The organism is Klebsiella sp. BIGb0149, from assembly GCF_004362605.1.
Classification (GTDB): Bacteria; Pseudomonadota; Gammaproteobacteria; order Enterobacterales; family Enterobacteriaceae; genus Klebsiella; species Klebsiella terrigena.
The window spans coordinates 1,312,071-1,408,027 of sequence record NZ_SNYG01000001.1 but is presented as its reverse complement, the minus strand read 5'-3'; the positions used below and the strand labels follow the sequence as shown (position 1 = coordinate 1,408,027).

Sequence of the window (95,957 nt, the reverse complement as noted above, 5' to 3'; positions counted from 1 at the left end):
TTCGTCGGAAAAACGCTTCTTCATGGGGATGTCCTCATGTGGCTTATGAAGACATTACTAGCATCGCAGTGTGTTAATCAACGGGGAGCAGGTCAGCTCTTTTACCAGTTGAGCTTATTACTCGTCCATGGAGAGCAAAATGAACACTGAACAACAAGTAGATAGTCTAATCAATGAACTTGAAGACCACGCATCTAATAGAGTTAAATCTCTATCTCAGCTAAGATCTAACTATACTAAACAGGACGCAGAATATTGGACAATAACAGCGGAACTATGCAAAGAGAAAGCGCGGAGACTCCGCAGATAGAAATATCAGAAGGGATAACAATCAATGAGATTGAACGGCTTAATCAAATGTTAGGCCGCCCATTTAAGTACGAACATCAAAGTTATTACTTTACAGACAGAGTTGTTCTGGTTAAGTTTGATAGTATCAGAACAGAGATATTGTTCTGGCATGCTTACAATACAACACCTGTTCAATCAGGATTTAGTTAATCGATATCAATCAGTGTTTCATCTTGTTCGGCTTCAATATCAGGCTCAAACAAATCAGCAACAGACAGTAACTCAGCATTAATGATTTCTTTCAGCTTAAACTTAAGATTATCAACTGAATCTGCGTGCTCAATTAACTCGATTGAATGTTTAGCTGGGATAAGTCTTAACGTATCTTTTATCGATGCACAGAACTTATTCAGTTCAGCTTGTACTATATCAACAGAGATAAGCTCGCCGGATTTTTCTTGAGCAGCATACATTGCTAGGTCTGCCTTAGCTTTTTGTTCGCGAAGTTTTTCGAGGTCCATCTCTTCTTTAACTGATGTGTTACGAAGAGGTTCAATTTTATTTTTGATAATCCATTGAGTCCCTTCAATTTCAGGAATTCCATTAGGAATTTCAGAATACGGTAGACCTTCAGCTCGCCACCCCTTGATTGCGTTAAATGTATAACCGTAGCGGCGTGCCATATCGGCCATCGAGACATATACTTTGCGTGACATTCGAGCTTCCTTTTGTGTTTTAAAATTAATAAGTTGTGGGATATTCTATATTTATTACGCTGGGCTTTAGGTTCTGGTCCTACTGTACATCCAGGTTTCCAAATGAATTGAAGTGGAATAAAAAATTTACATGCGTTTTAAAAGATGCGGTCCCGAAACATCCCGCCTCTCATCGTGCCCCAAAATAATTATGCATTTCCCGCGACATAAGCTTTAATCAGAGACACTCTGATTAAAGCTTTGTTCTCAATAGATTCAATTAAAGCCTTTTTAAAAGATCTCTGCTTCGCGAACAATGGACGATAATAGAAGTTTACGATTTTGTTTTAATGTATTATTATACGCACACACAAGGAGAACAAAATGAACATCAGTCAGAACGTAAAATCAAATTCCATTAAGACTCTTGTTACTATAGTTATTGCAGGTGCTATCGGTCTCGCATTCATGGCGGGTAAACCAAGAACTTATCAATGCGATGCGACAATTAAAGACATGCACAACCTAGAAGCAGAACCTGTATATGACACAGCTGTAGTACAGGACCATTACTTATGGTTTAACTACTCGATTAGCTCATCAGATGTTATTAACAAATCTGGGTTTATGTTTGTAGGCTTTTCAAATTACATGGGTTTTTCAGATTCCGTAGGCCAATCAAGCAATAGCTCTGGTGGGTATCTTAAACACGCCAAAGGCACCGATAGAATGTATATGCATGATAATTTGACTACAATGAGTTTTGTTTATCTTAACAACTGCAAAGTCAGTTAAGGCACAGATTCCAAATAACCTATGACTATATGATAAGGGACATTGTCCCTTATTTCTTCGCAATAAAATTGAACTCAGTTAAACCCGCAGCTTTCCAATATTGAAGGGATTCTAGCCCTTTCACTGGCTTATCAACTTTACTTCTTAACACGGCCCCAAGTTCTGTAAGGTATTGAATGCCAGTTTTAATAACTTTTTCCAAAAATAATCTAAAACGCTCGCTATCATCAGGAATGATTAAGTCAATTTCCGACTCGAACAAACGGTGGTTTCCATTACTATCAACATATGTGTTTATTGCCGTTTCGAGTACCCAGATATTGCAGTACCACATAACCTCCTGCTCGTCTGTTCTGTCCATAATGAACCTTATCTCTGGATTCCACTCTATTGCCTTAGATATCAGTTCTGGATGTATATGCCCCGCAAACTTATTTCGAAGGTATTTAGCGAACTCGAACTCCTTGGAGGCTGATTTGTATACCTTTGATAATGAAGGGTTTTCAACATACAAGGCTCTCATCGTTGACTCAAAATCAACCAAATTCGATAATGCAACCAATGCTCCTTTAAGCATTACAATGCCGCTCATATCGTTGTAACCAGCTGAAATGAAATATTGATCAGCAGCAACAAGATCAGCCCTAAGCATCTGAGACTTCACTAAATTTTCTAACACGGCATACCTCGCATATAGCTAACATTCGAGTAGTTTACATCAAAGGGACTCCGAAGAGTCCTGTTCGTTACTGCTATTGCCTACGTCTATTAGCGTCTTGTACGATTGAAGCCAACGCTTGCTGCTGCCGCTTCATAATCTGCATTATCTCTTTCTCACCATTAACTGAGCCACTGATATTGATTGAGGCATCGATTGGTTGCTCAGCCTGGGATTGCCCTTTCTGCTCATTACCCAAGAAATCTTTCAGATCCTGGTTCAGCCTGTTATCGACTACTCGTTCACCCTCTTGGAGTAAGTACGTTCCTGTGTTAGGTACGTTATCGATACCGTCATGGAACTGACCAAGTGTCATAGAACGCATCGACGCGACTTGAGTAAGAACATTAGCATATGAAGTTGCTGCCATTGCGTATCCCATCGGACCGGGATATTTAGCCATAGCGGTAGTTGCTGCTTCGTTAGCGTTAATCATACCGTTAGCAATCGCTAGACCTTTTGAAACAGCAAACATTGCTTGAGCAGCTTTGTTGTTCTCACCCATCAGCATCTGCAACCCGTTACCAACACCACGAGTAAAGTCATCCGCAATCTGTAATCGAGCTATAGACGATTGGCGGTCAATAGACTGAGATTTAATCGCGTATGATTCGTCTAGTTTCTGCTTCTGGTCCAAGAACGCTTGATAATCAATCAGGTCATTTTCGTAACGAACCTGATTAGCTTCGCGAAGTTCTTCAAATTGCTCATCAAGTTTCTGACGGCCTAACTGTTGATCATCTTCAATAGTACTGAAGCCAATTCCTTGTAGGTCAGACAGTCCATCTAATCGATGGTCTCCTTGACCAGACATTGCTACGGCTTCTTTGAATAGATTATATTGTTCAGTCAGATTGCTCAGTTCTCTGTTGTACTCAGTAAGAGTAATCTTCCCTTGGTCTAATGAGATTTTTAACAGTTCAGAGCTTGTCTTGAATGATGCACTTGCTTCAGAGATATTATCAGTAAACGTTTTACTATCTTGGTCTTTGAAGTCATCAAGATAATTTTTAATCTGCTGGAGTTTCTGAATATCTTTAATAGCACCAGAGAAATCAGATGATTTAGTAAAGAAATCATATTCAGAATTAAGACCAGAGAGAACACGAAGACTATCAATGTATTGTTCTCTAATACGAAGTTGTTCTTCGGCAATACGTTGTGCTTCAGAAGCCTGACGTTTGGCTTCAGCAAGTTGCTTATCTCTTTCAGCTTGAGCTTTAGCAGCAGCAGTTTTAGCATCAGCATCATTTTTCTCTTGTAATGCTTTAGCTTTGGCAGCAGCGTCTTTTCTGTCGTTCTCGGCTTTCTTAGTTATCTCGAATACTGCATTAGCTTTCTTTCGAGATGCGGCAATATCCTTCTGGAATTTCTTTTCTTTTTCATTAAGAAGGTCATCAGCCAATCCAACCATTGAGCTTCCGCCACCGGTCAGAGTACTGAACACCTTTATATAATCACTACCAGACCAGTCTTTGTTGAAGAACACCCATAGATCATTCATCGACTGAATTAAAGGCCCGCCGATAGCAACAGCAACTTTATCAACGTTAACACTTAAAGTCTTCATGTTAGCGTCAAATTCTTTAGCAGCAATAGCGGTATCAGTTGTTATACTTACAGACCTTGAGTTAATAGCGTTCATTGCTTCAGCAGTGCTATTATATTTCTGTAATGTTGAAACTAAATGGCTTGAGTCGGACGCCATAGTTTCCATTGCGTTAGTAATTTCAGCACCTGACTTACCAGCCGCTTTCATTTTGTAATAAACATCAATTACAGATTTTATACCACCTTCAGCGTCATAAGCATATTTCGTCAGTTCTTCTAAGCCAATTCCCCATTGTTCTAGGTCATCAGCCATACCGCCTTTGCCTTCTCTTAATGAGTCACCAAGATGGTCAAGTGCATCTTTGTTAATATCACCGAACTTTTCAACTTCCATTCCAGCTGACTTGAATTCTTGTTCAAGTTGCTGCAACAATTCGATAGACGTTCCTGTCTGTTGCTGAATAGTCATTAACCCGGTGGACTTTTCTAATGTTCTTTGAACAGAAGCTATACCTAGACCAGCGGCTGCCGCTGCTGCGCCAACAGCCATCATTGCAGGTCCACCAGCACCAATAGCTCCTATAGAACTTTGAATAGTCTCTAAGGGGCCAATAGCCCCTTGAAACATTCCACCAGCAGCTTTATCGAGTTTGTTTAACTCTTCGATAGAATTATCAACGGCGGATGTTAGTCCTTTGTTATTACCGTTAATTTCTATCTCATAATTTGACTTTGCCATTTCTTATCCTTTACGTTTAAGTTTTCTCGCTTTCTCAAGAAGTGTAGGGTCCATCAACGCTTCAAGATTTTTACGAGCTTGTTTTTCTTTCTGTTCGCGTTCTTCCTGAATTTCTTGTTCAGACTTAAACACTTTCGGCTTAATCAGATAGAAATCTTTCATGTCCAGTTTTCTGCGAGCTTCTTTAGTAAGATTAGGACTAACAGCAATAATGGAATGAGCTAATCGGGCTTGATGGGAATCGTTAAGAACAGGACTTTGAGGTTCAATAAAAGTATCGAACAGCCAGAGCTCGTAGTACTCTGGCATTGTTAGATTAAGTATTTCGTTAGGAGCTAGCCCACGACGAAGAATAGTCCTGTACTTAAATGTTCGATGACTACAAGCCCTTATTTCTTTTCCGTTTCATCTACCGGAGCAGACAGGATAGAAGCTTTAGAGACCAACCCAGCAAGTTGAGCACGAACAGTGGTATACAACGAATTAACCTGTTCAACAGTTTCAAACATAGGAGTTCCGTCTTCTTTTTGAACACAACTTAAAATCATCTGGTCATTGCGGTCAGAGTCATCAAGACCTTTATAGAAAAATTCAGAGAATTCTTTAACAGTCATTGGACGTGCATAGAATTTAAAACCTTGAATTTCAGCGTGCTCACGTTTAGGGCTAAGCGCATTCAGCATTTTTTCTAGATCAAACATAGTAGTTCCTCAATATATTAATAGATGTATTTATTAACTGAACGCGTAAGCGCTAAAGCCACCGTTACGAATAGTCTCAGTAACTCTGTGTGCACGATTAGGAGTTTGGCGAGCCCATCTGCTGTTCAGAGCTTCATCGGCAGCTTCGTTGTATTGTTTAAGTTCGAGATAACGAACCATTTTACGGAAACCTAATACACCGGTAAGTCCCAGTTGATATACCATGTTCACCAGGGCAGTCCTACGAGGCCCGTTCATACTAATGTATATGGAACTAAGGCTGGATTGTTCAATGCCTCTGAGTGCCTTAGATGTGTCCTGAGTGAACAACTGCTCAGACTCAGATTTGTTGATAACGCCAGATGTTATTCGTTTAAGGTCTTTATCTAAGATAGAAATTGCTTTTTCTTTGCTTGGGTCTTTGGTTACGAGATGCCCAATACCGATAGTCCAGAAACCTTCTGTGTCCTTATAGAGTTTAAGATTTTCGCCTTCGCCTTCACGAAGCATTTTGTACAAGTCTGACATACGCCCTCTTTAAGTTATTAAATAGATATACAGATATATTTAATAAGAGGCGTGCCGATGCTTAGTAATACACAAGTTAAAATCAGAGACGTTAAAATTACGTCTAATGCACCGTTTTTCTCAAACAGAGCCGTTTCAGGCAAATATCAACGTCGTTATACAGGTGTACAATTCTATGATTTAGAGTTCACTGCCCAGTATCAGTATGAACAACTAGGGTTAGTTAAGAAATTCGTTGCTGAATATATGTACGGACAACCGTTTGATTTCAATATCAGTTATGCAGGCCAATACACTGGTACAGCCCAAGGAAATATTACTTCAATGGACAGTCTTAATCCTGGCGCTAGACAAGTCAGGGTACAAGGTTTCACTGGAACAATGGAAGCGGGTACTATTGTTCAATTCCAGAACCACAAGAAGTTGTATACCGTTACGGCTGATTGCTTATCAGGACAACCAATGAAATTATTCCCGCAGTTGCTTGCTCAAGTACAAACTTCAGAGCAAGTTACTTATCGTAATCCTAAAGGCCGGTTTATTCTTACAACTGATGTTGTTGGGTATGATTTAAAAAGTCTTTCACAAGTTAAGCTCACTGCAACAGAGGATATCTAATGCGTATTAACGAAGTAAAAAAGATCTTCGAAGAACTTGGAAACAATCCAGACTTCATCGAAGCATACAATGATTTCTACGGAACTTCATTAACGGTTCTAACACCAGACCAAGTATTCTCTGTTGGTACTTTACCCATCTAGTTCAGATTAAAACGTCAGACAACAGAGAAGTTCTTATCACGGACTCGTATTTTGATATTCAGTACGAAGGCAAGAACTATATGGCGACTGGTGATTTTGTTGATATCAGTTCTATCGAGAGTCAAAAGAGATTAACAATCTTGGTTTGTCTGTTCGTCTGTCTAACGTTCGCACTGAGTACATCAGTATGATTACAGCAGGTCTGTTAGACCATTCTGAAGTTAAGATTGACCTAGGATTTTTAAACCCTAACAACGGCAATGTCCAAGCCCAGTTTAACATCTTCACTGGTGAGATTGAGAAAACCAATATTCAGATTGATTACGATGACAATGAAAGCAAGAACGAAACAGAAGTTACTATTAATTCAATATGGGCTGTTCTTGATAAGAAAGCGCGCAACCACTGTTCTGATGGCATTCATCGAAGCTATCCTGGAAATGAGAATGATACGTTCTTTAGCAGGATTGGAATGTGGAACTCTCAATCGAAGTGGACGTCTGTAAAGTAAAAAGGACCGCAAGGTCCTTTTTATTTGTATTATGTGCTTTATCCTAATTTCTGTTTTCAGTATGAGAGCCTTTATCTTTTTCACCTTGAATAAATTCACGCACCATTTCCATGATAACTGGAAAAATACTTATTTCCTCAACGGCAACTTTCAACTTGAAATCTTTGGTTATAGGTTCAATTATATTATTAGCTTCAATCCGAACCTGAATTGAGCTTTCTCTTACCCCAGGTGTATTTTTGATATAAGCGAACAATGAAAATTTTGCATCTTTAGTTTTATGACGCCATTCCTCACATTCAAGAGATATTTCCAATACAGGTGATACCTCTCTTCTCTTATAGTAAAAATCGTTTTTATGCCTCGAGGTTATTGCATCTGGCAGACGATAATCATAAGTACTTCTATGCATATCTATTGGTGGAAATCTATGCCCATAGCGCAGAGCTTCCATATCAGCCATTACACTTTTCCATCGACCTTTGGGTGCTATTGGTGGTGATTGAAAATTTACTTCACCATTTTTTACAAGCTCTTCATTTATATCCCAATCATTGCCACTTAGCGCAATTTTACCATTTGATTTGAATGTAACCACAGCTCTTTCGGCGACGACACTACCTACGTTATTCAATAAAAACGATAAGGGGTGTTTCGCTATGAGAGGGTTGAACTTTTCATGACATTTTTTAAGCACTTCTTCACATTGCTTCACCCATTCCGGATAATATTCCGACTTATATTTAGCAACTTCACTTTCTGAAGCCGGAATATATTTCCCTTTACTTCCATAACCAAGAGTCGCGCCTAAAACAATCGACTGTGCCCAATTATTTCTTTCGGCATCGAAATCAGTCACCATTGGAAATGCATTTATCAATATAGACATCACCTCATTAACTTCATCCTCAGACATAGCCGTATAAAAAGGACAAATGACATCACACTCTGTATTTTCAGATATTTTTATTTCAAATTCCGGCCTAGACCTTGTTAATTCTTTAATCTGACCTTCTAACTCTTTTATTTTTTTATCTTTTTCATCCGTTTCAGGAGGAAGCATCCATAACGAAGGAACTTTGTAGCAGTTAAGATTATGTTGCATGGCCGAGAATCGTGGACCACTATCGTTAGTAATTAACGCTACTTTCAAATCTTTATTTTCAGCGCTATACCCTGCAACTATACCTACAAAACGATCATCGGCTTCGTTATAATCAAGTTGTTCAGATAACTCACATGAAGGTTTAAGACTTAAATCCATGCTAATACAAACCCTCGGCGAACGTGCACGGACAATGAGGATTCCATCTGGAGAATCCAATATCTTGTCAAACAAAGCAGCAGCATTTCTTGCTTTTTTTGCTAGTCGTGTACTCCCTTTACCTTTCTGACGGTCAATCTCTTGTTGAATAGGCCTGGTAATTATTACATGGATCTCATCGCAATCGGTGATCTCTGCGAAACTTACGTTTCCTAGCGGTTTACATTGTAATAATACATTCGTATCGGGAAACAAATACAATGTCTCGTTCATTACAACCTCTTTTTCGAGTTCATTATTAATGAAAGAAGATAATGATTTTATAGATTTTGAATTATCACCACTATACTATTTGATAATAATAATACAACTTTTATGTACCATTACTGTTTCGTAAAGAGTCAATTATACTTCATTTCACTTTTGTCACCTGCGGCACAGATTTGCTGGTTCTTTGTGCCGCAGAGGAGCTAGACAGGATTTAACTCACTGAATTTCAATCAATAAGCCTTAATAGCGATGGGTTTTTAAAGTTATCATAGAACGATTCCCTCGTTTGATAGTACAAATCACATAGCTTCTCGCAGTAGTCAGTGTTCTCGAACTTCCAACAAAGGTTATTAATCGTCATCATTGAGACAAAAGCACCGAATTCTTTATTGTTCAGCATTGCATCAGACTGATTGCCTGGATTGACGACGTAATAGCCAGTGACATCCAACGGGTAGTAGATTAACCCCGGAAAATCCAACGAAGACCATTCTTGAGGAACGAAATCTTCACAGTACCGCCCTGCTGTATGACCAAACATACGCTCAAGGACTGGGAGTAGATGTTCAGTAATACCCACTTTCATGAACTCATCTTTGAACTTCTGGTCCATCAGTTTTCTCCCTTAAAAGCATATGTAGTACCTTCCGCAGTGATGGTCCTCACCGCTGCAAGTTTCCCGTTCCTGTACAGTTTTGTAACAGCTCTAGTACGGCCTATTCTTGTGTGCTCGACGATCGAGTTCACAGTATCAAACAAAATATCCTCAAAGCGACTTTCCATGTTAACTCATTGATAAACAGTGGTTTTTGCTCGGGGTTTTAATATAATCCGTGCGCGCACACGCGTACACCATAACTGTACTAATATACAGTAATAATAATTTAAGCCATTGAAAAATAATAAAATTAATATTTGTTAAAATGAAACTGTTCTTCAGGTAATAGTTCTTTCATATACTCCGCGCTTCGCTCTTGTTTGGCGCAGCGTAAATGCAACAATGCGAAAACATTATTATTACAAGAGACGAGCTATGGCGGCGGCAGATAACGGACAGGACTACCAGCGCTGGTTGGCGAAAATCAATCAGGTCTGCGGAAACTTTGCCGCACGTCCGCTGGACAGCGACTTTCACGGGGAGATTGACGCCAGCTATGCCGGCAATCTCAAGGTCAGCACCGTCACCGCGCGCGGCGTCAACCTGTACCGCACCCGCAACGAAATCAGGCGCGATAACGATGCCTGGTTTTATACCGTATTCCAGCTCTCCGGCCAGGCGGCCATTGAGCAGGACGATCGTCAGGTGGTGCTCGAAGCTGGCGATATCACGCTGATCGATGCCTCCCGCCCCTGCTCTATCTTCTGGCAGCAAACCTCGCGCCAGGCGTCGCTGCTGCTGCCCCGCCAGCTGCTGGAGCAGCAGCTGCGCGGGAGCGAAATCAGCATCGCCACCCGTCTGGGCAAGTCCCTGCCGATGGTGCAGCTGAGCCAGCGTCTGCTGCACGAAAGCATGAGCAGCCCGGCGCTTTCGCAGAGCGAGAGCGAGGCCGCGCTGGAAGCCATCGTCTGCCTGCTGCGCCCGATGCTGCACCATCACGAGGCCCAGCCGTCGCGGCGCGAGAAGCAGTTTCAGAAAATTATGGCTTTGATTGATGAGTCGATTCAGGCGGAACATCTGCGCCCGGAGTGGCTGGCCGGCGAGACGGGGATGTCGGTGCGCAGCCTCTACCGGCTGTTCGCCGATAAGGGGCTGGTGGTGGCCCAGTATATTAAGAACCGCCGTCTGGATCTGTGCGCGCGGGCGCTGAGCAACGCCCACGATGATGAAAAGCTGGCGGGGATCGGCTACAGCTGGGGCTTTAGCGACCACAGCCACTTCTCGACCGCCTTCAAGCAGCGCTTCGGCGTTTCACCGGGAGAGTACCGCAAGCGCTGCCGCTGATTACTTACGCAGCCATTTGCCGTTCAGACCCTGCACGTATTCACCCGGCTGCGCCCGCGCAACCAGCTTCTGGCCGGCCATTTTCGCCACCTCATCCACCGGCAGGTTGTTCTCATCCGCCAGCCGCTGATAGCTTTCGCTGCGCGCGGCGTTGATCTGCTTCACCAGACCCAGGGTTTCCCGATCCTGGCGCAGCGGGGCAAGATAGCCGCTCTGCGTTTCGCCAACCCGTCCCTGCTCCCGCGCCTCGCCGAGCGTCAGGGCCATCGCCGGGGCGCTAAACAGCGCCAGCGCCAGGGCGGTCGTCAACAGTCGTTTTCTCATCGCTACCTCAGAACAGGTCGCTACGCGACTTGAGCAAATCCTCGACGTCCTTATCCACTTTGATATGAATCTCATGTTCAATTTTGACATTCATATTGATGGTGATCGGCTCCTTCGATGCCGCAATCTCAATCCGCGGCGTACAGCCCGTCAGCAGTATCGTCGTTGCCAGCAGCATCGTTAGCAGTTTTATCATCGTTGTTCCTTAGCGCCTGTCCCAACAGGCGTACAGTGTTGCTTATCCTTACAGCGCTGAGCGGGAAGCACCGCATTCTGTTCAAGCCATGCCTGCAGGTTGTCGCCGAAGCGCAGGCTGCGCCACAGGTCAAAAATGTTCTCTTGATGAGAGTAGTTGAGATGGACCGTATTACTTCTCTCCCCGACGCGGCTGGTGCCGCTAATCGTCGCCTGCAGCGTCAGGACGCCGAGATTATCGAGATTAATGCGCGTCCACGAGCGGGCGATCTCCATATAGCGCAGCCAGTTGATCGCCGCACCCGCTGAAATATTGTCCTTCACCATCGCATCGGCCATATCCGGGTCAAGGCGCAGGGTCATCGGACCGGGGTTACTCAACCAGCCGTCCTTGACTATCCATTTTTCGTTATCCAGCCACAGCGGCAGCGCGCCGTTAAACGCGCCGGACATGGCGAACTGTTTGATATTCACCGCGCTCACCAGCTCGCTGCTGGAGATGTGCCGCAGGCGCAGCAGCGCCGGATCGTGCTGCGGCATACGCAGCTGCTGCATGGTCAGCTGGCCGCCAAGAATATCGACGCTGACGTTGCTGAGCTGCAGCGGGCTGCTTTCGCTCCAGGGATACGAGCCCTGCAGGTCGGCGGTGAGATTCCGCGCCGTCACCTGGTTAACTATCTCGCCGATGCGCAGCGAAACCGGCCGCCGGGTGCCGAGCTGCCAGGTCCCCTGGCTAAAGCGAAACGGCAGCACAAAATCGACGCCGTTGATCTGATTATCCGGCATCCAGGCGCTTCCGCCTTTCAGCACCCCGTGCCCGCCGGCCTCAAAGCCCTGATCGGCCGCGGCGGAGAAGGCCACCTGGGCGTACAGCGCCCCTTCGCGCAGGTTCATTTTCCACTCCGGCGGCAGCAGCGGCTGGAAGACGGTCAACGACTGCTTCGGCCACCACGCCTGGCCGCGCAGGCGCTCGCCGTCCCAGCGGCCGGTCAGCCGCACGGGGCCGATTTTATTGGCGTGCAGCGACCCGTTAAACTGGAACCAGGTCGGGTCGCGCCCGTCGAGGCTAAATTTCAGCGTTGAGGGCGGCAGCTCGCTGCCGCTGCTAAAGCTGGTTTTGCCGGCATCCAGCGACAGCGCGCCGGTCAGCTTCGGATGCTGTTCGTCGCGCAGCCAGCGAATCGGCTGTTCCAGCGTCAGCCGCGGGGTGCTGACCAGCATGGTGCCGTACTGCAGCTTATCGAAGCCGGTTGACAGGCTGTTCAGGACGATGGCGCTGTCCACCCACTCTCCCGCGCCCTTCACGTCCCAACGCGCCTGCATCGGCGTGAAGTGCCCCTCTCCCCAGTAGCGCCACTGCCAGCGGCCGCGGTCGGGCATAAAGTTGTCGGCCTTGCCGTCAAGATGCAGGACGAAGTCGCCCATCTCCTGCTCGTGGGCGCGCAGAATCGCCTGCAGTCGGCCGTCGACGCCCTGCTGGGTAACCTTGACCCCCGCCAGCGGCAGGCGTATTTCATCGATATTAAGGGAGTCAATCACCCTCCCTCGCGAGCGCAGCAGCGCGCCGGGATGGAAAGTCAGCTCCGGGGTGGTGAGCGGACCGCTCAGCCTGGCCGGCAGCGCGGCGTAGACGATAAGATCCCCGAGCTTCGCCTCGCCTGTGAGCCGCAGCGGCATATCGCTGCTATCCATGCTCAGCTTACCGGGTCCGACGTTCAGAACCGCGTTGCCTTTTCCGGCCTCCCCCTGGGTCAGCACGTTCAGGCGCCCGCTGACCTGCATATTCTCGGTTCCCTCCTGCCAGTCGTCCACCGACAGCGCCACGCGGCCGCTCAGCGGATAGCCGGCATATTCGGTGCTCCAGCGACCGTCGCTGATCGCTATGCGTTCGGGGGTAATTTCCCACGGCAGGTCGAGCATCGGCTGCACCTCGCCCCGCGGCGTCACCAGCAGCTGCCCGCGGTTTTTCTGCCACTCCAGCTCGGCGTCAACCAGCCCCGGCTCCTGCGGAAATTCAAAGGTGCTCAGCAGATGGCCGTCAACCGGGAAGCCGTCCGGCACCAGCGGCATATGGAACTCACCGACCAGCCTGACCGGCGCCTGGCCTTCAACCAGCCGCGCGGAGAAGTCGCTGACGGTCAGCGCCTGGCCGCGCAGGCGGGCCTGCACGGTGACTTCCGACCCGCTGTAGCCGATATCCTGCTGCGTCGGCGTCAGCGACATCACCAGCCGCCCCTGCCATTTTTCCCACGGCGACAGGCGCAGATTCTCGATAGTCAGCCAGCTATAGGGCAGCATCGACTGCCATTCCGCCAGGGTGCGCGGCGCGCCGGGGGCGGGTTCACTCTCCGGAAGTTTGCTCAGGCAGGCGCTGTTGATATCCAGCTCATCGAGATGCAGGCGCCAGCGGCTGGGGTGGGAAAGCTGGGCGTTGGTGACCCTTGCCAGCTCGCAGTCGCCAACCATGTAGCGTAAATCGGGGATACGCAGCGCGGTGCGCGTCAGGCGCGGGCTGTCGGTTAGCGAGATCCGGGTCCCCGCCGGCAGCCAGATCCCGGCGAGCGTCGGCACCCAGTGGGTTAGCGTCGACAGCAGCGCCAGCGGGAGCAAAAGGAGTGCTAACACCAGCGCGATAGCGGCTTTATATTTACCCTTCATGGGCGCTTAATATCCTGAATCAACAATAGTATATGCCGAATGTAGCGCGTATTGTGGCACGTTCGACCAGTGAGTTAAAGTTTGCGTCCTGCCTAAGAATAGCCGCTGCGCCGCCATCGTTGCGGCGATTTTTGACCCGCCGCTGATTTAGCCTTCATTTAGCCAGTCCCTGTCACACTGGCAAATCATCATCAGAGCAGGCCGGAGGGAAAGCGTGGCGTTTATCTACTCGCTGATTGAGTCGGCGCAGGACCACTACGCGCTGCTGTTGCTGCTGGTGTTCCTGCTGACGTTCAGTAAATCCTGCGCGATCGTCTCGCTGCTGGTGCCCGGCACCTCCGGTCTGCTGCTGCTCGGTACCTTCGCCTCCGCCAGCCTCGGGCATTTCTTGCTAATGTGGCTCAGTGCCGGGCTTGGAGCAATCGGCGGATTCTGGCTCTCCTGGCGGGTGGGGCGCCGCTATCAACACCATCTTCACCGCCTGCGCTGGCTTAGCGCCGAGCGTCTCTCTCGCAGCCGGCTGTTTTTACGCCGCCACGGGGCCTGGGCGGTATTTTTCAGCCGCTTCCTTTCTCCGCTGCGCGCCACCCTTCCGCTCGCCAGCGGAGCCAGCGGTGCCTCTTTCTGGCGTTTTCAGCTCGCCAACGTCAGCTCCGGCCTGCTGTGGCCGCTGATCCTGCTGGCGCCAGGCGCCTTCAGCTTCAGCCTGTGGTAAAAACACATTATGTTTTAAAGCGATACCTCCACGCAGAGATATACTCTAGAATTATGATTATAACCTGTTATTTAAACTAATTTTTAAGAATTGTATGATTATTTTAAATATGCTACCGTGACGGTATAATCACTGGAGAAAAGTCTTATGAAAATCGCTGTGTATAGTACAAAGCAGTACGATAAAAAGTACCTTCAGCATGTTAATGATACATATGGCTTTGAACTCGAGTTCTTCGATTTCCTGTTAACCGAAAAAACCGCGAAAACGGCCAACGGCTGCGAGGCGGTGTGCATTTTCGTTAACGATGACGGCAGCCGCCCGGTGCTGGAAGAGCTGAAGTCGCACGGCGTGAAGTACATCGCCCTGCGCTGCGCCGGCTTTAATAACGTCGATCTGGATGCGGCCAAAGAGCTGGGCCTGCGGGTGGTGCGCGTGCCGGCCTATTCGCCGGAAGCGGTCGCCGAGCACGCCATCGGGATGATGATGTCGCTGAACCGCCGCATTCACCGCGCCTATCAGCGTACCCGCGATGCCAATTTCTCCCTCGAAGGCTTAACCGGCTTCACCATGTACGGTAAAACCGCCGGCGTGATCGGTACCGGGAAAATCGGCGTGGCGGCCCTGCGGATCCTCAAAGGATTTGGCATGCGCCTGCTGGCGTTCGATCCATACCCAAGCGCCGCCGCGCTGGATCTCGGCGTCGAGTACGTTGATCTGCAGACGCTGTACGCGCAGTCGGACGTGATCTCTTTGCACTGCCCGCTGACCGATGAGAACTATCATCTGCTGAACCATTCGGCGTTCGATCGGATGAAGGATGGCGTGATGATCATCAACACCAGCCGCGGCGCGTTGATTGATTCACAGGCGGCCATCGACGCCCTGAAGCATCAGAAAATCGGCGCGCTGGGGATGGACGTCTATGAGAACGAGCGCGATCTGTTCTTCGAAGATAAATCCAACGACGTGATTCAGGATGACGTGTTCCGCCGCCTCTCGGCCTGCCATAACGTGCTGTTCACCGGGCATCAGGCGTTCCTCACCGCCGAGGCGTTAATCAGTATTTCGCAAACCACCCTCGACAACCTGCGCCAGGTTGACGCCGGTGAAACCTGCGCCAACGCGCTGGTCTGATATCCTTCCCCTTTTGTGCCCTCCCCCTGCGGGGGGCACATTCAGATAAGCCCCACAGAATTTGCCTGCAGTACAGTTACACTCCGCTTACCTAAAAGATGTGAAATATTTCTGGAGAAAAAATGAATAAGTTTGCTGCACTGCTGGCGGCAGGAATGCTGCTTTCCGGCTGCGTATATAACAGCAAGGTGTCCACCAGCGCGGAGCAGCTTCAGCACCATCGGTTTGTCCTGACCAGCGTCAACGGTCAGCCGCTCAAGGAGGGCTCGAAGCCGCTGGAGCTGAGCTTTGGCGAGAAGACGTTCGTCTCAGGCAATATGTGCAACCGCTTTAGCGGCGAAGGCAAGGTGTCGGATGGCGAGCTGAAGGTCAAAGCGCTGGCGATGACCCGGATGCTGTGCGCTGACCCGCAGCTTAACGAGCTCGACGCCACGCTCGGCAAAATGCTGCGCGACGGGGCGCAGGTCGATTTAACCGAAAATCAGCTGACGCTGGCGACCGCCGATCGCACGCTGGTGTATAAGCTCGCCGATCTGGTTAACTAATTCTACGGGCCGGCTGGCGCGCGTCGCCGCCGCGGGCATGATGCCCGCAGAGGACGTCCGTATGGGGCTGATGCTTAGTAGTTACCGCAGCTGCCGCCGGCCAGAGCCTGCTCGCTGCAGCGTTTGCCGTTAGGCAGCGCGCACATCCCTATCGCCGAGCCGTCCAGCTGACGCGCCACCGACAGCGAGCCGCCGATCATCGCGCAGTTTGCCTGCCCGGTGCTGCTCATCGCAGCGCGCATGCCCGGTGATACGTGGGCCGCCGTCGCCTGCTGAACGGGTTCACTACTACAGGCCGACAGTAATAACGCGGCACACCCAACTAAAAACGCAGCTCGCATCGTCTCTCCCCTCGGAAACATCTTAAAATAAACAAACCCAAGAATAATAGGCAGCCCGGCGCCCGACGTCGAGAGGCGAAACCGCTATTTATGCGCTCCATTAACATTTTCTAGCAAATTTCCCGCCGGATCGGCGATTCTCGCAAAGTATCCCCTCACTCCCCCGCAGATGAATAACCGCGGCGGCTCCCGCCGGATAACTTTGTTGTGAGATCGATCATGTTTTAAAACATGCGGGTTGACTTAAGCGGCGGCTGAAAATAGCTTACCGAACTATGATATCGTTTTCATAAAAATTCTATGGCCACCATAAAAGACGTAGCAGAAAAAGCCGGGCTTTCCGTCACCACGGTCTCCCGCTTCCTGAATAATCATCCCTATATCTCTGATGATAAAAAAGAGAAGATTCTGGCGGCGATGCAGGCGCTCGATTACGAGCCAAGCACCGTTGCCCAGCAGATGCGCGGCGTCAAAACGCACCGTATTGGGGTGCTTATCTCGCGCATTACCAACCCCTTCTTCGCAAGCCTGGTCGATGCCCTGGAAGTCACCGCGCGCAAAAATGGCTACTCGGTGCTGATCGTGCAAAACCACGACAGCGCCGGGGAGGAGAAAAACTGCCTCGACCTGCTGAAGAAAAAAATCATCGATGGCCTGATTTTATGCGCGGTAGAGAGCAATAAGAACGTGCTGGAGAAATACCAGCAATACGGTCCGATCCTGCTGTGTAATACCAGCCTCGAAGCCACCAGCCTGCCGGTGGTTAAAGTGGACGATCGCCGGGCGACCTATGGCGCCGTGACCTACTTGATCAACAAGGGCTATAAAAATATCGCCTATTCGACCGGCGGCACCTTCGAGCAGAAAGGCCACGGCAGCCGCAGAAACCAGGGCTTTATCGACGCCATGCAGGCCGGAAAGCTGGATATCAATCCCGCGCTGATTTTCCGCCAGATGCATACCTATAAAGACGGGCAAGGTCTCGCCACCAAAATGCTGCAAATGGCCGCCAGCGAGCGCCCAGACGCGATTTTTGCCGGCAGCGATGAGGTCGCCTGCGGCCTGATTGCCGGCCTTACCGCTGGCGGCGTGAGCGTGCCAGCAGATCTTGCGGTGGTGGGCTTCGATAATTTGCCGGTGGCGGAGATGATCAACATCCCTCTCACCACCGTCAGCCAGCCGATTGAGCAACTGGGCAGAATTTCCGTAGAACGCCTGCTCGCGCTCATCAGCGGCGCCCGCTATCAGTACGACGAGCAGGATTTGCACTCTGAATTGATTATCAGAGCGTCCGCTTAATTTTTTTATTTCAATATGGTATCGATATCATATCAAGGAGAAGTGATGAACACACCCCAGCAGCACGCATGGTGGAAGGAATCCGTCGTCTATCAGATTTACCCGAAGAGCTTTTATGACAGCAACAACGACGGGACCGGCGATATTCGCGGCATCATTGCGAAACTCCCCTATCTCAAGACCCTGGGAATTACCCTCATTTGGGTGTCACCGTTTTACCAGTCGCCGATGGCGGATAACGGCTATGACATCGCCGATTACTTCGCGGTGAATCCTGATTTTGGCGATATGCGGGACGTGGACGACCTGATAGCGCAGGCCGGAGAGATGGGGATAAAGGTGATGATCGATCTGGTGGTCAATCATACCAGCGACGAGCACCGCTGGTTCCGCCAGGCGTTGGCGAACCCAGACTCCCGCTACCGCGATTACTACATTTTTAAACCGGCGGTTAACGGTGCGGCCCCCAACAACTGGCGCTCTATTTTCGGCGGCAGCGTGTGGGAAAAAGTGCCCGGCGAAGAGACTTACTATCTCCACGTGTTTCATAAAAAACAGCCCGACCTGAACTGGGAAAACCCGGCGCTGCGCGAAGAAATTTACGCAATGATTAACTGGTGGCTGGCAAAAGGGATCGCCGGGTTCCGCATCGACGCCATTACCTTTATCAAAAAGGATCAGGACTTCAGCCCGCTGCCATCAGACGGTATCGACGGCCTGGCCTCCGTCAAAAGCAAGGCCCGCAACCGGCCGGGGATTGAGCTTTTCCTCAACGAACTGAAGCAACAGACTTTTAACAAATTCGGCTGCGTGACCGTCGGTGAAGCCCCCGGCGTTCCGCTGGAAGAGTATGAGCGCTTTATCGGGCCGGAAGGCTATTTCGACATGATATTTGACTTCCACGCCGCCGATATCGACGTTGAAAATGGTTCAGAGTGGTTCAGGGAATGCGACTGGAGCGTCAAGGCGTTCAGGGAAACCCTGTTTGCCAGCCAGCTGGCCTTCGCCCGGGCGGGATGGGGCACCACTTTTATTGAGAATCACGACCAGCCTCGCGCCCTGTCGAAACTGGTGCGCGACGCTGACTATCAGAACGAGATCGGCGCCACGGCCCTCGCGGCCATGTACTTTTTCATGCGCGGCACGCCGTTTATCTATCAGGGACAGGAGCTGGGGATGAAGAACTTCTGCCGCAGAGAGATTAATGAATTTAACGATATCTCAAGCCTCGATAACTACTACCGCTCGCTGGCGGAAGGCTTTAGCGCCGAGGAGGCTATGGGCTTTGTTAACCGCCGCTCAAGAGATAATTCGCGCACGCCGTTCCCGTGGTCCGACGGCGTCAATGCAGGCTTTAACAACGGCGCTAGGCCATGGCTGGCGCTGTCCACTGACGATACGTCGCTGAACGCGCAAAGCCAGCTGGCGCAAGCCGATTCGGTATTCTCTTTCTACAAAAAGATGATTGCCCTGAGAAATATCGACTTCCCTGAAACGCTGATTTACGGCACCTTCACCCCGCTGGAGGAGGCTGCCGAGAACGTTATCGCCTATGCAAGAAGCTCGGCCACCGAGCGCCTTATTTCCATCACTAACCTCAGCGCCAAAGAGCAGCCGTTTACCCTGCCTGACGGGGAAATCGTGCTCAGTAATTACACCAACGTAACTTCTACCCTCAAACCGTACCAGACCATTCTCATTAAGGGATGCGTTAAAAATGAACAAATATAAAAATATCGCCGTTGATATTGTTAATACGATTGGCAAGGACAACATTGCATCGGCCACCCATTGCGCGACGCGTTTGCGCTTACAGGTGAAGGATCGCGAAGCCATTGATGACGAAAAAATCCGCCAGATCGGCGAAGTGAAAGGCGTGTTTTATAATTCAGGTCAGTATCAGATCATTCTCGGCACCGGTATCGTCAACAAGGTTTACCAGGCGTTTGTGGAAGAGTTCCAGGTTGCCGAAGTTAGCAAAGACGAGATGAGTCGGCAGAGCACGGGCAGGCTGCAGCGGGGCATCAGAAACCTCTCTGACGTGTTCGTGCCGATCGTCCCGGTGCTCGGCGCCACCGGCCTGTTTCTCGGCCTGAAGGGGGTAATTTTTAACGATACGGTACTGGGCTGGTTTGGCAGCAACGTGCAGGATATACCGGTTTACCTGCAGACGTTAACCACCGTCCTTTGCGATACCGCCTTTGCCTTCCTCGCGGCGTTTATCTGCTGGTCGGCATTTAAAAAGTTTGGCGGCACACCAATTATCGGCTTTTTAATTGGCCTGATGCTGGTTTCCCCGGCGCTGCCCAACGCTTACGATGTGGCATATGGCCACGCCGCGCCGATATATATATTTAGCTTTATTCCGCTGGTCGGCTATCAGGGTTCGATCCTCACCGCGCTCATTACCGGTATTATCGGCGCGAAGCTCGAGATCTATTTCCGCAGAGTCATGCCGAACTCGATGGATCTTATTTTCACGCCCTTTATCGTCATCCTGATTGCACTCGCCATTGCCCTGCTGGTATTAGGCCCGCTGGTGCACGGATTCGAACATTATGCGGTGATGGCGATTGGGCAGTTCCTCGCCCTGCCGGCTGGAATTGGCGGCCTGCTGATCGGTTTTATTTATCCCATCGCCGTGATGACCGGGATGCACCATATGTTCATCATGATTGAAACGTCGCTGATTGCCGGCACCGGCTTTAATCCGCTGATTACGGTCTGCGCGATGTACGGCTTTGCCAACGCCGCCGTGTGCCTGGCTATTTCGCTGAAATCAAAGAACCTGGCCTTTAAGACCGCCGGCATCTCCGCCACTATAACGCAGCTGCTGGGGGTCTCAGAGCCGGCCCTGTTCGGGATTGTGATGCAGTCGGGGATCCGGGCCATTGTCGTGATGCTCACCAGCTCCGCGCTGGGCGGCATGGTGCTCTCGCTGATGGCGATCAAGGCTAACTCTTACGGCCTGGCGGTCCTGCTCTCTCCGCTGATGTACCTCTACGACCGCTACCAGTTTATTAGCTATATCACCGTCGGCATCGCGGTATTTATTTTTGCCTTTATTGCCGCGACTCTTTTTGTTAATACCAAGAAACCCGTGGCCAAAAAATGATAACCCGCAGCTAGCCGCCACCTGACGGCTTAATAACAGCAACATAATTTTTGCTGGCACACTCTTCCGTGCTGCAGGCTTGCCTATGCCCGCAGCGCGGGAATTCTCTGCACAGGGATTAATAATGAAAATCTATACCCTTACGCTCTGCGCGCTGGCGCTGCCGTTATCCGCGCACGCCGCCGATATTACGCTTAATGACATCAACGCCCGTCTGGAAAAACTTGAGGCTGAATTAAAACAGTCCAAAATAGATTTACGCTACGCTGAACAAAAGATTGATAAAGCGGAAAAGAGAGCCGCCGCCGCCGAGAATAATGCCAGCCAGGCCCGGCAGCGCCTGCTGACCGTTGAGCAAAAAACGGATCGCGATATTGCTTCAATAAAAAATAAGTCGCTTAACCAGGACCCGGCTGAAATTAAAATCGGCGGCTATGCCCGCACCGGGATCCTCACCGGAAAGCAAGGGGCCACCAGCACCGTCGGCCCTTCCCTGACGCCCGCCGGAAGCACCGGCGGCAGCGTCGGCCGTCTCGGCAATGAATCAGACACCTACGTCACCGCCGATATTAACTATCTGCGTCGCTATGATAATAACGCTAAGCTGCGTTATTACATGAAAATTGCCGAATGGGATAAAACCTATAATACCGACAGCGCCTTTAACGGCCAAATGAACCTGCGTCAGGCGTTTGCCGAAATGAGCGACCTTCCATCCTTTTCCGGGGCGTTCAAGCACGCAACCCTGTGGGCAGGTAAGCGCGAGGATCGCGATAACTTTGATATTCACTGGCTCGACTCCGACATGATGAATTTAATCGGTACCGGGGCCGGTATTTATGACGTTAGCCTGGCCGGTGACGTCAAAACCAATCTGGCGATTTACGGGCGTAACTTTAATGATATTGATGCCATGGAGAACGTTGAATATAACAACATGACCGGGGCCGCCAATACCTATATTCAGAACTATACCCTGTCGCTCAATAATAAATTAGGCCCGTGGCAGTGGATGGTCAACGGCCTCTACTCTAAGGATAACGATAAGCGTATTAATGATGGCCTGGCGACGGATAAGGCGGCGTCCAAAGGCTTCAACACCATGCTGGCGTATCATGGCGACACTTTCTATGGGCTCCGGCCCGGACTGTCCAAAACGGTGCTGCTGTATGGCCAGGCGCTGGGGGCGGAAGTGCGCGGCCCGGGGTCGGACGGTTATCTGATCGATGACGCCTGGACCGTTAAATTCGCCTCCTACGGCATCACCTCCCTGACCGACCGGCTTAGCCTGGCGCCACTCATCGTCGCCCAGAGCAGCAATAGCCGCTACCTGGACGGCGATCGCTACGACTGGGTCACCCTCAACGCCAGGGTTATCCAGGAGCTCAATCAGAACTTTGCCCTGCAGTACGAGGCCAGCTACCAGTATATGGATATCGACCCCAGAGGCTTTAACGGCAACCGGCCCGCCCGCGGAAGCTACTACAAGCTGACCTTTGCTCCGACCTTTAAAATGCACAAGGTGACCGACTTTTTTGAGCGCCCGGAAATTCGCTTCTTCGCCACCTGGATGAACTGGGACAAAGCCCTGGATAGCTACTCCACCACCGACACCTTTGGCAGCGCCGGCTACCACAGCGGAGGCACGCTGATCTTCGGCGCCCAGCTCGAGACCTGGTTTTAAGCGCAGCGCTTTGTTGCCAAAGCACCCGCAACGTTCAGACTAACGGCATAGTAATCAGCAAGATAGCAGCCACTGGTTCTCCTCGCCCGGCGCACAGGCAGGGAGAACCTCATGGATCAATTTGTGCACTCGAAAGCCGCACAACTTCAAGGGCATAGCGAAAGCCCCTATACTCACTCCATATAATTACAGGATCCGCCGCCGTTTTGCGGGTCCCTTCTTTTTTGTTTGCGCAATGTTAGGGTCTCTTTTTATGATTACTATCGACGGTAATGGCGCGGCCGCTTCTGTCGCGTTTCGCACCAGTGAAGTTATCGCCATCTACCCCATAACCCCCAGCTCAACGATGGCCGAGCAGGCGGACGCCTGGGCAGGTAACGGGCTCAAAAATATCTGGGGCGACGTGCCCCGGGTGGTCGAAATGCAGTCGGAAGCCGGGGCTATCGGCGCCGTGCACGGGGCGTTGCAAACCGGGGCCCTTTCGACCTCCTTCACCTCCTCGCAGGGTCTGCTGCTGATGATCCCGACGCTGTACAAGCTGGCCGGTCAGCTGATGCCGTTTGTCCTGCACGTCGCCGCGCGTACCGTCGCGACCCACGCGCTCTCTATTTTCGGCGATCACTCCGACGTGATGGCCGTGCGCCAGACCGGCTGCGCGATGCTCTGCGCCAGCAACGTCCAGGAGGCGCAGGATTTCGCCCTGATTTCGCATATTGCGACCCTCAAAAGCCGGGTGCCGTTTATCCATTTCTTTGACGGCTTCCGCACCTCGCACGAAATCAACAAAATCGCGCCGCTGGCGGATGACACCCTCCGCAGCCTGCTGCCGCAGGCTGAGATCGACGCGCATCGCCTGCGCGCGCTGAATCCCGAACATCCGACGATCCGCGGAACCTCGGCTAACCCGGACACCTATTTCCAGTCCCGTGAGGCCACCAACCCGTGGTACGACGCGGTCTACGACCACGTCGAAACGGCGATGGACGATTTCGCTGCCGCCACCGGCCGTCGCTATAAACCGTTCGAATTCTACGGCCATCCGCAGGCCGAACGGGTGATTGTAGTGATGGGTTCCGCCATCGGCACCTGCGAAGAGGTGGTGGATGAGCTGCTCAGCCGCGGCGAGAAGGTCGGCGTGCTGAAAGTGCGGCTCTATCGCCCCTTCTCCGCTGCTCACCTGCTGGAAGCGCTGCCGGAAAGCGCGCGCGCCGTCGCCGTGCTGGACCGCACCAAAGAGCCCGGCGCCCACGCGGAGCCGCTGTACCTCGACGTGATGACCGCGCTGGCGGAGGCGTTTAACCGCGGCGAACGCGAAACGCTGCCGCGCACCATCGGCGGCCGCTATGGCCTGTCGTCAAAAGAGTTCGGCCCGGAGTGCGTGCTGGCGGTGTTTAACGAGCTGAGCGCGGCGAAACCGAAGCCCCGCTTCACCGTCGGTATCTATGACGACGTCACCAACCTCTCTCTGCCGCTGGGGGAAAACACCCTGCCGTCGGAGGCGAAGCTGGAGGCCCTGTTCTACGGCCTGGGCAGCGACGGCAGCGTGTCGGCGACCAAGAACAACATCAAAATCATCGGCAACTCGACGCCGTGGTTCTCACAGGGCTACTTCGTCTACGACTCGAAAAAGGCCGGCGGACTGACCGTTTCGCACCTGCGCGTCAGCGAGAAGCCGATTCGCTCCTCCTATCTTATCTCGCAGGCCGATTTCGTCGGCTGCCATCAGCTGCAGTTTATCGACAAATATCAGATGGTGGAGCGGCTGAAGCCCGGCGGGATTTTCCTGCTGAACACGCCGTACGCCGCCGATGAGGCGTGGTCGCGTCTGCCGCAGGAAGTACAGGCGACGCTCAACCAGAAGCAGGCGCGCTTTTATATCGTCAACGCCGCCAAAATTGCCCGCGAATGCAGCCTCGGCGCGCGTATCAACACCGTGATGCAGATGGCGTTCTTCCATCTGACGCAAATTCTTCCGGGTGACAGCGCGCTGGCCGAGCTCCAGGGCGCGATTGCCAAAAGCTACAGCAGCAAGGGCAAGGAGCTGGTTGAGCGCAACTGGCAGGCGCTGGCGCTGGCCCGCGAGTCGCTGGCCGAAGTGCCGCTGCAGCAGGTCAACGCCGCCAGCCCGAACCGCCCGCCGGTGGTCTCCGATGCCGCGCCGGACTTTGTCAAAACCGTCACCGCCGCCATGCTGGCCGGCCTCGGCGATGCGCTGCCGGTCTCCGCCCTGCCGCCGGACGGCACCTGGCCGATGGGCACCACCCGCTGGGAAAAACGCAATATCGCCGAAGAGATCCCTATCTGGAAAGAGGCGCTGTGCACCCAGTGTAACCACTGCGTCGCGGCCTGCCCGCACTCGGCGATCCGCGCCAAGGTTATCTCCCCGGAGGCGATGGAAGCGGCCCCGGCCAGCCTGCATTCGCTGGACGTGAAATCCCGCGATATGCGCGGACAGAAATACGTTCTGCAGGTGGCGCCGGAAGATTGCACCGGCTGTAATCTGTGCGTTGAGGTTTGCCCGGCCAAAGACCGGCAGAACCCGGAGATCAAGGCCATCAATATGATGTCGCGCCTTGAGCACGTTGAGGAGGAGAAGGTCAACTACGACTTCTTCCTCAGCCTGCCGGAGATCGACCGCAGCGCGCTGGAGCGCATTGATATTCGTACCTCTCAGCTGATAAGCCCGCTGTTTGAGTACTCCGGCGCCTGCTCCGGCTGCGGCGAAACGCCGTACATCAAGCTGCTAACCCAGCTCTACGGCGATCGGATGCTGATCGCCAACGCCACCGGCTGCTCGTCGATTTACGGCGGTAACCTGCCGTCAACGCCGTATACCACCGACGCCAACGGGCGCGGCCCGGCGTGGGCCAACTCGCTGTTTGAAGATAACGCCGAATTTGGCCTCGGCTTCCGCCTCTCCGTGGACCAGCATCGTCAGCGCGTGATGCGCCTGCTGGCGCAGTTTGCCGACGCGATACCGGCGGAGCTCAACGATGCCCTGCACGCCGAGGCCACCCCGGACGTCCGCCGCGAGCAGGTGGCGGAGCTGCGCCGCGCGCTGGCCGGCGTTGAGGGAGCCCAGGAGCTGCTGACCGACGCCGACGCGCTGGTGGAAAAATCCATCTGGCTGATCGGCGGCGACGGCTGGGCCTACGATATCGGCTTTGGCGGCCTCGACCACGTGCTGAGCCTGACCGAAAACGTCAATATCCTGGTGCTCGATACCCAGTGCTACTCCAACACCGGCGGCCAGGCCTCGAAGGCCACGCCGCTCGGCGCGGTGACCAAGTTTGGCGAGCACGGCAAGCGTAAATCGCGCAAAGACCTCGGCGTCAGCATGATGATGTACGGTCACGTCTACGTGGCGCAGATCTCGCTGGGCGCCCAGCTGAATCAGACGGTGAAAGCGATTCAGGAAGCGGAGGCCTATCCGGGGCCGTCGCTGATTATCGCCTACAGCCCGTGCGAAGAGCACGGCTACGATCTGGCGCTAAGCCACGATCAGATGCGTCAGCTGACCGCCACCGGGTTCTGGCCGCTCTACCGCTTCGACCCGCGCCGGGCGGATGAGGGTAAGCTCCCGCTGGCGCTGGACTCTCGCCCGCCGTCGGACGCGCTGGCGGAAACGTTGCTCAACGAGCAGCGCTTCCGTCGCCTCAACGCCCAGCAGCCGGAGGTGGCGGAGCAGCTGTGGAAGGATGCCGCAGCCGATCTGCAAAAACGCTATGACTTCCTTGCGCAGATGGCCGGTAAAGCGGAGAAACCCACCGTCGAAAGCTAATTTGTACCGCGCCTGAGCGTTGCCATAAAAAAAGCCCGAATAGATATTCGGGCTTGTCATTTTACCGTTTAAATAGCCCGCAAGAGGACCGCGGGCGGCGGCAGCAAAAATGCGGCTGACAATAAACAAAGGCATATAACGCGCGAATAATATCCCATTAATTTCCCGCCGTATAATTTTTATTTTATATGTATTGCATTGATAGATTCACTAAAATTATCACCGCACCGACGGGATTATTTATTTCAGGATTTACTTATAGCCAGGTATTTTATATTTACCTTACTTTAATGGCCTTCACCTATAATAATTAAGCGTCTTCGAAGGAAGTCAAAAAAACGTCAAAGAACTCTCCAAATGAAAGAACGTGCTGGCCATCATGAGTCGATAATTCACATTATTTATCCGCTGATGCGTATTCTGCTGACGATATGAGCGATATCCATCCCGGCTTCAAAGGCGAAACTCATATTCGCGATCTGCTGACCGCCTACGGCCAGTGGGGATATCACGTTCAGGCTAATAGCAGCGAATCCGATACCAACAACGCCTGGGCCCGTCCGGCATTCGCCGGTCTGAAATTTAGCGAGTGCCGGGCGCACCAACGAGCAGACTCATCGCTCGACCGCCAACGGCGACAAGGATCTGGTGAAATATGCCGATATCGGCGCGACCTTTTACTTTAGCCGCACTATGTCCACCTACGCTGATGACAAAATCACCCTGCAGGACGAAGACCATAGCGGCTACGCAAACCACGGCATCGGCACCGATGACGTCGTGGCGCCAGGCCTGGCTTATCCGTTCTGCGGCCGTGGCCCGTTGGGAGCTGCGGGCCTGGCCCCTCTTTCTGCCGATATTTTAACCAAATCAAAACAATATACCTGTTGCGTTAAAATAGTCGTCCAGTGGATGATATATTGCTTATAAGACCGCTCGTAAAGGACGCCAGCCATGCATCACCATCCCGTAAAATCATCACGAATCCGCTCCGTCGCCTACGACGAAGCCTCCGGCATCCTTGAAATACGCTTTCGTGACAATAAAACGCTGCAGTACTGCGACGTTCCGCCGCGGGTGTTTCACAACTTTCTGCAGGTCGTTTCCAAAGGTCGTTTTTATGACGGGGTTATCAAAGGTAAATTTACCGAACGTTCCGCGGTCTGAAGCCAAAGTGTGACCCTGGTCATTGTACATATTGCCCCTGAATGTCGTACACTTTTAAAGGTTAATTAAACAGGAGGTTTTATGACCAGAATAATTCTTGTACCCATAGATATTTCTGATACAGAATTAACTCAACGCGTTATCAGCCACGTTGAAGCCGAAGCACGGATTGATGATGCTGAAGTCCACTTTCTGACCGTGATCCCCTCTCTTCCCTATTATGCCTCGCTGGGCATGGCCTATACCGCAGAGATGCCGCCGATGGATGAGTTCAAGGCGGATTCCGAAACCCGACTGAAAGAGGTGGTGAAGCAGTTTGCCATCCCTGAAGACCGGGTGCATTTCCATATTGCCGAAGGTTCGCCGAAGGACAACATTCTGGGACTGGCGAAGTCGCTGCCGGCAGATTTAGTCATCATCGCCTCGCACCGCCCGGATATCACGACCTACCTGCTTGGCTCTAACGCCGCGGCCGTCGTGCGTCACGCAGAGTGCTCCGTACTGGTTGTCCGCTAACCTCTCCAGCCCGCCGCCGGTGCGGGCTTTTTATCTTAATCCTTCGCCGCTTAAACTCTCTTAAATGTGCTGACATCCCCGGCGCGAATCCGTACCATACACGCCACAGACTGATACTCATCGACGTCAGATGCCATAAGTTGCCGCCGTCAGCAACGCTGCTGGCAGAATGCGTGCGCCACACTACGAACTGAGCCATTATTAAATGCTGCAGAATCAAGACATTAGTAAGAAAGAAAAGTACAACATCGACAAGTTGCAGAAGCGCCTGCGCCGCAACGTCGGCGAAGCCATTGCCGATTTTAATATGATTGAAGACGGCGACCGGATTATGGTTTGCCTTTCCGGCGGGAAAGACAGCTACACCATGCTGGAAATCCTGCGCAGCTTACAAAAAAGCGCCCCCATCTCTTTCTCTCTGATCGCGGTAAACCTCGATCAGAAGCAGCCCGGCTTCCCTGAGCACATTCTGCCTGAGTACCTGCAGCAGCTCGGCGTCGAGTATAAGATTGTCGAAGAGAACACCTACGGGATCGTCAAAGAGAAGATTCCTGAGGGTAAAACCACCTGTTCACTCTGTTCGCGCCTGCGTCGCGGGATCCTCTATCGCACGGCCACCGAACTCGGCGCGACCAAAATCGCCCTCGGCCACCACCGCGACGACATCCTGCAGACGCTGTTCCTCAACATGTTCTACGGCGGCAAGATGAAGGGCATGCCGCCGAAGCTGATGAGCGACGACGGCAAGCATATCGTTATCCGCCCGCTGGCATACTGCCGCGAAAAGGATATCGAGCGCTTCTCGCAGGCGAAGGGTTTCCCAATTATCCCATGCAACCTCTGCGGCTCCCAGCCTAACCTGCAGCGTCAGGTGATCGGCGACATGCTGCGCGACTGGGATAAGCGCTATCCGGGGCGCATCGAGACCATGTTCAGCGCCATGCAGAACGTCGTGCCGTCGCATCTTAGCGACGTCAGCCTGTTTGACTTTAAAGGCATTACCCACGGTTCTGACGTGGTTGACGGCGGCGACCTCGCGTTCGATCGCGAAGAGATCCCGCTTCAGCCTGCCGGCTGGCAGCCGGAAGAGGATGATGCCCAGCTGGACGAGCTGCGGCTGAACGTGGTGGAAGTGAAGTAAACCGCGAACGGGCGTCTCAGCGCGGTGGCTGAGACGCCCTTGCCTACTCTATTTCAGTAAACGAACCCGGCAGTTCTTGCCCTTAATCTTGCCGTTCTGCAGCAGCTTAAACGCTTTGTGGGCCACGCCCTGGCGCAGCGCCACGTAGACGTGCGCCGGATGAACGTTGATCTTGCCGATATCGGCGCCATCGAATCCCAAATCTCCGGTCAGCGCCCCCAGAACGTCCCCTGCGCGCATTTTGGCCTTCTTACCGCCGTCAATGCACAGGGTCGTCATTTCGGCTTCCAGCGGTACGATCGTGCCGCCGGCCGGTGCGTTCATCCAGTTCAGCTTCAGCTGCAGCATTTCCGCAAGAATATTGGCGCGCTGGGCCTCTTCCGGCGCGCAAAGGCTGATCGCCAGCCCGCTTGCGCCGGCGCGTGCGGTGCGGCCGATGCGGTGAACGTGAACTTCCGGGTCCCAGGCCAGCTCGTAGTTAATCACCAGCTCCAGGGATTTAATATCGAGACCGCGCGCCGCCACGTCGGTTGCGACCAGCACGCGCGAGCTGCCGTTCGCAAAGCGGATCAGGGATTGGTCGCGATCGCGCTGCTCGAGATCGCCATGCAGCGACAGCGCGCTCTGCCCGGCGGCGTTGAGCGAATCGCAAACGGCCTGGCAATCCTTTTTGGTATTACAGAACACCACGCAGGAGGCCGGCTTGTGCTGGCTGAGCAGCTTTTGCAGCAGCGCGATTTTGCCTTTCTGCGAGGTTTCGAAGAACTGCTGTTCAATTGCCGGCAGCGCGTCAACGGAATCGATCTCGATGGTTTGCGGGTCGTTCTGCACGCGTCCGCTAATCGCCGCAATGGCCTCAGGCCAGGTCGCGGAGAACAGCAGCGTCTGCCGCTCGGCGGGCGCAAAGCGAATCGCTTCATCAATGGCGTCGCTGAAACCCATATCGAGCATCCGATCCGCTTCGTCCATCACCAGCGTCTGCAGCGCGTCCAGCGAGACGGTGCCCTTCTGCAGGTGATCGAGCAGGCGTCCCGGCGTAGCGACGATAATGTGCGGCGCGTGCTGGAGCGAATCACGCTGGGCGCCAAAAGGTTGGCCCCCGCAGAGGGTGAGAATTTTAATATTCGGCAGAAAGCGCGCCAGGCGGCGCAGCTCACCGGCGACCTGATCCGCCAGCTCCCGCGTCGGGCACAGCACCAGGGACTGCGTCTTGTACAGCGTGGCATCAACCTGCTGGAGCAGGCCGAGGCCGAATGCGGCCGTTTTTCCACTGCCGGTTTTTGCCTGCACGCGCACATCTTTACCGGCCAGAATCGCCGGCAAAGCCGCCGCCTGGACCGGGGTCATTGCAAGGTATCCCAGCTCGTTCAGGTTATCGAGCTGGGCGGCGGGCAAAACGTTTAGTGTTGAAAAAGCGGTCACAATTTTTTCTCGTGTTAAAGGGCGCGCAATTGGCAGGCGCGTATCCTCGCAGAATTGCGCCTCTGATGCGACAATTTAATCGGTTCGTCGTCCGGCGGCGGGTCGGGTAAAGGATGCGGACGAGGCCGCGGGTCCGGCACCGGCGTCGGGTCGTTAGGTTCAGGTGAGATGGGTATGGAATTTAACGGCTGGTATCGCATATTGACTCTCCCGGTTATGAGCGGGTGTACCACCCATTAAGCGTAGAAGCTGGCCGCCGGAGAGCAAAAAAAAAGCCGACTCAATAAAGTCGGCATCGTACGAATCAATTGTGCTATGCAGTAATTCAAAAAAGGAAGTAAGACAATATGGAGCGCAACGCCCATCGCTTGACGTTGCATTCACCTGCGAGAGAGATATTGCCCCGAATGGGTAGATGGTTTATTGATTTCGCTCAAACATTGCCGGGTTTTCGCAATCAGACGCTGATAAAAGGCGATTATTTACAGCCATTTACTGCGATGTAACCACCACGCAACACCGCCAATCAGAACAACTAACATTACGCAAAAGATAGAAAAGCCCAAATGCCACTCATTGCCGGGGATCCCGCCGAGGTTAACGCCGAACAGGCCGGTCAGGAAGGTGCTGGGCAGAAAGACCATGGCCATCAGCGACATGGTATAGGTTCTGCGCGACATCGCCTCCTGCATAATTTGCGCGATCTCATCGCTCATTATCGCCGTGCGGGCAATGCAGCTATCGATCTCATCCAGGCCGCGGCCGAGGCGATCGGAGATATCCTGCATGCGCCGACGCTGGTCGTCATTCATCCACGGCAGACGTTCGCTGGCCAGCCGGGAGTAGGCATCGCGCTGCGGAGCCATATAGCGGCGCATCACAATCAGCTGCTTACGCAGCAAAGCCAGGAAGCCGCGCGGAGGGACCTGCTGATCCAGCAGATTATCCTCAAGGTCGATAATCCGGTCATGCAGCTGTTCGATAAATTCGCTGGCATGATCGGTCAGCGCATCGCAGATATCCACCAGCCAGCTGCCGCAGTCCACCGGGCCGGTGCCTTCGCGCAGGTCGCCGAGCACGTCGTCCAGCGCCAGCACCCGCCGCTGGCGGGTAGAGACGATTAGGCGCTCGTCCATATATAAGCGCATCGCCACCAGCTGATCCGGCCGTTCGTCGGTGCTGCCGTTAATGCAGCGCAGCGTAATCAGCGTCCCGTCGCCGACCCGCGTCACCCGCGGCCGGGTGCTTTCGCCCGCCAGCGCATCCCGCACGCTGTTCGGCAGCAGCGGCGTTTCCGCCAGCCACTGTGCGCTGTCGGCGTGGGTGTAGTTGAGATGCAGCCAGCAGGGATGCTCTTTATCAATAGTGTCGCTATTCGTCAGCGGTTTTACGCCGCCCTTGCCGTCAAACTGCCATGCAAAAACGGCATCCGGTACACTCAGTTCCGCACCTTTAATCGCCTCCACCAGACCTCCGTCAACTCAGGCTTAATTTTCGTAGTCTAGCCTGACGCCTCCGTTAAGCAAGGGCTAAAACAAGCAGGGTGCTGAATTCGCTGATAAAAGCCGCTGCCCGAGAATGCTGGCGCCGATAAGGCCGCCGTCGCTCGCGTGGCGGCCCGCAACGATCAGCGGCCGCGCGGTTTTCAGCAAAATCTTACGCCGCAGGGCCTCGTCAAGGCGGCCAATCAGCGCCTCCTCGCTCGCCATGCCCCCGCCGGCCACGATTCGGTGCGGCCCGAGAATATTGACCGCGTGGGCCAGCGGCTCGCTCACCACCTCCAGCCACGCGGCGAGGGTCAGGGCCTGCGGTTCGCGGCCCGCCAAACCCTGGGCAACAATCTCCCGGCTGCTCAGCGACCGGCCGCTCAGGATATGATGCAGCCGCTCAATGCCCCTCGCCCCGCCTAAGGTGTCGAGGCACCCAGTCTGCCCGCAGCCGCAGGGCAGGCGCGGCAGGCTCAGGCTATGCTCGCCCACCTTCAGCGTGGTCTGCACAATTGGCGCGTGACCCCACTCGGCGCTGATCCCCTGATTACCGTAAAGAATATTGCCATGAATCGCGATGCCGCCGCCGATGCCGCTGCCGAGAATAATCCCCAGCACCACCGGAAACCCCTGCGCCGCGCCGCTGCTCGCTTCCGCGAGGGTAAAGCAGTCGGCGTCATTGGCCATCACCGCCGGACGCCGCAGCTCCGCGCTAAGGGTCCGGGTCACGCTGACGCCCTGAAAAGGCGGCACGTTGCTGGAGAGAATGCGATCGGTAGCAACATCCACCACCCCGGCGCAGGAGAGCGCCAGCGGGCTTTCTGCCGATAGCCTGTCGCCATAGCCGGCAATGATATCGCCAATCGCGGCAGAAAAATCGCCCCAGCTGCCGGTGGGAACGGGGCGCTGGCGGATATCGCCGATAGCGCCCGCGGTTTCGGAGATCGCGCTTTTGATAAACGAACCGCCAATATCGAGACAGAGCACCCGCGCGTTCATAGGCGAGTGTCCAGCAGGTCGCGCAGGCCGTCGCCGAGAATATTAAATCCGAGAACCGAAAGGACGATAGCCAGCCCCGGCCACAGCGAGATCCCGAGGCTGATCCCGAGGAAGTTGCGCCCGTCGCTCATCATCGTGCCCCACTCCGGCATCGGCGGCTGCACCCCCATGCCCAAAAACGACAGCGAGGCGGCGGCCAGAATCACCGAACCGCCGGTCAGGGTGGCCTGCACGGTAATCGGCCCCAGCGTGTTGCGCAGAATATAGTGAATAATCTGCCGCCGGTAGCCGATCCCCAGCGCGCGCGCCGCTTCCATATACTCCATATTTTTAATGCCCAGCGTCAGGTTGCGGCTCAGACGGGCGTATACCGGCACCGAGAAAATGGCGATCGCCAGCAGCATGTTTATCAGCCCCGCCCCCAGCACGCTCACCAGCAAAATAGCCAGTACGATCCCGGGAAAGGCGAAAATCACATCCATAATCCACATAATGATGTGGTCAACGCTTTTGCCGCACAGCGCCGCCATAATGCCCAGCGGCAGCCCCATCGCCAGCGACAGCGCCACGCTGACCACCACCTCGATAAGGGAGATCCGCGCGCCGTATATGATGCGGGAAAAAATATCGCGCCCGTAGTCGTCGGTGCCCAGCCAGTGTTCCGCCGAAGGCGCGGAGAGAATATTGAGCAGATCCTGGTCATAGGGATCGTAGTGGCTCAGCCACGGCGCAAAGAGCGCGCCGAGAACAATTAAGGCCACGATAAAACCGCCAATGGCGATCGACGGATGGTCTATTCCCCAGCGCAGGCCGTTCATCAGGCCATTGCGCGATTTGGCGAGTGAGATTTCAGACATATTAATCAAACCTTATTTTCGGGTTGATTCTGGCGATAATCATTTCGCCCACCAGATTCATCACCACCACGCTGGCGACCGTTATCATCGTCACGCCCTGAATAACCGGATAATCGCGATAGCGCACGGAATCCACCAGGTAACGTCCGATGCCCGGCCAGTTAAATACCGACTCCGTCACCACCGCTCCGCCGATCAGGCTGCCAAAGTTGAGCGCAATAATGGTCACGATGGGGATGAGGGCATTGCGTAAGGCATGCTTAAAGTAGACGTAGAACGGCGCCAGTCCTTTGGCCCTGGCGGTGCGAATATAGTCTTCACCGAGCACGTCCACCATGCTCGAGCGGGTCATACGCGACATCACCGCCATCGGGAAAATACCGAGGCACACCGAGGGCAGAATATAGCTTTTCCAGCCCTCAGCCCCCAGGAGCGGCAGCCAGCCCAGCTTCACCGAGAAGGTGTCCATCGCGATCAGGGCCAGCCAGAAGTTGGCGATTGAGGCGCCGGCAATCGCGATCAGCATCAGGGCGTGATCGGCGGCATGATTGCGATAAATCGCCGCGCACATCCCCATCGGAATGCCGAGCACCACCGCCATCAGCCACGCCAGCAGCGCGAGGCCGAGGGTATAGGGCGCCCGCTCGCCGAGCTCGGAGGAGACCGGCTGCCCCGATTTTAGCGAAATGCCGAAGTCGCCTTTGAGCATCCCGACCACAAAGCGCCCGTACTGCAGCGCCAGCGGATCGTCAAGCCCGAGGCGGGAGTGCATTCGGCTCACGTCGTCCTGGGTCGCCTGCGGGCCGGCCATCAGCCGCGCAGGATCGCCGGGGAGCATCCTGATCGCCAAAAAGACGATCAGCGATGCGCCGAGCAGGATAAGCGGTAAGGAAAGCAGTTTTTTGATGACGTAGGCTTTCATAACGACTCCAGTCAGGCCCCTGCTTTATGGCTTCTGCGCGTTGATAACGATAATTTCGCCGCCCGGCTCCATCCGCACGCCTTTGATATCCGCGCGGGTGGCGTAGAGATCGTCCTGGAAGTAGAGCATCACGTGCGGCGCATCCTGCATGATGACTTTCTGCGCCTGCACGTAATCGGCGATGCGCGCCTTGTCATCCATGGTGGTCGCCGCTTTGTCCAGCAGATCGTCGAGGGTCGGATTTTTATAGAAGCCGAGGTTGGCGCCAACCGGCGCGGCGCTCTGGGAGTAGTACAGCGGACGCAGCTGTAAATCGGATCCGTTGAGGCCGGAGGACCAGGAGGCAAGCACGGAATCGGTGCGGTTCGCCAGCTTTTCAGCCGCCGGCGCGAAGGCGGCCTTGCTCCAGACGCCGCTTTCCATCTGCTGAATATTCAGCTTAACCCCCACCTTGCCCCACATCGCCTGCAGGATTTGCGCGGTCCGGGCGTCCGGCCCCTGTACGGCGATGTTGATGTCAAATCCCTGCGGATAGCCGGCATCCTTGAGCAGCGCCCTGGCTTTGTCGATACTGTAAGCGTATTCGTTGAGCGACTTATCGTAGCCCTCATTCACCGGCGCCAGCGGCGAGTTAGCGGCGGAGGCGTAGCCGAACATCACCGCCTTCAGCAGGGCGTCTTTATCCGTCGCCAGATTCAGCGCCTGGCGCACGCGGACGTCGTTGAGCGGTTTCTGCTCAACGTTGAGCGCCACCCAGAATACCGACGCGCCCTCGCCCTGCTCCAGCTTCACCTGCGGGTTGCTTTTCAGCTGCATACCGAACTGCGGCGGCACCGGGTTAATCACGTCAACCTGGCCGGAGAGCAGCGCCATATTCATCACCGAAGGCTCCGAGCTCCAGGTCCATTTGATTTGCTCCGGGCCGCCGCTTTCTCCCCAGTAATGCGGGTTCTTTTTCTCTAAAACATACTCCCCGGTTTTATATTCCTGCAGCATATAGGGGCCGGTTCCGTCCGCTTTGCGGCCAATGGTGCCGGCTTTGTCCGCCGCCGGGCTGACCATTTTCGCCGCACCGCCGGTGAGTAAATTGAGGAACGAGGGGTAGACTTTTTTCAGCGTAATTTCGACGCTGCCGTCGTCAATTTTTTTCACCGACGCAATCACGTTGCGCATCCTCGAGCTGGCGGCCAGGCTGCCTTTGGGATCGATATGGCGCTGGATATTGGCCACCACCGCGTCGGCGTTAAACGGCGTACCGTCATGGAAGGTGACGTTCTTGCGCAGCGTGAAGGTCCAGACCTTGCCGTCCTCGCTCACCTGCCAGGCCGTGGCCAGCGCGGGGGTGATTTTATAATCGGGGGAGAGATCGACCAGCCCTTCATACATCGGCTTGAGGACCGTATCGGTGAAGGTCGCCGTCTGGTCGCCGGGATCCATGCTGCGCGGCGCTTCATTTTGCATCACATTCAGCGTCGCCGCCTGCAGCGCCGTGATATTGCCTACCGCCAGAACGCCTGCCAGAACGGCAAGTCGATATTTGCTCATCAATACCTTCATCGCTCAACCCCTGCCCGTATGTTATTTCGCCAGTTGTGGTCATTATGTTGCTATTAAGTTTTGTTTTTACACATAACAAAATTCTTTAAATGTGATATTAGCCACCATTAGCGCTTAATTAGGTAATAAATTTAACTTATATGCGATCACTTAGTTACTTTTGTGAAAAAACTGATTGCTAAATCAGCAGGTCGCCACTATGTTCAAAAAAAAGCGAAGGATCGGGGCACTATGCTGAACAAACTCCAACAACAACTGGTTCATCTGGTCTGCAGCGAAGAGGGGGCAAGCCGGGCCGACCTCGCCCGCCTGACCGGCATGAGCAAGCCGGCCATCGGCGCGCTGGTCAAAGAGCTGCTGGCGGCAGGCGTCCTGCAGGAGAGCGCGATGGCCGCCTCCAGCGGCCAGGGGCGGCCTTCGGTTACCCTGTCACTTTCCCCTGATGCCGCCTGTGCCATCGGTATCTCCCTGATCGACCATCAGCTGGTGGTGGTGCTGATGAACGGCATCGGCGAAAAGATGGCCGAGCGCCATCTCACTCCCGAGGTCGAGATCCCGGCGCTGATCCAGCAGCTGGCGTCGGAAATTGCCGACCTGCTCAGCAGCGCGGCCGTTAACCGCCAGCGCCTGGCCGGCATCGGCTTTGCGCTCTCCGCCTTCGTTGACGCCGCCCAGTCGGTTTGCGTGCAGTCCGCGCTGCTGGGCTGGCATCAGGTTCCGCTGGCGGAGCTGCTGAGTCGCGCCACCGGCGGGATCCCGGTGGTTATCGAAAACGATACCCGCGCCCTGGCGACCTACGAGAAGACCTTTGGCCATCTGCGCAAGTACGAAAGCGCGGTCGCTATCTCCCACGGCAGCGGCATCGGCAGCGCGGCGGTGATTTACGGGCGCATCTGGCGCGGCGCCCACGGCGGCGCCGGGGAAATCGCCCACTGCACAATCGTGCCGGCGGGTAAGCCTTGCCGCTGCGGGAAGCGCGGCTGCCTCGACACCGTGGCCTCCCTGACCGCCATCTTTGAACAGGCGCGCATGGAGGGCATCGAGGCCAGCAGCCTCGCCGAACTCGAGGCGCTGGCCCGCAAAGGACACTCCGGGGCGATCCATATCCTGCACCAGGCCGGCGACGCGCTTGGGATGGCTATCTCCCATCAGATTCAGACCCACGATCCGGCGGCGATCATGCTGGCGCATCAGCCAGATAGCTTCCAGGGGCTGCTCAATACCGTGATGCAGCAGGCCATTGAAACCTATCTGCTCCCCGGCATGGCGGGGAAAACGCCGCTCATCTACCGGCCGCTCGAGCAGGACAGCTGGGCGCTTGCTGCCGCAAGCGTGGCCCTTACTCACGTTTTATTTCCTGAATATTAACGAGGTCCCTATGCGCATTGCCGTTGGCGGAATACACATTGAATGCAGCACCTTCAATCCGGTACTGACCCACGAGGACGAATTTCGCACGGTCGAAGGTGACGCGCTGCTGGCGGCGCCCTACTTTCAGTTTCTCAAGGACTATCCGGCGACCTTTCTGCCCACCCTGCACGCCCGCGCCATTCCCGGCGGCCCGGTCGCGCGTGCCGCCTATGAGAGCTTTAAGACCGAGTTTCTGACCCGCCTGCAGGCGGCGCTGCCCGTTGATGGCCTCTATCTGGCGATGCACGGCGCGATGTACGTTGAAGGGCTGGAAGATGCCGAAGGCGACTGGATCGCCGCCGCCCGGGCCTGCGTCGGCGACGCCTGCCCGATAGCCGTTAGCTACGATCTGCACGGCAACGTGACCCAGCGCATTATCGACGCCATTGATATGTACTCAACCTACCGTACCGCGCCGCATATTGACGTTGAAGAGACCATGCGCCGCTCCGTCACCATGCTGGTCAACAGCATCACCACCGGCGTACGGCCCGGGGTGGTCTGGGCGCCGGTGCCGGTGATGCTCCCCGGCGAGCGCACCAGCACCGAAGATGAGCCGGCGAAAAGCCTCTACGCCACCCTGCCGGCAAGCGATCGTCTCCCCGGCGTGCTCGATAGCTCGCTGATGGTGGGCTACGTCTGGGCCGATGAACCGCGCGCCACCGCCGCCGCCATTTTTACCGGCACCGATCTGAAGGTGCTGAAACAGCAGGCGGAGAAGCTGGCGCAGTCCTACTGGGACGCGCGCGAGGAGTTTGTCTTCGGCTGCCGCACCGGCAGCGTGGCGGAGTGCGTGAAGGAGGCCATCGCCAGCCCGACGGCGCCGGTTATTCTGGCGGACTCCGGCGATAACCCCACCGGCGGCGGCGTGGGCGATCGCGGCGACGTGCTGGCCGAGCTTCTGCGCCAGCATGCCGGCAATACCCTGGTGGCAGGCATTGCCGATGCCCCGGCGACCCAGGCCGCGTTTCGCGCCGGCGTTGGCGCAGAGCTTGAGCTGACCGTTGGCGCGCAGCTTGACCCGGCTGGCGAAAGCGTCAGCGCACTCTTTACCGTGAAGCATCTTCTGCCCGCGGGCGCGCACGGTAGCGCTAACCAGGCCGTTTTGCAGGTGGCCGGCATCACCGTGGTGGTTGCCGACCGTCGTCGCCCCTATCACGATCTCGCCGATTTTAGCGCGCTCGGCCTGGACCCGCGCCGGGTGCAGATTCTGGTGGTCAAATCGGGCTATCTGTCGCCGGAGCTGGCGCCGCTGGCCAACCCCAACCTGATGGCCCTTTCCGAAGGGGTGGTCGATCAGGATATCGAGCGCGTGCCGCGCCGGCGGATGCTCACCCCGACCTGGCCGTTCACCGGCACGCTTGAGTTCACGCCGCAGGCGTTCGTTTCCGCCAGAGCCCCTTTTGCCGGGGAGTGCTGATTGATGAATACCCCGACGCCTTCTCCGGTGCTGAGTGTAGATAATCTGTCGGTCTCGTTTCGCCGCGGCGACAGCTGGCAGAAAGTGGTGCGTAATATCAGCTTTACCCTTAATCCGGGCGAAACGCTGGCCATTGTCGGCGAATCGGGTTCGGGGAAAAGCGTCACCGCGATGGCGATTATGCGCCTGCTGTCATCGCGCAACAGCCGCACGGAGGGCAGCGTGTGCCTCGGCGGCAGGTCGCTGCTGGCGCTGCCGGAGGAGGAGATGCGCCGCATCCGCGGCGCCGAGGTGGCGATGATTTTCCAGGAGCCGATGACCAGCCTCAATCCCGCCTTTACCATCGGGCATCAAATCGCCGAAGTCTTTATTCATCACCAGGGATTATCTAAACGCGAAGCGAAGCGCCAGGCCATTGCCCTGCTGGAGAAGGTCCGAATTCCCCACGCCGCGCAGCGCTACGACGAGTATCCGCATCAGTTTTCCGGCGGCATGCGCCAGCGCGCCATGATTGCGATGGCGCTGGCCCTCAGGCCTAAGCTGCTGATTGCCGACGAGCCGACCACCGCCCTCGACGTGACGATTCAGGGGCAGATTCTCGATCTGATTAAAACGCTGCAGGCGGAAAATAATACCGCTGTGCTGTTTATTACTCACGACATGGGCGTGGTGGCGGAAACCGCGGATCATACGCTGGTGATGTTCCGCGGCGATGCGGTGGAGTGCGCGCCAACCCCGGGGCTGTTTTCCGCCCCCCGGCAGCCCTACACCCGCGCGCTGCTGGCCTCGGTGCCGGCGGCCGGTGAAATGGCGGCCGTTAGCGCCCCGTGCCGGTTTCCGTCGGTGGATTTGCAGACCGGCGAAACCCGGCGCTATCCGCCCGAGGCCGCGCTGCCCGACCGCTCGCAGCCGCCGGTGCTGTCGGTAAAGAATCTGGTGACCCGCTTCCCGGTTAAGCGCGGTTTTTTCAACCAGCTGGCCGGCCATATTCACGCCGTGGAGAACGTCAGCTTCGATTTGTGGCCGGGAGAGACGCTCTCGCTGGTGGGCGAATCGGGCTGCGGAAAATCAACCACCGGGCGCAGCCTGATCCGCATGATTCAGGCGCAGTCCGGCGACGTGACGCTCAATGGCTACAGCGTCCTGCAGGCCGACCGGGCGCAGCAAAAGCGCCTGCGTCAGGATATGCAGATGATTTTCCAGGATCCCTTTGCCAGCCTCAACCCGCGGCTAAAGATCCAGGAAACGCTGATCGAGCCGCTGCTGGAAAACGGGCTGGCCACGCGCCAGCAGGCGCTCGCGCGCTCGCAGGAGCTGATTGAAAAGGTCGGGATGAGCGTGTCGGTGCTGAACCGCTATCCGCACGAGTTCTCCGGCGGCCAGCGTCAGCGTATCTGCATCGCCCGAGCGCTGGCGATGAACCCGAAGGTGATTATTGCCGATGAGTCGGTGTCGGCGCTGGACGTGTCGGTGAAGGCGCAGGTGGTCAACTTAATCATCGAACTGCAGCGCACCATGCAGATCGCCTTTCTGTTTATTTCGCACGACATGGCGGTTATCGAGCGCATCAGCCACCGGGTGGCGGTGATGTATCTCGGCGAAATCGTTGAAATTGGTCCGCGTCAGGCGATTTTCACCCACCCTCAGCACCCGTATACGCAAAAGCTGATCGCGGCAATTCCGAAGACCGATCCCGCGCGCCGCCATCTGCTGCGCGAAGGCGGTAACGACGAGCTGCCGACGCCGTTTCGCGATAAGGTCTGGCAGCCCCCCGCCCGCACCTATGAACAGGTTGGCCCCCAGCACTGGGTAATGCGCTAGCCTCCCTGCCCGCAGGCCCTCTTGCGAGGCGCCTGCGGGAGCGGTAATCAGAACCTGTAGTTCATGCTCAGCGAAACGCTGCGCGGCTCCCCGTACACCGCGGAATCATCGAGGTAGGAGTAATATTCACGATCGAAGAGGTTGTTGATATTGGCCTGCACGCTAAGCTGTTTCGTCAGCTGATACTGCGTGAACAGGCTCACCAGCGGGTAGCTGCCCTGATACAGGCGCTGCGTTTCGCCGTCCGGCCCGCTGACGTCTTTGTAGACCCGATTCTGCCAGGTTGCCCCGCCGCCGACGGTTAGCTCAGGCAGCGCCGGGATACGATAGCGCGTGAAGAGCTTGAGCTGGGTTTGCGGCGCAAAGCTGTTATAGCGGCCGCTGCTGTCGGTGGCGACGTAGCGCGTGGCGCTGAAGGTCAGCTGCATGTTGTCGCTGACCGCGCCGTTAACCTCCAGCTCCGCCCCTTTGCTGACCGCGCCCTTCGCCGCGCGGTAGGCCTGCTCGCTGGAGCCGTTAACGAACTCGCCGCTTACCGCCTCGGGCGCATTCTCCTGCTCAATGCGGAAAATGGCGAAGCTGGTGGTCAGCCGGCTATCCAGCCAGTCGGCCTTCAGCCCGGATTCGTAGTTCTTCCCGGTTATCGGCGCCAGCCATCCGCCGTCCGCCGAACGCTTGGTCTGCGGGGAGAAGATTGAGGTATAGCTGGCGTATGCCGACAGGCTCTCGGTGATGTCGTACACCACGCCGCCGTACGGCGTGACGTTGTATTTACGCATATCACCGCTGCTGCCGTTGGCGCTGTACTGGGTGTAGCGCGCGCCGAGGATCAGCGATAGCGGGTCGGCGAGCGAGAACCGGGCGGCGGTATAGGCCGATTTCTGCCGCACGATATCATCCGCATTCAGATACCAGTCGCCCCACTCCGGCTGCGCCACGCTGCCGTTCCAGCCGTTATTAAAGACGCCGATCTGCTCGCTATCCATCGGCCCGTCCTGGCTAAAGCTGGCGTTATGCTGGCGGCTGTAGCCGGCGCCGGCCATCAGCTGATGCTGGCGCCCCAGCAGCTCAAACGGCCCGCTGGCGTAGGCGTCGAAGGAGTCGAGGGTTCGCTTGCCGCGATCCTTGCTTCCCCAGCCGCTGGCCCCTTCGCCGGTATCGGCATCGGGATTCCCCATCACATACAGCAGCGTGTCGTTCAGCGTCTGCTCGCCGTGGGTGCCGTTGAAGCGGAATGACCAGCCGTTATCCCACTCCTGCGTCAGGCTGGCAAATACCTTGCGGGATTCAATCGCGTAGCGCGTCCAGTCCGCCGCGGTGTTGGTGCTGCGGTCGTAGTGGGTCCGCGAACCGTCGCTATACAGGCTGGGGAGCCCGCCCCACGTCGGATTGCCGGTATTCGACTTCTGATAGTCCCAGCCCAGCGATACGTGGGTGCTATCCGTCAGGTCGGCATCCACGACGCCGTAGAGAAACTTTTTGCTCTTATGGTAGCGGTCCAGCCAGCTATCCTGATCCTGATAGCCGGCAATCACCCGCCCACGCACGCTGCCGTCGGCATTGAGCGGAGCCGACAGGTCGCCCACGTAGCGCTGCTTATTCCAGCTGCCGTAGCTGGCGCTCACGTTCCCGGTCAGGGTTTTGCTGTCCGCCTTTTTACGCACCATATTCACCGTGGCGCCGGGGTCGCCCGCGCCGGTCATCAGGCCGGTGGCGCCGCGAACCACTTCGATGCGATCGTAAATAGCGGTATCTTCCTGCGCATCGCCGTAGTTCCAGGCATCGCCAAGCGAGGTGGGGATATCGTCGTAGGCGAAGCTGGTGACTTCAAACCCTCGCGAATAGTAATACGAACGCTCGCTGTCGATCTGCTGCGAGGAGACGCCGGTCGCGTTGGTCAGCACATCGTCGATGGTCTGCAGATTTTGATCCTTCATGCGCTGCTGGGTCACAATCGTGACCGACTGCGGCACATCGCGGGGAGCCAGCAGCATCTTCGTCCCCGCACGGGTGGTTTTGGCCGCGTAGTCCTGCTGCTCCTCGGGCGCATTTCCCGCGCTGCCGTAGACCACCATATCCTGCTGCGTCCCGGTCGCCGCGTCTTCATCCTTCTCCGCCGCCTGCGCGGGGTGGGCAAAGGCCTGGATCGCCAGCGCCAGCAGTGAAACGGTAAATGGTTTAGATAAACGCTGTGCCGGCAGCCTGCCGCCCGTGCCCCTGTCGTTGAAAAACATAAATTTTCCCATCAGGAATTATTATTGTGAGTGGCGTTATCTCGCCCGCCGCCGCGCTGAAAAACTGCGCTTTGCCATCAGGTTGATGACGGCATACGGCGCGAGAAAACAATAAATGAGAATGGGAATAATAATTATTTGCCTTATTTATCGCAGGCTATTTTGTCAGTTAAATGTAAGCAAGTGTATACTTTTTGTAAATCAAAGACCTGGCGCCATCGCGAAGCGGATCTGCCGCCGGGCTGTGCGGAAACGAACGCGAAAATAGCCGCGTCGTCGGCGATCCTCGTGCCGGTTCGGGCGCTCAGGGCCGCACCTGAGGCCGGGATGATTTGCTCCCGCAGCATAAATGATTATGATTCTCATTCTTGTTTTTTTACGTTTCCGCTGCGGTTTGCCCGGCGGGAGTGCTTTATCCAATGATGGGGTTCAGAATGAAATCGTTGTTTGGCCCGCGTAAATCAGCGCTGTGCGCTGCGCTTCTCTCCGCGTTAACCCTGACGGCATGGCAGGCTTCGGCCGAGGCCTCGCCGCCCGCCAAAGCGCCGGCGTCGTTAAGCCAGCGGACGCTGGGGGATGGTTTGTACGAGATGGCCTATTTACCGGCGCAGAGCGCGCTCGTTGTCGCCAGCGCCCAGGGATTTAAAGCGGTTAACGGCGGCATGATCTACCGTCTGGACCCCACTACGCTGGCCACCCGGACGGAAACCCATACCGATTTGAAGAACTTCGGCATGGTGGTCGCGGATGACGGCAAGGCGTTCTACACCACCAACTCGCTGGACGGCGGGGTATCCAAAGTGGATGCGCAAAGCGGTAAGGTGCTACAGCGCCTGATGTTCGTCGGTCAGGATAAGGACGGCGACCCTATCGGCGCCCGTGAAGTGCTGTTCCACAATAACCAGCTGTTTATTGGCCGCGTGGCCGATCCGGGTTTTATCTCCATCGTGGATGCGCAAACCATGACCCTCAAGGGGCGCATTGATAACGCCGGGAAGTGGGTGACGGGGCTTATCTACTCCCCGCACACCGATCGCATTTATGCGGCAAACGGCGGCGGTGAAATTCTGGTGATTAACCCGGCCAGCCACAAAATTGAGCAGCGCTGGACGCCGGGCGACGGCAAAGAGTACCTGTTCCTCAATCTGGCGGAAGATCCGGCCACCGGGCGCCTGTTTGTCACCGATGATTCTAAGGCCAAAGCGACGCTGGTCTTTGATGAGCGTACGGGTAAGGTGATCAAGCGTATCGACGGCGATGCGCTGGGTATAAAGTTCAGCGCGAAGCGCAACGAGATTTATATCAGCCAGCGCGAATCGAAGAAGGTGCTCCAGCTGGATGCCACCACCTATGCGCTGAAGAACGCCTGGTCGTTCGCCAGCCATCCGAACAGCCTGCTGCTCTCCCCTGATCAGGACACTCTTTACGTCAGCATCAAGCAGGATTTCAATGAGGATAATTCCACCAAGGGCCCGGACAGCGTTGCCCGCATTAAGCTCAACTGAGTTTTCGCCGCGCCGCGCGCGACCCGGGCCTGGTAAAGAAACGCCGGGTCTTCGCCGCAATCAGCGCCCCGAAGCCCGAAAAACAACACCGGCCGCCAGGGATGGCGGCGCCTCCCCTCTTCACGCTTCATCGCTTTAGCCGGCGCGGGATTTCTTTTGCCGCAAAATGCTGTATTATGCGATTTATTGCAGCAATTTGCAGGATTGAAAGCCGTGCACAAAACCGCCAGACAAAAATACCTCCTGGATATCATTAGCGAAAATGGCCAGGTCAGCATCAGCGAGCTGGTCGACAGGCTGCAGGTTTCCGCGGACACCGTTCGCCGCGACCTGACCGACCTGCAAAAGCAGGGGCTGGCGCAAAAAAATCACGGCGGCGCTATCGCCCTCGACCTGTCGGCGATGAACCGCCAGGGCAGAAACGCCCTGCTGCCGAAGACCAAACAGCGGCTGGGCAAAATGGTGGCGGAGAAAATCCCCGCCGGCTCGACGATCTTTTTAGACGCCGGCAGCACCGTGCTGGCCGTCGCCAGCCACATCAAGGGGCCGATGACCGTCATCACCACCTCTTTAGACATCGCCCAGCACTTCAGCGACCGGGCGGATATTCAGCTGATCCTGCTCGGCGGCAGGTGGGATATGCAGCAGCGCCTGTTTGCCGGCAGCGCCACCCTCGCGCTGCTCGCGCGCTATCGGGCTGATATCGCCATTCTCGGCGCCTGCGCGCTGCATGCGCAGCTGGGCTTAAGCGCCAGCCAGGAGGCCGACGCCGAGATCAAGCGCGCCATGCTGGCGGCCAGTGCCGAGTGCTGGCTGGTTGCCGACCATATGAAGCTGAACCACTGCGAGCCTTATCAGGTCGCCGGATTAGCAGAAATTCATCAGCTATTTTTAGATACGGCCTGGGAAGACGCCGGGGACGACATTTCAACGCGCATCAACATTGCTGACGCTCAATAACGTGGAGAGAATAATGAACAAAGTTATCGCCGGTGACGGTAAGAACATTAATATTGCGCTGATCGGTTATGGGTTCGTGGGCAAAACCTTCCATGCGCCGCTGATCCGCTCGATTGACGGCCTGAAGCTGGCCGTCGTCGCTTCTCGCGATGAAGAAAAGGTTAAGCGTGATATTCCCGATGTTACCGTCATCGCCTCACCCGAAGAGGCGATCCGGCATCCGGATATCGATCTCGTGGTGATCGCCTCCCCTAACGCCACGCACGCCCCGCTCGCCAAACTGGCGCTAAACGCCGGCAAGCACGTGGTCGTTGATAAACCTTTTACCCTCGATATGCAGGAAGCTCGCGAACTTATCGCCCTGGCGCAGGAGAAGCAGCTGCTGCTCTCGGTGTTCCACAACCGCCGCTGGGACAGCGACTTCCTCGGGATCAAGCAGGTTATTGAGCAGGGGCTTATTGGCAACGTGAAGCACTTTGAGTCGCATTTCGACCGCTTCCGCCCGGAAGTTCGCGTGCGCTGGAGAGAGCAGAACGTGCCGGGCAGCGGCCTGTGGTTTGATTTAGGCCCGCACCTGATCGATCAGGCCCTGCAGCTGTTCGGCCTGCCGCAGTCGGTGCAGGGCAACATCGCCACCCTGCGTCAGGGCGCGGAGATCAATGACTGGGCGCACGTGGTCTTAAATTACCCTCAGCATAAGGTCATTCTGCACTGCAGCATGCTGGTCGCCGGCGGCAGCGCGCGCTTTACCGTTCACGGTGATCAGGGCAGCGCGGTCAAACAGAAAGCCGACCAGCAGGAGAGCCAGCTGCTGGCGGGCGTCATTCCCGGCAGCGCAGGCTGGGGCCAGGATGACGATAGCCTGAGCATTTTCGACGCGCAATCGCAGGTTCAGGAAGTGGGTGCGCCGCAGGGCGATCAGCGTCAGTACTACATCAGCGTGCGCGATGCGCTCACCGGCAAGATTGAAAACCCGGTGCAGCCGCTGCAGGCGCTCGCCGTGATGGCCGTGCTGGAGGCCGCCGTTCTCTCCGCAGAAACCGGCACGCTGCAGACGTTAGCGCTCACCGCCGACGAGCTGGCCGCGCTGAGGTAATCCTCGTATAAACATGGCCTGCGGCTACGCAGGTCATGCCCTTCCCCCGGCTTCAGCCCAGGGCTTCGTTTTCCAGCACGATCTCCATCGTTTTCAAATAATGCGCGGTAAGCAGCGACGTCGCCAGCGCGATATTGCGATCCAACGCGGCCTGCAGCAGCTGGCGATGCTCCAGCGCCACGTCGCGCCCCTGGCTGACCGGCGACTCCACCGCCAGCGCGCGGTAGCGCAGCGTCTGATCGCAGAGGGTATCGACAAAGTGCAGCAGCCACGGCGAGCCGCAGTTGGCGAGCAGCGCCGAGTGAAATGCCTCGTGCGCCTCTTCCCACGCCGGGTCCAGCTGCTGGCTTTGCGGATCGCGCATGTCGTGGCGTTCCATACGGTGATGGGCGGCAATCAGCCGGCTTTCCCAGTCGATGTCGGCATTAAGGATCGAGAGTTCCAGGGCTTTACACTCAATGTGCAGGCGAGTCAGGGTGATATCGCGCAGCTCCGGGGCCGAAACGCGGCGCACGCTAAAACCTTTCTGATCGACAGCCGCAACAAACCCGGTGGTCGCCAGGCGCGACAGCGCTTCACGCAGCGGAATAACCCCGGCGTCATAGTGCTCGGATAGCGCCTTCAGGCGCATTTTGCTCCCGGGCTTCAGCTTGCCGTTGATGATATCCCGCCGCACTCGCTCTTCCAGCCGTGACGCCATCGTACGTTTTTCATTCATCTCATCGACTCGCTATAGGGATACGGCAGCCCGCAGGCCGCGCTGAATGGCAAAATTATATACAGATCACACAATAGAACTTAATCCTTAAAAATATATATTTTTTATTGATCATATATTTTATTGCCATTAGCCTGCAACTAACTACTCACAACCACTACAGGAAATGACCTATGCGTTACGTGTATTTTACTCATCGGCAGCGGGCGACTCTCGGCGTGCGCACCGCGGAAGGCGTCAAAATCTTGGGTGAAGAACCGCTGGAATCCCTGCTCGGCCGCGGCGTCGACCTGAGGAAGTACGGCAAAGAGGCGCAGGGCGAAACCGTCGTGCCGGAGGAAGATAGCTACCTGCCGGTACTGACCCGCCCGGGGAAAATTATCTGCGTGGGCCTGAACTACGCCGACCACACCAGCGAATCGCCCTACGCTCAGCCGGATTACCCGACGGTCTTCCCGCGCTTTAACAGCAGCCTGCTGGCGCATAACCAGCCTATCGTCCTGCCCCGGCTTTCCGACACCCTCGATTATGAGGGCGAACTGGCGGTGATCCTCAAAAGCGGTGGGCGTTATATCAGCCCTCAGCACGCGCTGGAGTGCGTCGCCGGCTACGCGCTGTTTAACGACGCTTCCGTGCGGGAGTATCAGTTTCTGACTCCGCAGTGGACGGTCGGCAAAAACTTTGACGATACCGGCGCCTTCGGCCCCGATTTAGTCACCGCCGATGAACTCCCTCCCGGCGCCCGCGGTCTGCTGCTGGAAACGCGGGTAAACGGCCGGGTAGTACAGTCGGCCAACACCAGCGACATGCTGTTTGACGTCGCGACGCTTATCGCCACGCTGAGCCAGGCCATCACCCTCGAGGCTGGGGATGTGATTGTTACCGGCACGCCGGCAGGCGTCGGTTTCGGGATGAATCCAAAGCGCTATCTGCAGGCGGGCGATGTTGTCGAGGTGAGCGTGGAGCAGGTCGGCACGCTGCGCAATCCCGTGGTTTTAGAAAAATAACCTAACGTTACCCGACGTACCCTACATAACCGGGAGGAATGATGACGGAACTACGTGGTGTTCACTCCATCGATCACTTTGCGCTGTTTGTCCCTTCATTAGAGGAAGCCGCGTTTTTTTATGACCATTTTGGCCTGACGACCCGCAGCACGGCGGAGGGCCTGCAGCTGGCCGCCGCCGACGGGCATACCTGGGCCAAAATTTTACCGGCCGAACGCAAGTCGCTGGCCTACATCAGCTTCTTATGCTTCGAGCAGGATTATGACGCCCTGATCCGCCAGGTGCGCGCGAGCGGCGGCGAACCCGAGTTTGTTGACGATACCGGCTTCTGGTTCAGCGATCCCGACGGCAACCTGTTGAACGTCAGGCCCGGCAAAAAGACGATCCCGGATACCCGCCGGGTGGTGCCTTTCCAGTCGAAGTCAGCCGATACGCGCGGCACGGTCACCCGCGATGCGGTCAAAAAAATCAGGCCTCACCGGCTGTCACACGTGCTGCTTTTCTCACCGGACGTGCCGCGCGCTATTCGCTTTTATCAGCAGGCGCTGGGGCTGAATTTGTCTGATTTTTCGCAGGACATTATCGCCTTTATGCACGCCCGCCACGGCTGCGATCACCATCTGGTGGCGTTCGCCAAAAGCTCGAGCAAAGGCTTTCATCATGCGGCCTGGGAAGTTGACAGCATTGATGATGTCGGCAACGGCGCATCCCAGATGGCCGCCGCCGGCTATAAGGCCGGCTGGGGAACAGGTCGGCACTGCCTCGGCTCAAACTATTTCCACTACGTCCGCGATCCGTGGGGATCGTTTTTTGAGTACTCGGCGGATATTGATTTTATCAGCGCCAACGCCAGCTGGCCGGCGGGCGATTTTCCGCCGGAGAGCTCGCTCTACCTATGGGGCCCTGATGTCCCGCCCGACTTTATCCATAACAGCGAAGCGTAAATCCGCCATCAGGCGGCTCCCGTCACGAATACAGGCAAACGTTATGAATAACACTATGTACGATATTGCGATCGTCGGCTACGGGCCGGTCGGTCAACTGTTATCGCTCATTATGGGACGGCAGGGTTATCAGGTGGCGGTTTTTGAACGCTGGGAGACGCTCTACCCTCTGCCGCGCGCCGTTTTCCACGATCACGAGATCCGTCGAATGCTGCGCATGCTGAGTCTTGAAGAGGACGTGGCGGCCATTTCCCATCCCTCTTCTCTTTATCAGTGGTTCAACGCCCGCTGGGAAATGTTAGTGGAAGTTGACTGGGCGTCAGAATCGATCAGCGACGGGCCCTTTGGCTATTTTTTCAATCAGCCGGAGCTGGAGGCCATTTTTGATAAGCACGTGAAGACGTTAGGCAACGTGCACGTGCAGCATGGCTGGGAAGTGAAGCAGTTAAAGCAGCATCCCGAATCCGGCGAGCTGCTGATGGTACGCACCGCGGATCGCGATAACCCGGACGCGGCATGCCAGCGAGTGCAGGCCCGCTATATTATCGGCGCCGATGGGGCGAACAGCACCATCCGTCAGGCCTGCGGCATTGAATGGCTTGATTTAGGTTTTGCCGAAGACTGGCTGGTGGTTGACGTCAAGCCGCGCCCGGGCGTGACGCTCGACGTCCCGGAAGCTGCCCAGTGGTGCAATCCGCAGCGGCCGACGACCATGGTGCCGGGAGGCCCCGGCTGCCGCCGCTGGGAGTTTATGCGCCTGCCGCACGAGGCGCTGCACGAGCTGCAGTCAACGGACAAGGTCTGGCAGCTGCTGCAGCCGTGGGCCACGCCGGAGAACGTGGATCTGGTGCGCCACGCGGTGTATCAGTTCCGTTCACGTATTGCCGACACGTGGCGGCAGGGCCGGGTCCTGCTGGCCGGCGACGCCGCCCACCTGATGCCGCCGTTTATGGGCCAGGGTATGTGCTCCGGCCTGCGCGACGTCTGGAATTTAAGCTGGCGCCTCGATCGCGTACTGCGGGGTGCCAGTTCCGATGAGCTGCTGGATGATTATACGATCGAGCGCAGGCCGCAGATCCAGGCGGTGATCGAGGCCTCTATCGCGATGGGGCGCGTAGTCTGCGTTTCAGACGCGGAGCAGGCAGAGACCCGCGACAGGGCCTATCTTCGCGGGGATGTTCCCCCTCTCCCGCCTTTCCCGGGGCTAAAAGGAGGGCTGATTTACCTGCAGCCACACTCCTCTTCTTTACTCAGCGGCGAGCTTTTTGTCCACGGCTCGCTGCGGCGCGGAGGCCAGACTCAGCGCTTCGATGATGCGATGGGGCGAGGGTTTCATTTGATTCTCAGCGAAGCCGTGGCAACGCGCACCCTGCTCGATTTCGCCCGCCGCGCGATGGCGCAGATCGGCGGCGAGGTGATAGTGATTGCCGATAGCGCAAATTCTCCCAGGTACTGGGAGGATGTCTCCGGTAAATACCGGGAGTTTATGTGCCGTCATCAGGTTAACGCCGTATTAATGCGCCCGGACTTCTATATTTACGGCGCCGTGTCATCTGCGGAAAATATTGCCGGGCTGCTCAGCGCGCTGCAGCAGCAGCTCGTTGGTAGCGAAGTGAATGCCCGGGCGGCCTATTTGACGACGGGCAAATCGGCGTAGCGGGTCGTATAGCCGGGCGATAGCATCTCACGCTTCATCGCCCAGCTTTTTTGAATGCCCTGCCCGGCAAACCACACGCTGCCGCGCCCCGAGCGATTCAGGCTATCCACCACCTGCATCAGCGCGGCGCTGTTCGCCTGCGGCTGATATTCATCGAACAGGTTGAGCTGCGCCACGCCCTGGCTAAAGAAATCACCCAGCATGATACCGGCTTTCATATAGCGAAAGCCGTCCTTCCACACTCTGTCCAGCGCGTGGATAGCGACGCGAATAATGTCCCGGGTATCGTCGGAGGGCGTTGCCAGCCGACCGCTGGCCTGGGGAGCGTAGAAGGCTTCATTTTCGGCGTGCGGGCTGGTCCGCATAAAGACGCTAACCGCGCGGCAGTACTGCTTCTCTATCCTGAGCTTTTCCGCCGCACGTTCAGCATAGGCGCAAACCGCCTGATGCATATCGCTATATTGGGTAATACGGTGGCCAAACGAACGGCTACAGATAATCTGCTGTTTGGTCGGCGCAAACTCATCCGTCAGCAGGCAGGATTCCCCCCGCAGCTCACGCACCGTACGCTCCAGCACGACGTTAAAGTGTTTACGCATCACCCAGGTAGAACTGTCGGCAAGCTGCAGCGCGTTTTCGATGCCCATCAGCTCCAGCTTTTTTGCGATCCGACGGCCCACGCCCCAAACTTCATGCACCGGCACCAGAGCAAGCAGCTTACGCTGGCGATCGTGATTCGATAATTCGACCACGCCGCCGGTTTTGCTCCACGTTTTAGCCGCGAAATTCGCCAGTTTAGCGAGCGTTTTAGTCGGCGCGATGCCAACCCCAACCGTGAGTCCGGTATGCTTCAGGACCCGAGCGCGCATTTGCTGGCCGAAGGTCTCAAGCGGCATATAGCTGGAGATACCGGCTAAATTAACGAAGGCCTCATCGATGGAGTAGATTTCAATCGCCGGCGCCATCTCCGTTAGCGTCATCATCACCCGGTGGCTGAGATCGGCATAAAGCGCGTAGTTCGAGCTAAAAACCGCCACCTGCAAACGCTGCAGATCGTCTTTAATTTTGAAATAAGGCGCCGCCATGGGGATACCCAGCGCCCTTGCCTGCGGCGAGCGTGAAATAATACAGCCATCGTTATTTGACACCACCACCACCGCTTTTCCCTGCAGGTCTGGCCGGAAAACGGTTTCGCAGGAGGCGTAGAAGCTGTTGACATCAACAAGCGCGAACATGTCGGTGTGATTTTAAGCTGAAGGTGACCACGCCGAATATTTGTAGCTCCTCTCCCGGCTGGCAGACCACGGGGGAATAGCTGAGGTTACGCGGTATAAGCTGAAGGACAGGCCGGGTTTGCAGCTCCTTGACGGTAAACTCGCCGGCTACGGCAGCAATCACAATATCGCCATGTTCCGCGGTCAGCGAGCGATCGACCACCAGCAGGTCGCCATCATCAATCCCGGCCCCCGTCATTGAATCACCGCTCACCCTGACAAAGTAGGTCGCGTTTGGGTGCCTGATGGCCAGCTTATTCAAATCAAGGGTATCTTCGACATAGTCCTGGGCCGGGCTGGGAAATCCGCAGGGAACAAGATCGCGAAACAGCGGCACCAAAAACCGTGGCGACAGCTCAACCGGCTTGTAGAACGTCAACATAAACTCACCTGGAATAATTACTGTGTTTATATACAGTATTTATAAATCATCCGGGTTAATCAAGCCGCTTATGCTCCGTTATCGCGAAGGCCTTGAAGTTCGGCAATATTTAGACGGATGCTGCGGCTCGCCGCGCCCGGCGGCGCTAAAAATAACGCGTCTCTGGCAATCTCACGCGATTCGTAGCAGGATAGATGCTGCAAGCAGCGCGTTATGGTGAGGTACCATAACCCCAAACTATGGCGATTCGTCCGACATACTGAACGGGAGATTCTTATGTACTACACGTTAGGAGATACCACCCTCCACTTTTATCGCTATCAGTGCCGTTTCTACGTTGCCCACTGGGATGGCGGCAACGTAATGACCGACAAGTTCAGGCAGTTCATCGAGCTGATTACTGAAAAAACGGGCATTGACGCGAAGAACGTCGAGGCGGCTGCGCGAGACTATTTTAACAACGTCGATTAACGGTCGTTCAGTCGCTGAATACCCAACCACCGCTTATTACGTACATGCCCTGTGCTGGCCGGCTGGCGAGGCGGAAAACGCACGCTGTTCTTCCTCTCGCCTTGACACTGTACAAAAAAACAGTATAACTACTGCCTACCGTTACAGGAGCCAAAGCATGTTTGTAGAACTGGTTTATGACAAAAGAAATTTTGAAGGGTTAGCCGGGGCCAGAGAGACCATTATGGCTGAACTCACCAAACGTATTCACCGCATTTTTCCTGAGGCCGACGTTCGCGTTAAGCCGATGATGACGCTGCCCGCAATCAATACGGATGCCAGCAAGCATGAAAAGGAGCAGATCAGCCGCGCCGTTCAGGAGATGTTTGAAGAAGCGGATATGTGGATGACCGCAGACGAATAAGCCAGGCCGCCGCGTTGATATCAACAGCGTTTTTTCAGGGGCCGGCGTTAGCATTACCCAATACGGTTCCCTGGATAGCAATTTGCCCTGCAAATATTTTCCCCGGCCACCGGCGCTGCCCGCCGGCCGTTTAAATATGGTCTCCTGTTCACCAGACTTAAATTTATCCGCGGCCAGGGAAACAAGCTGCACCACCAACACCAGACACCAACTGCCCCCTGAATATTACGTAATTTTATATTCACAACCTTAATAAAATGAAACCCACTGCAGACTATCCTGACCATCGCGGCTGAGGAATGACTCCCGTCGTGTCCATAGCCATTTTTTATAGGCTGGTTTGCCGCAAAAGATTCAGGCAACGGCCGGCAGGTAGCGCAGGCGTTACCGCCTGCGGCCCTTTTTCCCTCCGCTGCGCTTTTCATCCGAGGGGCGCCAATGTTTCTAAATTGTTTCAGTCAGTTAGTTCATGAAAACGGCACGGATAATGCTCTCTTTTGGCGCGAACGGCCCAAATTCTCCCCAGCATCTTTAAGCAAAATAGCGGCGATTAATTGAAATATTATGCTACACCGCCGCGCACACATCGATATTAAAACCCATAATTCATTCACAAACATCATTAAAAAAGCTTTTTTGATAACTATGAAAAATATTTCATTAGGATTTTTCTTAAGGCGAGAGTAAATTTCTTCGCATAAAAGCAAGAATATCCATAAATTTCTCGGGGAATAAATGCGTATGGCGAATTTACTCTTTTTAGCACTGGCGGTCGCACTGCTCCTGGTCGCTGTTTTTTCTCTTATTTCGTATATAAGAGATCGCAAGAAACAAAAGTTTACCTTCAAGAAAAGACGCTAGCGGCAACAACGTTAGGGGGACGAGCACGCGTTGAGTCCCTTTAACCTACGCAGCCGGGCGAGCGCAGGGACCGTCCTTAACAGTATCTATTTGAAATAGCTTAAATAGCCAGAATTACTGAGCTGTACCCAGGCTTGGGGAAGCGAGAAATATATTATTGCATCACGTCAGGCCATCGCATCCCGAACGGGTTCTGTTTATTTGCGGAACTATTGCTCAGGTACGCAGTCTGATTACCGTCTGTATTAAACTATCGAGACTGCTGTGACCACACTTATGATTGTTGTAACAACGCTTGCCGTGCTTAGTCTGTTCGTATTGAGTCTGGCAAAAGTTGGAATCGCTGTATCCAATAACCCCGACGAGTTCTGATTGCTCTTCGGGCCATCGTCAAATCTCCGGACTCCCTGTCGCTGATCCTACATACCGCACGTCAGCGATTATCGTTTTTCCGTAGCGCCGCCCTCTTCTTTGCAGAACCCTCTCCTTTGCAGAAGCGCTTTACCGCCGCGGGTGCCCGACTCTCTCTTCCGCTGCCGTAACCTCTCCCCGGGCCGTCACCCGGAGGCGCTGACGCGCTGGCCGAGGAGACGGCCGGCATACCTACTTCTTCTTCCGCTTACGCCGATACTTACGCTTAAATTTAATATCGATGGCAAAAATAACCACGATAACACCGACAAGCCATAACAGGGTGGCACCAGTTTCAGCAACGTTCACAACGTCCCTTTTATCTATCACTCAATGTTATGGGTAACATTAAGAACCATATAAAACCAGTAAGCAATCGTTTTCATTACAATTGTATGGCGAATAAATGACGAAATGTCGCATCCGCAAGCAACAGGTCAGAAATCAGCCGTCGCCGGATGGAATGAAGCTCCCAGGACGGAGATTGACGGTTCGCATTCCCTCTTCCACCAGGCTATATCTTAGACACCTTTATGCGTACAGGAGTGATGATGGTGAGCAAGAAGATTCTGATGCTGGTGGGCGACTACGCCGAAGATTACGAAACGATGGTGCCGTTTCAGGCATTGCAGATGATTGGTCATCAGGTTGACGCGGTGTGCCCCGATAAAACCAAAGGTGACTACATCATGACGGCGATCCACGATTTTGACGGTGCCCAGACCTATAGCGAAAAACCCGGCCACCGCTTTGTTCTTAACGCCGACTTTTCCGCAGCGAAAGAACAAGATTACGACGCGCTGCTGATCCCCGGCGGACGAGCGCCTGAATATCTGCGCCTGAATGAGGAGGTGCTCAAGCTGGTGCAGGCGTTTGACCGCGCGGGCAAGCCGATTGCCGCCGTTTGCCACGGCCCGCAGCTGCTGGCCGCGGCCGGCGTGCTAAAAGGACGTACCTGCAGCGCCTATCCGGCCTGTGCTCCGGAAGTTCGGCTCAGCGGCGGACACTATGCCGACATCGGTATCGATCAGGCGCACGTTGACGGCAACCTGGTCACCGCTCCCGCCTGGCCCGCACACCCGCAGTGGCTGGCGAAATTTGCCGAAGTGCTGCAGCAGCAATAGGTTGAACCGACACGTCAAAGCGGGCGAAGGCCGCTGGCAGGCGGTAATGGCGTGGAAAACCGCGCCATTACCGAATCACGATGGGATAACGAACTACGGGTGCTTGACGATATACATTGTCCGGCTATAGGCAACATCTTCCGGGTTGGTAATCGGATAGCCCTTCAGCCACGGCTTAATCAAACGTCCGTTGGTGTACTGATAAATTGGCGCAATGGGCGCTTTGGCCATGATTATCTTTTCCGCTGCGTTGTAATCATCGTTGCGCGCCTTATCCGACGTCTCCTGCGCCGCCTGGGCTAAGATCTTGTCGTAGGTCGGATCGTTAAAGCGGGAGATATTACCGCTATGGGTCGAGGTCAGCAGCGACAGGAAGGTGGAAGGCTCGTTGTAGTCCCCCACCCACGAGGCGCGAATCACGTCGAAATTACCGGTGTTTCGGCTATCGATATACGTTTTCCACTCCTGATTCTGTAGCTTGACGTCGACGCCGAGGTTTTTCTTCCACATTGACGCCACCGCGATGGCAATCTTCTGGTGGTTTTCCGAAGTGTTATACAGCAGCGTCAGCTGCAGCGGACGGCCAGGGCCATAGCCCGCCGCCTGCAGCAGCGCCTTGGCCTGTGCGTTCAGCTCGGCCTGGCTCATGCTCTCCGCCTGCGAAGGCTGCGGCGTAAACCCTGCCGTCACGTCCGGGGTGAAGTGCCAGGCCGGCTTTTCGCCGGTTCCCAGCACTTTTTCCGCCATCAGGCGGCGGTCGATGGTCAGGCTCAGCGCCAGGCGCACGCGCTCGTCGGCGGTCGGTCCCTTCTGCGTGTTAAAGGCGTAGTAGTAGGTTCCCAGCTGCGGCGGGGTGTACACCTGTCCCGGAATATCTTTCAGCAATTTTTGGTACAGGTTTTTCGGGAAGGACTCAGTGATATCGATATCCCCGGCCAGGTAGCGCTTGGTCGCCGACGACTCCTGGTTAATCGGCACAAAGGTCACCTGCTGGATAACCGTTTTGCCATTATCCCAATAGTGGCTGTTAGGCACGACAACCAGCTTTTCGTTGACCACCCGGTCTTTTAACACGTAGGCCCCGTTGCCGATAAGGCTGCCCGGACGCGTCCAGTTAGCGCCGCTCTCGACGTTCGCTTTCTGCACCGGATAAAACGCGAAGCTGGCCGTCAGATTACTGAACCACGGCAGCGGCTTATCCAGCTGCACCCGCAGCGTGCGCGCATCTACGGCGGTAACCCCCAGCGTATCCACCGCGGCCTTACCGTCGATAATATTTTGCGCATTCGTGATGCCTGCCAGCGCGGCGAACCAGGCAAAGGGTGACGTCGTTTTCGGGTCAACCAGGCGCTGCCAGCTGTAGACGAAGTCCTGCGCCGTAACCGGGGTACCGTCCGACCAGCGGGCGTTATCGCGCAGGGTAAAGGTCCAGGTCCGGTTATCGTTGCTCTGCCAGCGGGTCGCAACGCCGGGAATAAGGTTGCCCTTGGCGTCCTGGTTGACTAAACCTTCAAAAAGATCGCGGATCACCTGAATTTCCGGCAAGCCCACGGCTTTGGCGGGATCTAATGAGGCCGGCTCATCTTTAATGTGCCGTACCAGTACCTGTTTCTCGGCTAAGACGGTACCCGGAGGGACATCCGCCGCCCAGGCCAGAGATGAAACGCTGGCTAACCACAGCGCGCCGCATGTCAATGTGACAGGATACTTCATAAGATCCCCTTTAAAATAAAAAAACCAGAGCTGGCAGAAGAGTGATTATTTGTTTCATCACCTGAAATTGCAAACGGCTTGTGATAGAAAATTGATGCGTATTCTGATTTCATCGTCCAGGGAAACTATTTGATTCCGGGGCGGTTTTACACAACACTGCTGAAAATAACCTGCTAACAGGATGCCCTATGCCCGTTTCTCGTCCTCGTACCCAGCGCGGCGCCTTTCCGCCCGGCACCCAGCGCTACGGCCAGTCGCACCTTGGCGCGCCGCTGCTGTGGTTCCCCGCGCCGCTGGCCGATAGCCGCAGCGGCCTGATCCTTGCCGGCACTCACGGCGATGAAAACTCGTCGGTGGTCACCCTCTCCTGCGCGCTTCGAACCCTGAAGCCCGAACTGCGTCGCCATCACGTCGTGCTGGCGGTCAACCCCGACGGCTGCCAGCTCGGGCTGCGCGCCAACGCGCGCGGTATCGATCTCAATCGTAATTTTCCCGCGGCAAACTGGAAAGAAGGGGAAACGGTCTATCGCTGGAACAGCGCGGCCGAGCAGCGCGACGTCGTGCTGCTGACCGGGGAAAAGCCCGGCTCAGAGCCGGAAACCCAGGCTCTGTGTCAGCTGATCCACCAGATCCACCCGGCGTGGGTGGTCTCGTTTCACGATCCGCTGGCCTGCATTGAGGATCCTGGCCACAGCGAGCTCGGCCGGTGGCTGGCCGACGCGTTCTCCCTGCCGCTGGTCGGCAGCGTCGGGTACGAAACGCCCGGCTCTTTCGGCAGCTGGTGTGCCGATATCGGCCTGCCGTGCATTACCGCAGAATTCCCACCGATATCCGCCGACGAGGCCACGGAAACCTACCTGCCGGCGATGATCGACCTGCTACGCTGGCACTCTCAAAGATGAAGAACGCCGGTGCTGAAATGCAGCGCCGGCTCCACGTCAACCGCCAGCCAGGTCGGGCCATCGAGATCGGCGAAACGCGCCAGCGGGGCCAGCGGCAGCGCCGCTGAAATCGCCCGCGAGGTGCAGAGCATGCAGCCGAGCATGCGCTCAAAGCCCTGCTGCTCCGCCTCCTGCGCGAGGAACAGCGCTTCGGTCAGGCCACCGGTTTTATCGAGCTTGATGTTCACCATCTCATAGCGCCCGCGCAGCCGCGGCAGGCTCTCGCGGGTGTGGCAGCTCTCGTCGGCACAGACGGGCAGCGGATGAATAAAATTCTCCAGCGCCTCATCGGCGTCCGCCGGCAGCGGCTGCTCGAGCATCGCCACCCCGATATCGGCCAGCAGCTGGCAGCGCGCCGCCAGGCCATCGCTGTGCCAGGATTCATTGGCGTCAACAATCAGCGTGGCCTCCGGCACCGCGCTGCGAATGGCGATCAGCCGTTCGCTGATAAGGCGATCGTCCAGCTTGACCTTCAGCAGGCGCGCGCCCTTTTCCCACAGCGCCGCGGCGCTGGCCGCCATCTGCTCCGGGGTGCCGATCACCACCGTCTGCGCCGTCACCACCCGGTTCGGCAACGCAACCCCCAGCAGTTGCGGAATGCTTTTGCCCACGCTACGCGCCTGCAGATCCCACAATGCGCAGTCGACGGCGTTGCGCGCCGCCCCCGCCGGCAGCAGATGCTGAAGCTGCTCGCGGGTCGCGCCGCTTTCCAGCTGCTCGCCGATCGTCAGAATTTGCGCCATAACCGAGGCAATGCTCTCCCCATAGCGAGGGTACGGCGTGCACTCCCCGACGCCCTTAACGCCATTCTCTTCTACCTCTACCACCACTACCTTCGCCTCGCTGCGGCTGCCGCGGGCAATCACAAACGGGGTATGTAGCGGCCAGGCTTCTTCGTACACTCGCAGGTTTCGCATTCCCAGGTTCCTCCAGGGGAAACGTTAAATAGGATTTGCCGTGCTGATAACGGATGTCATACACTACCCGTGACGTTAACTATATGTAAACAGGAAGATAAACATGTCACAAACCGTGCATTTCCAGGGCAACCCCGTTGCCGTTCAGGGCACCATTCCGCAGGCAGGCGCAGCCGCGCAGCCGTTTACGCTGGTCGCCAAAGATCTCTCCGACGTCGCGCTGAGCCAGTTCGCCGGCAAACGTAAAGTACTGAATATTTTCCCAAGCATCGATACCGGCGTGTGCGCGGCATCGGTACGTAAATTTAACCAACTGGCATCCGAGCTGAACAACACCGTTGTGCTGTGCATCTCCGCCGATCTGCCGTTCGCTCAGTCCCGCTTCTGCGGCGCTGAAGGCCTGAACAACGTCGTCACCCTGTCCACCCTGCGCGCGCCGCAGTTCCTGGCTGATTACGGCGTTGCCATTGCTGCTGGCCCGCTGGCCGGTCTGGCCGCTCGCGCAGTGGTCGTTGTTGATGAGAATGACCAGGTTGTTTACAGCCAGCTGGTGAATGAAATCACCGAAGAGCCGGACTACGATGCGGCCCTGGCGGCGCTGAAAGCGTAATCAGGCCTCTGCCCCGGACCGCGCTTCACGCCCGGCCCGCATGTTCTAAGCCCTCGTTTATCGGGGGCTTTTTTCTTTTCGCGGCGCATAGCGGGAGATAAACCGCGCAATCGCCGGGCCGGTCAACAGGATGGTGAACAGGCGCAGGGTCTGCATCGCCATGATAAACGACATATCGGCCCGCGTTCCCGCCGCAATAATCGCCACCGTATCCAGGCCACCGGGACTGGTCGCCAGATAGGCGGTCATAAAATCGAGCGGCAGCACCTGCGTCAGGCCAAACGCCATCAGCGAACAGAGTAAAATCAGGCCGATGATGGAGGCGAGGATCTGCGGCAGGGTCTTTAGCGCCAGCAGAAAAATCGCCCGATTAAATTTTAGCCCAACGCTCCAGCCAACGGCGGCATAAGCCAGCGCCAGCAGCCATTCCGGCAGCTCCAGCATCAGCCAGCCCTCTCCCTGCACCAGCGCCCCCGCCAGCATCGGCAGCAGCATCACGCCGGAAGGAAAGCGCATGCGCAGGCCCAGCCAGCCCGCGGCGGCGGTCAGCAGCAGCGTCAAAGGCAGCTGCCCGCTGATGGCGGGAAACCAGACGATCTGCTGGTTCATCTCCTGCGCCTCGCCGCCAGGGGCAAAGCGCACCACCAGCGCCGCCGCGCCGGCGACGAACAACACCCGCAGATACTGCATTAAGGCCACCAGCCGCACGTCGGCGCCGTAATCCTGCGCCATGACCACCATCGCCGAGGCGCCGCCCGGCGAGCTGCCCCACGCGCCGGTCGCCCCGGGCAGCGAGCTGTAGCGCACCAGCAGCCACCCGGCCAGCGCGCTGAAGGCCAGCGTAGCGAACAGAATAAACAACACCAGCGGCCAGTGGCCGAGCAGCACGCCAAAAATTGAGGGAGTGAGGGTTAGGGCGATCATGCAGCCAATGATGGCCTGAGCGGCGATAAAAAAGGGTCGAGGTACGCTGATTGTCGCGCCGCGCAGGCTGAAGGTAATGCCGGCGATCATCGGGCCAAGCAGCAGCGCCGCAGGCAGGTGCAGCCAGAACAGCACAAACGACAGCGCGGCGGAGAGGGTCAGGAGTTTCAGCCACGACAGCAGCGGGCCAGGCGACATTACCATCTCAAATCCTGGAAAATAAGTTTGCAGTACGTTGGCCGACGGCGATGCTGCCGGCCAACGAGGCTGCTCTATTCCTCACCCTTCTTCTGGCTGAGGCCGTACTCGCGCAGCTTATTGGCAATCGCGGTATGGGAAACCCCCAGACGCTTCGCCAGTTTACGGGTGCTCGGGAAGCTACGATAAAGCTGGGTCAGAACGGAACGCTCAAAGCGACGGGTAATATCGTCCAGCGAACCTTCCATCGCCTCTTCGCCTACCGGCAGCGAGGCGACGTCGCTATCCGGCAGCAGGATATCCTGAGGCCGCACTTCGTAGCCCTCAAGCTGCGTCAGCGCACGATAAACCGCGTTCTTCAGCTGGCGAACGTTGCCAGGCCAGCTATAGCGGGTCAGCACCGTACTGAGGTCGGCGGAGAGCTTCGGCCGCGGGATCCCCTGCTCGTCGGCAAAGCGGGCGACGAACAGCTCGGTCAGCGGAATGATATCCTGCGGGCAGTCGCGCAGCGGCGGCAAATGCAGGGTCAGGACGTTGAGGCGGTAGTAAAGATCTTCGCGGAACAGCCCCTTCTGCACCATCTCCACGAGGTTTTTCTGGGTGGCGCAGATCACCCGCACGTCGACGTGAACCTCGTGGTCTTCCCCCACCCGGCGGAAGGTGCCGTCGTTAAGGAAACGCAGCAGCTTCGTTTGCATGCGCGGCGACATTTCGCCGATCTCATCCAGCAGCACCGAGCCGCCGTTAGCCTGCTCAAAGAAGCCTTTTTTGCCCTGAATGGCATCGCCAAACAGCTCGCTTTCCACCGCGTCTTCCGGGATAGAACCGCAGTTCAGCGCCAGATAGGGCTTGCTCGCCCGCGGGCTGGCGAGGTGGCAGGCGTGCGCCAGAAGGTCTTTCCCGGTACCGGTATCGCCGACGATCAGCAGCGGCGCGCTGAGCATCGCCAGCTTGCGGGCCTGCTCAACCACGTGGCGCATTTTCGGGCCGACGGCGAGAATTTGGCTGAACGCGCTGGTATCCTGGGTGGTCATGGTCTGCAGTTGACGCCCCATACGCACGGTGGAACGCAGCATTGCCACCGCCCCGGTGAGCACGCGTTCGCCGTGCTCGCCTTCGAGATAGACCGGCGTAATCTCCAGCACAAAGTTCTGTCCGCCGATCACCACATGCTCGCTGTGCGACTCCAGCGGGCTGCTTTCCAGCCAGCGCTGGATGTTAAAATCGGTAATTAGCTGGGCCACCGGGTGATTGCGCAGCCGCTCCTGGCTTTGCGCAAAAAGCTGGCAGCTGGCCGGGTTCGCCAGCTCGACTTTCCCTTTGGTGTCCAACGAGAGCACCGGTTCCGGCATCGCCACCAGCAGCGCCGACAGCGCAAGATGCTCGCGCTCAGACGGCATCCACGGCACGGTGCGCACGTCGGTAACGCCGGCGATACGGCGGATTTCCGCCATCAGGCTGCTAAAGTTAGCGAACTCCAGCTCGGCAAAATTAAGATAGATTCGGCCAATAGGGTCGATGTCTATACCGCGGAGATCGATCCCCCGCAGCACCAGCAAATCGAGCAATTCACGGGTCAGACCAAGACGGTCCTCACAAAAGACTTCAAGACGCATAGGAGTTTTCACCCTAAAAAGGCCAATGACGGATGAATAATAGGACAGTTATTTGCTGGCGTGAAGATAGCTGTCAACAAATATTGACAGTATGGCGGAAAAATGGCCGCTGTGGCGTAAAGGCGAGCGAAGAAAAGCGAGAATGCGCCGCTGGCCGCCGGGGAGCGACGGCCAGATCGGCTAAGAAGGTTATTCCGGGCGGGCTTTGCTTTTTTGCAGCGTCTCTTTCAGCTGACCGATCAGCTCGCGGCGGAAATCCCCCAGCCGCGGCTTATCGTCAGCGATCCACGGCAGCGGGCGGCACAGCTCCATCGCTTTGATCCCCAGCCGCGCGGTGAGCAGCCCGGCACCGATGCCTTGCGCCGCGCGGGCCGATAGCCTGGCCGCCAGATCCTGCGACATCCAGTCCATTCCAACCTCCCGCACCAGCTCGCTGGCGCCGGCGAAGGCGATATTCAGCAGCACCAGACGGAACAGGCGCAGGCGGCTGTAGTAGCCCAGCTCGATGCCGTACAGCGTGGCAATCCGGTTAATCAGGCGTAAATTACGCCAGGCGATAAACGCCATATCCACCAGCGCCAGCGGGCTGACGGCGATCATCAGCGTCGATTCCGCCGCCGATCGGCTGATTTCGCGCCGCGCCTGGGCATCCAGCACCGGCTGAACCAGCTGTGCATACAGGCTTACAACTTCACGATCGCTTTGCGTTTCGTGGATCGCGGCATACCAGCGCTGGAGAGCCGGGTGCGCCTGATCGAGCCCCGCCTGCTGGGCAAGCTTTTCGCAAAACGCCCGCCCTTTTCCTACCGCATGGCTGTGCATCAGGTCGCGGGCCTCGTCGCGCTCGTGGGCGCGCTGGCGCAGCCGCCACAGGCGCCGCCATTCGGTGGCAACGGAACCGACGCCCGCCCCAACGATCAGCGCCCCGGCCGCGCAGCCGCCGAGCGCAATCCAGTCCTGCGTCTGCCATGCGGTCATCGTCCACTGCACGCCCTGCGCCACCACGCTGACGCCAAATATCGCCAGCCCGGCGCTGACCATCCGCCGCCACAGGCTGCGCTTCGGCCGCAGAACCGATTCCACCACCGCTTCCGCGGTGCCCTCTTCGTCTTCTGTCAGCAGGTCAACCCGCGCCGGGGCAAACTTTTCTGCGTCAGCGCCGGCAAACGCGCGGGCAGACTTTAGCGCCTCGCCAGGCTCCGCCTGCAGCGGTCCGTTGAAATCAAGACGCGGTTTTAACGGTTCGCTCATCGCAATTTATCTCCAATCAAAAACTCAAGCGCCGCGTCCAGGCGAATATGCGGCAGCGGCTTATCGACATCCATCACCCGCGGGCGGAAATTCTCAAACTGAAAGCCCTGCTGCTGCCAGAACGCCTGGCCCGGCAGGCGCGCAGGCACTTCGCCGGGATAGATGGTCAGCGGCTGGCCATCGCTCAGCCGATCGCCGCGCAGCGCGGGAATGTTCTCGCCGTTGACCGCAATCAGCCCGCCCTGGGTGGCCTGAATCGACGCCAGCCCCAGGCAGTCCATGCTAATCCCTTCGAAGGCCGCATTTTGCCACGCGTCCTGAATTAGCTGCTGCAGCAGCGACACCATGTTGGCATGCTGATCGACGGTCACGTGATCGGCCTTGGTCGCCGCAAACAGCAGCTTATCAATCACCGGGGAGAACAGGCGGCGGAACAGCGTCCGCTGGCCGTAGTGAAAGCTTTGCATCAGCTGGGTCAGCGCGAGGCGCATATCGTTGAAGGCCTGCGGCCCGCTGTTCAGCGGCTGCAGGCAGTCCACCAGCACAATCTGGCGGTCAAAGCGCAGAAAATGGTCCTTGTAGAAGCCCTTAACCACCTTCTCGCAGTAATATCTGAAGCGCTCGCGCAGCATCCCGGCGTTAGTGTGCTTGTCCGCCTGAGCCAGCCGGGCTTCGCCGACGGCGTCCACGTCCGGCCATGGGAAGAACTGCAGCGCCGGCGCGCCGGCCATATCGCCGGGCAGCACGAAGCGCCCCGGCTGAATAAAGTGCAGCCCTTCGCGCTTGCAGGCGTGCAGATAGTCGGTCCAGGCGGCGGCAATCTCCGCCAGCCGGTTTTCATCGGCCGGCGCCAGCGGATCCAACCCTTCGCACAGCTGGCGCCAGCGCGCCGACCACTCCGCGCGCTGGCCCTGCAGCAGCCCGGTCATTTGCCGCGACCAGCCGAGGTAGTCCTGCGCCAGCATGGGTAAATCCAGCAGCCATTCGCCGGGGTAGTCGACGATTTCCAGATACAGCGTGGAGGTATCCTTGAAGTGGCGCAGCAGCGACTCGCCGGAGCGGTAGCGCAGCGCCAAGCGGATCTCGCTGACGCCGCGGGTCGGCGTCGGCCACATCGGCGGCGAGCCGTAGAGCTGAGCCAGCCCTTCATCATAGGTAAAACGCGGAATGCCGAAGTCGCGCTGCGGGACGCGCTTGACGCCCAGAAGGCGCTCTTCCCTGACCGCGCTGAGCAGCGGCAGGCGCGCGCCGGAGTGGATATTCAGCAGCTGGTTGACCAGCGCGGTGATAAACGCGGTCTTGCCGCTGCGGCTAAGGCCGGTAACGGCCAGACGCAGGTGCCGGTCAACGCCACGGTTGACCAGCGCATTGAATTCAGTTTTAAGTCGCTTCATTGCCATCCCATGCTATCCGTAATATTTCAGGCTAGTGCTTTGAAGAAAGTGCTTTAATCATAAGCCATTAGGTGGGGATAAGCCGAGAAGTTATAAAGTGCGGCACTACGATCCCCGCCCGCTACTTCATGTTGCGGGTTAAGCGGTTTGCCAGGCGGCTGAGCAGCGGCTCGAGAGCAACCGCCAGCAGCATTTTCACCGGCCGACGCGCAACCGACTTGATTGCCCAGCCGGCAACGCCCGCCGGGCCATAGCGCAGCGCGGTCAGCAGCACCAGCCGGCCGGCGATTTTCAGACCCGGTTTTACTTTTTGTCCTGCCTGCTGCCATTTGATGTTCATAGGTAACCTCAGGTTAAGCTACAGCTGACGAAAGCGGCTGCGCAGGGTAAAGGTGTCGGAGGTGACGTAGCGCTCCATTTCCCGCAGGCGCCGCTCGCTGGCCGCCAGCTCGCGATCCGCCTCGGCGAGCAGCTCGCCGCTGGCCGGGACTTTCTCGCCGTTCAGCTCGTTTTCCGGTATCGGATCGAGGGCGAACGTCAGGATAATGTATGCCACCACCACAAAGAAAAAGAGACCAAAAATCATCGCCAGGACGGTTATCAAACGCACCAGCTTAACCGGCACATCAAGGTAGTGCGCGATCCCGGCGCAAACGCCCTTCACCATGCCGCGCTGGGGAATTCGCCACAGTTTTTTACTCAAATCGAGTCCGGCCATTATTTGTCCCTCCAGTTTGGATGCTCGGCATCAAGAATGTCTTCCAGCGTCTGAATCCGTTCGCGCATGCGCTTCGCGTCATCGGTCAGCTGCAGCAGGCGCTGCTGTTCATTCTGCGACAGGCTGCCGCTGGCAGAGCGATTGTTGTAGTGCAGCCAAAGCCACACCGGCAAAACGAACAGCACAAATAACGTCAGGGGTATGGCAATAAAAAGCGTACTCATGTGTACTCCTTACAGTGAGTGAGCGGCGGCGCGCTACGGCGCCGCGACGCTTGATCCTTCAGGCTGGCGGTATCGCCTGCCCTGGTCTTGTGACTGGCAGCGCGGCCTGAAGGATTTTGCGTAGGTCATCAGTTATTTTGATTCATTTTGCTTTTCAACGCCGCCAGCTGTTCGCTGATTTCGTCGTCAGCCTTCAGGTCGGCAAACTGCTGGTCCAGCGATTTTTGCTTGCCGAAGCCGTGGCTTTCCGCTTCCGCTTCCATCTGATCGATGCGGCGTTCGAAGGATTCAAAACGCGCCATCGCTTCATCAATTTTACCGCTGTCCAGCTGACGACGCACGTCGCGGGACGAGCTGGCCGCCTGGTGACGCAGGGTCAGAGCCTGCTGACGAGCGCGCGTTTCGCTAAGCTTGTTCTCCAGCTCGCCGATCTCTTTTTTCATCCGCGCCAGGGTTTCATCAACCAGCTGCGCCTCATTTTCCAGGCTGCCGATAAGGTCGGTCAGCTTCTGTTTTTCCATCAGCGCCGCCCGGGCGAGATCGTCTTTATCTTTACGCAGCGCCAGCTCGGCTTTTTCCTGCCATTCGGCCTGCTGCGCGAGCGCCTGCTCAATGCGGCGGCTCAGCTGTTTCTTTTCCGCCAGCGCGCGCGCCGAAGTCGAGCGGACTTCAACCAGCGTATCCTCCATCTCCTGGATCATCAGGCGAACCAGCTTCTGCGGATCCTCCGCTTTCTCCAGCAGAGAGTTGATGTTGGCGTTCACGATGTCGGCAAAACGAGAAAAAATACCCATAATTTCAATCCTCATAGTTCTGTTATCAGGCAACGGCCTGTGCAGAGACTAATACAAATAGCGTGCCAGTTTTTTATCTCGTTGATTTTAAAAGGCATGGTTGTTATATGCTCAGCGGGTTGCTAAAGTAACCTGGTGAATCACACGACTAAATGGCGAATTTCATCATGGCGGAATACAAGGACAACCTGCTCGGCGAAGCCAACAGCTTTCTTGAGGTGCTGGAGCAGGTCTCACGACTGGCGCCGCTGGATAAGCCGGTGCTGGTGATTGGCGAACGCGGGACCGGTAAAGAGCTTATCGCGAACCGTCTGCACTTTCTCTCATCCCGCTGGCAGGGGCCGTTTATCTCCCTCAACTGCGCCGCGCTGAATGAAAATCTGCTGGATTCCGAGCTATTTGGCCACGAAGCCGGGGCGTTTACCGGAGCCAGCAAGCGCCATCCGGGACGCTTTGAACGCGCCGACGGCGGGACCCTCTTTCTTGATGAGCTGGCAACCGCCCCGATGCTGGTACAGGAAAAGCTGCTGCGGGTAATTGAGTACGGGGAGCTGGAGCGCGTGGGCGGCAGCCAGCCGCTGCAGGTCAACGTGCGGCTGGTGTGCGCCACCAACGCCGATCTGCCGCAGATGGTTGAAAACGGTCATTTTCGCGCCGATCTCCTCGACCGCCTGGCCTTCGACGTGGTGCAGCTGCCGCCGCTGCGCCAAAGGCAAAGCGACATTATGCTGCTGGCAAACCAGTTCGCCATTCAGATGTGCCGGGAGCTGGGGCTGCCGCTGTTTCCGGGCTTTAGCGAGCGGGCGACCGCAACGCTGCTGGGCTACCGCTGGCCGGGCAATATCCGCGAGCTGAAAAACGTGGTGGAGCGCTCGGTGTATCGCCACGGCACCAGCGACAGCGAGCTGGATAACATTATTATCAATCCCTTTCAGCCGCAGCAGCCTCTGCCAGCCGTCGCGGAGCAAACCCCGGACGGCCCCGCGCTGCCGCTGGATCTGCGCGCTTTTCAGCAGGAGCAGGAAAAAAGCCTGCTGCAGTCCAGCCTGCTGCAGGCAAAGTACAATCAGAAGCAGGCGGCGGATCTGCTAGGGCTCACCTACCACCAGCTGCGGGCGCTGCTCAAAAAGCATCAGCTCTGAACCGTTCTCGGCAGCATCAGGGCGCTGACCGCCGTCGACCCCAGGCACAGCGCCGCGTTGAACCACAGCGCGTACTGCGCGGCGCTGGCCATGCCGAGGGGCAGGAACAGCGCGAAAAGTGACGCTGTCACGGCTATACCCATCGCGCCCCCCAGCGAGCTGCCCATTTTGTAAATACCGGAGGCCACCCCGACTTTGTTCTCCGGCGCATTAACCACCGCGGTGTCCGTCGACGGCGTCGCGTAGCAGCCCAGCCCGAGGCCAAACAGCACGTTGCTAAAAAAGACGGTCACGATATAGAGCGATTTATCGAGAAAGGTGCAGGAGATAAGCAGGATCCCAACGGCGGTGAAAAGGGGGCCGCTCATCATCGGCAGCCGCGCGCCGTAGCGCTGCAGCAGCTTCTCCCCGACGCGAATCATGACCAGCACGGTGAGCAGATAGCCCAGCGTCATCATCCCGGTCTCCAGCGGGGTCATGTTGTGGCCCTTCTGGAGCCAGATGCTGGTAATCATCATGGTGCCGATAGCGCCGTTGAGCATAAAGTTCGACAGCACCGCCGCCCCGTAGGCGCGATTGCGAAACAGCGCAAAATCGATCAGCGCCGCGTCGCCCTTGCGCCGTCCGCTGAGGATAAAATAGCCGCCCGAAACCAGCGAGCCGGCCAGCAGCGCCAGCGACAGCCCGCTGCCCCAGCCCCAGCTATGCCCTTTGCTGATAAACAAATTCAGCAGCACCAGCGAGACAATCAGCGTCAGCAGACCGCTGAGATCCAGCTTCTGCCGCTGCGCGCTTTGGCTGCGGCTTTCCGGCGTTCCGCGGAGCAGCAGCAGAGCCGCCAGCGCCACGACGATGGAAAAGACGAAAATCCAGCGCCAGCCAAGGCCGGTAGCAATCGCGCCGCCGACGAATGAACACAGGCCGCTGCCGCCCCAGGAGCCAATCACCCAGAAGCTCACCGCCCGCTGGCGCGCCTTCCCTTCATACCAGGTTTTAATCAGCGCCAGGGTGGCCGGCATAATGCAGGCCGCCGATAGCCCCTGCAGCACGCGGCCCGTCAGAAACAGCCCCGGCCCCTGGGCCACCACCAGCAGCGCGCTGCCGACAATACTTAGCCCCAGGCCCAGATGGGTCATGCGCATCCGGCCAAATTTATCCGCCAGCCCGCCGCTGGCCACCACAAAACAGCCGCTGAACAGCGCGCTGAGGCTGACCGCCAGGGTCAGGGTTTCGAGGGAAATATCGAGGCTGCTTTTCATCGCCGGAACGACGTTAATCACCGACTGGGCAAACAGCCAGAACGTCAGCACGCTGAGAACGATACCCGCCAGCAGGCGATCGGTACCGACGAACGACGTTGCGTTCAAAGATACGGAACTCATAATAAGGATCTCCCGTCGCAGGTGATTAACGCAGATACTCTTCCGTCAGGCCGCACCACAGCGCCGCGCCCGGGAGAAGGATCTCGTCGTTGAAGTCGTAGCCGGGGTTATGCACCATGCAGCGCTCCGCTTCATCCCCGGCGCCGATGGTGAAGTAGCAGCCGTGCGGATTGTGCTCGAGCATAAAGGCAAAATCCTCGCTGCCCATAAACGGCTTCACCTCCCCGACCAGCCCGGCGCCGAACAGCGACGTCGCCACCTTGCGCACGCTTTCGTTGGCGGCAGGATCGTTTCTGAGCACCGGGCTGCCGTTGACGTGCGTCAGCGTGGCGGTGGCGTTAAAGCTTTCCGCCTGCGCGACGGCAATATCGTGGATCCGCTGCAGCACGGTTTCACGCACCTCTTCATTCAGCGTGCGTACCGTCAGCTTCATCAGCACCTTGTCGTTGATAATATTCGGCGCATGCCCGGCCTGAATGCTGCCGACGGTCACCACCGCTGGCTCAAACGGCGTGACGTTGCGCGACACGATGGACTGCAGCGCCAGCGTGATGTGGCAGGCCACCAGGGTTGCATCGACGGTATGCTCCGGCACCGCGCCGTGGCCGCCAACGCCTTTTACCTCGATATGCAGCGTGTCTGAAGAGGCCATCATCGCGCCGTCGCGCAGGCCGATTTTCCCCAGCGTCTGCCCCGGCATGTTGTGCAGGCCAAAAATGGTGTCGCAGGGAAACTTATCGAACAGCCCGTCCTCAACCATCACCCGACCGCCGTACAGCAGCTCCTCCGCCGGCTGGAAAATCAGGTGCAGCGTGCCGTTGAACCGACGGGTGCGCGCCAGATACTCGGCGGCGTAGAGTAAGGTGGTGGTATGCCCGTCATGTCCGCAGCCATGAAAGCGGCCGTCGACCTGGCTGGCCCACGCTTTCCCGCTGGCCTCCTGCATCGGCAGCGCGTCCATATCCGCCCGCAGGCCAAGGCGACGCTCGCCGTTGCCGGCTTTTAGCGTACCGACCACGCCGGTCCCGGCCAGGCCGCGGTGCACCTCATAGCCCCACTGGCCAAGCAGCCGGGCGACCTCATCGCTGGTTTTATGCTCTGCAAAACCGATTTCCGGCTGCTGGTGAAAGCGACGACGGAGGGCAATAAACTGCGCTTCATTAACCTGTAGTGCTTCAATAAGGGGATGTGTCATTTTTATTATTCCTGTTGTTGTGTTTGCGCGACACTTTCGAGTTTATGCTGCCGGACCGGCTTTAATACGCCGTTTTTTGTTTTATATTGACGGGATATTGAGAAGTGTTTTTCATATAAATCGGTTATGACAAAAAATAACACGCAGTTTTTTGTCCTTGCCAGGAGACGACGGTGGAACATCATTCAGGCGACTTTAGCGTCGCGGTTCGCGATATTCGTCAGCTCAGCCAGCCGGAGGGCGACGCGCTGACGCTGCTGTGGACGCTGCAGGGCTGCGTCAGCCTGCATGACGGCGAGGAGCATCAGCAGCTGGATGCCGATCGGCTGAAAATAGTGAACCGCAACCGCCCCTGGCGTCTGAGCAGCCGCGAGCCCAACGCGGTGATGGTTCTGACGCTCTCCGGCAGCTGGCTGACGCGCCTCGACGGTGATTTTTTTACCTTCGACTACCAAACTTCCCTCGATACCCGCGACGCCGACGATAGCCTGCGCCGCCTGATGCGCCAGCTGCTGGTGATCGAGCTGGTGAACCACCAGCCCCGCTATCGCCTTGAGGCCAACCGCTGGCTGAGCGAAATCGTTCTGCTGCTGGCCACCCGCTTTACGCAGCCGATCGCCGCCGGCACGAGGCGCGGGACGGAGAACTGGAGCCGGCGGATAGCCCGGGTCGTCGCGCGCATAGAGGCCAGCTACCGGCACCGGCTATCGCTGCACGAGGTCGCCGCCGCCGAGTTTGTCTCCGAAGCCTGGCTGTCGCGTCTGTTTCACAAAGAGGTCGGCATGAGCTTTGTGCAGTACATCACCGCGCTGCGCCTGAACAAAGCCGCCGAGCAGCTTATCAGCACCCGTAAAACGGTGCAGCAGGTCGCTCAGGAGCACGGTTTTGCCAGCACCCGTATGATGAGCGATCTGTTTAAACGCCAGCACGGCCTGACGCCGCGGCAGTATCGCCAGCAGCGCCCGCAGCCGACGGCGGATACAGCCCGCCCGCGCGCCGGGGCCGGCGACGACTGGCAGCCGGTGGCCGTCGAGCGGCTCTACGCCCGGCTAAACGAGCCGGAGATAAAAGGCTGGGACAGCCCGCCGCTGCTGCTCAATCCCCAGCAGACGCGCCAGATTGATATCCGCCAGTTTCCCGAGCGCACGGCGCCGCTGCGCCATACCCGGATGGTCGTCACCGTTCGCGAGCTCGACGATTTACTGCGCGAAGACGTGCGCCGCGAGCTCGAGCAGCTGCACGGCAGCCTGCCGATTTACGCCATCGATATTAACGACCCTTTTCTCAGCAGCCGGCTGTTCGGCACCGGCTGGGACGACCCGCAGATGGCGGGCTACGCCTGCTGGTATAATCTGCAGCGCATTTTCAGCTGGCTGGCAAAAATGGGCTGGGGAGTGATTTTACATACCGGACTGACCACCCGCTGCGACCTGCTCCAGCGCTTCTTACGCCTCGCAGCTAACCATTTCTCCCCCGCCACGCTCGCCAGCTGGCGCTTTGTATGGCACTGGTCGCCCCAGGCCAGCGAAGAGGCGCGCCTGCACGCGTGGCGGCAGCAGCGTGAAACGCTGCAGGCTTTACTGCCGCAGCCGCAGCTGGGCGTCTGGCACCGCTTTAGCGAAGAGGCGACGAGCGACGATCCTTTTCTTGCTTCGCCGATCCTCGCCGAAGCCGATTTTCTCGCCTGCCAGGCCGACGCCAACGAGCTGCTGGATCTGGCGCAGCTGGATAGCAGCAGGCTAGCCTCCAGCGAGAGCTATCCGGTGCACAAGCTGCGGCAGATCCAGGCCGCCCTGCGCCAGCGCCAGCTCGCGCTTCCCCTGTGGCTGCTGTCGTGGAATACGCTTACCGGCAACACCCGCGACACCAACGGCCGCTTCTTTCGCGGCGCGCTGCTGATGGATAATCTGCTGGGGCTGGCCGATCGGGTGTGGCTGGCGGGATTCTGGCTCAATTCAGGCCTGCAGGGCGAGGCGCGCGCTAACGGCAGGCTGGACACCTCCAGCCTGGCCCTGCACTACCTTCACGGCCTGCCGCGTCCGGTTTACTGGGTTCTGTGGCTGTGGCGGCGCCTGCGCGGCGAAGTGCTGGTTACGGATAAAAACCTGCTGCTGCTGCGCCATAACGGGCACTATCAGCTGCTGCTGCGCAATACGGTCGTGTTCAACCCCTGGCTCTCCAGCGAAGAGACCTTTACCCAGCGCTTCAGCCAGCCCTACAGCATTCAGCTGCTTGGCCTGGCCGGGCGCTGGCGGATTAAACAACATCTGTTTGACCAGCATCACGGGGCGCTGTTTCCGCTGTTTGAAGCGTTTCGCAGCCGCAGCGGGCCGGATGACGAAGACTACGGCTGGCTGATGCACCACGCGCGCCCGGCGCTGAGCGTCGCCGAGGAGAGCCCGCAGTCGGGCTGGCATCGCGTTGATTCTCTGCAAAGCAACGCGCTGGTGCTGTATGAATTCTCGCCGCTGAACGAAGAGCCTATCGGGTTTCCGCCTGTGGCTTCTGCTCCCTGACCCGGGCGGCGATTTTAATCCGGCTCTCTTCGCTGGCCGGATTGAAAACCATCATGTTCAGATCCGCGCGCCCCTCGACGCTAAAGGTCGAGAATTCCAGCTCAATCATCCCTATCTGCGGGTGGTGCATGCGCTTAAACCCTTCCCCGTGCCCGGCGACATCGTTACTCCGCCAGTAGGCGTCAAACTCCGGGCTTTGGTGGGAAAGTTCGGCAATCAGCCGATCGGTGTCTGGAGAAGCACCCACCCGCGCGACGTCAGCGCGAAAGGCGCTGACGATAAGCCGGGCGACGGCGTGCCACTCTTCCAGCGCGCCGCGGGCCTGGGGGTTGGTGAACAGCCGGCGCAGAATGTTACGCTCGGCCAGCGGCAGCTGCCCGTAGTCGGTCAGAATGCAGGCCGCAGCGTGGTTCCACGCAATAACGTCCCAGGTTGCCGTTTTGATAATCGCCGGCACCTGGAGGACATCAAGCACGCGCTGCAGGCGCGGAGTGATATCGTCGCTGACGGTTACTCGGGACTCCGGCAAATGCCCGAACGCCAGGATAAACAGATGGTCGCGCTCCGGGGTCGTTAGCCTTAGCCCGCCGGCAATGCGGCTAAGCACCTCCCGGGACGGGGCGCCGCCGCGCCCCTGCTCCAGCCAGGTATACCAGGTCGGGCTGATACTGGCGAGCTGGGCGACCTCTTCCCGCCGCAGCCCGGGCGTGCGCCGTCGGCCGGCCTGAAAGCCAAACGCGGTTGGGTCGAGGCGTAAGCGCCGCGCCCGCAAAAATTCACCAAGTGCATGGGTTGAGGAGTCGGTCATGGTTAGCCTGTTAGTTTTTATACCCTGATAATGTCTCTACTTTTATAGTATCGCGTTAAGACTACCATAGCCTGGATACTCATTCTGGAGGTAGATCATGCGAATTTTTCTCACCGGCGCGACCGGTTTTATCGGCTCGCGTATTCTCAAAGAACTGCAGGCCGCCGGACATCAGGTCATCGGCCTCGCGCGCTCTGACGCCAGCGCCGCTGCCCTGAAGGCCGCCGGCGCTGAGGTGCAGGCCGGCACGCTGGACAATCCCGAAACGCTGCTGGCGGCAGTGAGCGCCGCCGATGCGGTGATCCACACCGCCTTCGATCATGATTTCAGCCGCTTTGTCGCCAACTGCGAAAAAGACCGTCGGGTCATTCTCGCCATCGGTAACGCGCTGGCGGGCCGGCGTTGCCCCCTGATTATCACTTCAGGCACCGCCATGGGCGACGCCGACGACGGAGAGCCGGCGAGTGAGTTAAACTTCAATCCCGCCCACCCAAACCCGCGCGTGGCCTCAGAACTCGCCGGCAACCAGCTGCTGGAAGCCGGCGTGGACGTACGGGTGGTGCGCCTGCCGCAGGTCCATGACACCGTCCGCCAGGGACTGCTGACGTACTATATTCAGCAGGCCGCCGAAAAAGGGGTCGCAGCGATCGTCGGCGAGGGCAATAACTGCTGGTCAGCCGGGCATATTGACGATGTGGCCCGGCTGTATCTGCGGGTGCTGGAACGAGGTGAGAAAGGTCGGCGCTATCATGCCGTTGACGAGGAAGCGGTGCCCTCAAGGCTGATTGCCAACGTGGTGGCTGAAAAGCTGGGCATTCCACTTAAATCGTTAAGCGCCGAACAATCTGCTGCGCATTTCGGCTGGTTTGCCGCCTTTGCCAATATGGATTTACGCGCTACTTCCGCCCTGACCCGCCAGCAGCTCGGCTGGCAGCCACAGGGCCCAACGCTGCTCGACGATTTGCAGAATATGGACTACCGAAGCGTGACAACGTCACGATAAGCGCAGGCGAGCTGCCGTCGCCTTCCCGCTTTACCGCGCTCCGCGGCCCCTCCCGGCCGCCGGAGCGCGTTCGCTCCCGGAGGGCTAAGCGGCGCGGTTAAAGATTTGTAACTGGTAAGATGTGCTAATGTGAATTATCATCTGCGCTATCATCTTTCAATGGACTGAAAACGCACATGATTCCGGTTAACATTCATACTCTTAGTCGCTATGCGGCGCATGTCAGCTTGACCCATACGATGAAAAGCCATCGCTCGCCGGCGCTCTCGGTGATGATGATTTTTTCGGATCTGTGTATTCGCTCAACCCGCGACGCCTATCACCTGCAGGGCTGGGAAATTACCGAGAAAAGAAGCGGACTGGTGCTGCGCACCTTTGTCGCCGTTCATCACGACGGCGCCGAGTTAGAAATCACCCCTAAAGACTATATCGGACGCTATAATCGGCTGCTGCCGCTGGACTGACCCCGCCCTTTTAACCGCCCTCTGACCTTGCGCCTGCCGGCGATAATCGCCTAAAAAAAAGACAAATAAAAAAGGCGATTGTCGTATGTTTGTAAGCTTAAGGGTGTATAACAGGGCTCGGACGCCACCAAAGCTAAGACGAGGTGCAGTTGTGGGAATCATTAAAGCCAGCAGTTTAGAACAAGCAGAAGCGCTCCTGAAGTCCGGTGAACCCATTAAGATCGAGCTTGATTTTGAGCTCGACTCTGATGCGTTTTTTAACTTTGCTATGGAATATTGCACAAACGGAACCAAACTCACCCGCAACGACGATCGTTTCGTGGTTTCACGTAAGAAAGTCGCTTCCTGAATGAGCCAACCTGCGCCATTTTTAGCCTCCGTGCGGCGCAATCTGCGGGATCCAGAAAAGTGAGTAAGCGTTAGCCAAAAAATTGATGGCTAACGCATTTTCACCGCCAACAGCGTAATAAGGTAAACACGGGACTTCATAGAGGGTTAAACCGTGAAAAAGTTACTGATATGTTGCTTGTTTGGTGAAACCGCCGGTATTTTAGCGAAAAGAATGCAAAAAATAGCCGATGCGCAGGATCTGGATCTGTTAATTAGCGCCGTGGGTATTGAGAACTACCCGAGCGTGGCCCCCGCGTATGACTGCGTGCTGGTCGCGCCTCACATTCAATATAAAATAAATGAATTCACCCACGCGCTGAACCATCATCAGGAGATTGCCGTTATCGAGAGCTTACCTTATGCATCTTTCGATGGCGAAAAGGTGCTGAAGTTTGCCATCGCCCATATGCCACAATCACTTTTCTAATATTGCCGTAGCCTTATGTACGCGACGCCGTGCGGATTGGCAGTGGATATGCGATCCGCACCGATTTAGTCCCCATCACGCTTTGTGCGTTCGGCATAACCTCGCGCCTTCCCTGCTCGCCAACCTGTCTGGCACAGGACCTCGCTCGTCACCTGGCCTATACAACCCGATACCCGCCGCGTGCCCCTGATAAAAAGGGAGGTACCTTTCGCCGCTATTGGCAATTATACTCATAGCGCCTGCCGCATATTTCAGGGAAGCTGGCACAACATCGCGCGGTGAAAAAATGAGCATAAAAGAAAAAAAGATCGCCATTATGTGCACTGTCTCTTGTTTATTTATTGGCTATCTTTGCGCAAAAATGGCGCTTTATACTTTCGACAAAAATAAAACCGAACAATATTCTAAAAACATATTAACCAGAACTATTTTAGTCATAAAACAAATCGATGAAGTTTATGCTGACGCGGATCGAATATCGCCAAACCGGCCCTGCTCAGCAGATTATCTAAGCAGCATCCGGGCGCTTTTATGGTCTAAATCGCTGCTGAAAGATATTGCCTATATCGACGGCAAAAGCATGCGCTGTTCGGCGCTGTGGGGAACCTTCTCGCCGGCAGAAAATATTACCAACACGCCTGCCGATATTATCTATCGCGGCGGAACGTGGTATCTCGATAAAGCGATAAATCAGGAGTTCAAAGCCAGCATTTATGCCAAAGGCAACCTCGCCATCACCGTTTCTCCGTTCATCTTCAATCGCTTCACCTCTGATCCGGAAAACAAAAGCGTCAGCGCCATCGTGGGTAACTACGATCGCAGCCAGCATATCTTTTTTATCGGCAACGAGACCGCAGCGGTGTATGACACCGAACACGGCGGCGAGCGTTATAAAAAATACGCCTTATCCAGAGCCTGCAGCAGGGAGTACGACCTTTGCGTGGTCTCCGGCATGTCCCTGCACGGTATTAAAGATATCCCCTGGGCAATAAAGGCCGCCGCGCTCATACTCTCGACGCTGATTGGCGTCCTGCTCTCGATCAGCATCAACCTCTACATCCGTAAAAAAAGCTCGATCCTCACCCGGCTCCAGTACGCGCTACGTAACGATCGGTTCAGCATCGTCTATCAGCCGATCGTCTCGCTGGAGCGCGGAGAAACGGTGGGCGTTGAAGCGCTAATACGCTGGAAAGATAATGAGCTGGGCGTTATTCCCCCGGACGTGTTTATTCCCCTGGCGGAGAAGCGCGGGGTGATTAACCAAATCAGCAGCTACGTTGTCAAAAAATCAATTAATGAGCTGCATGACGTTATAAATAACCACAAAATATACCTGAGTATTAACGTCAGTTCCTCCGATCTGTTCTCTAAAACCTTTAAAGACCATCTCGATACCGTCAGCAACAAGTTTAATATTCCGCCGCAGCTGATCGCCCTCGAGTTAACCGAGAGGCAGACGGCAAACCTTGCCAGCCTCGGTGAGAAAATTGCCCGCTTCCGCGCTGCAGGCTATCAGATTGCGCTTGACGACTTTGGCACCGGTTATTCCAACCTCGACTGGTTATCAAAACTGGCGGTGGATAAAATAAAAGTCGATCGCACCATTACGGAGTCAATTGGTACGGACTCAATTAATTCCGCCCTGCTCAATAACATCATCACGCTGCTTAGCAATATGCACAATCAGGTTATCTTTGAGGGCGTAGAAAAAGAGCATCAGAAACGCTTTCTTGAACAGCGAATACCGCAGGCCAACGTTCAGGGATGGTATTACGCCAAACCCATGAGCGCCGGCGAGCTGAAGAAATATCTCTTAGCTGCCAGCAATCCGGCAGCCAAGGATCCGCCGCCATAACGTCCCGCCGGCGGCCGGTCATCAAAGCCCTAAGTCGTTGCTAACTGGAGAAGTTAGCCAGAAAAAGATACCATGTCTCACCTGACAAGGCTGCGCCCGGCGCACCCAAACTCAAGCGCCTTATATTTTGCGGCATTTGCCGCTGGCGCAACCAGGGCGGATGACCCGCCGTGCCGTGCATGAAAATTTAAAGAATCTGAATGTGTCCAAAAATACGCCAGCCCTCTGCCTTTTGACCCGTAGCTGGCCCGCAACAGAGCGAAAGATGAATCCGGTCGCCTTATCTGGCCTGGCGCACGTCCGCCTGCCGGGCGCTTTGCTGCTGATGCTGAACCCTTTTTTATCGTCGTCCTGCCCCGGAATGAGAATGCCTGGGTGGTTTACGGGATATACTCAAGGTGAAACCCGGCGCGGTCAGGATCGGGCCAGAGCGTTGAGCGGTTCACCGCCAGGCACCGCGGCTAACGACGTCTCAGGACGATAAAGGGGATGAGAAATGTCATTGACTATTAATAAGACAGAGCGCTGCTCTGGAATCATAAAACCACTATGCGCCTGAAACTATGCTCTCTACTGGCAGCCGTATCGATGCTGTGCGGGCAGGCCGTTGCCGCCCCCGCGCTGCCCGCTCACGCCGATATTCGCGATAGCGGCTTTGTCTACTGCGTTAGCGGCCAGGTTAATACCTTTAACCCGCAGAAAGTCAGCAGCGGCCTGATTGTCGATACCCTGGCCGCTCAGCTCTACGATCGTCTGCTCGACGTTGACCCTTATACCTACCGTCTGGTGCCCGAGCTTGCCGAAAGCTGGGAGGTGCTGGACAACGGCGCCACCTACCGCTTCCATCTGCGCAGCCACGTGCCTTTCCAGACGACGTCGTGGTTTAAGCCCGGCCGCGCCTTTAATGCCGACGACGTTATTTTCACCTTCAGCCGTATTTTTAATCGCGACCATCCGTGGCACAACGTTAACGGCAGCAGCTTCCCCTATTTCGACAGCCTGCAGTTCGCCGACAGCGTGGAGAGCTTACGCAAGCTCGATAACCAGACCGTCGAATTCCGCCTGAAGCGCCCGGACGCCTCGTTCCTCTGGCACCTGGCGACCCACTACGCATCCGTTATGTCCGCAGAGTATGCCGACCAGCTAACCAAAAGCGATCGTCAGGAGCAGCTCGACCGCCAGCCGGTGGGCACCGGCCCGTTCCAGCTGGAAGAGTATCGCTCGGGCCAGTACGTTCGCCTGCAGCGTCACCCCGGCTACTGGCGCGGCAAACCGCTGATGCCGCAGGTGGTGGTCGATCTGGGCTCCGGCGGCACCGGGCGCCTGTCGAAGCTGCTGACCGGCGAGTGCGACGTGCTGGCCTGGCCCGCAGCCAGCCAGCTGACCATCCTGCGCGACGACCCGCGCCTGCGCCTGACCCTGCGTCCGGGGATGAATATCGCCTGGCTGGCGTTCAATACCGCCAAGCCGCCGCTGGATAATCCGCAGGTTCGCCACGCCCTGGCGCTGGCAATCAATAACCAGCGTCTGATGCAATCTATCTATTACGGCACCGCGGAAACCGCCGCATCGATGCTGCCCCGCGCCTCCTGGGCCTACGATAACGAAGCGAAGATAACCGAGTACAACCCGACCGCCGCCCGCGCCCAGCTCAAAGCGCTGGGGCTGGAAAACCTTACGCTTCGGCTGTGGGTGCCCACCAGCTCGCAGGCCTGGAACCCCAGCCCGCTGAAAACCGCCGAGCTGATTCAGGCCGATATGGCGCAGATCGGCGTGAAGGTGATCATTGTGCCGGTTGAGGGCCGTTTTCAGGAGGCGAGGCTGATGGATATGAACCACGACCTGACCCTTTCCGGCTGGGCAACGGACAGTAACGACCCGGACAGCTTTTTCCGCCCGCTGCTGAGCTGCGCGGCCATTGCCTCGCAGACCAACTTCGCCCACTGGTGCAACCGCGAGTTCGACGAGGTGCTGCAAAAGGCGTTAACCTCCCAGCAGCTGGCTTCGCGCATTGAGGCCTATAAGGAGGCGCAGCATATTCTCGCCCGCGAGCTGCCGGTGCTGCCGCTCGCCTCATCGCTGCGTTTACAGGCCTACCGCTATGATATGAAAGGTTTGATCCTGAGCCCGTTTGGTAACGCCTCCTTTGCCGGCGTTTCGCGGGAGAAAAAAGACGATGTGCAAAAAGACGACGTCAAAAAAGATGAGGTGAAAAAACCATGATCATTTTTACCCTGCGGCGCCTGCTGTTACTGCTGGTCACGCTCTTTTTTCTGACCTTCGTCGGCTTCAGCCTGAGCTACTTTACGCCGCACGCTCCGCTACAGGGCGCGTCGCTGTGGAACGCCTGGCAGTTCTGGTTCACCGGGCTGCTGCACTGGGATTTCGGGGTCTCCAGCATCAATGGACAGCTGATTTCACAGCAGCTGAAAGAGGTCTTCCCGGCCACCATGGAGCTGTGCATTCTCGCCTTTGGCTTTGCCCTGCTGGTGGGGATCCCCGTCGGTATGCTGGCCGGCATTATGCGTAACAAGTGGCCCGACACCCTGATTAGCGCCCTGGCGCTGCTCGGCTTTTCGATTCCCGTTTTCTGGCTGGCGCTGCTGCTGACGCTGTTCTTCTCCCTGACGCTGGGCTGGTTCCCGGTCTCCGGGCGTTTCGATCTGCTCTACGAGGTCAAAACGGTGACCGGGTTTGCGCTGATCGACGCCTGGCTGTCCGATTCGCCGTGGCGTCATGAAATGATCGTCAGCGCCGCACGCCATATGGTGCTGCCGGTTCTGACCCTGGCCGTGGCGCCAACCACCGAAGTGATTCGCCTGATGCGCATCAGCACCAGCGAAGTGTACGACACTAACTACGTGAAGGCCGCCGCCACCCGCGGGGTTTCGCGGCGGACGATTCTACACCGTCACGTGCTGCATAACGCCCTGCCGCCGGTTATTCCGCGCCTGGGGCTGCAGTTTGCCACCATGCTGACGCTGGCGATGATCACCGAAATGGTCTTCAGCTGGCCGGGGCTGGGCCGCTGGCTGATCAACGCTATCCGTCAGCAGGATTACGCCGCCATTTCGGCGGGCGTAATGGTTATCGGCGCGCTGGTCATTACCGTGAACGTGCTATCTGATATTCTGGGAGCTATGGCTAACCCGCTGAAACATAAAGAATGGTATGCCTTACGATAGCGATGATAAATAAAACCAATTCTTCGCTCCGGCAGTCCATTGTTTGATAGCGGCTGCCGGAGCCCGTCTTTATTTAATAAACATCCCGGACGTAGCGCTTCTCCTTTGACATCTGGACCACATAATCACTTGCCGCATCGGCGCTCAGACCGCCATGCTCCTGAACGACTTCCCTGAGAACGGTATCCACATCTTTGGCCATCCGGCTGGCATCACCGCAGACATAGAAGTGCGCCCCCTCCTGTAGCCAGGACCAGAGCTGCGCGCCCTGTTCACGGAGACGATCCTGAACATAAATTTTTTTCTCCTGATCCCGGGAAAAGGCCAGGCTGAGCTGGCTGAGAAAGCCCTCCTCGCGCATTGCCAGCAGCTCATCGCGATAATAGAAATCGGTTTCGGCATGCTGCTCACCGAAGAACAGCCAGTTGCGGCCGCTATCTCCCCGCGCGCGGCGTTCGTGCAGAAAGCCGCGAAACGGCGCAACTCCGGTTCCAGGCCCAACCATTATCATGGGAGTATCCTTGCCTGACGGAGGGTGAAAATGCGCTGACTTCTGGACGAAAATCGGTATTTCGACGTCTGCCGCCCGATCGGCCAAAAACGTCGAGCAGACCCCTCCCCGGCGCCTGCCTCTATAGTCGTAGCGGACGGTTGAAACGGTCAAATGAACTTCATTGGTCTGTACCTTTGGGCTGGAAGAGATCGAATACAGCCTGGGCTGTAATCGTCGGAGCGTCGTCATCCATTCCTGAGCCGTAGCCTGAACGGGAAACGCTTGCACAAGATCGACAATCTGTTTCCCCCACAGCCATTGTTTAAGGTCCGGCGCGCGTTCAGGTTTAAGCAGCTCCGTCAGCTCCTGGCTGCCTGAGCGATCCCGGATAAACCCCAGGATATCGGGCGTCAGCTTTGCTATTTCATGGTGGTGCAACATCGCCTCCATCACCGACATCTCTCCCAGGTCCTTTACTGCAACGGTCGCTGATGCGGAAATATTCATCGCGGTGAGCATCTCCTCCACCAGACCAGGGCAATTCGTTGGCCATACGCCCAGGGCATCCCCGGCCTCATAGCTCAGGCCCGATCCCTTGAGATCGAAAACAAACTGGCGCGTCTCTTTAGCGGATCCTGTCGTATTGAGCTCCCGATTTTGCAAAAGGCGAGCGCGTAGAGGATTCAGCCTGCCGTACGGGGATTGAACGACCTGCTGTACGGGCCGGTCGCTTAATATGCCGTTATCGTTGCCTGACGTTGCCAGCACGCCGCCGGCTGGCAGGGGCCGCGGGGCCTGGGAAAATGACCTTAGCGCGTCCCGCACCGTCATCGTCCAGCCGGATGCGCGAACCTGATAATCAGGTTCGCAATCGACGCGGGCCGTAAGCCGCGGCGCGCCTAACGCCTCCAGCCTTTCATCGAGCCTACGCCCGAAGCCACAGAACTGGTCATAGCTTGAATCGCCAAAAGCAAGCACGGCGTACGGGTTGGACTTCAGCCGGGATGCCGCATCGGATGCCAGCGCCTGCCAGAACGAGATGGCGTTGTCCGGCGGATCGCCATCGCCAAAGGTGCTGGTTAACAGAAGAAGGGGGGAATTCGCCGGGATCTGCTCCAGCCCGCAGGCGTCCATGCTGTGCAGCTTAACCTCCCAGCCATCGCTTTCAAACTGAGTTACGCACTCGCTGGCGTAGCCTTCAGCATTGCCCGTCTGTGAGGCCCACAGTATCGTGAGTTTTCTGGTGGATTCTGCGGCCGGCGCGGCCAGCGCCTGGTCTACTGCGGCAAGCCAGGCGTTGGCCGCCTGCTGGTAATCAGGTTCGCAGTCGACCCTTGCGGCGAGGCGTCGTCCCCCCAGTTCTGCCATGCGGGTATCAAGTTTGCGGCCAAAACCGCAGAACTGGTCGTAGCTTGAATCGCCGAAGGCCAGAACAGAGTAAGAGATGTCTTTAAACCTGCCGGCGTTACAGCTTCCCAGCGCCTGCCAGAACGCCGCGCCGCTATCGGGCGGGTCTCCGTCACCGAACGTACTGGTTACGAATAACAGATATCCCCGCGGCGGAAGATCGTCTACTCGACAAGCATCCATGCAGGTCAGCCTGACCAAACGCCCCTCTCCCTTGAGACGTTCAGCGCACTGGGCAGCAAAAGTTTCTGAATTGCCGGTCTGAGAAGCCCACAGCACGGTGATGACGGTAAGATCGGTTTCCGCCGGGGTCGCGGGTAAAAGGGAAGCTGGCGAATGGCCCGCGGCCAGGAGCGGGGTATCCACACCTGCGCCGGGAAGCCAGGTGCGGGAAAATAGCCCGGCCAGAATGCCGTCTATCAGCATGCGTTTGGCGGGGGTAAGCGGCGCCGTCAGCGGTAAGGATGGCACAACGCCCCCCTTTTGCTCCTGTTCGCCACTGCGCAGGCCCGTGAGGAATCCCTGCAGATACAGCTGTTCGTGGGGTTCGAGCACCGGAACCGGAGCGCTGTCAATGTTAAGTAGTCGGGCCAGGGTGTTGATTTGCATAATATGGTGCTCTCTTGCAGAAATGGCGGCAGGATCGGTACCTTCACTCAGCATATCGGCCATGGCCGCAACGGTACCTTGTGGCGTGGCGTCGCCTGCAGGCTGAGAGACGCTCGCATCAGGTTCGGACTCAAGGCGGATGAGCGCAACGGCGCTGTATTTGAATTCAGGCTGCTGTGACAGGGGATCGATGGCGTCGCTGGTGACGGCATTAATGGCGAGATTTTCGCCGTAGGCGTCATTCCAGTGGAAGGGCGCAAAGCAGTTCCCGGCGCGGACGCGATCTGTCACAACCGCGGGTAATATTGCCCGCCCCCGACGGGAGCGGATCTCAATGCGATCTTTATCCCTGACGCCTAACGCGGCCGCGTCTTCCGGGTGGATTTCAACAAAGGGGCCGGGATTGAGTTTGACCAGCGTGGGGATCTTCCCCGTTTTGGTCATCGTGTGCCACTGATGCTGAAGGCGGCCGGTGTTCAGCACGAACGGAAAGTCCACATCGGGCATCTCCGCCGGGTTACCGTAAGGACGAGGGAAGAATACGCCCCTCCCGCTCGCCGTGGCGAAGGCGATTTTGGGTTGGCTACCGTCCTCCCTGACCTTGAGTTTTTGGCTGATCCCCTCATTGAGGTAGCGAACAGGATGGCGATCTGCTCCATCGTTCGGTGGGCAGGGCCACTGTAAGGGCGTTTCGCGCAGCCGGTCGTAGCTTGCGCCGCGGATGTCATAGCCGGTCCCGGGATTCCAGAATCGTTTAATTTCCTCGAACACCTCTTCGGCGCAGGTATAGCTGAAGGCGTCAGCAAAACCCATTTCACAGGCAACGCGGGCGATAATCAGCCAGTCGGGTAAGGCCTGCCCGGGAGGCGGAACGGCTTTTTGCATCAGCGTGAGGTTACGTTCTGAATTGATCATCACGCCTTCCGCCTCGGCCCAGAGCGCTGCGGGAAGTAAAATGTCGGCATAACGATTCGTTTCGGTGTCCAGAAACGCATCCTGAGTAATAACCAGTTCGGCCTTTCGTAGGCCGGCAATCACATTCTTGCGGTTGGGTACCGTTGCCACGGGATTGGTGCAAATTATCCAGCAGGCTTTGATATCACCGGCCATCATGCGTTCAAACATGGCCACCGTTCCGCCGACCAGGCGGGTGTGCAGGGTTCCACGCGGAATGCCCCAGATCGCCTCGACAAAATGTCGCTCCTCTTCGACCAGTACCGTACGCTGGCCCGGCAGACCGGGGCCCATATACCCCATTTCCCGCCCGCCCATCGCATTCGGCTGGCCCGTCAGCGAAAATGGCCCGCTGCCGGGTTGACAAATGGCGCCGGTAGCGAGGTGTAGATTACAGATGGCATTGGTGTTCCAGGTACCGTGGGTGCTTTGATTTAGCCCCATTGTCCAGCAGCTCATCCAGGATTTGGCTTCCCCTAAAATCTGTGCCGCACGGCGAATATCGCTCTCGGGAATACCGGTTACAGCGCTGACTTTATCCGGGGGATAGTCCGCTAAAAACTCAGGCATGGCCTCCCAGCCTTCGGTGTACTGCATGATAAATTCAGGATCGGTATGACCGGCGGCGTGCAGCAAATGCAGCAGTCCGTTAAGCAGCGCAAGGTCGGTCCCGGGCTTTATCTGCATAAATAAATGGGCTTTATCCGCCGTCGCGGTGCGCCTGGGGTCAACCACGATCAGCTTCGCACCGGCTTTGACCCGATCCATCATCCGGAGAAAGAGAATCGGGTGGCAATCGGCCATGTTGGCACCAATGACAAAAAACGCCTCGGCCTGGTCAAAATCCTGATAGGAGCCCGGGGGGCCATCTGAACCCAGAGAGAGTTTGTAGCCGCTGCCTGCGCTGGCCATGCAGAGCCGGGAGTTCGACTCAATCTGGTTGGTTCCGATATAGCCCTTGCACAGCTTGTTGGCCAGATACTGCGCTTCCAGCGACATCTGCCCTGAAACATAAAGGGAAATGGCATCAGGGCCCTCTTTATTCAGGATTTCCCTGAGGCGCCCGGCGGTCTCTTTTATGGCGGCATCCATCGCCGTTTGGATCGGATCGTCCTTGCGGTCGTGCCTCAGGAATGCGGACTCCATTCGCCCGGAATCGCGGAGAGCCTGGGCGCTGGTGGAGCCTTTTGTGCATAAGCGACCAAAGTTCGTAGGATGCGTTTTGCTGCCTGACACCTTGATGACCTTTTCCCCCTGAACCTCGAGGGCCATGCCACAGCCCACTCCGCAGTAGGGGCAAACGGTTTTCACTGCTATAGCGGGCTCGGTGTTCATGCCAGTCGCTCCTGAATGGTTGTGATCTTGTCGGGCAGAAAGACCTTTGACGGTCATTGCTCAAACGATAAAAAAAGCGCCCATTCCTCCCTGAACACCGGTATCAATCGATGTGGGGAAGTATGGGCGCCGTTGTCCAGCCTGAATCACCCCCTTCGTTGGGAGTGATTCAGGTTTTTATTGCGATCGTGAAGGGTATAAAGCAAGAACGGTGCCATCGTTATATTTCTACGTACATAGCAACGATATTGGCAGCCGGACAGAGAGGCTTGCACCAAAGAGCGGCAACGGAATGGATATCTGTCCTGATTTAGTGCGGTTGCGCGAGACCGCTATCGTGGTGCAAACCCTCCGCTCAGCCCTACCCTGAACGCCGCCCTGTGCTCCGGGGCATGAAATAATGATACGGTCGGATTATCGCCAGTCGGCGGCTGAGCGGCTTTCCCGTTCCCTCTGTCGCGGTAAAAGAATGTTATACTGCCGGATATAGACAGCCTGACATTCAGACCCTGAGCCTCTGAAATGACCTCGATTTTGTCTTTTTTGCCAGGGGCAGTTCTTAATTTTGCGTCGGTGAGCAATGGGGACACTCCGGGAGAAGAGATACGCAGCTGCGTACGCTTTTTGCACAGCGTGATAACCGTCAAATAAGTGCGCAAGATTAGCGCATTAACTGTCGGCAAGGCATTGATACTAGCGGAAACTTAAAAAAGACATACAGCATGACTAACAAGATTAAAACGGATTCATATGCCTTACGATAGCGTGTACCTGGAGAAGCGCCCCCCCGGAGCGCTGCGCACCGTGTGGCGCAAATTCTACGGCGACACCAGCGCCATGATCGGCCTGTACGGCTGCGCCGGGCTGATTCTGCTGTGCGTTTTTGGCGGCTGGTTTGCCCCTTACGGCATCGATCAGCAGTTCCTCGGCTATCAGCTGCTGCCGCCCTCATGGTCGCGCTACGGCGAGGTGTCGTTCTTCCTCGGTACCGACGATCTCGGCCGCGACGTCCTGAGCCGTCTGCTGAGCGGCGCGGCGCCCACCGTCGGCGGCGCGTTCGTCGTCACCTTCGGCGCCTCGCTGTTTGGCCTGGTGCTCGGCGTGATTGCCGGTTCGACCCACGGCCTGCTGTCGGCGATGTTGAACCACGTCCTCGATACCCTGCTGTCGATTCCGTCGCTGCTGCTGGCGATTATCGTCGTCGCCTTTGCCGGACCGCATCTGAGCCACGCCATGTTCGCCGTCTGGCTGGCGCTGCTGCCGCGCATCGTGCGTTCGGTCTATAGCATGGTGCACGACGAGCTTGAAAAAGAGTACGTTATTGCCGCCCGGCTCGACGGCGCCTCAACGCTGAATATTCTCTGGTTCGCGGTCCTGCCCAATATCACTTCCGGACTGGTGACCGAGATTACCCGCGCGCTGTCGATGGCGATCCTCGATATTGCCGCTCTGGGCTTCCTCGACCTCGGCGCGCAGCTTCCCTCTCCGGAGTGGGGGGCGATGCTCGGCGACGCGCTGGAGCTGATTTACGTGGCTCCGTGGACGGTGATGCTGCCGGGCGCCGCCATTATGATTAGCGTCCTGCTGGTTAACCTGCTGGGCGACGGCATCCGCCGCGCAATTATCGCCGGGGTGGAATAATGCCGCTGCTCGATATTCGCAATTTAACCATTGAATTCAAAACCAACGAAGGCTGGGTCAAAGCCGTCGATCGCGTCAGCCTGACCCTCAACGAGGGCGAAATTCGCGGGCTGGTCGGGGAATCAGGTTCCGGTAAAAGCCTGATTGCCAAAGCGATATGCGGCGTAACTAAGGACAACTGGCGGGTCACCGCCGACCGCATGCGCTTCGACGATATTGACCTGCTGCGCCTCTCCAGCCGCGAACGCCGCAAGCTGATTGGCCACAACGTGTCGATGATCTTCCAGGAGCCGCAGTCCTGTCTCGACCCTTCCGAACGGATCGGCCAGCAGCTGATGCAGAACATTCCCGGCTGGACCTTTAAGGGCCGCTGGTGGCAGCGTCTCGGCTGGCGTAAACGTCGGGCGATAGAGCTCCTGCACCGCGTGGGTATCAAGGATCATAAAGACGCAATGCGCAGCTTCCCCTACGAGTTAACCGACGGGGAGTGTCAGAAGGTGATGATCGCCATCGCCCTTGCCAACCAGCCGCGCCTGCTGATCGCCGATGAGCCGACTAACGCGATGGAACCCACCACCCAGGCGCAAATTATCCGCCTGCTGACGCGGCTGAATCAGAACAACAGCACCACTATTTTGCTGATCAGCCACGACCTGCAGATGCTGAGCAAATGGGCGAACAGAATCAACGTCATGTACTGCGGGCAAACCGTGGAATCAGCGCCGAGCGAAGAGCTGGTCACCACGCCCCATCACCCCTACACCCAGGCGTTAATCCGCGCGATCCCCGATTTTGGCAGCGCGCTGCCGCACAAAAGTCGCCTGAATACCATGCCGGGGGCTATTCCGCTGCTGGAGCAGCTGCCGATCGGCTGCCGCCTCGGGCCGCGCTGCCCTTACGCCCAGCGCAAATGCATCGAAGCCCCGCGGCTGACCGGCGCGCGGGCGCATCTGTACGCCTGTCATTTCCCGCTGAACATGGAGAAAGAGTGAAATGGTCGAAACGTTGCTCGAAGTCCGCAATCTGAGTAAGACCTTTCGCTATCGTACCGGCTGGTTTCGTCGTCAGACGGTGGAAGCGGTCAAGCCGCTGAGCTTTACGCTGCGCGAGCGCCAGACGCTGGCGATCATCGGCGAGAACGGCTCGGGGAAATCCACGCTGGCGAAAATGCTGGCCGGCATGATTGAACCCAGCGCCGGCGAACTGCTGATTGACGACCGCCCGCTGGCATTCGGCGACTACTCGTTCCGCAGCCAGCGTATCCGCATGATTTTCCAGGATCCGTCAACCTCGCTGAACCCGCGTCAGCGCATTTCGCAGATCCTCGACTTTCCGCTGCGTCTGAACACCGAGCTTGAGCCGGAGGCGCGGCAGAAGCAGATTATTGAGACGCTGCGGATGGTCGGCCTGCTGCCGGACCACGTCAGCTACTACCCGCATATGCTGGCGCCGGGGCAAAAGCAGCGTCTGGGCCTTGCGCGCGCGCTGATACTGCGGCCTAAGGTCATTGTCTGCGATGAGGCGCTGGCGTCGCTGGATATGTCGATGCGTTCACAGCTGATCAACCTGATGCTGGAGCTGCAGGAGAAACAGGGTATTTCATATATCTACGTTACCCAGCATTTAGGCATGATGAAGCATATTAGCGATCAGGTTCTGGTGATGCATCAGGGGGAAGTGGTGGAGCGCGGCAGCACCGCTGACGTGCTGGCGTCGCCGCTGCATGACCTGACCAAGCGGCTGATCGCCGGCCACTTTGGCGAAGCGCTAACCGCCGACGCGTGGCGCAAAGACGGTAAATAGTCCCTCAATCACCCGGGTAAGGTCGGCGCCTTACCCGGGCCTGTTGCTTAGCGGTGCCCGCAGGCGCGTTCTCAGCCCGGAAGTATGGTTTGCGCCGGCAGCACCCGCCGGTCAAAGCGACGCAGCGAGTAGTACAGCAGCCCGGTGGCGAACCAGCCGATAATCCACGACACGTCGTTATCGGCAAATATCCACGTCAACGAGCCGTGGAACAGCGGGTTCTCGATAAACGGCAGTTGGATAAGCACCCCCACCACGTAGATGATAATGGCGTAAATATTCCAGTAGCCGTAGCGTTTTTTCGGGTCAGACAGCGCGGGAATATCCACGGCGCCGGCAGAGATAAGATAGTAATCGGTGAGGCTAATGGCGCTCCACGGAACGAAGAACGCCAGCAGGAACAGCAGGAAATGGGTGAAGTTCTTCAGAAACGCCGGCTCGCTCAGCAGGGCGATAATGCACGATATTGACACCATCAGAACCACGAAGATAAGACGCGATCGCTGCGATAGCGACGTCTGGCTGCGAAAGCCGGAAACGATGGTGCTCAGCGACATAAAGCTGCCGTAGGCATTGAGCGTCGTGAAGGTGATTTTGCCGAAGCAGATCGCAAAGTAGATAACCATCGCCATCACCTGGCTTTTACCTAATCCCACGATAAAACTCACCTCATGCCCGGGGAAAGCGCTGCCGGCTATGGCCGCCGTCAGCACGCCCAGGGTCATTGACGCCTGGGTGCCAAGCACCGTACCGCTAAAGACGCAGAAAAAGGTTTTCGCACCCGATACGTTGCTCGGCAAATAGCGCGAGTAGTCGGAAACGTACGGGCAGAAGGCTATCTGCCACGACGATGAGAGCGACACGGCCAGCAGGAACATCGGCAGGGAGAAATGGCTATTCTGCGCGATGGTCGACAGGTCTGCGGAGAGCAGCAGCGTAATAAACAGATAGGCAAACGCCAGCACGCCGACGATGCTCGCCACTTTGCCCAGCTTATGGATCACCCGATAGCCCAGCACGGCAATGACGATGATAATCGCGCTGAACAGCAGCATGCCGGTGACGTTGGAGACCGACAGCAGCCTTGCCATCGCCTGCCCGGCAAGGACGGTGCCGCTGGCGGAAAAGCCAACGTACATAATGCAGACCAGCACCAGCGGAACCACCGCGCCAAAAACACCAAACTGCGCGCGGCTGATGATCATCTGCGGCAGCCCCAGGCGCGGGCCCTGCAGGGCGTGCAGCGACATCACCGCGGCCCCAAGGACCTGCCCCAGCAGCAGGCCAATCAGCGACCATACCACGTCGCCGCCCAGCACCACGGCCAGCGCGCCGGTAACGATAGCGGTAATCTGCAGGTTGCCGCCAAACCACAGCGTAAACTGGCTGAAAGGATGTCCATGTCTCTCGCTTTCGGGGATAAAATCGATCGAGCGCGTTTCCCGTATGCCCTGTTCACTGCCTTTTGACTGTCCATCTGTTGAAGAAAATGAAGACATAGTTTCCTCGCTGTAAACGATTTTCTTGTTGCGTTGTGTTTTTCGCCGCCGACCCGCTATGCCAGCCAGTTCGCCGGCTGTTTTTTAATCGTCGCGACCGCTTTAGCGATTTCCGGGGCAAGCCAGCGATCGTCTTCCCATGTCGCCACGCTTTGCCGCAGCAGCGCCAGGCCGTGGCGGGTGCCCCGCGCCAGCATGTCGACAGGATGGAACTCCAGCGCCTGGGCGGCGAGCAAATACTCAATCGCCAGAATTTGATACAGGTTGCTCAGCAGACGCTGGAGCTTCAGCGCCGAGCCGGTCCCGAGGCTCAGGTGATCCTCCTGCAGACCCGAGGTGACAAAGTTATCGAGCACCGCGGGCTGCGCCAGCTGCCTGTTTTCCGCACACAGCGAGGCCGCGACGTACTGCGCAATCATCATCCCTGAATTCACCCCCGGCTTTGCCACCAGAAACGCCGGCAGGCCGCTGACGAGCGGATTAACCAGCCGATCCAGACGCCGCTCGGCAATGGCGCCGAGCTCGGCCATCGCAATCGCCAGTAAATCGCAGGCCATTGCCACCGATTCACCGTGCGGATGCGCCTGAGAGACCACCCGCCAGCCGTCGAGGGTGCCGAGAATCAGCGGGTTGTCGGTGCAGGCGTTAAGCTCAACGTCGACCTGCCCCATCGCGTGCGCGAACTGATCGCGACAGGCGCCATGGACCTGAGGCATAGAGCGCAGGCTCAGAGCATCCTGGGTGCGCACTCCCCGGCTGGCCGCCAGCAGCGGGCTGTCCGCCAGCATCTGCCGTAAGCGAAGGCCGCAGTGCTGCATTCCCGGGCTGGCCTTCAGCGCGAGGATCTCGGCGTCAAAGGCCACCGCCTGCCCGCACAGGGCTTCAAAACTCATGGCACCGGTCACATCGGCCCAGTCCAGCAGCCGGGCGGCATCATCCAGCGCCAGGCAGGCCATGCCGGTCATACAGGGCGTACCGTTGACCAGGCTTAGCCCCTCTTTTGCTCCCGGCGCAATGGGCTCGAGCCCGGCCTGCGCCAGAGCCTGCGCGGCAGGAACGACCTGCCCCTGCCAGCTCACGTCGCCGATCCCCATCAGCGCCAGGCCGATATGCGCCATATGGGTCAGGTAGCCCACCGACCCTTGCGACGGGACCTGCGGTGTAATCTGCAGATTCAGAAAGGCGAGCAGCTGCTCAACAATGGCGCAGGAAATCCCCGACTTCCCGTGGCTGTAGTTGGCTATCGCCGCGCACATAATGGCGCGCGCGTGCGTTTCATCCAGCAGCGGGCCAACGCCGCAGGCGTGGCTGAGCAGGGTATTGCGCGATAGCTGCCCGAGCTGCTCTTCGGGCAGCGTGATGTTGCACAGCGCCCCCAGGCCGGTATTAATGCCGTAGGCTATCTGCCCGGAGTCAATAATGTGCTGAACAATCGTCCGGCCCTGGGCAATGCGCTGCCAGGCGCCGTCGCTCAGCGCCAGCACGGCTTTTTCTCGCGCTACCCGCACGACGTCCTGCCAGCATAACGGGGCGTCTCCCCACAGCACGCGTTCGCTCATACTGGCTGCCCCGGCTGGTGGTGGCTGGAAATAAACTGCTGAAAACGCGGCGATGCGTGTGAACCAAAGAGCGCGTCCGGCGGACCGTCGCAGTCGATCGTCCCCTGATGCATAAACACCACGCGGTTAGAGACGTGGCGGGCAAATCCTAGCTCATGGGTCACCACCAGCATGGTGCGCCCCTCTTCTGCCAGGCTGCGCATCACTTTCAACACCTCACCGACCAGCTCCGGGTCCAGCGCCGAGGTCGGCTCATCGAAGAGCATCACCTCCGGATCCATTGCCAGCGCGCGGGCGATGGCCACCCGCTGCTGCTGCCCGCCGGAGAGCTGAGCCGGGTAGAAGTCCTTGCGGTTCAGCATGCCAACGCGATCGAGCAGCTGCTCCGCCTGCTCAATACACTCCTGCTTACTGCGTTTTAAAACGTAGTGCGGGCCTTCGATAACGTTTTGCAGGACCGTCATATGCGACCACAGGTTAAAGCTTTGAAAAACCATCCCCAGCCGCGAGCGAAGGCGCTCAATCTGCTTCGGGTTGGCCGCCAGGCGGTGGCCGCGGGCATGATGCTTCATCTCGATGGTTTCACCGCCGACGCTGACCACGCCCGCATCCGGCGTTTCCAGCAGGTTAATGCAGCGTAGAAGCGTGCTTTTTCCAGAACCACTGGCGCCAAGGATCGAAATCACATCGCCTTTTTGCGCCTGGATAGAAATCCCCTTTAACACCTCGAGCGAGCCAAAGGATTTGTGGATATCGCTGACTGACAGCGTCACGGGACGGGAATCGTGCATACTATTCTCCTTTAGCGGCGGTTTTGAGTGAAACGGTGGCAGGGTTTTGCCGGGTGTGCGGCGTCAGGCGACGCTCCAGCAGGGCATAAAGCTGCACGATAATAAAGTTAAGCAGCAGGTAGATCGCCGCGGCGCAGAGGAAGACCTCCATCGTCCGGTAGGTTCGTTGGATAATCTGCTGCGCCACGCCGGTGACGTCCCATACCGTGACCAGGCTGGCCAGCGCCGTCGATTTCACCAGCAGGATCGCTTCGGTGGAGTAGGCCGGCAGCGCGTAGCGCAGCATCACCGGGGCGACAATCCTGCGCAGCAGCAGGAAGCGCGACATTCCGCAGGCCTGGCCGGCCTCAATCTGACCGATGGGAACCGCCAGCAGCGCCCCGCGCAGGATTTCGGCCGTATAGGCCGCGGTGCACAGCGCCAGCGCCAGCACCGCGCAGATGAACGGCTCGCGCAGCAGCGGCCATAAAAAGCTGTGGCGGATGACGCCAAACTGCCCCAGCCCGTAGTAGATCAGAAACAGCTGAATCAGCAGCGGAGAGCCGCGAAAGACCAGGATGTAGCCTTTCGCAAAGCCGCTCAGCAGCGGCCAGCGGCTCATCCGCAGTGCCAGCACGCCCAGCGCCAGTACCCCGCCGCAGACAAACGAGCAGATAAACAGCCCCAGCGTTACCGGCAGCGCGGCGCAGAGTTTTAAAAACGTGTCGCTGAGGAAGGCGAAGTCGATAAACATAGATTCTCCTTAGGCCTGAGCCGCCGCGCGGCGGGACCAGGCCCGATTGAGACGAATTTCCGCCCGAATAAATGCCCGGTTAGAGAGTAACGTCAGGAGCAGGTAGCAACCGCCGCCAATCAGGTAGAACAGGAAGTATTCCCGGGTAGATCCGGCGGCTATCTGGCTGGCGCGCATCAGCTCGGCGATCCCGGTGACCGAAACCAGCGCCGAGTCCTTCAGGCTCATTTGCCAGACGTTGGACAGCCCCGGCAGCGAGTAGCGCACGATTTGCGGCAGCATAATCCGCTGGAAAATGCGCCAGCGCGGCATGCCGATGGCCAGCGCCGCCTCGACCTCACCCGGCGTCAGCGCCAGACGCGCCGCACGATAAACTTCGGCCTGGTAGGAGGCGGAGATGAGGCCGATAGCCAGCGAACCTATCAGGAACGGCGGGATTTCAATAAAACCATCGGCGCCAAACAGCTGCCCGACCCACGACACCAGCCCCGACCCGCCAAAATAGAACAGGTAGATAACCAGCAGTTCGGGGATGCCGCGAAACACCACCGAATAGGCCGAGCCAAACCAGCGGGCCGGCGCCCGGGGCGACAGCTTTGCGGCGGCAATGATGCCCCCCACTACCGCCCCCACCGCAAGCGCGGCGAGGGACAAAAGAAGCGTTGTCAGAGTTGCGCTAAGGATGACCGTCCCCCAGCCGTTCTCATCAAAACTCAGCAGACTTACCATCTTCAACCTCGCTTATGGGGTGACGTCGCTCTTAAACCATTTTTCACTCAGCTTTTTCACCGTTCCGTCGGCCAGCGCGGCCTGAATGGCCGCATCGAGCTTCGCTTTTAAATCGGCATCCGCATGGCGAACGCCCATCGCTTCGCCCTCGCCCCAGATTGGGCCGCTCAGCTGCGGGCCGCTAAAGCTCAGGTTGCTATTTTCAGGACGCGCAAGCGTGGTATTGGCAAAGGTAATATCGTCAAATACGGCATCAATACGCTCGGACTGCAGATCGAGAATCGCATCCGCCGAGCTGTTGTATTCACGAATGTCCGCGATATCTTTGAAGTACTTGTCAATAAACGGCGTATAGACGGTACCGGAGGCGATACCGATGGTTTTCCCTTTAAGCGCCGCCCGCAGCGGCGC

Annotated in this window: 88 protein-coding genes and 2 pseudogenes (1 of these 90 only partly in view); 46 read left to right on the top strand and 44 right to left on the bottom strand. The window is 57.1% G+C overall.

Annotated elements, in window-relative coordinates; translation table 11 throughout:
* Positions 1-497 precede the first annotated feature (497 nt).
* On the bottom strand, positions 498-1,007 hold the full coding sequence (locus EDF75_RS06710) for a hypothetical protein (protein WP_133597946.1): 510 nt from the start codon (positions 1,005-1,007) through the stop codon (positions 498-500).
* Positions 1,008-1,370: 363 nt separating this feature from the next.
* On the opposite strand from EDF75_RS06710, the gene EDF75_RS06705 reads away from it, so the two are divergent.
* Positions 1,371-1,781 (top strand): hypothetical protein, encoded by a 411-nt coding sequence (locus EDF75_RS06705; RefSeq protein ID WP_133597944.1) that lies wholly within the window; start codon positions 1,371-1,373, stop codon positions 1,779-1,781.
* 49 nt (positions 1,782-1,830) lie between these two features.
* On the opposite strand, the gene EDF75_RS06700 is transcribed toward EDF75_RS06705, so the two are convergent.
* The 5 genes from EDF75_RS06700 to EDF75_RS06680 form a co-directional block, all read right to left on the bottom strand.
* On the bottom strand, positions 1,831-2,460 hold the full coding sequence (locus tag EDF75_RS06700; protein ID WP_133597942.1) for a hypothetical protein: 630 nt from the start codon (positions 2,458-2,460) through the stop codon (positions 1,831-1,833).
* 73 nt (positions 2,461-2,533) lie between these two features.
* On the bottom strand, positions 2,534-4,789 hold the full coding sequence (locus EDF75_RS06695; RefSeq protein WP_133597940.1) for a hypothetical protein: 2,256 nt from the start codon (positions 4,787-4,789) through the stop codon (positions 2,534-2,536).
* 3 nt (positions 4,790-4,792) lie between these two features.
* A complete protein-coding gene (locus EDF75_RS06690) occupies positions 4,793-5,098 on the bottom strand; it encodes a hypothetical protein (RefSeq protein WP_133597938.1) in 306 nt (101 codons plus the stop codon).
* Positions 5,099-5,178: 80 nt separating this feature from the next.
* Positions 5,179-5,490, bottom strand: a complete 312-nt coding sequence (locus EDF75_RS06685; protein WP_133597936.1) for a cytochrome — start codon at positions 5,488-5,490, stop codon at positions 5,179-5,181.
* A gap of 33 nt (positions 5,491-5,523) precedes the next feature.
* Complete coding sequence (locus EDF75_RS06680) at positions 5,524-6,018, bottom strand: glycoside hydrolase family protein (RefSeq protein ID WP_208113307.1); 495 nt, start codon at positions 6,016-6,018, stop codon at positions 5,524-5,526.
* Positions 6,019-6,075: 57 nt separating this feature from the next.
* Between EDF75_RS06680 and EDF75_RS06675 the strand changes: the two genes are divergently transcribed.
* The 3 genes from EDF75_RS06675 to EDF75_RS27260 all read left to right on the top strand — a co-directional run bounded on the left by EDF75_RS06675 (position 6,076) and on the right by EDF75_RS27260 (position 7,290).
* Entirely contained in the window at positions 6,076-6,636 is a 561-nt protein-coding gene (locus tag EDF75_RS06675) for a hypothetical protein (RefSeq protein WP_243733507.1), read from the top strand.
* Positions 6,636-6,779, top strand: a complete 144-nt coding sequence (locus EDF75_RS27265; RefSeq protein ID WP_243733506.1) for a hypothetical protein — start codon at positions 6,636-6,638, stop codon at positions 6,777-6,779. Before EDF75_RS06675 ends, EDF75_RS27265 begins: the two co-directional genes overlap by 1 nt.
* Before the next feature lie 187 nt (positions 6,780-6,966).
* Positions 6,967-7,290, top strand: coding sequence for a hypothetical protein (locus tag EDF75_RS27260; RefSeq protein ID WP_243733505.1), 324 nt, complete (start codon positions 6,967-6,969; stop codon positions 7,288-7,290).
* 43 nt (positions 7,291-7,333) lie between these two features.
* Here EDF75_RS27260 and EDF75_RS06665 read toward each other — a convergent pair whose 3' ends face one another.
* A complete protein-coding gene (locus tag EDF75_RS06665; protein ID WP_133597932.1) occupies positions 7,334-8,827 on the bottom strand; it encodes a PIN domain-containing protein in 1,494 nt (497 codons plus the stop codon).
* Between the two features lie 223 nt (positions 8,828-9,050).
* A complete protein-coding gene (locus tag EDF75_RS06660) occupies positions 9,051-9,437 on the bottom strand; it encodes a hypothetical protein (protein ID WP_133597930.1) in 387 nt (128 codons plus the stop codon).
* A gap of 420 nt (positions 9,438-9,857) precedes the next feature.
* Here EDF75_RS06660 and feaR point away from each other — a divergent pair, with 420 nt between their 5' ends.
* Positions 9,858-10,766: a transcriptional regulator FeaR gene (gene feaR, locus EDF75_RS06655; RefSeq protein WP_133597928.1), complete on the top strand. Its 909-nt coding sequence runs from the start codon at positions 9,858-9,860 to the stop codon at positions 10,764-10,766.
* On the opposite strand, the gene EDF75_RS06650 is transcribed toward feaR, so the two are convergent.
* Genes EDF75_RS06650 through EDF75_RS06640 form a run of 3 tightly spaced genes read right to left on the bottom strand, consistent with a single transcriptional unit; the run spans position 10,767 to position 13,943 of the window.
* Positions 10,767-11,090, bottom strand: coding sequence for a YdbL family probable chaperone protein (locus EDF75_RS06650; protein WP_133597926.1), 324 nt, complete (start codon positions 11,088-11,090; stop codon positions 10,767-10,769).
* 7 nt (positions 11,091-11,097) lie between these two features.
* Positions 11,098-11,268 (bottom strand): YnbE family lipoprotein, encoded by a 171-nt coding sequence (locus EDF75_RS06645; protein ID WP_370461201.1) that lies wholly within the window; start codon positions 11,266-11,268, stop codon positions 11,098-11,100.
* A 14-nt stretch (positions 11,269-11,282) separates the two neighbouring features.
* Positions 11,283-13,943: a YdbH family protein gene (locus EDF75_RS06640; protein WP_133597924.1), complete on the bottom strand. Its 2,661-nt coding sequence runs from the start codon at positions 13,941-13,943 to the stop codon at positions 11,283-11,285.
* Positions 13,944-14,157: 214 nt separating this feature from the next.
* On the opposite strand from EDF75_RS06640, the gene EDF75_RS06635 reads away from it, so the two are divergent.
* The 3 genes from EDF75_RS06635 to hslJ all read left to right on the top strand — a co-directional run bounded on the left by EDF75_RS06635 (position 14,158) and on the right by hslJ (position 16,340).
* Entirely contained in the window at positions 14,158-14,658 is a 501-nt protein-coding gene (locus EDF75_RS06635; RefSeq protein ID WP_133597922.1) for a DedA family protein, read from the top strand.
* A 147-nt stretch (positions 14,659-14,805) separates the two neighbouring features.
* On the top strand, positions 14,806-15,795 hold the full coding sequence (locus EDF75_RS06630; protein ID WP_133597920.1) for a 2-hydroxyacid dehydrogenase: 990 nt from the start codon (positions 14,806-14,808) through the stop codon (positions 15,793-15,795).
* A gap of 122 nt (positions 15,796-15,917) precedes the next feature.
* Positions 15,918-16,340 carry a heat shock protein HslJ gene (gene hslJ, locus EDF75_RS06625; protein WP_133597918.1) on the top strand — a complete coding sequence of 141 codons (423 nt, stop codon included), beginning with the start codon at positions 15,918-15,920 and terminating at the stop codon, positions 16,338-16,340.
* A gap of 74 nt (positions 16,341-16,414) precedes the next feature.
* Here hslJ and EDF75_RS06620 read toward each other — a convergent pair whose 3' ends face one another.
* Positions 16,415-16,681, bottom strand: a complete 267-nt coding sequence (locus EDF75_RS06620; RefSeq protein ID WP_041145253.1) for a putative hemolysin — start codon at positions 16,679-16,681, stop codon at positions 16,415-16,417.
* Between the two features lie 300 nt (positions 16,682-16,981).
* On the opposite strand from EDF75_RS06620, the gene EDF75_RS06615 reads away from it, so the two are divergent.
* The 10 genes and pseudogenes from EDF75_RS06615 to ttcA all read left to right on the top strand — a co-directional run bounded on the left by EDF75_RS06615 (position 16,982) and on the right by ttcA (position 29,384).
* Entirely contained in the window at positions 16,982-17,980 is a 999-nt protein-coding gene (locus EDF75_RS06615; protein ID WP_133597916.1) for a LacI family DNA-binding transcriptional regulator, read from the top strand.
* 45 nt (positions 17,981-18,025) lie between these two features.
* Entirely contained in the window at positions 18,026-19,711 is a 1,686-nt protein-coding gene (locus EDF75_RS06610) for a glycoside hydrolase family 13 protein (RefSeq protein WP_133597914.1), read from the top strand.
* Positions 19,698-21,095 (top strand): PTS transporter subunit EIIC, encoded by a 1,398-nt coding sequence (locus EDF75_RS06605; RefSeq protein WP_133597912.1) that lies wholly within the window; start codon positions 19,698-19,700, stop codon positions 21,093-21,095. The genes EDF75_RS06610 and EDF75_RS06605 overlap by 14 nt, the downstream gene beginning before the upstream one ends.
* 124 nt (positions 21,096-21,219) lie before the next feature.
* On the top strand, positions 21,220-22,779 hold the full coding sequence (locus EDF75_RS06600; RefSeq protein WP_133597911.1) for a carbohydrate porin: 1,560 nt from the start codon (positions 21,220-21,222) through the stop codon (positions 22,777-22,779).
* A gap of 253 nt (positions 22,780-23,032) precedes the next feature.
* A complete protein-coding gene (gene nifJ / locus EDF75_RS06595; RefSeq protein WP_133597909.1) occupies positions 23,033-26,560 on the top strand; it encodes a pyruvate:ferredoxin (flavodoxin) oxidoreductase in 3,528 nt (1,175 codons plus the stop codon).
* Between the two features lie 431 nt (positions 26,561-26,991).
* Positions 26,992-27,246, top strand: coding sequence for a porin (locus EDF75_RS27465; RefSeq protein ID WP_133597907.1), 255 nt, complete (start codon positions 26,992-26,994; stop codon positions 27,244-27,246).
* A pseudogene (locus EDF75_RS27565) lies at positions 27,197-27,367 on the top strand (porin); the annotation flags it as partial. The gene EDF75_RS27465 and the pseudogene EDF75_RS27565, both read left to right, overlap by 50 nt.
* 147 nt (positions 27,368-27,514) lie before the next feature.
* Positions 27,515-27,727, top strand: a complete 213-nt coding sequence (locus tag EDF75_RS06580) for a KTSC domain-containing protein (protein WP_133597903.1) — start codon at positions 27,515-27,517, stop codon at positions 27,725-27,727.
* Positions 27,728-27,808: 81 nt separating this feature from the next.
* Positions 27,809-28,243: a universal stress protein UspF gene (uspF, locus tag EDF75_RS06575; RefSeq protein ID WP_045855116.1), complete on the top strand. Its 435-nt coding sequence runs from the start codon at positions 27,809-27,811 to the stop codon at positions 28,241-28,243.
* A 205-nt stretch (positions 28,244-28,448) separates the two neighbouring features.
* The gene (gene ttcA / locus EDF75_RS06570) at positions 28,449-29,384 is read left to right on the top strand and encodes a tRNA 2-thiocytidine(32) synthetase TtcA (RefSeq protein ID WP_076945431.1); all 936 of its coding nucleotides are present in this window, start codon (positions 28,449-28,451) and stop codon (positions 29,382-29,384) included.
* A 48-nt stretch (positions 29,385-29,432) separates the two neighbouring features.
* On the opposite strand, the gene dbpA is transcribed toward ttcA, so the two are convergent.
* From dbpA to EDF75_RS06540, 7 genes are all read right to left on the bottom strand, one after another.
* Positions 29,433-30,806 carry an ATP-dependent RNA helicase DbpA gene (gene dbpA, locus EDF75_RS06565; RefSeq protein ID WP_133597901.1) on the bottom strand — a complete coding sequence of 458 codons (1,374 nt, stop codon included), beginning with the start codon at positions 30,804-30,806 and terminating at the stop codon, positions 29,433-29,435.
* Between the two features lie 14 nt (positions 30,807-30,820).
* Positions 30,821-31,006 carry a proline-rich small protein YnaL gene (gene ynaL / locus EDF75_RS27560; RefSeq protein WP_071844916.1) on the bottom strand — a complete coding sequence of 62 codons (186 nt, stop codon included), beginning with the start codon at positions 31,004-31,006 and terminating at the stop codon, positions 30,821-30,823.
* A 282-nt stretch (positions 31,007-31,288) separates the two neighbouring features.
* A complete protein-coding gene (gene zntB / locus EDF75_RS06560) occupies positions 31,289-32,272 on the bottom strand; it encodes a zinc transporter ZntB (RefSeq protein ID WP_045855113.1) in 984 nt (327 codons plus the stop codon).
* 63 nt (positions 32,273-32,335) lie between these two features.
* Complete coding sequence (locus EDF75_RS06555) at positions 32,336-33,292, bottom strand: ROK family protein (RefSeq protein WP_133597899.1); 957 nt, start codon at positions 33,290-33,292, stop codon at positions 32,336-32,338.
* Positions 33,289-34,149 (bottom strand): ABC transporter permease, encoded by an 861-nt coding sequence (locus EDF75_RS06550; RefSeq protein WP_041145240.1) that lies wholly within the window; start codon positions 34,147-34,149, stop codon positions 33,289-33,291. Before EDF75_RS06550 ends, EDF75_RS06555 begins: the two co-directional genes overlap by 4 nt.
* Position 34,150: 1 nt before the next feature.
* Positions 34,151-35,071, bottom strand: coding sequence for an ABC transporter permease (locus EDF75_RS06545; protein ID WP_133597897.1), 921 nt, complete (start codon positions 35,069-35,071; stop codon positions 34,151-34,153).
* A gap of 24 nt (positions 35,072-35,095) precedes the next feature.
* On the bottom strand, positions 35,096-36,628 hold the full coding sequence (locus EDF75_RS06540) for an ABC transporter substrate-binding protein (RefSeq protein WP_166646126.1): 1,533 nt from the start codon (positions 36,626-36,628) through the stop codon (positions 35,096-35,098).
* Between the two features lie 231 nt (positions 36,629-36,859).
* Here EDF75_RS06540 and EDF75_RS06535 point away from each other — a divergent pair, with 231 nt between their 5' ends.
* From EDF75_RS06535 to EDF75_RS06525, 3 genes are read left to right on the top strand one after another with little or no spacing between them, the layout of a single operon-like run.
* Positions 36,860-37,996 (top strand): ROK family transcriptional regulator, encoded by a 1,137-nt coding sequence (locus EDF75_RS06535; RefSeq protein ID WP_133597895.1) that lies wholly within the window; start codon positions 36,860-36,862, stop codon positions 37,994-37,996.
* A gap of 10 nt (positions 37,997-38,006) precedes the next feature.
* Positions 38,007-39,458 carry a M81 family metallopeptidase gene (locus EDF75_RS06530; protein ID WP_133597893.1) on the top strand — a complete coding sequence of 484 codons (1,452 nt, stop codon included), beginning with the start codon at positions 38,007-38,009 and terminating at the stop codon, positions 39,456-39,458.
* Positions 39,459-39,461: 3 nt separating this feature from the next.
* Complete coding sequence (locus tag EDF75_RS06525; protein ID WP_133597891.1) at positions 39,462-41,279, top strand: ABC transporter ATP-binding protein; 1,818 nt, start codon at positions 39,462-39,464, stop codon at positions 41,277-41,279.
* 47 nt (positions 41,280-41,326) lie between these two features.
* Here the strand turns inward: EDF75_RS06525 and fhuE are convergent, their stop codons facing one another.
* Positions 41,327-43,513, bottom strand: coding sequence for a ferric-rhodotorulic acid/ferric-coprogen receptor FhuE (gene fhuE, locus EDF75_RS06520; RefSeq protein WP_133597889.1), 2,187 nt, complete (start codon positions 43,511-43,513; stop codon positions 41,327-41,329).
* Positions 43,514-43,947: 434 nt separating this feature from the next.
* Here fhuE and EDF75_RS06515 point away from each other — a divergent pair, with 434 nt between their 5' ends.
* The 3 genes from EDF75_RS06515 to EDF75_RS06505 all read left to right on the top strand — a co-directional run bounded on the left by EDF75_RS06515 (position 43,948) and on the right by EDF75_RS06505 (position 47,074).
* A complete protein-coding gene (locus EDF75_RS06515) occupies positions 43,948-45,018 on the top strand; it encodes a YncE family protein (RefSeq protein ID WP_133597887.1) in 1,071 nt (356 codons plus the stop codon).
* Between the two features lie 213 nt (positions 45,019-45,231).
* Entirely contained in the window at positions 45,232-45,978 is a 747-nt protein-coding gene (locus tag EDF75_RS06510; RefSeq protein ID WP_133597885.1) for a DeoR/GlpR family DNA-binding transcription regulator, read from the top strand.
* A gap of 13 nt (positions 45,979-45,991) precedes the next feature.
* Positions 45,992-47,074, top strand: a complete 1,083-nt coding sequence (locus tag EDF75_RS06505; RefSeq protein WP_133597883.1) for an oxidoreductase — start codon at positions 45,992-45,994, stop codon at positions 47,072-47,074.
* Between the two features lie 52 nt (positions 47,075-47,126).
* Here EDF75_RS06505 and EDF75_RS06500 read toward each other — a convergent pair whose 3' ends face one another.
* Positions 47,127-47,792: a GntR family transcriptional regulator gene (locus EDF75_RS06500; RefSeq protein ID WP_200851434.1), complete on the bottom strand. Its 666-nt coding sequence runs from the start codon at positions 47,790-47,792 to the stop codon at positions 47,127-47,129.
* Positions 47,793-47,965: 173 nt separating this feature from the next.
* Here EDF75_RS06500 and EDF75_RS06495 point away from each other — a divergent pair, with 173 nt between their 5' ends.
* Genes EDF75_RS06495 through mhpA form a run of 3 tightly spaced genes read left to right on the top strand, consistent with a single transcriptional unit; the run spans position 47,966 to position 51,400 of the window.
* Positions 47,966-48,799: a fumarylacetoacetate hydrolase family protein gene (locus tag EDF75_RS06495; protein WP_133597881.1), complete on the top strand. Its 834-nt coding sequence runs from the start codon at positions 47,966-47,968 to the stop codon at positions 48,797-48,799.
* A gap of 41 nt (positions 48,800-48,840) precedes the next feature.
* The gene (locus EDF75_RS06490) at positions 48,841-49,743 is read left to right on the top strand and encodes a VOC family protein (protein ID WP_133597879.1); all 903 of its coding nucleotides are present in this window, start codon (positions 48,841-48,843) and stop codon (positions 49,741-49,743) included.
* 43 nt (positions 49,744-49,786) lie between these two features.
* The gene (mhpA, locus tag EDF75_RS06485; RefSeq protein WP_133597877.1) at positions 49,787-51,400 is read left to right on the top strand and encodes a bifunctional 3-(3-hydroxy-phenyl)propionate/3-hydroxycinnamic acid hydroxylase MhpA; all 1,614 of its coding nucleotides are present in this window, start codon (positions 49,787-49,789) and stop codon (positions 51,398-51,400) included.
* Here the strand turns inward: mhpA and umuC are convergent.
* Together umuC and umuD are read right to left on the bottom strand one after the other, a co-directional pair.
* Positions 51,373-52,635, bottom strand: a complete 1,263-nt coding sequence (umuC, locus tag EDF75_RS06480) for a translesion error-prone DNA polymerase V subunit UmuC (RefSeq protein WP_133597875.1) — start codon at positions 52,633-52,635, stop codon at positions 51,373-51,375. The genes mhpA and umuC overlap by 28 nt on opposite strands.
* The gene (gene umuD, locus EDF75_RS06475) at positions 52,619-53,056 is read right to left on the bottom strand and encodes a translesion error-prone DNA polymerase V autoproteolytic subunit (RefSeq protein WP_133597873.1); all 438 of its coding nucleotides are present in this window, start codon (positions 53,054-53,056) and stop codon (positions 52,619-52,621) included. The genes umuC and umuD overlap by 17 nt, the downstream gene beginning before the upstream one ends.
* Positions 53,057-53,332: 276 nt before the next feature.
* Here umuD and EDF75_RS06470 point away from each other — a divergent pair, with 276 nt between their 5' ends.
* From EDF75_RS06470 to EDF75_RS06460, 5 genes are all read left to right on the top strand, one after another.
* Positions 53,333-53,527: a hypothetical protein gene (locus EDF75_RS06470; RefSeq protein ID WP_133597871.1), complete on the top strand. Its 195-nt coding sequence runs from the start codon at positions 53,333-53,335 to the stop codon at positions 53,525-53,527.
* Between the two features lie 157 nt (positions 53,528-53,684).
* A complete protein-coding gene (locus tag EDF75_RS06465; RefSeq protein WP_041145229.1) occupies positions 53,685-53,930 on the top strand; it encodes a DinI family protein in 246 nt (81 codons plus the stop codon).
* Between the two features lie 735 nt (positions 53,931-54,665).
* Positions 54,666-54,791: a small membrane protein gene (locus EDF75_RS27045; protein WP_370461149.1), complete on the top strand. Its 126-nt coding sequence runs from the start codon at positions 54,666-54,668 to the stop codon at positions 54,789-54,791.
* Between the two features lie 276 nt (positions 54,792-55,067).
* Positions 55,068-55,163: a YnaM/YnfT family protein gene (locus EDF75_RS27555; protein WP_353853576.1), complete on the top strand. Its 96-nt coding sequence runs from the start codon at positions 55,068-55,070 to the stop codon at positions 55,161-55,163.
* Between the two features lie 590 nt (positions 55,164-55,753).
* On the top strand, positions 55,754-56,326 hold the full coding sequence (locus EDF75_RS06460; protein WP_045855100.1) for a DJ-1/PfpI family protein: 573 nt from the start codon (positions 55,754-55,756) through the stop codon (positions 56,324-56,326).
* Between the two features lie 93 nt (positions 56,327-56,419).
* Here the strand turns inward: EDF75_RS06460 and EDF75_RS06455 are convergent, their stop codons facing one another.
* Positions 56,420-58,039, bottom strand: a complete 1,620-nt coding sequence (locus EDF75_RS06455) for a peptide ABC transporter substrate-binding protein (protein ID WP_133597869.1) — start codon at positions 58,037-58,039, stop codon at positions 56,420-56,422.
* 188 nt (positions 58,040-58,227) lie between these two features.
* Here EDF75_RS06455 and mpaA point away from each other — a divergent pair, with 188 nt between their 5' ends.
* Entirely contained in the window at positions 58,228-58,941 is a 714-nt protein-coding gene (mpaA, locus tag EDF75_RS06450) for a murein tripeptide amidase MpaA (protein WP_133597867.1), read from the top strand.
* Here mpaA and ycjG read toward each other — a convergent pair.
* On the bottom strand, positions 58,932-59,897 hold the full coding sequence (ycjG, locus tag EDF75_RS06445) for an L-Ala-D/L-Glu epimerase (RefSeq protein ID WP_133597865.1): 966 nt from the start codon (positions 59,895-59,897) through the stop codon (positions 58,932-58,934). The two genes, mpaA and ycjG, sit on opposite strands and share 10 nt — an antisense overlap.
* A 103-nt stretch (positions 59,898-60,000) precedes the next feature.
* Between ycjG and tpx the strand changes: the two genes are divergently transcribed.
* A complete protein-coding gene (gene tpx / locus EDF75_RS06440; RefSeq protein WP_041145224.1) occupies positions 60,001-60,507 on the top strand; it encodes a thiol peroxidase in 507 nt (168 codons plus the stop codon).
* A 57-nt stretch (positions 60,508-60,564) separates the two neighbouring features.
* On the opposite strand, the gene EDF75_RS06435 is transcribed toward tpx, so the two are convergent.
* The 8 genes from EDF75_RS06435 to pspA all read right to left on the bottom strand — a co-directional run bounded on the left by EDF75_RS06435 (position 60,565) and on the right by pspA (position 67,626).
* Positions 60,565-61,635: an AbrB family transcriptional regulator gene (locus EDF75_RS06435; RefSeq protein WP_045855095.1), complete on the bottom strand. Its 1,071-nt coding sequence runs from the start codon at positions 61,633-61,635 to the stop codon at positions 60,565-60,567.
* A gap of 68 nt (positions 61,636-61,703) precedes the next feature.
* Positions 61,704-63,245: a transcriptional regulator TyrR gene (gene tyrR / locus EDF75_RS06430; RefSeq protein WP_133597863.1), complete on the bottom strand. Its 1,542-nt coding sequence runs from the start codon at positions 63,243-63,245 to the stop codon at positions 61,704-61,706.
* A gap of 189 nt (positions 63,246-63,434) precedes the next feature.
* Positions 63,435-64,496: a YcjF family protein gene (locus tag EDF75_RS06425; RefSeq protein ID WP_133597861.1), complete on the bottom strand. Its 1,062-nt coding sequence runs from the start codon at positions 64,494-64,496 to the stop codon at positions 63,435-63,437.
* Positions 64,493-65,890, bottom strand: a complete 1,398-nt coding sequence (locus EDF75_RS06420; protein WP_132510733.1) for a YcjX family GTP-binding protein — start codon at positions 65,888-65,890, stop codon at positions 64,493-64,495. Before EDF75_RS06420 ends, EDF75_RS06425 begins: the two co-directional genes overlap by 4 nt.
* A 121-nt stretch (positions 65,891-66,011) precedes the next feature.
* Positions 66,012-66,230: a phage shock protein PspD gene (gene pspD / locus EDF75_RS06415; RefSeq protein WP_095097140.1), complete on the bottom strand. Its 219-nt coding sequence runs from the start codon at positions 66,228-66,230 to the stop codon at positions 66,012-66,014.
* A gap of 18 nt (positions 66,231-66,248) precedes the next feature.
* Positions 66,249-66,608 carry an envelope stress response membrane protein PspC gene (gene pspC, locus EDF75_RS06410; protein ID WP_133597859.1) on the bottom strand — a complete coding sequence of 120 codons (360 nt, stop codon included), beginning with the start codon at positions 66,606-66,608 and terminating at the stop codon, positions 66,249-66,251.
* Positions 66,608-66,832 (bottom strand): envelope stress response membrane protein PspB, encoded by a 225-nt coding sequence (pspB, locus tag EDF75_RS06405; RefSeq protein WP_041145218.1) that lies wholly within the window; start codon positions 66,830-66,832, stop codon positions 66,608-66,610. Before pspB ends, pspC begins: the two co-directional genes overlap by 1 nt.
* A 128-nt stretch (positions 66,833-66,960) precedes the next feature.
* On the bottom strand, positions 66,961-67,626 hold the full coding sequence (gene pspA, locus EDF75_RS06400) for a phage shock protein PspA (RefSeq protein ID WP_041147594.1): 666 nt from the start codon (positions 67,624-67,626) through the stop codon (positions 66,961-66,963).
* A gap of 152 nt (positions 67,627-67,778) precedes the next feature.
* Between pspA and pspF the strand changes: the two genes are divergently transcribed.
* Positions 67,779-68,768: a phage shock protein operon transcriptional activator gene (gene pspF / locus EDF75_RS06395; protein WP_166646125.1), complete on the top strand. Its 990-nt coding sequence runs from the start codon at positions 67,779-67,781 to the stop codon at positions 68,766-68,768.
* Here pspF and EDF75_RS06390 read toward each other — a convergent pair.
* Together EDF75_RS06390 and EDF75_RS06385 are read right to left on the bottom strand one after the other, a co-directional pair.
* On the bottom strand, positions 68,759-70,150 hold the full coding sequence (locus EDF75_RS06390; protein ID WP_133597855.1) for an MFS transporter: 1,392 nt from the start codon (positions 70,148-70,150) through the stop codon (positions 68,759-68,761). The genes pspF and EDF75_RS06390 overlap by 10 nt on opposite strands.
* A 25-nt stretch (positions 70,151-70,175) precedes the next feature.
* A complete protein-coding gene (locus EDF75_RS06385; protein ID WP_133597853.1) occupies positions 70,176-71,345 on the bottom strand; it encodes a M20 aminoacylase family protein in 1,170 nt (389 codons plus the stop codon).
* Between the two features lie 173 nt (positions 71,346-71,518).
* Here EDF75_RS06385 and EDF75_RS06380 point away from each other — a divergent pair, with 173 nt between their 5' ends.
* On the top strand, positions 71,519-73,861 hold the full coding sequence (locus EDF75_RS06380; protein WP_133597851.1) for a helix-turn-helix domain-containing protein: 2,343 nt from the start codon (positions 71,519-71,521) through the stop codon (positions 73,859-73,861).
* Here EDF75_RS06380 and EDF75_RS06375 read toward each other — a convergent pair.
* The gene (locus EDF75_RS06375) at positions 73,827-74,669 is read right to left on the bottom strand and encodes a helix-turn-helix transcriptional regulator (RefSeq protein ID WP_133597849.1); all 843 of its coding nucleotides are present in this window, start codon (positions 74,667-74,669) and stop codon (positions 73,827-73,829) included. The genes EDF75_RS06380 and EDF75_RS06375 overlap by 35 nt on opposite strands.
* Positions 74,670-74,766: 97 nt before the next feature.
* Between EDF75_RS06375 and EDF75_RS06370 the strand changes: the two genes are divergently transcribed.
* The 7 genes from EDF75_RS06370 (at position 74,767) to sapB (ending at position 81,993) form a co-directional block, all read left to right on the top strand.
* Positions 74,767-75,672, top strand: a complete 906-nt coding sequence (locus EDF75_RS06370; RefSeq protein WP_133597847.1) for an SDR family oxidoreductase — start codon at positions 74,767-74,769, stop codon at positions 75,670-75,672.
* Between the two features lie 176 nt (positions 75,673-75,848).
* Positions 75,849-76,136: a hypothetical protein gene (locus EDF75_RS06365; protein WP_132510743.1), complete on the top strand. Its 288-nt coding sequence runs from the start codon at positions 75,849-75,851 to the stop codon at positions 76,134-76,136.
* A 151-nt stretch (positions 76,137-76,287) separates the two neighbouring features.
* Positions 76,288-76,485: a hypothetical protein gene (locus EDF75_RS06360; protein ID WP_041145211.1), complete on the top strand. Its 198-nt coding sequence runs from the start codon at positions 76,288-76,290 to the stop codon at positions 76,483-76,485.
* Between the two features lie 153 nt (positions 76,486-76,638).
* Complete coding sequence (locus tag EDF75_RS06355; RefSeq protein WP_041145210.1) at positions 76,639-76,953, top strand: PTS sugar transporter subunit IIB; 315 nt, start codon at positions 76,639-76,641, stop codon at positions 76,951-76,953.
* Positions 76,954-77,239: 286 nt separating this feature from the next.
* On the top strand, positions 77,240-78,808 hold the full coding sequence (locus tag EDF75_RS06350) for an EAL domain-containing protein (protein WP_133597844.1): 1,569 nt from the start codon (positions 77,240-77,242) through the stop codon (positions 78,806-78,808).
* 549 nt (positions 78,809-79,357) lie between these two features.
* Complete coding sequence (sapA, locus tag EDF75_RS06345) at positions 79,358-81,031, top strand: ABC transporter substrate-binding protein SapA (protein WP_133597842.1); 1,674 nt, start codon at positions 79,358-79,360, stop codon at positions 81,029-81,031.
* On the top strand, positions 81,028-81,993 hold the full coding sequence (sapB, locus tag EDF75_RS06340) for a putrescine export ABC transporter permease SapB (RefSeq protein WP_041145208.1): 966 nt from the start codon (positions 81,028-81,030) through the stop codon (positions 81,991-81,993). Before sapA ends, sapB begins: the two co-directional genes overlap by 4 nt.
* A gap of 73 nt (positions 81,994-82,066) precedes the next feature.
* Here sapB and EDF75_RS06335 read toward each other — a convergent pair whose 3' ends face one another.
* Both EDF75_RS06335 and EDF75_RS27495 read right to left on the bottom strand, forming a co-directional pair.
* Positions 82,067-86,791, bottom strand: coding sequence for a flavodoxin domain-containing protein (locus tag EDF75_RS06335; protein WP_463671422.1), 4,725 nt, complete (start codon positions 86,789-86,791; stop codon positions 82,067-82,069).
* A gap of 335 nt (positions 86,792-87,126) precedes the next feature.
* Positions 87,127-87,402, bottom strand: a pseudogene (locus EDF75_RS27495) (Arm DNA-binding domain-containing protein); the annotation flags it as partial.
* A 139-nt stretch (positions 87,403-87,541) separates the two neighbouring features.
* Between EDF75_RS27495 and sapC the strand changes: the two are divergent.
* Genes sapC through sapF form a run of 3 tightly spaced genes read left to right on the top strand, consistent with a single transcriptional unit; the run spans position 87,542 to position 90,235 of the window.
* Entirely contained in the window at positions 87,542-88,432 is an 891-nt protein-coding gene (gene sapC, locus EDF75_RS06325) for a putrescine export ABC transporter permease SapC (protein ID WP_045855078.1), read from the top strand.
* Positions 88,432-89,424, top strand: coding sequence for a putrescine export ABC transporter ATP-binding protein SapD (gene sapD / locus EDF75_RS06320; RefSeq protein ID WP_041145206.1), 993 nt, complete (start codon positions 88,432-88,434; stop codon positions 89,422-89,424). Before sapC ends, sapD begins: the two co-directional genes overlap by 1 nt.
* Position 89,425: 1 nt before the next feature.
* Positions 89,426-90,235: a peptide ABC transporter ATP-binding protein SapF gene (gene sapF / locus EDF75_RS06315; protein ID WP_045855076.1), complete on the top strand. Its 810-nt coding sequence runs from the start codon at positions 89,426-89,428 to the stop codon at positions 90,233-90,235.
* A gap of 71 nt (positions 90,236-90,306) precedes the next feature.
* On the opposite strand, the gene EDF75_RS06310 is transcribed toward sapF, so the two are convergent.
* The 6 genes from EDF75_RS06310 to EDF75_RS06285 form a co-directional block, all read right to left on the bottom strand.
* Positions 90,307-91,683 (bottom strand): purine-cytosine permease family protein, encoded by a 1,377-nt coding sequence (locus EDF75_RS06310; RefSeq protein ID WP_166646142.1) that lies wholly within the window; start codon positions 91,681-91,683, stop codon positions 90,307-90,309.
* 107 nt (positions 91,684-91,790) lie between these two features.
* Positions 91,791-93,293 (bottom strand): HAL/PAL/TAL family ammonia-lyase, encoded by a 1,503-nt coding sequence (locus EDF75_RS06305; protein WP_133597836.1) that lies wholly within the window; start codon positions 93,291-93,293, stop codon positions 91,791-91,793.
* Positions 93,290-94,084 carry an ABC transporter ATP-binding protein gene (locus tag EDF75_RS06300; RefSeq protein WP_041145203.1) on the bottom strand — a complete coding sequence of 265 codons (795 nt, stop codon included), beginning with the start codon at positions 94,082-94,084 and terminating at the stop codon, positions 93,290-93,292. The genes EDF75_RS06305 and EDF75_RS06300 overlap by 4 nt, the downstream gene beginning before the upstream one ends.
* A gap of 1 nt (position 94,085) precedes the next feature.
* On the bottom strand, positions 94,086-94,817 hold the full coding sequence (locus tag EDF75_RS06295) for an ABC transporter permease (protein WP_133597834.1): 732 nt from the start codon (positions 94,815-94,817) through the stop codon (positions 94,086-94,088).
* A gap of 9 nt (positions 94,818-94,826) precedes the next feature.
* Positions 94,827-95,546, bottom strand: coding sequence for an ABC transporter permease (locus tag EDF75_RS06290; RefSeq protein WP_133597831.1), 720 nt, complete (start codon positions 95,544-95,546; stop codon positions 94,827-94,829).
* A 12-nt stretch (positions 95,547-95,558) separates the two neighbouring features.
* Positions 95,559-95,957, bottom strand: the end of a protein-coding gene (locus tag EDF75_RS06285; RefSeq protein ID WP_133597829.1) for a transporter substrate-binding domain-containing protein. The gene runs 459 nt beyond the window's last position; the window shows 399 of its 858 coding nt (coding positions 460-858); its start codon lies beyond the right edge, outside the window; the stop codon is at positions 95,559-95,561.

Coding starts and splice junctions, on each gene's coding strand:
- EDF75_RS06710 (WP_133597946.1), bottom strand. CDS start 1,007: ATGTCACGCAAAGTATATGTCTCGATGGCCGATATGGCACGCCGCTAC.
- EDF75_RS06705 (WP_133597944.1), top strand. CDS start 1,371: ATGAACATCAGTCAGAACGTAAAATCAAATTCCATTAAGACTCTTGTT.
- EDF75_RS06695 (WP_133597940.1), bottom strand. CDS start 4,789: ATGGCAAAGTCAAATTATGAGATAGAAATTAACGGTAATAACAAAGGA.
- EDF75_RS06690 (WP_133597938.1), bottom strand. CDS start 5,098: ATGCCAGAGTACTACGAGCTCTGGCTGTTCGATACTTTTATTGAACCT.
- EDF75_RS06685 (WP_133597936.1), bottom strand. CDS start 5,490: ATGTTTGATCTAGAAAAAATGCTGAATGCGCTTAGCCCTAAACGTGAG.
- EDF75_RS06680 (WP_208113307.1), bottom strand. CDS start 6,018: ATGTCAGACTTGTACAAAATGCTTCGTGAAGGCGAAGGCGAAAATCTT.
- EDF75_RS06675 (WP_243733507.1), top strand. CDS start 6,076: ATGCTTAGTAATACACAAGTTAAAATCAGAGACGTTAAAATTACGTCT.
- EDF75_RS27265 (WP_243733506.1), top strand. CDS start 6,636: ATGCGTATTAACGAAGTAAAAAAGATCTTCGAAGAACTTGGAAACAAT.
- EDF75_RS27260 (WP_243733505.1), top strand. CDS start 6,967: ATGATTACAGCAGGTCTGTTAGACCATTCTGAAGTTAAGATTGACCTA.
- EDF75_RS06665 (WP_133597932.1), bottom strand. CDS start 8,827: ATGAACGAGACATTGTATTTGTTTCCCGATACGAATGTATTATTACAA.
- EDF75_RS06660 (WP_133597930.1), bottom strand. CDS start 9,437: ATGGACCAGAAGTTCAAAGATGAGTTCATGAAAGTGGGTATTACTGAA.
- feaR (WP_133597928.1), top strand. CDS start 9,858: ATGGCGGCGGCAGATAACGGACAGGACTACCAGCGCTGGTTGGCGAAA.
- EDF75_RS06650 (WP_133597926.1), bottom strand. CDS start 11,090: ATGAGAAAACGACTGTTGACGACCGCCCTGGCGCTGGCGCTGTTTAGC.
- EDF75_RS06645 (WP_370461201.1), bottom strand. CDS start 11,268: ATGCTGCTGGCAACGACGATACTGCTGACGGGCTGTACGCCGCGGATT.
- EDF75_RS06640 (WP_133597924.1), bottom strand. CDS start 13,943: ATGAAGGGTAAATATAAAGCCGCTATCGCGCTGGTGTTAGCACTCCTT.
- EDF75_RS06630 (WP_133597920.1), top strand. CDS start 14,806: ATGAAAATCGCTGTGTATAGTACAAAGCAGTACGATAAAAAGTACCTT.
- hslJ (WP_133597918.1), top strand. CDS start 15,918: ATGAATAAGTTTGCTGCACTGCTGGCGGCAGGAATGCTGCTTTCCGGC.
- EDF75_RS06620 (WP_041145253.1), bottom strand. CDS start 16,681: ATGCGAGCTGCGTTTTTAGTTGGGTGTGCCGCGTTATTACTGTCGGCC.
- EDF75_RS06615 (WP_133597916.1), top strand. CDS start 16,982: ATGGCCACCATAAAAGACGTAGCAGAAAAAGCCGGGCTTTCCGTCACC.
- EDF75_RS06610 (WP_133597914.1), top strand. CDS start 18,026: ATGAACACACCCCAGCAGCACGCATGGTGGAAGGAATCCGTCGTCTAT.
- EDF75_RS06605 (WP_133597912.1), top strand. CDS start 19,698: ATGAACAAATATAAAAATATCGCCGTTGATATTGTTAATACGATTGGC.
- EDF75_RS06600 (WP_133597911.1), top strand. CDS start 21,220: ATGAAAATCTATACCCTTACGCTCTGCGCGCTGGCGCTGCCGTTATCC.
- nifJ (WP_133597909.1), top strand. CDS start 23,033: ATGATTACTATCGACGGTAATGGCGCGGCCGCTTCTGTCGCGTTTCGC.
- EDF75_RS27465 (WP_133597907.1), top strand. CDS start 26,992: ATGAGCGATATCCATCCCGGCTTCAAAGGCGAAACTCATATTCGCGAT.
- EDF75_RS06580 (WP_133597903.1), top strand. CDS start 27,515: ATGCATCACCATCCCGTAAAATCATCACGAATCCGCTCCGTCGCCTAC.
- uspF (WP_045855116.1), top strand. CDS start 27,809: ATGACCAGAATAATTCTTGTACCCATAGATATTTCTGATACAGAATTA.
- ttcA (WP_076945431.1), top strand. CDS start 28,449: ATGCTGCAGAATCAAGACATTAGTAAGAAAGAAAAGTACAACATCGAC.
- ynaL (WP_071844916.1), bottom strand. CDS start 31,006: ATGCGATACCAGCCGTTAAATTCCATACCCATCTCACCTGAACCTAAC.
- EDF75_RS06555 (WP_133597899.1), bottom strand. CDS start 33,292: ATGAACGCGCGGGTGCTCTGTCTCGATATTGGCGGTTCGTTTATCAAA.
- EDF75_RS06550 (WP_041145240.1), bottom strand. CDS start 34,149: ATGTCTGAAATCTCACTCGCCAAATCGCGCAATGGCCTGATGAACGGC.
- EDF75_RS06545 (WP_133597897.1), bottom strand. CDS start 35,071: ATGAAAGCCTACGTCATCAAAAAACTGCTTTCCTTACCGCTTATCCTG.
- EDF75_RS06540 (WP_166646126.1), bottom strand. CDS start 36,628: ATGAAGGTATTGATGAGCAAATATCGACTTGCCGTTCTGGCAGGCGTT.
- EDF75_RS06535 (WP_133597895.1), top strand. CDS start 36,860: ATGCTGAACAAACTCCAACAACAACTGGTTCATCTGGTCTGCAGCGAA.
- EDF75_RS06530 (WP_133597893.1), top strand. CDS start 38,007: ATGCGCATTGCCGTTGGCGGAATACACATTGAATGCAGCACCTTCAAT.
- EDF75_RS06525 (WP_133597891.1), top strand. CDS start 39,462: ATGAATACCCCGACGCCTTCTCCGGTGCTGAGTGTAGATAATCTGTCG.
- fhuE (WP_133597889.1), bottom strand. CDS start 43,513: ATGTTTTTCAACGACAGGGGCACGGGCGGCAGGCTGCCGGCACAGCGT.
- EDF75_RS06515 (WP_133597887.1), top strand. CDS start 43,948: ATGAAATCGTTGTTTGGCCCGCGTAAATCAGCGCTGTGCGCTGCGCTT.
- EDF75_RS06505 (WP_133597883.1), top strand. CDS start 45,992: ATGAACAAAGTTATCGCCGGTGACGGTAAGAACATTAATATTGCGCTG.
- EDF75_RS06500 (WP_200851434.1), bottom strand. CDS start 47,792: ATGAATGAAAAACGTACGATGGCGTCACGGCTGGAAGAGCGAGTGCGG.
- EDF75_RS06495 (WP_133597881.1), top strand. CDS start 47,966: ATGCGTTACGTGTATTTTACTCATCGGCAGCGGGCGACTCTCGGCGTG.
- EDF75_RS06490 (WP_133597879.1), top strand. CDS start 48,841: ATGACGGAACTACGTGGTGTTCACTCCATCGATCACTTTGCGCTGTTT.
- mhpA (WP_133597877.1), top strand. CDS start 49,787: ATGAATAACACTATGTACGATATTGCGATCGTCGGCTACGGGCCGGTC.
- umuC (WP_133597875.1), bottom strand. CDS start 52,635: ATGTTCGCGCTTGTTGATGTCAACAGCTTCTACGCCTCCTGCGAAACC.
- umuD (WP_133597873.1), bottom strand. CDS start 53,056: ATGTTGACGTTCTACAAGCCGGTTGAGCTGTCGCCACGGTTTTTGGTG.
- EDF75_RS06470 (WP_133597871.1), top strand. CDS start 53,333: ATGTACTACACGTTAGGAGATACCACCCTCCACTTTTATCGCTATCAG.
- EDF75_RS06465 (WP_041145229.1), top strand. CDS start 53,685: ATGTTTGTAGAACTGGTTTATGACAAAAGAAATTTTGAAGGGTTAGCC.
- EDF75_RS27045 (WP_370461149.1), top strand. CDS start 54,666: ATGCGTATGGCGAATTTACTCTTTTTAGCACTGGCGGTCGCACTGCTC.
- EDF75_RS27555 (WP_353853576.1), top strand. CDS start 55,068: ATGATTGTTGTAACAACGCTTGCCGTGCTTAGTCTGTTCGTATTGAGT.
- EDF75_RS06460 (WP_045855100.1), top strand. CDS start 55,754: ATGGTGAGCAAGAAGATTCTGATGCTGGTGGGCGACTACGCCGAAGAT.
- EDF75_RS06455 (WP_133597869.1), bottom strand. CDS start 58,039: ATGAAGTATCCTGTCACATTGACATGCGGCGCGCTGTGGTTAGCCAGC.
- mpaA (WP_133597867.1), top strand. CDS start 58,228: ATGCCCGTTTCTCGTCCTCGTACCCAGCGCGGCGCCTTTCCGCCCGGC.
- ycjG (WP_133597865.1), bottom strand. CDS start 59,897: ATGCGAAACCTGCGAGTGTACGAAGAAGCCTGGCCGCTACATACCCCG.
- tpx (WP_041145224.1), top strand. CDS start 60,001: ATGTCACAAACCGTGCATTTCCAGGGCAACCCCGTTGCCGTTCAGGGC.
- EDF75_RS06435 (WP_045855095.1), bottom strand. CDS start 61,635: ATGGTAATGTCGCCTGGCCCGCTGCTGTCGTGGCTGAAACTCCTGACC.
- tyrR (WP_133597863.1), bottom strand. CDS start 63,245: ATGCGTCTTGAAGTCTTTTGTGAGGACCGTCTTGGTCTGACCCGTGAA.
- EDF75_RS06425 (WP_133597861.1), bottom strand. CDS start 64,496: ATGAGCGAACCGTTAAAACCGCGTCTTGATTTCAACGGACCGCTGCAG.
- EDF75_RS06420 (WP_132510733.1), bottom strand. CDS start 65,890: ATGAAGCGACTTAAAACTGAATTCAATGCGCTGGTCAACCGTGGCGTT.
- pspD (WP_095097140.1), bottom strand. CDS start 66,230: ATGAACATCAAATGGCAGCAGGCAGGACAAAAAGTAAAACCGGGTCTG.
- pspC (WP_133597859.1), bottom strand. CDS start 66,608: ATGGCCGGACTCGATTTGAGTAAAAAACTGTGGCGAATTCCCCAGCGC.
- pspB (WP_041145218.1), bottom strand. CDS start 66,832: ATGAGTACGCTTTTTATTGCCATACCCCTGACGTTATTTGTGCTGTTC.
- pspA (WP_041147594.1), bottom strand. CDS start 67,626: ATGGGTATTTTTTCTCGTTTTGCCGACATCGTGAACGCCAACATCAAC.
- pspF (WP_166646125.1), top strand. CDS start 67,779: ATGGCGAATTTCATCATGGCGGAATACAAGGACAACCTGCTCGGCGAA.
- EDF75_RS06390 (WP_133597855.1), bottom strand. CDS start 70,150: ATGAGTTCCGTATCTTTGAACGCAACGTCGTTCGTCGGTACCGATCGC.
- EDF75_RS06385 (WP_133597853.1), bottom strand. CDS start 71,345: ATGACACATCCCCTTATTGAAGCACTACAGGTTAATGAAGCGCAGTTT.
- EDF75_RS06375 (WP_133597849.1), bottom strand. CDS start 74,669: ATGACCGACTCCTCAACCCATGCACTTGGTGAATTTTTGCGGGCGCGG.
- EDF75_RS06370 (WP_133597847.1), top strand. CDS start 74,767: ATGCGAATTTTTCTCACCGGCGCGACCGGTTTTATCGGCTCGCGTATT.
- EDF75_RS06365 (WP_132510743.1), top strand. CDS start 75,849: ATGATTCCGGTTAACATTCATACTCTTAGTCGCTATGCGGCGCATGTC.
- EDF75_RS06350 (WP_133597844.1), top strand. CDS start 77,240: ATGAGCATAAAAGAAAAAAAGATCGCCATTATGTGCACTGTCTCTTGT.
- sapA (WP_133597842.1), top strand. CDS start 79,358: ATGCGCCTGAAACTATGCTCTCTACTGGCAGCCGTATCGATGCTGTGC.
- sapB (WP_041145208.1), top strand. CDS start 81,028: ATGATCATTTTTACCCTGCGGCGCCTGCTGTTACTGCTGGTCACGCTC.
- EDF75_RS06335 (WP_463671422.1), bottom strand. CDS start 86,791: ATGAACACCGAGCCCGCTATAGCAGTGAAAACCGTTTGCCCCTACTGC.
- sapC (WP_045855078.1), top strand. CDS start 87,542: ATGCCTTACGATAGCGTGTACCTGGAGAAGCGCCCCCCCGGAGCGCTG.
- sapD (WP_041145206.1), top strand. CDS start 88,432: ATGCCGCTGCTCGATATTCGCAATTTAACCATTGAATTCAAAACCAAC.
- sapF (WP_045855076.1), top strand. CDS start 89,426: ATGGTCGAAACGTTGCTCGAAGTCCGCAATCTGAGTAAGACCTTTCGC.
- EDF75_RS06305 (WP_133597836.1), bottom strand. CDS start 93,293: ATGAGCGAACGCGTGCTGTGGGGAGACGCCCCGTTATGCTGGCAGGAC.
- EDF75_RS06300 (WP_041145203.1), bottom strand. CDS start 94,084: ATGCACGATTCCCGTCCCGTGACGCTGTCAGTCAGCGATATCCACAAA.
- EDF75_RS06295 (WP_133597834.1), bottom strand. CDS start 94,817: ATGTTTATCGACTTCGCCTTCCTCAGCGACACGTTTTTAAAACTCTGC.
- EDF75_RS06290 (WP_133597831.1), bottom strand. CDS start 95,546: ATGGTAAGTCTGCTGAGTTTTGATGAGAACGGCTGGGGGACGGTCATC.